The sequence below is a fragment of the Marinobacter fonticola genome (assembly GCF_008122265.1).
In the GTDB taxonomy this organism is placed as follows: domain Bacteria; phylum Pseudomonadota; class Gammaproteobacteria; order Pseudomonadales; family Oleiphilaceae; genus Marinobacter_A; species Marinobacter_A fonticola.
In genome coordinates, this window is the sequence record NZ_CP043042.1 from 4,313,522 (window position 1) to 4,428,864 (window position 115,343).

At 60.1% G+C, this 115,343-nt stretch carries 99 protein-coding genes (2 of these 99 running past the window's edge); 27 read left to right on the top strand and 72 right to left on the bottom strand.

Annotation, left to right across the window (positions count from 1 at the left end):
* Positions 1-548, top strand: the 3' portion of a protein-coding gene (locus FXO11_RS19200; RefSeq protein ID WP_148864548.1) for a TatD family hydrolase. It extends 262 nt beyond the left edge of the window; only the last 548 of its 810 coding nucleotides appear in the window; the start codon falls outside the window, past its left edge; it ends in the stop codon at positions 546-548.
* Between the two features lie 199 nt (positions 549-747).
* The gene (locus FXO11_RS19205; protein WP_148864549.1) at positions 748-1,956 is read left to right on the top strand and encodes an HD-GYP domain-containing protein; all 1,209 of its coding nucleotides are present in this window, start codon (positions 748-750) and stop codon (positions 1,954-1,956) included.
* Between the two features lie 466 nt (positions 1,957-2,422).
* Here the strand turns inward: FXO11_RS19205 and choV are convergent, their stop codons facing one another.
* The 14 genes from choV to FXO11_RS19275 form a co-directional block, all read right to left on the bottom strand.
* Positions 2,423-3,604, bottom strand: a complete 1,182-nt coding sequence (gene choV, locus FXO11_RS19210) for a choline ABC transporter ATP-binding protein (protein WP_148864550.1) — start codon at positions 3,602-3,604, stop codon at positions 2,423-2,425.
* Positions 3,601-4,449 (bottom strand): choline ABC transporter permease subunit, encoded by an 849-nt coding sequence (gene choW / locus FXO11_RS19215; RefSeq protein WP_148864551.1) that lies wholly within the window; start codon positions 4,447-4,449, stop codon positions 3,601-3,603. Before choW ends, choV begins: the two co-directional genes overlap by 4 nt.
* A gap of 75 nt (positions 4,450-4,524) precedes the next feature.
* Positions 4,525-5,454, bottom strand: coding sequence for a choline ABC transporter substrate-binding protein (locus FXO11_RS19220; RefSeq protein WP_148864552.1), 930 nt, complete (start codon positions 5,452-5,454; stop codon positions 4,525-4,527).
* A 183-nt stretch (positions 5,455-5,637) separates the two neighbouring features.
* A complete protein-coding gene (gene betA, locus FXO11_RS19225) occupies positions 5,638-7,305 on the bottom strand; it encodes a choline dehydrogenase (protein ID WP_148864553.1) in 1,668 nt (555 codons plus the stop codon).
* An 88-nt stretch (positions 7,306-7,393) separates the two neighbouring features.
* The gene (gene betB, locus FXO11_RS19230) at positions 7,394-8,857 is read right to left on the bottom strand and encodes a betaine-aldehyde dehydrogenase (protein ID WP_148864554.1); all 1,464 of its coding nucleotides are present in this window, start codon (positions 8,855-8,857) and stop codon (positions 7,394-7,396) included.
* Positions 8,854-9,453: a transcriptional regulator BetI gene (gene betI, locus FXO11_RS19235; protein WP_148864555.1), complete on the bottom strand. Its 600-nt coding sequence runs from the start codon at positions 9,451-9,453 to the stop codon at positions 8,854-8,856. The genes betB and betI overlap by 4 nt, the downstream gene beginning before the upstream one ends.
* A 260-nt stretch (positions 9,454-9,713) precedes the next feature.
* Positions 9,714-10,622: a lysine exporter LysO family protein gene (locus tag FXO11_RS19240; RefSeq protein WP_148864556.1), complete on the bottom strand. Its 909-nt coding sequence runs from the start codon at positions 10,620-10,622 to the stop codon at positions 9,714-9,716.
* A gap of 49 nt (positions 10,623-10,671) precedes the next feature.
* The gene (locus FXO11_RS19245) at positions 10,672-11,043 is read right to left on the bottom strand and encodes a PA4575 family protein (RefSeq protein ID WP_148864557.1); all 372 of its coding nucleotides are present in this window, start codon (positions 11,041-11,043) and stop codon (positions 10,672-10,674) included.
* Between the two features lie 108 nt (positions 11,044-11,151).
* The gene (locus FXO11_RS19250) at positions 11,152-11,466 is read right to left on the bottom strand and encodes a DUF2288 domain-containing protein (protein ID WP_148864558.1); all 315 of its coding nucleotides are present in this window, start codon (positions 11,464-11,466) and stop codon (positions 11,152-11,154) included.
* A gap of 19 nt (positions 11,467-11,485) precedes the next feature.
* Entirely contained in the window at positions 11,486-12,040 is a 555-nt protein-coding gene (locus FXO11_RS19255; protein WP_148864559.1) for a hypothetical protein, read from the bottom strand.
* A gap of 265 nt (positions 12,041-12,305) precedes the next feature.
* Complete coding sequence (locus FXO11_RS19260; RefSeq protein WP_148864560.1) at positions 12,306-14,045, bottom strand: diguanylate cyclase; 1,740 nt, start codon at positions 14,043-14,045, stop codon at positions 12,306-12,308.
* Positions 14,046-14,259: 214 nt separating this feature from the next.
* Positions 14,260-17,025 (bottom strand): aconitate hydratase AcnA, encoded by a 2,766-nt coding sequence (gene acnA, locus FXO11_RS19265; protein ID WP_148864561.1) that lies wholly within the window; start codon positions 17,023-17,025, stop codon positions 14,260-14,262.
* A 299-nt stretch (positions 17,026-17,324) separates the two neighbouring features.
* Positions 17,325-19,238 carry a methyl-accepting chemotaxis protein gene (locus tag FXO11_RS19270; RefSeq protein ID WP_168203206.1) on the bottom strand — a complete coding sequence of 638 codons (1,914 nt, stop codon included), beginning with the start codon at positions 19,236-19,238 and terminating at the stop codon, positions 17,325-17,327.
* A gap of 83 nt (positions 19,239-19,321) precedes the next feature.
* Entirely contained in the window at positions 19,322-21,145 is a 1,824-nt protein-coding gene (locus FXO11_RS19275) for an ABC transporter ATP-binding protein (RefSeq protein ID WP_148864563.1), read from the bottom strand.
* A gap of 362 nt (positions 21,146-21,507) precedes the next feature.
* On the opposite strand from FXO11_RS19275, the gene FXO11_RS19280 reads away from it, so the two are divergent.
* On the top strand, positions 21,508-22,809 hold the full coding sequence (locus tag FXO11_RS19280) for a DUF4013 domain-containing protein (protein ID WP_148864987.1): 1,302 nt from the start codon (positions 21,508-21,510) through the stop codon (positions 22,807-22,809).
* Positions 22,810-22,978: 169 nt separating this feature from the next.
* Here FXO11_RS19280 and FXO11_RS19285 read toward each other — a convergent pair whose 3' ends face one another.
* Positions 22,979-24,436 (bottom strand): rhomboid family intramembrane serine protease, encoded by a 1,458-nt coding sequence (locus FXO11_RS19285; RefSeq protein WP_148864564.1) that lies wholly within the window; start codon positions 24,434-24,436, stop codon positions 22,979-22,981.
* A 549-nt stretch (positions 24,437-24,985) separates the two neighbouring features.
* On the opposite strand from FXO11_RS19285, the gene FXO11_RS19290 reads away from it, so the two are divergent.
* Positions 24,986-25,432, top strand: coding sequence for an OmpA family protein (locus FXO11_RS19290; RefSeq protein ID WP_148864565.1), 447 nt, complete (start codon positions 24,986-24,988; stop codon positions 25,430-25,432).
* 216 nt (positions 25,433-25,648) lie between these two features.
* Positions 25,649-26,059, top strand: a complete 411-nt coding sequence (locus FXO11_RS19295; protein WP_168203207.1) for a copper resistance protein NlpE — start codon at positions 25,649-25,651, stop codon at positions 26,057-26,059.
* Here the strand turns inward: FXO11_RS19295 and FXO11_RS19300 are convergent.
* From FXO11_RS19300 to FXO11_RS19325, 6 genes are all read right to left on the bottom strand, one after another.
* Positions 26,051-26,452 (bottom strand): MAPEG family protein, encoded by a 402-nt coding sequence (locus tag FXO11_RS19300; RefSeq protein ID WP_148864567.1) that lies wholly within the window; start codon positions 26,450-26,452, stop codon positions 26,051-26,053. The genes FXO11_RS19295 and FXO11_RS19300 overlap by 9 nt on opposite strands.
* Positions 26,453-26,484: 32 nt before the next feature.
* On the bottom strand, positions 26,485-26,727 hold the full coding sequence (locus FXO11_RS19305) for a GlsB/YeaQ/YmgE family stress response membrane protein (protein ID WP_148864568.1): 243 nt from the start codon (positions 26,725-26,727) through the stop codon (positions 26,485-26,487).
* A 139-nt stretch (positions 26,728-26,866) separates the two neighbouring features.
* Positions 26,867-27,583: a lysophospholipid acyltransferase family protein gene (locus FXO11_RS19310; RefSeq protein ID WP_148864569.1), complete on the bottom strand. Its 717-nt coding sequence runs from the start codon at positions 27,581-27,583 to the stop codon at positions 26,867-26,869.
* Positions 27,584-27,691: 108 nt separating this feature from the next.
* Entirely contained in the window at positions 27,692-27,982 is a 291-nt protein-coding gene (locus FXO11_RS19315; RefSeq protein WP_148864570.1) for a DUF6316 family protein, read from the bottom strand.
* Positions 27,983-28,122: 140 nt separating this feature from the next.
* A complete protein-coding gene (locus tag FXO11_RS19320) occupies positions 28,123-28,722 on the bottom strand; it encodes a class GN sortase (protein ID WP_148864571.1) in 600 nt (199 codons plus the stop codon).
* Positions 28,719-30,878, bottom strand: a complete 2,160-nt coding sequence (locus FXO11_RS19325; protein WP_227545974.1) for a marine proteobacterial sortase target protein — start codon at positions 30,876-30,878, stop codon at positions 28,719-28,721. The genes FXO11_RS19320 and FXO11_RS19325 overlap by 4 nt, the downstream gene beginning before the upstream one ends.
* A gap of 177 nt (positions 30,879-31,055) precedes the next feature.
* On the opposite strand from FXO11_RS19325, the gene pdsR reads away from it, so the two are divergent.
* The 3 genes from pdsR (at position 31,056) to FXO11_RS19340 (ending at position 34,361) form a co-directional block, all read left to right on the top strand.
* On the top strand, positions 31,056-31,757 hold the full coding sequence (pdsR, locus tag FXO11_RS19330) for a proteobacterial dedicated sortase system response regulator (protein ID WP_148864572.1): 702 nt from the start codon (positions 31,056-31,058) through the stop codon (positions 31,755-31,757).
* 12 nt (positions 31,758-31,769) lie between these two features.
* Entirely contained in the window at positions 31,770-33,809 is a 2,040-nt protein-coding gene (locus FXO11_RS19335) for an ATP-binding protein (RefSeq protein WP_227545975.1), read from the top strand.
* A 111-nt stretch (positions 33,810-33,920) separates the two neighbouring features.
* Entirely contained in the window at positions 33,921-34,361 is a 441-nt protein-coding gene (locus FXO11_RS19340; protein WP_148864573.1) for a DUF4124 domain-containing protein, read from the top strand.
* Between the two features lie 13 nt (positions 34,362-34,374).
* On the opposite strand, the gene FXO11_RS19345 is transcribed toward FXO11_RS19340, so the two are convergent.
* Entirely contained in the window at positions 34,375-35,106 is a 732-nt protein-coding gene (locus FXO11_RS19345) for a spermidine synthase (protein WP_148864574.1), read from the bottom strand.
* Positions 35,107-35,293: 187 nt separating this feature from the next.
* Here FXO11_RS19345 and FXO11_RS19350 point away from each other — a divergent pair, with 187 nt between their 5' ends.
* Complete coding sequence (locus FXO11_RS19350) at positions 35,294-35,944, top strand: hypothetical protein (RefSeq protein ID WP_148864575.1); 651 nt, start codon at positions 35,294-35,296, stop codon at positions 35,942-35,944.
* A 30-nt stretch (positions 35,945-35,974) separates the two neighbouring features.
* On the opposite strand, the gene FXO11_RS19355 is transcribed toward FXO11_RS19350, so the two are convergent.
* The 3 genes from FXO11_RS19355 to FXO11_RS19365 form a co-directional block, all read right to left on the bottom strand.
* Positions 35,975-36,940, bottom strand: a complete 966-nt coding sequence (locus tag FXO11_RS19355; RefSeq protein ID WP_148864576.1) for a threonine ammonia-lyase — start codon at positions 36,938-36,940, stop codon at positions 35,975-35,977.
* 86 nt (positions 36,941-37,026) lie between these two features.
* Complete coding sequence (locus FXO11_RS19360) at positions 37,027-38,322, bottom strand: MFS transporter (protein WP_148864577.1); 1,296 nt, start codon at positions 38,320-38,322, stop codon at positions 37,027-37,029.
* 175 nt (positions 38,323-38,497) lie between these two features.
* Positions 38,498-39,577, bottom strand: a complete 1,080-nt coding sequence (locus tag FXO11_RS19365; RefSeq protein ID WP_148864578.1) for a right-handed parallel beta-helix repeat-containing protein — start codon at positions 39,575-39,577, stop codon at positions 38,498-38,500.
* Between the two features lie 217 nt (positions 39,578-39,794).
* On the opposite strand from FXO11_RS19365, the gene nfi reads away from it, so the two are divergent.
* Positions 39,795-40,487: a deoxyribonuclease V gene (gene nfi, locus FXO11_RS19370; protein WP_406565655.1), complete on the top strand. Its 693-nt coding sequence runs from the start codon at positions 39,795-39,797 to the stop codon at positions 40,485-40,487.
* Between the two features lie 40 nt (positions 40,488-40,527).
* On the opposite strand, the gene FXO11_RS19375 is transcribed toward nfi, so the two are convergent.
* The 24 genes from FXO11_RS19375 to FXO11_RS19490 all read right to left on the bottom strand — a co-directional run bounded on the left by FXO11_RS19375 (position 40,528) and on the right by FXO11_RS19490 (position 73,113).
* On the bottom strand, positions 40,528-41,394 hold the full coding sequence (locus FXO11_RS19375) for a DNA ligase (RefSeq protein WP_148864580.1): 867 nt from the start codon (positions 41,392-41,394) through the stop codon (positions 40,528-40,530).
* Positions 41,395-41,537: 143 nt separating this feature from the next.
* Complete coding sequence (locus tag FXO11_RS19380) at positions 41,538-42,071, bottom strand: REP-associated tyrosine transposase (protein WP_148864581.1); 534 nt, start codon at positions 42,069-42,071, stop codon at positions 41,538-41,540.
* 204 nt (positions 42,072-42,275) lie between these two features.
* Positions 42,276-43,295: a hypothetical protein gene (locus FXO11_RS19385; protein ID WP_148864582.1), complete on the bottom strand. Its 1,020-nt coding sequence runs from the start codon at positions 43,293-43,295 to the stop codon at positions 42,276-42,278.
* Positions 43,292-46,867: a hypothetical protein gene (locus FXO11_RS19390; RefSeq protein ID WP_148864583.1), complete on the bottom strand. Its 3,576-nt coding sequence runs from the start codon at positions 46,865-46,867 to the stop codon at positions 43,292-43,294. The genes FXO11_RS19385 and FXO11_RS19390 overlap by 4 nt, the downstream gene beginning before the upstream one ends.
* 11 nt (positions 46,868-46,878) lie before the next feature.
* Positions 46,879-47,442, bottom strand: a complete 564-nt coding sequence (locus tag FXO11_RS19395; protein WP_148864584.1) for a DUF4123 domain-containing protein — start codon at positions 47,440-47,442, stop codon at positions 46,879-46,881.
* Positions 47,443-47,456: 14 nt separating this feature from the next.
* Entirely contained in the window at positions 47,457-49,583 is a 2,127-nt protein-coding gene (locus FXO11_RS19400; protein ID WP_148864585.1) for a type VI secretion system Vgr family protein, read from the bottom strand.
* An 80-nt stretch (positions 49,584-49,663) separates the two neighbouring features.
* Positions 49,664-49,951, bottom strand: coding sequence for a type VI secretion system PAAR protein (locus FXO11_RS19405; protein ID WP_148864586.1), 288 nt, complete (start codon positions 49,949-49,951; stop codon positions 49,664-49,666).
* Between the two features lie 159 nt (positions 49,952-50,110).
* Entirely contained in the window at positions 50,111-53,704 is a 3,594-nt protein-coding gene (gene tssM, locus FXO11_RS19410) for a type VI secretion system membrane subunit TssM (protein WP_148864587.1), read from the bottom strand.
* Between the two features lie 78 nt (positions 53,705-53,782).
* Entirely contained in the window at positions 53,783-55,213 is a 1,431-nt protein-coding gene (tssA, locus tag FXO11_RS19415; protein ID WP_227545976.1) for a type VI secretion system protein TssA, read from the bottom strand.
* A 39-nt stretch (positions 55,214-55,252) separates the two neighbouring features.
* Positions 55,253-55,906: a type VI secretion system-associated protein VasI gene (vasI, locus tag FXO11_RS19420; RefSeq protein WP_227545977.1), complete on the bottom strand. Its 654-nt coding sequence runs from the start codon at positions 55,904-55,906 to the stop codon at positions 55,253-55,255.
* Positions 55,903-57,480: a sigma-54 interaction domain-containing protein gene (locus FXO11_RS19425; protein ID WP_202980260.1), complete on the bottom strand. Its 1,578-nt coding sequence runs from the start codon at positions 57,478-57,480 to the stop codon at positions 55,903-55,905. The genes vasI and FXO11_RS19425 overlap by 4 nt, the downstream gene beginning before the upstream one ends.
* Positions 57,481-57,530: 50 nt before the next feature.
* A complete protein-coding gene (gene tssH, locus FXO11_RS19430) occupies positions 57,531-60,149 on the bottom strand; it encodes a type VI secretion system ATPase TssH (RefSeq protein ID WP_148864588.1) in 2,619 nt (872 codons plus the stop codon).
* A 74-nt stretch (positions 60,150-60,223) separates the two neighbouring features.
* A complete protein-coding gene (icmH, locus tag FXO11_RS19435) occupies positions 60,224-61,018 on the bottom strand; it encodes a type IVB secretion system protein IcmH/DotU (RefSeq protein ID WP_148864589.1) in 795 nt (264 codons plus the stop codon).
* 3 nt (positions 61,019-61,021) lie between these two features.
* The gene (gene tssK / locus FXO11_RS19440; protein WP_148864590.1) at positions 61,022-62,356 is read right to left on the bottom strand and encodes a type VI secretion system baseplate subunit TssK; all 1,335 of its coding nucleotides are present in this window, start codon (positions 62,354-62,356) and stop codon (positions 61,022-61,024) included.
* A gap of 3 nt (positions 62,357-62,359) precedes the next feature.
* A complete protein-coding gene (tssJ, locus tag FXO11_RS19445; RefSeq protein ID WP_406565634.1) occupies positions 62,360-62,890 on the bottom strand; it encodes a type VI secretion system lipoprotein TssJ in 531 nt (176 codons plus the stop codon).
* On the bottom strand, positions 62,887-64,236 hold the full coding sequence (tagH, locus tag FXO11_RS19450; RefSeq protein ID WP_148864591.1) for a type VI secretion system-associated FHA domain protein TagH: 1,350 nt from the start codon (positions 64,234-64,236) through the stop codon (positions 62,887-62,889). Before tagH ends, tssJ begins: the two co-directional genes overlap by 4 nt.
* 3 nt (positions 64,237-64,239) lie before the next feature.
* Positions 64,240-65,256 (bottom strand): type VI secretion system baseplate subunit TssG, encoded by a 1,017-nt coding sequence (gene tssG / locus FXO11_RS19455; RefSeq protein WP_148864592.1) that lies wholly within the window; start codon positions 65,254-65,256, stop codon positions 64,240-64,242.
* Positions 65,220-66,998: a type VI secretion system baseplate subunit TssF gene (tssF, locus tag FXO11_RS19460; RefSeq protein WP_148864593.1), complete on the bottom strand. Its 1,779-nt coding sequence runs from the start codon at positions 66,996-66,998 to the stop codon at positions 65,220-65,222. The genes tssG and tssF overlap by 37 nt, the downstream gene beginning before the upstream one ends.
* A 4-nt stretch (positions 66,999-67,002) precedes the next feature.
* Positions 67,003-67,443, bottom strand: a complete 441-nt coding sequence (gene tssE / locus FXO11_RS19465) for a type VI secretion system baseplate subunit TssE (protein ID WP_148864594.1) — start codon at positions 67,441-67,443, stop codon at positions 67,003-67,005.
* Positions 67,444-67,446: 3 nt separating this feature from the next.
* On the bottom strand, positions 67,447-68,928 hold the full coding sequence (gene tssC, locus FXO11_RS19470; protein WP_148864595.1) for a type VI secretion system contractile sheath large subunit: 1,482 nt from the start codon (positions 68,926-68,928) through the stop codon (positions 67,447-67,449).
* Between the two features lie 133 nt (positions 68,929-69,061).
* Positions 69,062-69,568: a type VI secretion system contractile sheath small subunit gene (tssB, locus tag FXO11_RS19475; RefSeq protein WP_148864596.1), complete on the bottom strand. Its 507-nt coding sequence runs from the start codon at positions 69,566-69,568 to the stop codon at positions 69,062-69,064.
* Positions 69,569-69,939: 371 nt separating this feature from the next.
* Positions 69,940-71,136: an MFS transporter gene (locus tag FXO11_RS19480; RefSeq protein ID WP_227546171.1), complete on the bottom strand. Its 1,197-nt coding sequence runs from the start codon at positions 71,134-71,136 to the stop codon at positions 69,940-69,942.
* Positions 71,137-71,176: 40 nt separating this feature from the next.
* On the bottom strand, positions 71,177-72,187 hold the full coding sequence (locus tag FXO11_RS19485) for a GlxA family transcriptional regulator (protein ID WP_148864598.1): 1,011 nt from the start codon (positions 72,185-72,187) through the stop codon (positions 71,177-71,179).
* A 434-nt stretch (positions 72,188-72,621) separates the two neighbouring features.
* The gene (locus FXO11_RS19490; protein ID WP_148864599.1) at positions 72,622-73,113 is read right to left on the bottom strand and encodes a DUF4442 domain-containing protein; all 492 of its coding nucleotides are present in this window, start codon (positions 73,111-73,113) and stop codon (positions 72,622-72,624) included.
* 473 nt (positions 73,114-73,586) lie between these two features.
* Here FXO11_RS19490 and FXO11_RS19495 point away from each other — a divergent pair, with 473 nt between their 5' ends.
* Positions 73,587-73,853, top strand: a complete 267-nt coding sequence (locus FXO11_RS19495; RefSeq protein WP_148864600.1) for an acyl-CoA-binding protein — start codon at positions 73,587-73,589, stop codon at positions 73,851-73,853.
* Between the two features lie 172 nt (positions 73,854-74,025).
* Positions 74,026-74,334 (top strand): site-specific integrase, encoded by a 309-nt coding sequence (locus FXO11_RS19500; RefSeq protein ID WP_148864601.1) that lies wholly within the window; start codon positions 74,026-74,028, stop codon positions 74,332-74,334.
* A gap of 38 nt (positions 74,335-74,372) precedes the next feature.
* On the opposite strand, the gene FXO11_RS19505 is transcribed toward FXO11_RS19500, so the two are convergent.
* Positions 74,373-74,819 carry a hypothetical protein gene (locus tag FXO11_RS19505; protein WP_227545978.1) on the bottom strand — a complete coding sequence of 149 codons (447 nt, stop codon included), beginning with the start codon at positions 74,817-74,819 and terminating at the stop codon, positions 74,373-74,375.
* Positions 74,820-74,978: 159 nt separating this feature from the next.
* On the bottom strand, positions 74,979-75,497 hold the full coding sequence (gene greB / locus FXO11_RS19510) for a transcription elongation factor GreB (RefSeq protein ID WP_148864602.1): 519 nt from the start codon (positions 75,495-75,497) through the stop codon (positions 74,979-74,981).
* Between the two features lie 401 nt (positions 75,498-75,898).
* Between greB and FXO11_RS19515 the strand changes: the two genes are divergently transcribed.
* On the top strand, positions 75,899-76,132 hold the full coding sequence (locus FXO11_RS19515; protein ID WP_148864603.1) for a hypothetical protein: 234 nt from the start codon (positions 75,899-75,901) through the stop codon (positions 76,130-76,132).
* Positions 76,133-76,178: 46 nt separating this feature from the next.
* Here FXO11_RS19515 and FXO11_RS19520 read toward each other — a convergent pair whose 3' ends face one another.
* The 8 genes from FXO11_RS19520 to ftsY form a co-directional block, all read right to left on the bottom strand.
* Positions 76,179-77,672: a HAMP domain-containing sensor histidine kinase gene (locus FXO11_RS19520; RefSeq protein WP_148864604.1), complete on the bottom strand. Its 1,494-nt coding sequence runs from the start codon at positions 77,670-77,672 to the stop codon at positions 76,179-76,181.
* Positions 77,659-78,339: a winged helix-turn-helix domain-containing protein gene (locus FXO11_RS19525; RefSeq protein ID WP_004579763.1), complete on the bottom strand. Its 681-nt coding sequence runs from the start codon at positions 78,337-78,339 to the stop codon at positions 77,659-77,661. The genes FXO11_RS19520 and FXO11_RS19525 overlap by 14 nt, the downstream gene beginning before the upstream one ends.
* 138 nt (positions 78,340-78,477) lie before the next feature.
* A complete protein-coding gene (gene hyi / locus FXO11_RS19530) occupies positions 78,478-79,263 on the bottom strand; it encodes a hydroxypyruvate isomerase (protein ID WP_148864605.1) in 786 nt (261 codons plus the stop codon).
* Between the two features lie 4 nt (positions 79,264-79,267).
* Positions 79,268-80,194 carry an NAD(P)-dependent oxidoreductase gene (locus FXO11_RS19535; RefSeq protein WP_148864606.1) on the bottom strand — a complete coding sequence of 309 codons (927 nt, stop codon included), beginning with the start codon at positions 80,192-80,194 and terminating at the stop codon, positions 79,268-79,270.
* Between the two features lie 155 nt (positions 80,195-80,349).
* The gene (rpoH, locus tag FXO11_RS19540) at positions 80,350-81,216 is read right to left on the bottom strand and encodes an RNA polymerase sigma factor RpoH (protein WP_148864607.1); all 867 of its coding nucleotides are present in this window, start codon (positions 81,214-81,216) and stop codon (positions 80,350-80,352) included.
* A gap of 250 nt (positions 81,217-81,466) precedes the next feature.
* Complete coding sequence (ftsX, locus tag FXO11_RS19545; RefSeq protein ID WP_148864608.1) at positions 81,467-82,459, bottom strand: permease-like cell division protein FtsX; 993 nt, start codon at positions 82,457-82,459, stop codon at positions 81,467-81,469.
* Positions 82,449-83,141, bottom strand: a complete 693-nt coding sequence (gene ftsE, locus FXO11_RS19550) for a cell division ATP-binding protein FtsE (RefSeq protein WP_148864609.1) — start codon at positions 83,139-83,141, stop codon at positions 82,449-82,451. The genes ftsX and ftsE overlap by 11 nt, the downstream gene beginning before the upstream one ends.
* Before the next feature lie 41 nt (positions 83,142-83,182).
* Positions 83,183-84,412 carry a signal recognition particle-docking protein FtsY gene (ftsY, locus tag FXO11_RS19555; RefSeq protein WP_148864995.1) on the bottom strand — a complete coding sequence of 410 codons (1,230 nt, stop codon included), beginning with the start codon at positions 84,410-84,412 and terminating at the stop codon, positions 83,183-83,185.
* 231 nt (positions 84,413-84,643) lie between these two features.
* On the opposite strand from ftsY, the gene rsmD reads away from it, so the two are divergent.
* Positions 84,644-85,273 (top strand): 16S rRNA (guanine(966)-N(2))-methyltransferase RsmD, encoded by a 630-nt coding sequence (gene rsmD, locus FXO11_RS19560; RefSeq protein WP_148864610.1) that lies wholly within the window; start codon positions 84,644-84,646, stop codon positions 85,271-85,273.
* 74 nt (positions 85,274-85,347) lie between these two features.
* On the opposite strand, the gene FXO11_RS19565 is transcribed toward rsmD, so the two are convergent.
* A complete protein-coding gene (locus FXO11_RS19565; protein WP_148864611.1) occupies positions 85,348-86,526 on the bottom strand; it encodes a DesA family fatty acid desaturase in 1,179 nt (392 codons plus the stop codon).
* 521 nt (positions 86,527-87,047) lie between these two features.
* Between FXO11_RS19565 and mutM the strand changes: the two genes are divergently transcribed.
* The 6 genes from mutM to FXO11_RS19595 all read left to right on the top strand — a co-directional run bounded on the left by mutM (position 87,048) and on the right by FXO11_RS19595 (position 92,267).
* Positions 87,048-87,863, top strand: coding sequence for a bifunctional DNA-formamidopyrimidine glycosylase/DNA-(apurinic or apyrimidinic site) lyase (mutM, locus tag FXO11_RS19570; protein WP_148864612.1), 816 nt, complete (start codon positions 87,048-87,050; stop codon positions 87,861-87,863).
* Between the two features lie 141 nt (positions 87,864-88,004).
* Positions 88,005-88,331, top strand: a complete 327-nt coding sequence (locus tag FXO11_RS19575) for a hypothetical protein (RefSeq protein WP_148864613.1) — start codon at positions 88,005-88,007, stop codon at positions 88,329-88,331.
* Positions 88,332-88,440: 109 nt separating this feature from the next.
* A complete protein-coding gene (gene yrfG, locus FXO11_RS19580) occupies positions 88,441-89,121 on the top strand; it encodes a GMP/IMP nucleotidase (protein ID WP_148864614.1) in 681 nt (226 codons plus the stop codon).
* A gap of 69 nt (positions 89,122-89,190) precedes the next feature.
* Positions 89,191-89,595 carry a ribosome-associated heat shock protein Hsp15 gene (hslR, locus tag FXO11_RS19585; protein WP_202980261.1) on the top strand — a complete coding sequence of 135 codons (405 nt, stop codon included), beginning with the start codon at positions 89,191-89,193 and terminating at the stop codon, positions 89,593-89,595.
* Positions 89,596-89,675: 80 nt separating this feature from the next.
* Positions 89,676-90,527 carry an Hsp33 family molecular chaperone HslO gene (hslO, locus tag FXO11_RS19590; RefSeq protein WP_148864616.1) on the top strand — a complete coding sequence of 284 codons (852 nt, stop codon included), beginning with the start codon at positions 89,676-89,678 and terminating at the stop codon, positions 90,525-90,527.
* Positions 90,528-90,734: 207 nt separating this feature from the next.
* Positions 90,735-92,267 carry a phosphoenolpyruvate carboxykinase gene (locus tag FXO11_RS19595; RefSeq protein WP_148864617.1) on the top strand — a complete coding sequence of 511 codons (1,533 nt, stop codon included), beginning with the start codon at positions 90,735-90,737 and terminating at the stop codon, positions 92,265-92,267.
* A gap of 97 nt (positions 92,268-92,364) precedes the next feature.
* On the opposite strand, the gene FXO11_RS19600 is transcribed toward FXO11_RS19595, so the two are convergent.
* The 3 genes from FXO11_RS19600 to FXO11_RS19610 form a co-directional block, all read right to left on the bottom strand.
* Positions 92,365-94,428, bottom strand: a complete 2,064-nt coding sequence (locus tag FXO11_RS19600; RefSeq protein WP_227545980.1) for a TRAP transporter large permease subunit — start codon at positions 94,426-94,428, stop codon at positions 92,365-92,367.
* 86 nt (positions 94,429-94,514) lie between these two features.
* Complete coding sequence (locus FXO11_RS19605) at positions 94,515-95,534, bottom strand: putative solute-binding protein (protein WP_227545981.1); 1,020 nt, start codon at positions 95,532-95,534, stop codon at positions 94,515-94,517.
* A 36-nt stretch (positions 95,535-95,570) separates the two neighbouring features.
* A complete protein-coding gene (locus FXO11_RS19610) occupies positions 95,571-96,614 on the bottom strand; it encodes a hypothetical protein (protein ID WP_227545982.1) in 1,044 nt (347 codons plus the stop codon).
* A 323-nt stretch (positions 96,615-96,937) separates the two neighbouring features.
* On the opposite strand from FXO11_RS19610, the gene FXO11_RS19615 reads away from it, so the two are divergent.
* A complete protein-coding gene (locus tag FXO11_RS19615) occupies positions 96,938-97,213 on the top strand; it encodes an HU family DNA-binding protein (protein ID WP_148864621.1) in 276 nt (91 codons plus the stop codon).
* Between the two features lie 66 nt (positions 97,214-97,279).
* Here FXO11_RS19615 and FXO11_RS19620 read toward each other — a convergent pair whose 3' ends face one another.
* From FXO11_RS19620 to gshB, 9 genes are all read right to left on the bottom strand, one after another.
* Positions 97,280-98,314 (bottom strand): putative solute-binding protein, encoded by a 1,035-nt coding sequence (locus FXO11_RS19620; protein ID WP_148864622.1) that lies wholly within the window; start codon positions 98,312-98,314, stop codon positions 97,280-97,282.
* A gap of 175 nt (positions 98,315-98,489) precedes the next feature.
* Positions 98,490-98,771, bottom strand: coding sequence for a hypothetical protein (locus FXO11_RS19625; RefSeq protein WP_148864623.1), 282 nt, complete (start codon positions 98,769-98,771; stop codon positions 98,490-98,492).
* A gap of 154 nt (positions 98,772-98,925) precedes the next feature.
* Positions 98,926-100,215: a dihydroorotase gene (locus FXO11_RS19630; RefSeq protein WP_148864624.1), complete on the bottom strand. Its 1,290-nt coding sequence runs from the start codon at positions 100,213-100,215 to the stop codon at positions 98,926-98,928.
* Positions 100,212-101,219 (bottom strand): aspartate carbamoyltransferase catalytic subunit, encoded by a 1,008-nt coding sequence (locus FXO11_RS19635; RefSeq protein WP_148864625.1) that lies wholly within the window; start codon positions 101,217-101,219, stop codon positions 100,212-100,214. Before FXO11_RS19635 ends, FXO11_RS19630 begins: the two co-directional genes overlap by 4 nt.
* Positions 101,220-101,221: 2 nt before the next feature.
* Entirely contained in the window at positions 101,222-101,746 is a 525-nt protein-coding gene (pyrR, locus tag FXO11_RS19640) for a bifunctional pyr operon transcriptional regulator/uracil phosphoribosyltransferase PyrR (RefSeq protein ID WP_148864626.1), read from the bottom strand.
* Between the two features lie 223 nt (positions 101,747-101,969).
* Positions 101,970-102,398 carry a Holliday junction resolvase RuvX gene (gene ruvX / locus FXO11_RS19645; RefSeq protein WP_148864627.1) on the bottom strand — a complete coding sequence of 143 codons (429 nt, stop codon included), beginning with the start codon at positions 102,396-102,398 and terminating at the stop codon, positions 101,970-101,972.
* Positions 102,391-102,960 (bottom strand): YqgE/AlgH family protein, encoded by a 570-nt coding sequence (locus FXO11_RS19650; RefSeq protein WP_202980262.1) that lies wholly within the window; start codon positions 102,958-102,960, stop codon positions 102,391-102,393. The genes ruvX and FXO11_RS19650 overlap by 8 nt, the downstream gene beginning before the upstream one ends.
* 88 nt (positions 102,961-103,048) lie before the next feature.
* Positions 103,049-103,915 (bottom strand): energy transducer TonB, encoded by an 867-nt coding sequence (locus FXO11_RS19655; protein WP_148864628.1) that lies wholly within the window; start codon positions 103,913-103,915, stop codon positions 103,049-103,051.
* A 149-nt stretch (positions 103,916-104,064) separates the two neighbouring features.
* Positions 104,065-105,009, bottom strand: a complete 945-nt coding sequence (gene gshB, locus FXO11_RS19660) for a glutathione synthase (RefSeq protein WP_148864629.1) — start codon at positions 105,007-105,009, stop codon at positions 104,065-104,067.
* Between the two features lie 445 nt (positions 105,010-105,454).
* Between gshB and pilG the strand changes: the two genes are divergently transcribed.
* From pilG to FXO11_RS19690, 6 genes are all read left to right on the top strand, one after another.
* Positions 105,455-105,847: a twitching motility response regulator PilG gene (pilG, locus tag FXO11_RS19665; protein WP_148864630.1), complete on the top strand. Its 393-nt coding sequence runs from the start codon at positions 105,455-105,457 to the stop codon at positions 105,845-105,847.
* 37 nt (positions 105,848-105,884) lie between these two features.
* Entirely contained in the window at positions 105,885-106,247 is a 363-nt protein-coding gene (gene pilH, locus FXO11_RS19670) for a twitching motility response regulator PilH (RefSeq protein ID WP_004579734.1), read from the top strand.
* Positions 106,248-106,263: 16 nt separating this feature from the next.
* Positions 106,264-106,809: a chemotaxis protein CheW gene (locus FXO11_RS19675; protein WP_148864631.1), complete on the top strand. Its 546-nt coding sequence runs from the start codon at positions 106,264-106,266 to the stop codon at positions 106,807-106,809.
* A 76-nt stretch (positions 106,810-106,885) separates the two neighbouring features.
* The gene (locus FXO11_RS19680) at positions 106,886-108,958 is read left to right on the top strand and encodes a methyl-accepting chemotaxis protein (protein ID WP_148864632.1); all 2,073 of its coding nucleotides are present in this window, start codon (positions 106,886-106,888) and stop codon (positions 108,956-108,958) included.
* A gap of 46 nt (positions 108,959-109,004) precedes the next feature.
* Positions 109,005-109,904: a CheR family methyltransferase gene (locus FXO11_RS19685; RefSeq protein WP_148864633.1), complete on the top strand. Its 900-nt coding sequence runs from the start codon at positions 109,005-109,007 to the stop codon at positions 109,902-109,904.
* An 11-nt stretch (positions 109,905-109,915) separates the two neighbouring features.
* Positions 109,916-115,343: the 5' portion of an Hpt domain-containing protein gene (locus tag FXO11_RS19690; RefSeq protein WP_148864634.1), read on the top strand. The gene runs 2,741 nt beyond the window's last position; only the first 5,428 of its 8,169 coding nucleotides appear in the window; it begins with the start codon at positions 109,916-109,918; the stop codon falls past the right edge of the window.

Genomic DNA, 115,343 nt, shown 5'->3' on the forward strand with positions numbered 1-115,343 from the left:
CGGAGATCCGCGCTCACGTGGGCGGTGACAAAATGGTCGCTGTCGGCGAGATCGGTCTGGACTATTTCTACGACAACGCCGACCGCGACGTCCAACGGGCCGTTTTCCGCCGCCAGCTCCAGATCGCCTGCGATACGGATCGGCCGGTCGTGATCCACAGCCGCGAAGCCGACGAGGATACGATCGACATTCTCAAAGAATTCGAAAGCACCCTGAAGCGCCGGGGGGTCATTCACAGCTTCACGTCCGGCCCGGGACTGGCGCGGTATGCACTGGACCAAGGGTGGTGCCTGGGTTTCAACGGTATATCGACGTTCAACAAGGCAGAGAACGTACGGGACATCATTCGCATGACGCCGATCGACCAGCTACTGCTGGAAACCGATTCGCCTTTCCTCACCCCGGTGCCCTACCGCGGTCGCGAAAACGCGCCGTTCTATATTCCGTTCGTTGCGGAAAAGGTGGCGGACGTCAAGGCATTGCCGCTGGACGAGGTGCTCACCACGACCTACCGGAACAGCTTACGCACGTTCTTTCCTCACGGGTGATCCCGAGCGCCCAGCGGCCGCCGAATTAAATCGAAAACTATGGCGGCGATAGGGCGTGCAGCTACCGATTTCACTACTTTTTGCAAACCGTCAGAGTGCGCCATCGTCTAGACTCGCTATAACGACGTATAGTTTTAAACGACAGGGTCATGTCAGTCTTCGCCGAATCTCTCCAATCGCGGGAGTACATCGAACGTTCATGATAAAGCGCATCCCTCTCTCAGCCCTCAAAGTCGGCATGTACATTACCGACATGAACAACGATTGGATTCCCCACAGTAACGACAAACGTCGCGGGGTCGTCCAGCGCGAGGACATTATTGAAAAAATAGCGCGGCTGGGCGTGCGGCATGTCTACATTGATACCGCCAGGGGTCTGGATTCCAGTGAAGGCGTTCCGCTTCAGGACGTTGACCGCTCCAATGAAACGCTGCTGCAGCAAGCCGGCGGCCTCAAGCCCCAACTGACGCCATATACCGGGCGTGACGAAGAGATCATCATTGCCAAGCGCATCCATAACGAGACTCAGAGCCTGGTCGGCAGTCTGATGCAGAACGTTAAGCTAGGCCAGGCCATCGATTTGTCGCCGGTACACGAGCTGGCGGAAAATCTCCAAGGTTCGGTGTTCCGCAATCCCAATGCCATGGCCTGCCTGGGCCGTATCCGCGAGAAAGACAACTATCTGCTGGAGCACTCGGTCAACCTGAGCGTACTGATGTCGATCTTCGGCAAGGCCATGAAGCACTCGCCTGAAGTCCTCCTACAAACCGTGGTAGGTGCGCTGCTGCACGATATCGGCAAAATCCTCACGCCGGACGATATCCTGCACAAGCCGGGACGCCTCACGCCGGAGGAGTTCGAGGTGATGAAGCGACACGCGCTCGATTCCTACAAGATCCTAGCGGGCACGGAAGGCATCGGCGAGCTGACGCTGCTTACCGCGGGCCAGCACCACGAGCGCATGGATGGTAGCGGCTACCCCGAAGGCCTCAAGGGCGACAAAATTTCTGTTTATGGCCGGATGGTCGCGATTGCAGACGTCTATGACGCGATTACCTCCAACCGGGTCTACCATAGCGCCATGACGCCCACACAAGGGCTGAAAAAGCTGCTGGAATGGAGCGGCGACCATCTGGACCCGGAACTGGTGCGCCAGTTCATCCGCTGTATCGGCATTTATCCGGTCGGCTCGCTGGTCCTTATGGAAAGTGGCCGCCTGGGTGTGGTGATCGAGGGCAACGAGGACGACCAACGCCTGCCGGTGGTGCGCATCATGTATCACACCCGTTTCCGTATGCCGATCAAGGTGGAAACCCTGGATCTGGCCAAGCCCAGTGCTCAGGACCGGATTGTACGGGCCGTTGACCCGGCCACCTATAAGATCGATGTCAGGCGATTTCTGGCGTAGTGCCCAACGTTGTTCTGGACGGTCAAATTCAACATAGGTCTGCTACGCCGTGCCGGAAGTGAATGGATGCCATCGCTTCCGCTGTCCTGGATGGCCCTCCCCAGTGTGCTGTCTGGTGAATGCGTTGACCTACTGCGAGCATCTGAGGACTTTGGGCAAGGCGCTGGGACCGCAGGCATGGTGGTTCCATGTCAAGAAGCAGCAACGCAGATCCAAAGTCCTCAGATGCTCGCCCGAAGGGAGGCCCTGAGAATCTGGCTAGCGGCGTTGCGGCGACTCGATGTGGAACCACCACATCTTCACCGCCGCGCCTTACTATCCAGATTCTCAGGGCCTCAGTAGGACAACGCATTCACCAGACAGCACACTAGCCATGACGACCGGGGCGTCCCTGCCCCTCCTACAGCGATGGCATCCATTCACTTCTTCTGACCTCGACGTTATTCGCTTCTTAGAAAGCGAACAATCAACTATCGTCCAGATGCTTGCCCAGCATCGCGTGATACAGCTCCCGGTCGCCAATTGCGCCGGTGATGGCTCCATTTTCCTCCACCAGCAGGCTGTGACCGGTGAAGTAGCGGATCTCCACCGCTTCGCGCAGCGGCGTGGACGGGGCGATGCAGGTGGGCTTCTGGGCCAGGCTTTCGATGGCCTGTCCTTCGCTCCAGCTCTGGGTCTGGTAGGTTTGGCCCTGGCTGGTGACGACAGCCCTCTCGGCGCTCTCCGGTGTGTGCAGCCAGGTGTCGTAGCGTTTGTTGAGGCAGCGGTTGCCTTCGTCATCTACCGCTACGTCGCCGATCGGCAACATCAGCGACCGGACCGCCAACACGTTGAGCGGGTTGGTGCTGGCCACGAAGCTTTTAACGTAGTCGTTCTCCGGCTTGAGCACGATGGACTCGGGCTTGCCGTGCTGGACGATCTGGCCGTCCTTCATGATAGCGATGTGGGAGCCCAGCTTGAGCGCCTCGTCCAGGTCGTGGCTGACGAAGACGATGGTCTTCTGCAAATCTTCCTGAAGCGTCAGCAGCTCGTCCTGTAACTGGTGGCGGATCAGCGGGTCCAGGGCCGAGAACGGCTCGTCCATCAGCAAAATTTCCGATTCGGTCGCCAGGGCGCGGGCCAGGCCCACCCGTTGGCGCATGCCGCCGGACAGTTCGTCGGGTCGGCACTTGGCCCAATCCTGCAGGCCCACCAGCTCTAACTGACGCTGGACCTTTTTTTGCCTTTCGGCCTTGCTCAGGCTCTGCAGCTCCAGACCAAAGCCGACATTTTCCTCCACCGTCAGCCAAGGCATCAGCGCAAAGCTCTGGAACACCATGGAGACGCGACGGGTGCGGATATCCCGCTGCACCTTGTCGCTGGCCTGGGTAAAGTCCACCGACTGGTTGTCGTGCTGGATGCGGATCGAACCGCTGGTGACTTTGTTCAAGCCGTTGATACAGCGCAGCAGGCTGGACTTGCCCGAGCCGGACAGGCCCATGAGCACACAGATTTCACCCTTCTTGATGGATAGGTTCGCGCCCTGCACCCCCACCACCAAACCGGTCTGTTCACGGATGGCCTCGCGGTCGAGGCCCTGTTCGATCATTGGCAAGGCCCGCTGGGGTTGCTTGCCGAAAACCACATTCACGTTTTTCAGCTCAATCATGCGGAAGCCTCCCCGGGATTTTTCTGACGGAAGAAACGGTCCATCCAGATTGCCAGCAGGACGATGGCCAGACCAGCTTCAAAACCCTTGCCGATATCCACGGTGTTCAGCGCCCGCACGACCGGCACGCCCAGACCATCGGCGCCGACCAGTGCGGCGATCACGACCATCGACAGCGACAGCATGATGCACTGGGTAATCCCTGCGCCAATAGAACTCATGGCGGCGGGAAGCTCAATCTTGAACAGCAGTTGGCGGTCGGTGCAGCCAAAGGCCTTGCCTGCTTCCACCAACTCGGTCGGCACCTGGGAAATCCCCAAGTACGTCAGGCGCACCGGCGCGGCGATGGCAAAGATAATGGTGGAAATCACGCCCGGCACCACGCCCAGTCCGAACAGCGTCAGCGTGGGAATCAGATAGACGAAGGGCGGAATGGTCTGCATCAGGTCCAGAATCGGCTGGATCGCCTTGTACAGCCATTGGTGATGCGCCGCGTAAATACCCAGCGGTATCCCGATGACGACACAAAGAATCGTGGCGTAGAGCACCAGCGATAGGGTCGCCATGGTGTCTTCCCAATAGCCCAGGTTCCAGATCAGCAGAAAGCTGATCAGGGTAAAAGCGGTCAGGCCCCAGCGGCGATGACGTAGGTGCGCCGCCACGGTAAACAGGGCCACCATCACACCCGGCGGCACCCAAAGCAGGCCGTCGGTCAGTCCATGGATTAGACCGCCGAGGTTTTCCGACACGGCATCGAAGAATCCGCTACCGTTATCGACGAGAAAATTGACAACCTCTTCCATGAAGTCGCCGAATGGCAATTGATGCTCGGTTATCCAGCTCATGGTGTCGTGTCTTTTCAAATTCAGGAAGGATTCCGGCGCCGGCTCCAACAGAGCCCGGCGCACAGAAACGAAGGCTTACTTCAGGCTCGCCTTGACCGCCGGCAGCGCAGGCTTACCGTCGAGGGTGGTCACGCCTTCGAGCCACTTGTCGAGTACGGACGGGTTGTTCGCCAGCCACGCGTGGGCGGCATCGCGGGGCTCTTCGCCGTCGTTAAGGATGGCGCCCATCACTTCATTTTCCATCTGCAGGGAGAATTCCAGGTTCTTCAGTAGCTGGCCGACATTCTGGCACTCGTTCAAGTAGCCCTCGCGCACGTTGGTGTGAACAGATGCACCGCCATAGTTCGGACCGAAGAAATCGTCACCGCCGGAGAGGTATTCCAGCTCGTGGTTGGCGTTCATCGGGTGCGGCTCCCAGGCCAGGAACACAATCCAGTCGTCGCGGCGTACGGCGCGACCCACCTGAGACAGCATGCCGGCTTCACTGGACTCGACCACGCGGAAGTCGTTCAGGCCGAAGGCGCCCTTTTCGATCATGTCCTGAATCAGACGGTTGCCGTCGTTACCCGGCTCGATGCCATAGATGCGGTTGTCGAACTTGTCCGCATTCTCGGCGATATCTTCAAAGCTGGTCACACCGGCGTCGTAGACATACTTGGGCACCGCCAGGGTATACTTAGCGCCGGTGAGGTTGGTGCGAACATCCTCAACTTCACCGCTTTTCAGATACGGACGAATGTCCGCTTCCATGGTGGGCATCCAGTTGCCCAGGAACACGTCGATATCGTCGTTCTCGAGCGAGCGGTAAGTGACCGGCACGGACAGGACTTTGGCTTCCGGCTGGTAGCCCATGCCTTCCAGTACTTCGGAGGTCAGCGCGGTGGTGGCGGTAATGTCGGTCCAGCCCACATCGGCAAAACGCACGGTTTCGCATTCCTGATTCGGGGCGGCCATCGCCGCGCCGCTTAACATCAGACCATTGAGAGCCAAAAAGAACTTCTTCATCGTTATCTCCTTTCTCCAGCTGGAGGAGCCTGTGAGAAACACCCGGCCTGGGTCCGCAAGCACATCGACCTGCAGGCCACATCGAGTATCTGTCAGACGCTCCCCGTTTCTTTTGTGAAATAACCCGTCGTAAAAAGCATTAGTGCAAAACTTCGTTATCGTTACGAACGCCGGTCTCGGCGCTTATCGCTGCTTGCTGCGCCAGTCCGGATGTTCCCAGACAGCCACCGGCGTGGGATGCAGCGGATCCCGGCCGCGGATATGATCCGCGCATTTCTCTGCCAGCATGATCGTCGGCCCGTTGAGGTTGCCACTCACCACACTGGGCATGATCGACGCATCCACCACCCGTAGGTTTTGCACGCCGTAGACCCGCGCCTGCTCGTCCACCACGGCCATGGGATCGTCGGCACGGCCCATCTTGCAGGTGCAGGAGGGGTGGTAGGCGCTGTCCGAATACTGCCGGACGAAGGCATCGATATCGGCGTCGGAGGTCATGTTCGCGCCCGGCCGCAGTTCCTTGCCCCGATACGGGTCAAACGCCTTCTGGGCGAAAATCTCGCGGGTCAGCTTGACGCTCTCGCGCATTTCCCAGCGGTCCCGCTCGGTGCTGAGCAGGTTGGGGTCGATGATCGGATGATCGCCTGGCTTGTCCGATTTCAGTTTCAAGTGGCCACGACTGGTGGGGCGCATGGGGCCCACGTGAACTTGAAAACCGTGACATTCGGCATCCTTCCGGCCGTGGTCCAGCACCTGGGACGGCAGGAAGTGGAACTGAATGTCCGGGTGGCGCACCCCCGCTTCGGAGCGGATAAATCCGCCGGCCTCCAGGTGCGTCGTCCGGCAGGCGCCCCAGTCATGATTCAGGAACCACTTCACCCCGGCGATGGTCTTGCCCGGCTGGGTCGTGTACTTGTAGAGCGTGATCGGCTGCTTGCACTCATGCTGGACGTAGAGCTCCAGGTGATCCTGCAAGTTCTGGCCCACCCCGGGGCGATCCGCCTTCACCTCGATACCCAGCTTCTCCAGGTCTGCCGCGGGGCCGATACCGGAGAGCATCAGCAACTGGGGCGAATTGATCGCGCCGCTGCTGACAATGACCTCTTTGCGTGCAGCCACGCGAATCGTTTTGCCATCCTGCACGTATTCAACGCCCACGGCGTTGTCGCCATCGAACAGTATGCGCTGGGTCATCGCGCCGGTTTCAGCGGTCAGGTTGGGCCGCTCCAGCACCGGGCGCAAATAGGCCTGAGCCGCGCTCCAGCGTTTACCCTGCTTGATGGTCATGTCCATCAAGCCCACGCCTTCCTGCTGGTAGCCGTTCATATCCTCCGTGAAGGGATACCCAGCCTCCTTGCCAGCGTCGATAAAGGCATCGAACAGCGGGTTGGGCTCGTCGCCGGTATGGACATTGAGCGGGCCGCTGCCGCCCCGGTAATCGTCGGCGCCCTTCTCGCGGGACTCCGACTTACGGAAGTACGGTAGCACGTCCTGATAGCGCCAGCCGGTGGCGCCCTCTTCGTGCCAGCGGTCGTAGTCGTAGGCGTGGCCCCGGATATAGACCATGGCGTTGAGCGCGGAACCGCCGCCCCAGACTTTACCCCGGGGCCAATAGAGGCGACGGTTATCCATGAACGCCTGCGGTTCGGTGTGGTAGTACCAGTTGTATTTTTCATCCATGAGGTTGTACATCAGGGCCGCCGGCATATGGATTTTCCAGGTGTCGTCCTTGCGGCCTGCTTCCAGTACCAAGACCTGGTCCTGACCGTCCTCGGTCAGCCGGTTTGCCAGCACGCAACCGGCCGAGCCGGTGCCTACCACCACATAGTCAAACTCACGATCAAACTTCAAGACTGTCTCCCCTGCTGTTTGCAGTATGGTGCAGCGCTTCGCGGGTGCGTCTGGACGCCTATCAAACAGAACGGCGCTTGCCCTTTAATCAAAACGGCGCTTCAAGAGGCACCATCCCCACGTAAACCGATTTGGTCTGGGTGTAATGTTCGATGGCCTCACGGCCGTTTTCCCGGCCCAGGCCCGATAGCTTGTAGCCGCCCACCGGCATTTCCGCCGGCGACGCGCCCCAGCTGTTGATCCAGCAGATACCGGCCTCGAGCCGATGGATGACCCGATGCGCCTTCATCAAGTCCCGGGTAAACACGCCTGCGGCCAGGCCGTATTCGGTATCGTTAGCGCGCCGGACCACTTCATCCTCGTCGTCAAACGGCAGCACCGCCATGACCGGGCCGAAAATTTCCTCACGGACGATGGTCATATCGTCCCGGCAGTCGGCAAACACCGTGGGCGCGACGAAGTAGCCGTTCTCAACGCCCGCCGGGCGCAAACCTACGCCGCCGGTAACCAGACGCGCACCCTCGCTCTCGCCGGTTTCGATGAACTGCATCACTTTGTCACGGTGGTCGGCGCTGATCAGGGCACCCAGGTTGGTCTCGGGATTCATGGGGTCACCGGCAACGATGTTGTTCTCGGTGCGGTTGGCCAGTTTTTCGAGGAACTGGTCGTAGACAGCGCGCTGGACAAACACCCGGGTGCCGTTGGTGCAGACTTCACCCTGGGTGTAGAAGTTGCCCATCATGGCGCCGGAGACCGCCTGATCGAGATCCGCATCGTCGAAAATCACCATCGGCGACTTGCCGCCCAGCTCCATGGTGACGGACTTGAGGGTCTTCGCCGCATCGCCCATAACTGTGCGGCCAGTCTCGGCCTCGCCGGTAAACGTCACTTTGGCGATACGTGGATGGCCCGTCAGCATCTGACCGACGCGGTAATCGCCCTGTACCACATTGAAGACACCGGCCGGAACGCCAGCCTCTATAAAAATCTCCGCCAGCTTGAGGGCGCCCAGCGGCGTCTCCTCGGACGGCTTGTAGATCATGCTGTTACCACAAGCCAGCGCCGGCGCCGACTTCCAGCAAGCGATCTGCAGGGGGTAGTTCCAGGCGCCGATACCCGCACAGACACCCAACGGCTCGCGGCGGGTGTAGAAAAAATCGGGGCCTACCGGCTGGCTGATACCTTCGATGCTGGATGCCTGGCCGGCGAAATACTCCACCGCATCCGCACCGGTGATCACATCCACGACGCTGGCTTCCTGCCAGGGCTTGCCTGTATCCAGTACTTCGATTTCCGCCAGCTCGTCGTTACGCTCGCGCAGCAGTAGTGCCGCTTCGTTAAGAATACGGCCGCGCTCAAGACCGGTCAGCGCGGCCCACTCGCGAAAACCGCGTTCAGCGCTGTCCACTGCCGCGGCCATGACCGTCTCGTCGGCCTGCTCCACCTGGTAGATCACCGCGCCGGTGGCCGGGTTGACGACATCAAAGGTTTCACCGCTCTGATTGGATAGGTAGTGGCCATCGACAAACGATGGGTAAACAGGAAGACTCATGATCGCACTCCGTTATTCGCCTGAATCGCCTGATCGATATAGGTCTTACACAATGCGATGGCCTCATCCGGTTCGATGCGGCCTTCACTCATGGCGGCGCGAAGCCAGAAGCCGTCGATCAGGGCGGCAATGGTTTGGGCTATGCCCTTGACCCGGTCAGCGGGTAACAAGGCTTTGAGGTAGTACTGCAGGTTGGATAGCAGGCGGCGCTCATTGACCCGCTGCAGGCGCATCAGCTCAGGGCTGTGCATAGCCTGAGTCCAGAACGCCAGCCAGGTCTTCGCCGATTGGGGATCGGTCTGCACACTGGAAAAGTTAGCGTCGACAATCGCCATCAACCGCTCTCGCGGCGTGTCGGGGCGCGCCTCCATACTGCGCAGAACGTCACCGCACAGACTGGCCAGCAGGTGTCGCATCGCCGCTTCCAACAACCCCTGTTTGCCACCGAAATAGTGGCTCACAATGCCTACGGACATCCCGGACGCCTCAGCGATCTTGCCGATGGTCGCGCCTTGGAAACCGTTGGTCTCAATGACCTTCAGCGTGGCGTCAATCAGTTGCTGACGCCGGATTGATTCTACATCCAGCCTTGCCATACCACCCTCGAGAATAGAATTTTGAACACCCTTTCAATTCATTGAACGACCATTCAATGACGAGAGCTTAATGATTTGAGGGCTAAAGATCAAACCAGAGGTGAAAAGCACATGTGGACGGGAGATCTGGCTTGCAAAGCCTGCATTCAATCAAATACTTTAAGAAACAACGTATTGCCTTAGGACAAGGCCAGGGGAAAATTCTATTAGTCGTCAAATAAAAACGAGGGATACAAAGGGGCCGTGTTCGGAGGTCGGGCTCACCCAGCCAAGAAAAGCCCCATCAGCACCGGTGAGATAAACGAAAGGATAAATCCGGAGGCAATCGCCACCGGCACGCAGGCAAGACCGCCGCTACGGCGAATAATCGGCAAGGTGAAATCCATCGCGGTAGCCCCGCCATAGCCAATCGCCACGGCGGGGCGCTGGGCGATGAGCAATGGGATAATCACCAGCGCGATGATTTCCCGCAACACATCGTTGAGGAAAGCCACACCACCCCAGGCTGGGCCCAGGGCATCACCCACCACAATGCCGGACAGCGAGTACCAGCCGAACCCTGACACCAGCGCCATAACGTCCATCAGCGGCAGATCGTAGAACGGCGCAATGGCCAGACCCGCCAACAGCGACGTCGCTCCCAGTGTGAGCGCAATGCCCAGCCCCTGACGATTCATCAGCAACCGGCGCAGGGAAAGACCGGCGTTACGCAACTGCAGGCCGATCAGAAACAGCAACAGCATCAATGCGGCACTGGCCAAATCCTCAACCCAGGTCAGTTTTGGCAGAAGCGCATAGCCCAGCAGCATCCCCACCATTACCGACCCCAGCGGACGCACAGCACCCAGGAACAGCCGACGATAGCTGAGGCTGCCTTCCGGCTGGTCGGCGGCTTCGAGTGTCATGGGCTGCCAGCGATGCCATAACCAAAGACCGGCGAGATTAGCCACCAGCAGCGCTCCGACCAGGATCAGTACCTGTCCGGTCATGCGGCTGAGCTGCTCGGCGAGGCCGTCAAGTTGGCCCAGGCTAATGCCCAGAAGCCCAAGGATCAGGTAGACCAATCCTTCTACGCCATGGTTGACCCAGGTGAGCGCTCGTCGATTCTCCAGATGAATCGCGAAGCCGACAAAAAGCGGCACCAGGATCAGCAAAGCGCTGGCAAACATAGGGAAGTCCTTTTCCAGAGGGAAGACGATAATTAAGAAAGGCGGGATATTACCAGAGCGGCTCGTGCTGGTCAGGATCGAAGACGTAAACGCCGGTGTTGGCATCTCGGCCGCGGCGAATCGTGCGGGCATGGCGCTGTGCGCTCACCGTCCACACCACATGCTCGTCGGGTGCCGGTTCGTAGCTTTGCGCCAGCAGGGAACCGGCGACACCACGCAACGCGGCCTCGGCCTGAGCGGCGCTATTATACGGCCCCTGGCACTTGTGACGCTCGGGCTGGCCATCTTCGGGGCCGCTGAGCGCCACCAGCGCCCAGGCGTCCTCACCCACCGGCTTAACATGAAGCTCAATACGCCGGTCCTCGCGCTTCAACACAAGCGCGCGGAGAGGAGTTCGACCACTGAAGTAATGCAGCTTCATGTCAGTTACACCTAGCGTCTACACCTTGGACGTTACACCTTCACTCTGACGGTTGCACCTTCCCAGGTTGCGTCGGCCCGAAGCTGGGCCGACACATGTGCTGTCTCGTTAATTGCGCGTATTGCGATCCTGCACGAGTACCCAGGGTGCGATGACGACGGCCCAGAGTCGGGCGTCCGAGTCGTACCAGGATTGCGCCCGCTCAACCGGAACGTCGCCAACCGCGCCCTCGCTCATCCACTGCTGAAACCGGACCTTGTCATCCGCAGCCAAGGCCTCGCCGACCTCCAGTAGATCCAGGCTTTCGCTGACGAAGACCACCTGCCCACGGGCAAAATACGTCTGTAGATCCCGCCAGGGCACCTGTGCCGTTTCCAGGTTCAGCTTGTCGCGAGTGTCTTTCGGGGGCATGGCTGCAGACATGGATGCTCCGCTCGTTCAATCAGTTGGTACCCGGCGCCTGACGCTGTTGCTGGGCTTGCATGAATTCCATGATTTTTTGCTGATTGCGCTTGAGCACTTCGCGGTCGTTCTCAGACACTTTCTCCGCAATATTGCCGAATTGCTGGTTCATCTTCTGGCGAGCCTGTTCGGGAACGTTGGGGTTGTTCATCATGGCTTCCTGAGTGGCGGCCATGAAGCCCATCATGACCCGGGCCTGAACTTCCAGCAGTTCTTCCACATCGTCAAAACCGTTATTCTCGGCCACACGATTAACGTCGGCGTAGGCATTCACTTCTTCCAGCGCCTCGGCCATACCTTCGGCCATCGCTTCCGGATCGAAGTCCTCGGCACGGGGGTCCAAACGCGGCGGCTGTTCTTCGGGCGGCAGGGTCGCCAGACGCTGACCCACCTGTTCCATCACCGGCTGCAGCTCATCCATAGCGCCCAAAAGTTTATCCAACCGCTCGTCGGTCAGTGGCGCATCGGCCTGCGCCAGCGTTGCCATCATGGCCAGGGCAACCCCTGCCAGCCAACGACCCATAAAGTCTTTCATTTCGCTCTCCTTTTCGTGTGGGGAATACCGGTTTATTCCAGCCAAATCGCGTGCGGACAGGCCCAGCGGCCGGATAAAGCATGCGGTCCCCGGGGGCAAATAGCGTGGCATGAATTGCACGGCCGGACAAGGAACGAGGCCACCCTACCGCGTCATACGCGGCGCGTTTAGCAGCGGCACGATGTTACAGGGCCAACAATCGCTACGAGACCAATAACCGTGTTACGAAGCCAACAATCGTTACGAGGCCAACAACGTCATCGGATCAAAACAGCTGGGCCTCACTGAAGAAAAGTTCATCGTTGCCCGCATTCTGGCCGCCGACGCTCCGATTACCGCCCTGCGGGCTGTCGACGCCCTGGTGGCTATCGAGTGCCTTGTCCGCCGCGGCCAAAGCAGCTTCGGCGGAGGGGAATGTGCCCAACTGCGCCATACTCACGCGAAGCGACACACGGAAAGTACCGGTATCGGACTCGAATTCATGTTCCGACAATTGCTGGCCTACAGCATCCAGCAGGCCCCAAGCGTCCGGTCCGGAGCAATCGGGCAGTACCGCGACAAACGCGTCGCTATCGTAGCGGCCGACAATATCGGTGCTTCGTAACCGCCGGGCCAGTAGCTCGGCCAACGCGCGCATCACGGTGTCACCCAGGACATGGCCGTGAATATCGTTGACGGCCTGAAATTCATCCAGATCGATCATGGCCAGCACGGCGTCATGTCCGTTGCGGCGCGCTCGCGCATACTCGTTGGCCAGCTCCCGCCTGATGGCCCTGGCATTCAGCAGCCCCGTCAATCCATCTCTGGACTTCGCGAGGGACAGTTGGCGCGCCCGCTTACAGCGCGCCCGGACGCCGGTCGCCAGTTGCCGATCGGCAATCGGCGTGACGATCAGGTCGTCCAGATCCGTTATGGACGCCAGTGCCGGCTCGTCGGCATCTTCCGGCGTGAGATGGATTACGGGCAACTCCAGCCACTCCGGCTGCAGGCGAATCATGCGCGCCAATACAGTGCTGGAATAAGCACCGACCCGGCTCTCCGTCAGGACAATATCCGGGCGGAATTCTGCTAGGCGCGGCAGGCAATCCCTCGGGTTGCTGAGGGTAGCCACCTCCAGGTCAGCCGATTGGAGCGCGCGCCGATAACGCACGCCCGCCTCCGCATCGCCGGCCATCACCAGTACACGGCCACGGCGGGTTTCTCGCGCCCCGGCCATCTGGCGTTCAATGCGCCCCACCAAAAGCGGTATGTCGACGGGCCGGGGGAAGAAGCCAGCCGCGCCGGTTTGAGCCAGCAGGTAGCGCAGCTCGAAGCTATCCATGCTTGAGAGATAGATCGCCGGTAGGAATGCACCGGACTGCACGACGGGCAATTCCGCCAACCGATGGCCGAAGCTGGCATCGGCAACCAGAGTAGCCGGCACACTCGAACCCACCTGTGCGGCGATATCGTCCAGCCCGGCGGTATCGGCAAGCCGGTGCACCAGATAGCCCCGTTGTTGCAAGTGGTCCGCCAACAACCTCGCCGCGTCGTCGTCAGGCTCCAGCAGAACAACCCGGGAAGGTTCGATCATGGGGACGGACGGCTGCTCGTTGACATCATCAGAGGGGTGGGTGCTTACGGCGATATCCGCGACTCTAGCCGGCAGCTCCGGCTCCAGTAAGTCGGCCAACCCCTGGATGTGTTCCAGAAATGTATCGCCGAGCGCCGCCGAAGAGGTGTCCCAGCCGTTGGCGTCGTTGGCATCCACCACCGCCTGAAGCGCCAGCTCCAGGGAACGGACCTTGCATCCCAGAGTGAAGTAACCAAAGGTTCTGGCGCCGCTACCCATGCTCTGGAGAATCTGCAGGGCAGACCGCGCGCGCTGGCCGCCATCACTGGCCATCGGTCGCCCGAGCAACTGAACCAGCTCGTCCAGTTCACTCGTGACGCGATTCGCAAACTGATCCCTTAAGGTATCGAGTTGAAAGGTATCGAGTTGACCTTGGACATCGGAAGCACTCAATGACGATCTCCTTTGCTAGTCGCTGGATTTGCCCACAACAAACCGGCTGCGGAAACCACCGGCTCACTATAAAGGCACTGACGCCGCAAGAGAACTGAACCATTATCCATGGTTTAAGCACCGACAGGGAACCCCGCGTCCGTTGCCCGGCCCCATAAAAAAACGCCCCACCCTGCGCAATGGGCAGGGTGGGGCGCTGGTACAGCCTTACCGATCAGGCGGCCTTGATCATCTCCCTCAGCACATAGTGCAGGATGCCGCCATTGATGAAGTACTTGGCCTCATTGACGGTGTCGATACGGGACACCAGATCGACCGTTTCTTCCTTACCGTCAGGATAGGCCACCGTCATGGTGACTTTCTGCCCCGGCTTGGGCTCGCCCGCCATACCGGTCAGGCTGATGGTTTCTTCACCGGTCAGCTTGAGCGCCTTGCGGTCCGTACCTTCCGGGAACTGAAGGGGCATCACGCCCATGCCGATCAGGTTGGAGCGGTGGATACGCTCGAAGGATTCGGCCACCACGGCTTGCACGCCGAGCAACCGGGTGCCCTTGGCCGCCCAGTCACGGCTTGACCCGGTACCGTATTCCTTCCCGGCGATCACCACCAGCTGCGTGTCGTCTTCCTGGTATTTCATGGCCGCATCGTAGATCGCCATTTGTTCCCCGGAAGGCACGTGACGGGTATAGCCGCCCTCGACGCCGTCGAGCATTTCGTTCTTGATGCGCACGTTGGCAAAGGTGCCGCGCATCATGACTTCGTGATTACCCCGGCGGGAACCGTAGGAGTTGAAGTCTTTGGGCTCGACGCCATGCTCCTGCAAGTAGCGTCCGGCGGGGCTGTCCGCCTTGATCGAACCGGCTGGCGAAATGTGGTCGGTGGTGACCGAATCGCCCAACAGGGCCAGGATGCGGGCGTCTTTGACGTCTTCAACCGGCTCGGGCTCAGTGCTTATCCCGTCGAAGAAGGGTGGATGCTGGATGTAGGTGGACTTATCGGACCACTCGTACACATTGCTCTCCGGCACCTTCAGCGCCTTCCACTGGTCGTCGCCGTCAAACACGGCGGCGTACTCCGTGCGGAACATATCGGTTTTGACTCTTTCCACCGCTTCGGCGATCTCCGCCTGGCTCGGCCAGATATCTTTGAGATACACCGGGTTGCCGTCCTGATCCTGGCCCAGCGAATCCTGTGTCAGGTCAACGCGCACATTGCCCGCCAGCGCATAAGCGACCACCAGCGGCGGCGAGGCGAGCCAATTGGTTTTCACCAACGGATGGACCCGGCCCTCAAAGTTGCGGTTGCCGGACAGGACCGAGGCCACGGTCAGATCGCCTTTTTCCACAGCCGCCTCGATGGGCTCCGGCAACGGGCCTGAATTACCGATACAGGTGGTGCAGCCATAGCCCACCAGGTTGAAGCCCAGCTTGTCCAGGTCTTCCTGGAAACCGCCGGCCTTGAAGTATTCGGTCACCACCTTGGAGCCTGGCGCCAGGGAGGTTTTAACCCAGGGCTTGGTCATCAGACCTTTTTCCAGCGCCTTACGCGCCACCAGGCCGGCGGCCATCATTACGCTGGGATTGGAGGTGTTGGTACAGGACGTGATCGCGGCAATCACCACGGCGCCGGGGTCGAGACGGAATTTTTGTCCCTTGTATTCGGCGTCCTGACTGGCCGCGTGTTCGTAGCTTTTCTCGACGCCCACTGCCGACTGGCCGCCTTCGGAGAGCAGCTTGCCGTGTTCGGTCGCCGGTTCAGGGTCTTTGTCCGAAGTCTGCATCAGCAATTCGAACGAGGACTTCATATTCTTCAGGGCGACCCGGTCCTGGGGCCGCTTTGGCCCGGCGAGGCTGGCTTCGACGTCGTCCATATCCAACGCGAGGGTGTCGGTGTAGACCGGCTCGTGGCCAGGCTCGCGCCACAGGCCCTGGGCCTTGGCATAGGCTTCGACCAGCTCGATCTGCTTCTCTTCGCGGCCGGTCAGACGCAGATAGTTGAGGGTTTGCTCATCCACCGGGAAGAAGCCACATGTTGCGCCGTATTCCGGTGCCATGTTGGCAATCGTCGCTCGGTCAGCGATGGGCATGTCTTTCAGGCCATCGCCGTAGAATTCCACGAATTTGCCGACCACGCCGCGCTCGCGCAACATCTGGGTGACGGTCAGTACCAGGTCGGTGGCCGTAATGCCTTCACGCAGTTTGCCGGTGATCTTGAAGCCGACGACTTCCGGGATCAGCATGGATACTGGCTGACCCAGCATCGCGGCTTCCGCCTCGATACCGCCGACACCCCAACCGAGGATGCCCAGGCCGTTGATCATGGTGGTATGGGAATCGGTGCCCACCAGCGTATCCGGGTAGGCGAACGTCTTGCCGCCCTGCTCCTTAGTCCATACGGTTTGCCCCAGGTATTCCAGATTGACCTGATGACAAATACCGGTACCGGGCGGTACCACGCGGAAGTTGTCGAACGCCTGTTGCCCCCAACGCAGGAACTCGTAACGCTCCTCGTTGCGATCCATTTCGATGGCGACGTTGTCTTTGAAGGCGGTCGGATCGGCAAAGTGGTCCACCATCACCGAGTGGTCGATCACCAGGTCCACGGCGGAAAGCGGGTTGATACGCGCCGGATCTTTGCCCGCCGCGCTCATGGCGTCACGCATGGCCGCGAGATCCACCACCGCCGGTACGCCAGTAAAATCCTGCATCAGAACGCGGGCCGGCCGATATTGGATTTCGGTATCGGATTTACGGTCTTCGAGCCACTGGGCCATGGCTTTGAGGTGGTCCTCGGTGACCGTTTCGCCGTCTTCGTTGCGCAGGAGATTCTCGAGCAATACCTTGAGGGAGAACGGTAGCCGGGAGAGTTCGCCCAGCGTGCTACCCGCCTCCGGCAGGCTATAGTAGTGGAAGGTTTTGCCGGCCACGTCCAGGCTAGCAAGGGTATTCAGACTGTCGTTACTGATACCGTCTTTCGACATGTGACGCCTCCTTTCCTTATCGGTATCGAACTATAAAAGGGCGTAATCAGGAGCCTCGCATTAACCCACGTGTCTCCGGCGACCGGGGTTCTCCGGCGGCCGAGTAGTCGCCGGACAAAGGTTTGTCCGGCGAATCGGGCAAAAGGTTCCAGTCCTTACTCTCTCATCATCCATTCAGAGTGTTCGGGATAACACCGAATTTCAATTCAGTACTTACTATTGCACCAATTGGAACGACTTCAACCGCGGCCTCGTGAATGTTCCGAATAACTTGGGTGAATAGCCACCCCTGAAAACGCCTAATCCAGGCGGAAGGCCCTCATCTGGGCCGCCAGGTCGTCCGCCATTTCTCGCAGCTCGTCGATTTCCTGGTTGACCGATGTCATCTCCTCGCTCGAACGCGTGCTCAATTCGGCGATATTTTGCACATTGCGGCTAATATCCTCTGTAACGGAGCTCTGCTCCTCGGTCGCAGCCGCCACCTGGTGGCTCATGCCGACAATACGGTCGACGCTTGCGCCAATCTCTTCCAGCGCGTCGCCCATGCCCTGAGTGGTCTTAACGGTGGACTCGGTGGCCTTCTCGCCAGCCTGCATGGCCTTGACCGAGCGGTTGGAGCCGTCCTGCAAGCGCTCGATAATGGCGCGGATCTCCTCGGTGGACGCTTGGGTCTTCTTCGCCAGGTTGCGCACCTCGTCCGCCACTACCGAGAAGCCACGGCCGTGCTCGCCGGCCCGTGCCGCCTCAATCGCGGCATTGAGCGCCAGCAGGTTGGTCTGGTCGGAGATATCGTTGATCACGTCGATCACCCGGCCAATATCGTCCACCTCGCGGGCCAGCTGCTGAATAGCCGATGCGGACTCGCGGATGTCGTTCGCCATACCGGTAACCTGTTTGATCGAGTCAGCCATGCCCTCACGAATATTCGAGGCGTGCTGGCCCACCTGCTCGAGCTGATTAGCGGTTTCGGTAGCACTGCGGGCGATTTCCTGCACCGTGGTTTCCATCTCGTAAACCGCCGTGGCAACGGACTCGGTCAGGCGGCTCTGCTCGCCGGCACGGGTGGTGCTGGCGGCCATAACCTGGGACACCTGCTCGACGAAACCCTTCAGGCGCTCCGCTGTATCCAGCAGCCCGCGGATCATCTCCCGCTGGGCGCCGACGAACTGGTTGAAGCCGCCGGCCAATTCGCCGATTTCATCCCGGCTTTCCACGTCCAGCCGGCGGGTCAGGTCGCCGCCACCCTTGCCGATTTCGGTCAGCGCGCGGGTAATCCGGGTCAGCGGTTGGGTCAAACGGGTGGCTACCAAGGCAACGATACCGAGGAAAATCGCCATAACCACGATGCCCGCCACTAATGAAACAGCGTTGGCGCGGCTGGCGGCGCCGTAGATCTCGTCGGACGGCACTTCCGCAACCACACGCCAATCCAAACCTTCCAGCGGCACACTGGCGGCAACGTAGTCTTCGCCATTGCGCTCAAACTCACCCATGGTGTAACCCGCTTGCTCCAGCAAACCGGCGGCGGTCTGGGACGTGACAGCCGAAGACAGCGATTCGCCGGTCATCGCCAGATCCGGGTGGATATCGATGTCGCCTTCGGAGGAGACCAGGTAAACGATACCCGTCTCGGCAAAACGGAACCCGCGGATGCGCTCAGCCATCTGACCGAGCCCCAGGCCGATTCCGGTAACCGCCACGGCTTTGCCCGCCATCTCCATACGGGCGTTAATAAATAGCGTGGGCTGCCCGGTCGTTTTGTCCACATCCATCGAGAGGGCCATGTCTTGGCCACTGGCGATGAAATCGTAGAACCAGGCGTCGTTCGACCGGGAGAGCACCCGGTCGATGCCGTTTTGGGAGTAATAGTTGCCGGTCGCCGCTGAGACAAAATGAGCGGAAGCAGCATCATTCTGGCTGCGAACCGATTCCAGATAGCGCACCGCTTCGCCGAGTCCCGCCGCAGGTTCGCCGTCACCGATCCAGTCCTTGAGAAAGGTATTGGCTGCGATCATATTCGAAGCCGTAATCGGCGTCTGTAGATCCCGCTCGACCGAGCGGGCGATGGATTCCAGGCTGGCGGGCAGCGCGGTCCCCAATAAATAGCGGTCAAGCAATCCACGCATCTGAACGATGTTGAGCGCGACCATGATAAAGATGCTGATCAAAAGGGCCGCGCCCATGCCAATGATCAATTTCAGACGAATACCCATTGCAAACTCCTGGAAAACCGCAAGTGACCGACACATACTCCGTCAGTTTAGCAACTAAATCCGTTGTAAAATGGTAAACCACGTTACCGTTGTCGATCTCCGTAGAGCTGGGCGTAGAGCCCCTGACGGGCGATAAGCTCGTCGTGATGGCCGTGTTCGATAATCTGGCCGTCCTCGAAGACATAGGCACGGTCGGCCTGCTTCACGGCGCTGAGGCGGTGGGCGATGATCAACGTGGTGCGCTGCTTGAGGAAGGATTCGAGCGCCTGATGCAACTGGTATTCAGTTTCCGCATCCAGTGCAGAGGTGGCTTCGTCGAGGATCACGACGGACGGGTCGGACAGCACCATACGGGCAATCGCCAGCCGCTGCCGCTGGCCGCCGGAGAGGCGCACCCCCTGGCGGCCGATCAGCGTATCCAGTCCCTTGTCCATGCCCCGAATAGTGTGATCGAGCTGGGCGATCTGCAGCGCCTCCCACAAGCGCTCCTGGGCGTGCTCGCGGCCCAGGGTCAGGTTCTGGCGCACCGTGTCGTTGAACAGCGCCGGGTGCTGGAGCACGGTGGCCACGTGCTCGCGCAGGCACTCCAGGCCGATGCGCTGGACCGGCACATCGTCAATCAAGATCTCGCCGCGAGTGGGCGTATACATCCCTAGAATGACCTGCACCAGCGTGGACTTGCCACCGCCACTGGCCCCGACAATGGCCACCTTCTCGCCCGGATCTACATGGAAGTTGATGCCGCTCAGCACATCGTCCTCGCCATAGCGGAAGTACACGTCTTTCAGGGTCAGGCTAACGGTGTGGCGGTCCCGGAACGGGTTCTCCAGTGCCGGGTAGCGCGGCTCCTCCTTGAGTTGCAGCAGCCGGTTGATACGCCCCAGCGCCGCATTGGCGGCATAAAAGGCGTACTGCATGTTGAGCATTTCCTGCACCGGCGTCAGCATGAACCACAAATAGCCGAACACGGCGAACATCATGCCGATGCTCAGATCGCTTAACAGCACCGCAACCATTGCCGCAGCGCGGAAGGTGTCTACCCCGAACTGGAATAGCGAGAAGCTGGCGCGATTGGCTGCATCGCTACGCCACTGGAATTGCACGGCGTGATCGCGTACGCCTTGAGCCCGATTCACCAAGTGCCCGAGATAGTGCCTTTCACGGTTAGCGGCGCGTAGCTGATGAATCGCGTCCAGGGTCTCCGTCAGATCGCCCTGGAACATCTCGTAGGCCTTGTTTTCCTTGCGTTTGAGATCCTTCACCCGCTTGCCGATGAGAATTGTGCAGAAAATAACCACCGGGTTGAGCAAGAGTATCAGCAGGCCCAATTGCCAGTGCACCCAAAGCAGGACGCCGGCCGTGCCGACGACGGTCAGGCTCGCTACCAGGAAACGGCTGATGGTGGTGCCGAGAAATTGATCGATGGTATCCAGATCGGTGATGAAGTGACTGGTCACCGCGCCAGAGCCAAGAGTTTCGTACTCCGACATGGCGATGCGACCCAGACGCCCTAGCAATCGCTCGCGGATACGGAACACCACGTCTTTGGAAATAACCGAAAACTCCCGCGATTGGGCCACATTGAAACCCAGTGCGGAAAAACGCATCAGGAAAGCGATCACCACCATGACCCCAACGTAGGCGACCGGCTCTTGCCAGGCCTGGGGCAGCACCGCGTTCATCACCGGCAGCACGGGGCCTGACTTGTCCAGCAGCACCTCGTCCACCAGCACCGGCAATAATAGCGGCAGCGGAACACTCACCAGCGTCGCCAGGATCGCCAGAATGTTCGCCTTTACCAGGCGTGGCTTATGCGTCAGGGCATACGTGCCAATCTGGCGCCACGTGTACTTCTCGGTGGGTTGGGTCGCGGTCCTGACAGGACGGAGTTCGGGCTGCTGGGTCAAAATACCTCCAGGGATCTCGGGCGCCGGCGGAGCATCAATCCGGGTGCCGTGACGACGAACACCTTCAAAAATACGGCGCTCAATCACAAGCGGGTCAGCCCAATAGTCTACCGCAGTCCGACGCCTCTGGATCCAATCGATAAACTGCGACCGCCGCGCTGGCCGCCAAGGGTCCCTTCTGCCATCATGACCGCTCTCATAGACTGATTCTGCGGTTCGTCGTGAAACACCACTGTCACTACCATCCCAGCACTGCCGCCAAGTGGCACTGCACCCATTGCCAATTGTATTACTGCACGCCTTGCATGCCCGATGCGGACACCCGCAAGCGGCAGGGTGCGTGTCCCCACTGCGGTCAGGCTATGCGCTATCTCGGCGCGGCAACGGAAGTCGTGCCGTTCTGGAACCGGATTCCGGCGTTTTTTCGTTACCCGTTCCAAGCCGATCCGCTGATGGTGATTGCCATCTGCACCTTTGTGCCGCTATTGCTTAACCCAGACCTGATTGGCCTGGTGGTTAGCCTTCTTTTGATACTGGCGCTGTTCAAGTACACCTACGCGGTGATCAACCACACCGCCGAAGGCCACATGACCCCGCCGCCGCTGGCGACGGCCTTCACCGGCGCGGGCTTCCACATCGTGATTCTGCAGTTCCTGGTATTTGTGCTGATGGGCGGGCTGGTCTGGTCGGCCGGGATGCTCGGCAGTTCAATGCTCGCCATGGCGGCTGTCGCGTTCGTGGTATTGGTGCTGCCCGCCAGCGTGATGATCCTGGCGATGGAGCATCAGGTCGGCCCGGCGGTCAATCCCGCGCATCTAATGGCATTGATTTCCCGTATCGGCTGGCCTTATTTCGTGCTGTACGGCCACCTGATTCTACTGATGCTCGCCAGCGGCGCCATTCAGGAATTTGCCTTCAACCACTTTTCGCCGGCGATCGCCCAACCGTTATCCGGGTTTATTGGCAGCACCTTTACGCTGATTTTCTTCCACATGATGGGCTATCTGCTGTTTCAGTATCAGGAAGAGCTCGGCTTCGCCAGCGATCTTCAGGATGAAGACGCACCGCCGGTCCCGGATCGCACCCGCCGTCTCGATGCCGATATCGACATGAACCTCAAGGACGGCCATTACGAACGGGCGCTGACGCTGATCAAGGGCGCCCTCAAGAAAGAGCCCACCCACCCCCAGCGGCTGGAACAGCTCTATCGTTTATTGCGGGCGATGAACGATGAAAGCGAACTCTACAAGAGCCATCCGCGCCTCCTCCAATGGCTGGCCGACCGGCGCGATGCCGATGAGCTAACGGAGATGTTTCGCCTGCTGGAGCAGGTTGAACCCGGTTTTCGCCTCGACGATCCGGCCCTGGCGGTGAACTGCGCCCGCACCATGAACCTGCAGGGCGAGCATCGCACCGTGCTGAGACTGCTACAGGACTTCCACAAGCGCTTCCCCGACAACGAACACCTGGCACCCGCCTACCTGCTGGTGGCACAGTCCCTGGCGCAGTTGGGGCAATGGGAAAAGGCGATGGCCTTCCTGAGCTTCATCAAGAAGCGTTGCGGCCAGCATGACTTGCATCAGAACATCGAGACCTACATTGAGCAGGCACAGAATCAGCAGCCGTTACGGGGGCCGGCGGCGAGCTTTTCCTTGCCGGATTGATAGGGTGGTGAGTTTCGCGCGCGAGGTTTAATCGAAGCGGCTGGGAACCACCGCTAAAGCAGGGAACAGGGAAGTTCCCGGAGTCCTGGTTGGCCATGGACGGCCATCCAGGACGGCGTAAGCGGTGGCTTCCAGCCGCTTACGCCCCCACCTCCACCAAAAAGAACTCTCAAGGCCCAGCCGGCGCATCCATCAACTGCCGATAGTGCCGCGCCTTGGGCCCCATTTCCCGCTTCTCGAATTCTTCGGCCAGCAACCTGCAGGCTTCCAAGGTCAGCAACTCATTGCCGCAAGCGCGAAGCCGTTCGAACACTTTCTCGGCCAGCTTGAGTTCGCCGCTACGCAGACTGGCGAAAAATACCCGGTTATGATCCTCCGGCGACAGCGGATAATGGGCCTGCCCCTTGCCCTGATATTCCTGCCAGACTTCCAGCATCCGTTCCGTCTGATGACCGGCCATGGCTACCTGCATCACTTCCCGCGTGCGGGTACGATAGGCTTCGCTGTCCGGTCGCAGCTTGGCCAGCCGATAAAGATGGTCCAGCAGGACCGGGCGGTCCGGATGCCGCTCCCACAACGCCTCGAACTGCAGCCGTGCCTGCTCGAAATCCAGCTGGCCGATCCGTGACATCGCCTGAGCATAGGCCGAGCGAAAACGCTCATCCACGGCGTCGTCTTCCGGCTCGAAGAAACTGTCTTGCACCTGCAGCCAGCTCTTGCCCAGCAGCCAAACCATGCCGGCCCCGGCCAACAGGCCGCCAGCATGGGCCAGATAGGCGACACCGGTCGCCCCGGCAAACCAGTAATCGTAGATTTCCTTGGCGATCCACACCGGCAGGAGGGCCAGGGCCGGGGCCTTGAAGTAATCAAAATAGACGCCGAGAAAATAGAAGAAGCGAATGCGTTGCATGCCGAAGATAGCCACGTACATGCCCATCAAACCGGCAATGGAGCCGGAGGCACCCACCAGCGGCACCGGTTCGCCCCAATGGAAACTCGCCCAAATCAGCCCGGATGCCCCACCGCACAGCAGGTAAGCGATCAGGAAACGCCCGCCGCCCAGAGCTCGCTCAACAGTGAAGCCAAGCATGAACAGGATGACCAGGTTGCCGATCAGGTGGCCCCAGCCACCATGCAGGAACTGGTAAGCCATCAGATCGGAGACTTCGAGCTCAGCGGGCACGAGGCCAGCGGCAAAGGCCGACAGCTGTCCGATCAGCTCCTGCTGAATCGGTATCCGGTGCGCTTGCCAGTACTGGCGCTCATCGGAGGCCCAAAGCACGCCCTGGTTTTGCTCCACGTAACGATAGAAGCCGGGGTCGGCCAACAGGCTCGCGGCCACCCAGAGACGCTCGTCCGCAGACATGGCGTCGCGCAGGGCATTAAGTTCCCCGGCCCGTTCGATTTCGCCCTGCAGGTTGATCTGGCGTTGGAGGTAAGTCTCGTAAACCGGCGCCTCCAGCCGATCCAGGTCCGCCGCCAGATAACGGTCCAGCGCAGCCTGGAACAGGCGGCTGTCATTGCTCTGGTAGAACACAAAGACGAGAAAACAGGCGAGCATCAGCCCGAGGGTGATCCAAGGTGGGCGACGCCAGTCCACCGAGCGTTCGACGGGAATAATCAGCATGCAACTTCCATTAATTCACGGTACTGCCAAGTGATGCCCGCAGGCGCACCAGGCCTGGGCCATTCAGTGGTCCCCGCCCGATTTCATCACATTTGATCCGATCCGGTCTGCTTTTTACCACAGCGCTGCCAGATTATCGCGTTGAAATAGATCCTGAGCCAGACGGCAACCGGGCCCCACGAGCGCAAGTATAGCGCTGCCGGCCTTTTCCCCAGGCGAACAACCGTCCCAGGTGAACAACAGCGCAAACTTGCAGGAGTCGAATCGATGAAATCATTATTGTCACACCCCCTTAACAGACAAGGCATTCAATCGGACGCGGGACGATCGCGGCTGCTTGCCGGAGCGATTTTAATGAGTATTCTTACCGGCTGCGCATCGACCAGTGGCACGAATGCTGCTAAAACTGAGTTGACAGCCACATCGTCCGAAAAGACAACCCATACCCGATCCAGTGTCGACCAATCGCCAATTGCCGCGACATCCACTGACGATAATAGTAACCCCCAAATGGACGATCGCATCGCGGATGCGCCTGAGGAAAACGATATGACTGTGTTAGTCCTGGATAATCCGGAACTGATGGCCCGCGCGGCCCAGGCACACGCCAATAGCATGCAGACAGAGACCATGAGCGAAAGTCCCCGCAAGCCGCATCGCATGAAATTCCACTTCGGCTTCGACAAGCATCGGTTGAACGAGGAAGACAAGACCATCCTCAAGGAGCACGCGGGCTACCTCAAAGCGCACCCGGAAGTCGCCATCCGCATTCACGGCCATACCGATAGTTTCGGCACCGACGAATACAATGCGTTTCTCTCGCGCCTACGGGCCAACACGGCCGCCAAGCTGCTCCAGGCTGAAGGCATCGAGGGCAACCGAATCGAAGTGGTTGGCTGGGGTAGCGCCAAGCCGTTGACCAACAAGGACGACAACGCCGCCAACCGCCGCCTGGAGCTGGAGTACCTGAGCGAGCAGATGGCCAAGGTGCAATAGCCCTGGCGTCCTGATCCGGCCATAGACATAACGAACGCCCGCCTTTATATACCCACCAACAATCCGGCCCGCCGCCCGCCTGGCGCGCCGGATTGCATTTTTGAGTCGCCAGGCACTCCTTTCAGGCATCATGTTTCGCGGCTCATCGGAGAGTGGCGCTCTAAACTGTGCTCCTTTACGATGCTCGTTCCAGCCAGCTACCCAGGAAATAGCGTTATGCGCCTGTTGTTCTGCCTGCTCAGCGTCGCCCTGCTTGCCGGCTGCGCTGCAAACGCGCGCGATGCCAGTCTCAAGCCTTATGGCGTGTGGCAGGGCACCTTGCCGTGCGCCGATTGCTCGGGCATCGATACGCGGCTGACGCTCTACAAGGATCCGTACCTTTATCGGTTGGAAGAAACGTACCTGGGACGGCAAAGCGAACCCGTCGTCTACGAAGGCGAATGGGTGTTGCTACCTCCTGTGGACAACATGGATCCCGGCCGGGTCAGCCTGAAAAGTGCCGCGGAAGAGCCGTTACGGCAATGGCAGAGGTTACCCCGGGGAAATTTGGAAATGCTGGGCCGGGACGGTCAGCCGATCCGCTCCGACCTCAGTTACACGCTGCAGCGTAGGCGGGTTTCAGAGTGAAACCCGCGCCACGTTGATGAGCATCAGCAAGGCCATAATCAGGATCGCCAGCCAGGTAAACAGCACGCCGATCATCCGACTGAGAGCATAGCCGCCGCGACTTTGGATAAAACCCCAGGCATGCAGCAGCCGGCCAATGATAAACAGCATACCGACACCGTAGATATAAACCGCCGCAACACCATTGAGCTCACCGATAGCCATCAAGATCAAGGCAATCGGTGCATACTCCACCAAATTGCCGTGAGCCCGGATCGCGACCTGGAAATCCTGCTGCCCGCCATCGCCCAGGGCGGTCTTGTACTTGCGGCGAAACGTGGTGACCCGCCACGCCAAAAACAGCATCAACATTGCAGTGATGGCGGCAAATACTGCGGTTACCGGTATGATCATGAATCAGGTTACTCCCACATCTAAAACCGTCGTCAGTTCTTCTTTATCATACTGACGACCCACAACAGAACGATCGCCCCCACTGTGGCCGTCACCAGGGAGCCTATAGTCCCATGCGACGACAAGCCCAGCAGGCGAAACAGAAAGCCGCCCAATAACGAGCCAGCCACACCCACGCCAATATTGGCCAGCACGCCAAAACCGCGCCCCTTCATGATCAGGCCGGCCAGCCATCCCGCGACGCCACCAATGATCAGAAACAGAATCAGGTTCATTGCTTCACCCCCTGTGAGCACCAAATAAAAGGTTGGCACCCGGCGCCAGTCCGAGTACCCCGACTGCAATACCGAAGGAAATTCACTGTAAAGTCAAGCAGTCGGGGGCCACACAGGGGTAAACAGGCCGGTTGGGCGGTCAGGCTGATGCGGAGCCGCTCAGCTCCCTGATCGCTTCGCCCATCTGCCGATGGCAGCGGGCCATCAGATCCGGGATATCATCCGGCGCCAGATTAGCGGTTTCGATAGGCGGCAGCACACGTAGACGCACGGGCCGGCGACGCCCCATCAGCCCGATGGTGTCCGCGCGATAGGGAGCCGCGCAGACCATAGTCACCGGTACGCCGGCAGCAACCGCAGCGTGAAAAGCGCCTTTCTTGAACGGCTGCAACGCCTTGCCGCGGCTGCGGGTGCCTTCGGGGAAAACCCAAAGACTCTTGCGCTCGCGGGTCATGGCGGCAGCGGCTGTCTGGATGACGGCAACGGCACGGCCGGAGCGGCTGCGGTTGATCAGTACATTGCCACCCAGCCAGAACACCTGGCCAAAGAAAGGAATCCAGCGCAGGGACGCTTTACCAATGGCGACGGTGCGTGGCGGCAGCATATCCGCCATTAGAAAAAGATCGTCGTTATACTGGTGATTGGCGACGATGACGGTGGGACGGTCGGTGGGCATGTGCTCATAACCCTCCAGCGGACGCTCGAGACCCAGCACAAAGCGTCCAGTCCGGGCCACCGCCCAGCCGATAACACGCGTGTTTTCAGGATTGAACGGGCGGGCCAGGCACAGCAATAGCCCCAGAAGACAAATAACGGGCACCGAAAGCCAGGCCAGCAATGCTCGAATATACTGCATCAATAAACTCCCATACGCCTAATCGGCGTACACGCGTACGCCATGGGCGGTATAGGATATCGATCAAGGCTTGAATTTGGAACAAATCGAGGGTCGGCTACGCCTCGTTCAGGACAGCGCGCGCGCCATTTCCCGGCACTGCTGACAGTGCTCGGCGGTGCACATTTCATAGTCGTGCAGCACCACACCGTAGCTGTAGCTGACGGCCGCTCCACGCTTGTGGGCGTCCGCGTCCAGGATATAGGCCCTGGCGGACTGATCGGCCTGCTCAAACGATTCGAACGGACCCAGCGTCGATTTCTCGCGGGTCGAGAAATACCAGCGCCGTCCGACGGCAAAATAGCGACTCGAGCGGGACGGCAATGGCGCACGCTCTCCCTGTCGTTTCTGCAAAAACATGACACCGTCTCCCTTGGGAGCCTCTGAATTTGGTAAGGCCAATTTGCGCCTGCATTGCTTATTTGTCAAACAATGTTATCGGTACTGTTGAATAGATACCGAACGGGTTAATAGATACCGAACGGGCGTACCAGACGTGCTCAAAGCGACGCCAGATCCCCAGCCACATACACCCCGCCCTCCTTAAAACTCTCTGCTTCAATGACGTAGCGTAAGGGTCCGTTAGGGTCGAGCGCATTGAATGGGTAACACGTAATGAGAATCAGGCGATTGCCACCACCGGCCTGGAAATCGATGCGCTCCTGCCGCGCATCGACGACTCGTTCACGAATCACTTCATAGGGCCGCCAGTGGCCATCCAGGCCCTGAACCTCCAGCCGGTCGCCGGCACGAATCTCCTGCAACACGCTAAAGTGCGTATCCCGATGCCCGGCGAGAATGACCGTACCGGCCTCACCGGGAAGGGCGGACACCGTCATATGGCCCGGGCCAAAGGCCAGACTCTCGCCATGGGTTCCGGACACTATCACCAGCGGCTCCTGACCGCCGGGAAACCGCAGGCGGCCTACCGGCCAGGTATCCGCCCAAGGCCACGGCCTACTCTGGGCATGTTCGGCCTGACTCTGGGCCCAGGCCAGGTTGAGCAATTCCTGAGCCAACGTTGCCTTGAGCGGTATCCACAGCCCGGCCAACAGGGTTATGGCCGCCGCCAGCGTAAAGGTCATCAATAAACGCATCATCCGAACACCCTCCGGCGCGCCACAAACACCACAAACGCCGGCACCAGTCCCGCCAGGCCGATGGCGACCAGGAGCGTCGACGCAGTGGCCGTCTGCGGATAGCGCAGCATGCCCGAATTGCTGCCCGCCGGCAGCAGTGTCGGTACGGACACTAACTTCATGGCCTCTTCATCAGTGCGAACCGGCGTCTGGTCGACTGCGACAAAGCTGGTATAAGACGTGACCAGGCCATGCTTGAGTGCCAGTGGTGTCACCTCGGCCTTTATCTGATCCTCACCGATGCCGTGAATTCTTTGGTCGGTCACCTGGTTGATTGCCTGGCGCGCCCAGTAGCGATGCAGGCCTTGCCCCGGTGCAGCGGCATCCAGTGGTAGCGACCGTTGCCACTCTGCACCATCGGGCAGGCGGCCCCGGATGTGTAGCGCCCCGGCCGGCGCCTGGCCGCGAGCGACGATCAATAGGGGCTCGCCCTGAAACAGATCGCCGGGTGTTTCTGGGTAAGCCACTGGGGTATCGGGCCAGTCTGCTTCGATATCAGCGAGAACCGGTGCTGCCATACGCTCCAGCAGCGCACCCAACTGATTGGCCACGTCGGCGCTGCTGCCTACCGCCGTAAATGTCCCTCGACCGAACCGGGCTGCCTCGCGCATGAAATGCATATTGGGCGCTGAACCAATACCCACCGTGAACAAACGTGACTGGCCCAACTGTTCGCGGATTTGACCGAACAGCGCGCGTTCACTACCCACCGCACCGTCGGTCATAAACAGGACCTGACGCAGCCGGGGGTTCTGATCCTGAGGAGAAAGCGTGTCTTGTTCGCTACCGTGCTGCAGACGAAGGGCCCGTTCCAGCGCCGGTGCCATTTCCGTACCGCCGTTGGCTTGCAGGTTGGCCGCGTATTGGCGGGCGGCCTGCAGAACCTCCGCCGTCACCGGACGGGCGTTGTCGAACAGCGCGGAGGTCTCGCTGTTGAACTGGATAATGTTGAAACGATCACCGGCCTCAAGGGTTTGCAGACCCGCCGTCAAGGCGGCCCGAGCCTGGCGAATGGACTCGCCGGCCATGGAGCCGGAGGTATCCACCACAAAGATCAGCTCCCGCGACAGGGATCGCCCGCTGTCGATGCCCGGCACCAAGAGCGCCAGCAGATAATCCTCACCGTCCCAGTTTTCATGGAACACCGCCGCCGACGGCGCAATCTCACGTTTGGGCAGCCAGCGCACCACCAGGTCGCGATCCATAACAACGCTACCGCTCTTGGGCGTCACGTGTACCTGCTCCCCTTGCCAGACGGGCGATACGGCGTGGGTGGGGCTGATGACCTGCTCGATAGGCAGCCCGGCGTTGAGGGTTAGTTGCACCTGCGCCTGGTGGCTACCGGTGGGGACGTCGCCGGGGTTAACGGTGAACGGGCTGATTTCGCCAGCATCCGGCACCTGGGTCGTCGGCACCGCCCAACCGTGACGCCAGGCCAGTGGCCGCTCGCTGTCGCCTGCGGCAAGGCCGGGCATATAGCGCGGTGTCAGCGTGGTCGGCAGACGCAGTTCGAACGCACCGTCGCGGTATGTCACCGCCTGCTGGTACCGTAGCTCGACGGTGACGATGGCTCCGGGCGGAATATTAGCCACCCGCGTGGTGAACAGGTTGGGCCGCTGCTGTTCCACATGAGCCGCCTGCCTGCCGTCGTCACGGGCGGTTTCATAGGTCTGCCTGGCCTGCTCGCGCGTCTTGATCTCGCCAACGATAATGCGCTCGCCAATCCGTAGCTGCATAGCATAGACGCTGGCCTGCTCGGGCAAGGGAAAAACATAGGTTCCCTCGCGCCAGTCGCCGCCGGTATTGCGGAAGGTCTGCTTCAGTCGCGTATCCGCCAGCATGCCACTGACCCGCACGCGGTAGTCGGTGTTCAGGCTCAGCGCCGTCTCGATCTGCCCGCCCGCCGTCGCCAGACGCAGCTCACCGGTACCCGGAGCCTCTCCCGCCTGGGCCGCCTGGGCCGCGGCCGACTGCAGCACAAAGAACAGGATCACCGCCAGCCACAGGCTGACGCCCTCCATCCAGCGCAGCTGTCGCAGGTGCTTCCCGCACGGGCGCGTCCCGGGGTTCGCTTCAATGGGGTATTCACGGTAGCGTGACGTAATCAGGGTTCGCACAGCACTTCCTCCGTTATCGTTTCCGGCCATTAAACCGGTGACGACGGGCAAAGCCGTGTGCGAAGCTGGCCCAAACCGGGCCGAATCGTGATGAATTGTGGCAACGATGCCGAGCGTACTTGCGAGACGCGGTAGGCGTGTTTAAATATCGCAGAGCAGTTACCAACAGGCCCTAGCATGAAACGTCACATCGTACTCATCGAGGATGAGCCAGCCATTCGCGAGAACTATCGCGATGCCCTGGAACGTCGCGGCTATCAGGTGTCGGTCTATGCCGATCGCCCCAGCGCACTGGCCGGGCTCAAAGGTCCACTGCCGGACCTGGCGATCATCGATGTGGGTCTGGGCGACGAGATCGAAGGCGGCTTTGACCTGTGCCAGGCTTTGAGACAGCGTTCCGCCCTGCTCCCCATCATCTTCCTCACCGCCCGGGACAGCGATGCCGATTCGGTCACCGGCCTGCGCCTGGGTGCCGACGACTATGTCACCAAGGACATGAGCCTGGATCACCTGTTCGCCCGCATCGCCGCCCTGCTACGCCGCACCGACGCCTGGGCTCAGAGCAGCCAGCAAGGCGACGAAGTGCTGCGCCGCGGACGGCTCAGCCTGAACGTGGACCGCATGACCGCCGAATGGAACGAACGGGCGGTCGAATTCACGGTGACCGAGTTCTGGATGCTGCATTCTTTGGTGCTCCACCCGGGCCATGTGCGCAATCGCACTCAGTTGATGGACGCAGCCAATACCGTGCTCGACGACAATACCGTCACGTCCCACATCAAGCGTATCCGCCGCAAATTCCAGCAAATCGACCCGGACTTCGACGGGGTGCAGACCGCCTATGGCTTTGGCTACCGCTGGAACGCCCATGAGGTGTAGGCCCGAGCTGACATGCCCCGCCTGACCCTCAAGCGCCAGCTGCTGATCGCCTGCCTGTTAACGTTGCTGATCCCCTGGGCGGGCCTGCAGTTTGTGCTGGAGCTCGATCAGGCCCTGCGACAACAGGCCTCCAGCCAATTGGCGCGGCAGGCTGAACGCCTGGCCAGCACGATTCGGCGCGACCGGGAAGCCCAGCTCCCGGCCCAGCAAGCGTCACAGCGCGTTCTCTATGCCGACGCGCTGAGTCGTCCACTCTATCTGGATGGTTACGGCGACGATTGGCCCACCTGGAGCGAGGAAACCGACTCTGCCTACGCTTCGCCGGTCACGGCTTCCGAACCCGTACAGTGGCAAGCCGCGGTGGATCGGCAGAACCTTTACCTATTGATTCGCGTGCGCCAGGCCCCGGGCCGCTACTTCGACCCCGGACAACCGCAACGCCCCCACGCCCACGTACGGCTCTATCTAAGTCGTGACGGCCAGCCCCACACCCGGGAAATTCGCACGCCGGCTCCAGGTCCGGTGGTGGCTCAGTCCACGGGTACCAACGGCGCCAGCGATTTCCGCGTGACCGGCGTATGGCAGGCAACGGGCCAGGGCTACCAGGTGGAGCTGCGTATGCCGCGCCCGGCTCTGAATACTCCCGTGGGTTTCGAGGTCTGGCACCCGGATGCCGGCATGTCGGGTGGTTATAGCGTACTTGGTAACATGGGCTACGATGCCAATCGGCACCTCCCCCATCTGCTGCACCCTATTCGTGCCCTGGAAGCCGAGATTCAACCGCTACTGGCGGCTGGCCAACGGGCGCTGGTGATTCACGATAAAGGCTGGGTGCTGGCTGACAGCTCGACGCCGGTCCCCGAAAGCGAAACGGATTTCGATCAGCTCGGTCCGTGGCAGATCGTTGAGCAGATTACGCTGAATGGCTTGCGGGCCATGCTTCGACGGTACCAGCCCGAACCCACCCGGCTACCGCAAAATGCCTCGCATTACCACTTGGGGACTCTGCCTAAGGAGGGGCTGGTACGTCACGGCAGCGACGAGTCGGCGCTCGTCTATCGAACGACGCTAAACGACATGAACACGACGCCGGTGACGCTGGTTCTGGAACAATCGCTGAAAGACATCCTCGCTCTGTCCGGCGATACCCTGGGCCGTGTCATCGTGCGCAGCGTCTTCTTCGTCGGGCTACTAGTGCTGATCCTGCTAGGCTATGCCAGCTGGCTGTCCTGGCGCATTGCCAAACTGCAGCGCAACGTGGCTGCCAGCTTCGACGCCGACGGGCGCCTGATACAGCGCATGCCGCAAAACACCTCCCAGGACGAGCTGGGCGACCTTTCGCGCCAGTTCAGCCACCTGGTGGATAACCTTCAGGGCTACACCGATTACCTGGAGAGTTTTGCCCGGCGCCTCTCACACGAGCTCAAGACGCCCGTGGCCGTGGTGCGCTCATCGCTGGAAAACCTCAAGCACGACGCACCCAATGTGGCCGGCTCACCCTATATCGCCCGAGCCTCACAAGCCACCGACCGGCTGAGTCAAATCCTGCAGGGCATGAGCGAAGCCGCCCGGCTGGAAAAGAGTTTCGACCAGGTCGAGCCGGAAGTCTTCGATCTGGCGGATGTCGCCAGCCAGGCCGCGGCGGCCTACGAGAGCCTCGACCCGGACCATGCCATTCGCTACGCCGGCCCGGCCTCCGGCTGCAAGATGTCCGGGTCGCCGGAGTTGATTGTGCAACTGCTGGACAAGCTGGTGGATAACGCCCGGGACTTTACGCCGGCAGGCGGCCTGATCGAGGTGCGACTGGTGGCTCAGGGAGCCCGATGGCGATTGCAGGTCTTCAATGCCGGGCCACCCCTGCCCGACCATCTGGCCAGCGAAATCTTCAATCCCTTCGTATCCCTGCGCGAGGGTGCGCAGGAAGGCCACCTCGGCCAGGGGTTGCAAATTGTACGGCTGATCACGGCCTATCACCGGGGCGAGGTACACGCCCGCAATAGCCAAAACCCGGACGGTGTGGTGTTCGACGTCAGGCTACCGCGACAGGCATGACGCATGTGACAGCATCGTATCGCCGTTTCTGGTAGGCTGCCGCTTCACCACGACGAATCGTCGCTACGTTATCATTATGACAAGCCCACGGACCGGGCAGGAGAACGCAGGATGCGCCCTCACCTTTACGCGCTCATTATCGCCATGAGCCTCAGTACCGCTGTATCAGCTGAAATTTTTCAATGTCGCCAGGCCAACGGCCAGGTGCTCTTCTCCGATCACGCCTGTGCAGACGACGCCCGCATTGTGCATGTCGACCCGGTTCTCACCGGTGGACGGTTGGATACCGGAACGGATGTGGAGACCTGGCAGCCGGACAAGCGCCCGCGCGACCGGGCCTCCTCCGGCTGCGACCGCGGTTATATCCAGTCCACACAGCTACGCACCTACCGCGCACGCCGTCAGGTTCAGCTGGGCATGAGTGCCAAGCAGGTGCGCTATGTCCTGGGGGCACCCAATGCGAAGAACGGTCAGTGGTGGATCTACGAGCGCAAGGGCGAAGAGACCGGTCGCTACAAGATCGTCGGCGGCTGTCTCGATAAATGGCGCTGATGTCTGTGAATGCCTATTCAAGCGCCGCTTTGCGGGCCAGGTAAACCGTATTCGATGATTCGCCATTCTGGAACGGGTTGAAGAAGCGGACCACTCTCGCCTCGACGTCGACGAAGACGTCGCGCAATATCGCCATGAAGGACTCTGCCGGCGGCTCGTTGGACCAGACCGCGAAGACGCCTCCCTCGTGGAGCTGGTTCGCCATCTGCCCGAGGCTGTCCACGCGGTAGAAGTCTGCATTCGTCGCGTTCAAAAGGTCGCTGGGCGAATGGTCGATATCCAGCAGGATGGCGTGGAAGCGACGTGAGGGTTGCTTCGGATCAAAACCGCCGGCCGCGCCGACCGCCAAGTCAAAGAAACTGCCGTGCACAAAACGGCAGCGTCCATCCTGATTGAAGACCCGGCCGAGCGGGACTTTCTCCTGGCGATGCCAGCCAATCACGGTATCCAGCGCCTCGACGACCAGTAGCTCGTTCACTCTCTGGTCCTTCAAGGCGGCTTCGGCGGTATAGCCCAGGCCCAGACCGCCGACCACCACATCCAGGCTGTCGTCCCCGAGCTCACCGAGCGCCAGATCCGCCAGCGCCACTTCCGCGTCGACGAACATACTGGACATGAGAAATTCCTCGCCCAGTTTCACTTCATAGATATCTCGTTCGCCCAGTGCCGGTATGCGGCGGCGTCTCAGCGTAATCTCGCCAATGGCCGAAGGCTGGCTGTCAATCTGCTCGAACAGAGCGCCCATAGTCGTCATCCCAAGTCGTCAAATCGGCTCAGATTAACACTCATAGGTACAGGAAATCCCTGAGTGGATGTGTAAACCTATGTTTTTGTCCGACAACACGGGCAGGCATAGGCTACCCCGCTTTTACGTCAATCCGTCACTAGTGCACTAGGCCGCTACGGCCAGGCTAAGGACAAGGAGATCCGGCATGTTCGAATGGATTAGCCAATACAGCAGCGCCCTCCAGTTTTTCACCAGTCTGGGTACGCTCTTTATCTGGCTGTTTTACGCCCAGTTACTGTATTCCAACTACAAACGGGACACGCGGCCCCGCGTGCTGATCAACAAGGGCGTCGGCGGCGTTGACCTCGATTCGCCCTGTCTGATCTGCAACATGAGCAAGGAACCGATATTTCTCCAGTGTCTGGTGGTCGAGCTGGAAACCTCTGAGGGTACGTTCTTCGCCCCTGCTACCGATTCCGATGAGGGGCTCGATAAAGAGGAAAACCGCAAGAACATGGGGGACCGGACCCGGCAGGGACCGCTTCATGGGGGTAGCTGTATCGAAGTGAAGAACTTCCGCCAGCTCATCAATCGGGCGGCCGCCGCCGGTAATCTCTCCGTCGGTAGCGGATTACCTCAGGACCGGGAGGTCGAGTTCCTTTCCGTGCGGCTGACGGTCATTTCCATCTACGGTCCGGAAGACCACCCGTTTGGCGCCGCCCGAAGCTTCAGCCTGGATTGGACCAATGGAGACCGTGAGGACCTGAAGATCCAGCCCATGTCACTGGATACCGAACGCCTGACGTCGAAAAAGGACAAGGAACAGGTTGCCAAATGGCTGTGGGAATATCTCTAGCGCCCGTTTACACCCGCGTGCTGTCTGGCATTAATCCAGACAGCGGACGACCTGCTCCAGGTCAAGATTGGCGCCGGTCAGCACCAGCACCGTCTCATCGGGGCTGAAAGCCGCCTTGTTTTCCAGCAGCGCGGCCAGACCTACACTGGCGCCAGGCTCCACGAACAGGTGCGCATCGGATAGCAGGTGCTGCGTAGCTTGGCGTATGCCGGCTTCGGTCACTGTGACGATGTGATCCACCACCTGGCGCGTTGCCGCGAAGGTATGGTTGCCCACCACGGCCGGAGCCAGGCTGGCGGCCCACGTTTCCACCGTATCCAAGGCCGCATCGGCATCGTTACGATCCCAAGCGTTGCGCATGGTGGCTGCGCCTTCCGGCTCGACGCCAATCAGTTCAACATCGGGCCTTTCAGATTTCAGCGCCAAGCCCAGGCCCGATATCAGGCCGCCACCGCCGATGGGGCAGATCACCCGCTTCATATCCGGGCACTGGCGCAGCAGTTCCAGCCCCACCGTCCCCTGGCCGGCCATGACACGAGGATCGTTATAGGGGTGGACCAGCGTGAGACCCTGCTTGTCCCGCAATGCATGGCAATGGGCCACCGCCTCCTGGATTGTGCCACGGATGATGACGTCGGCACCCAGCGCTTCGGTGCGACGGATCTTGAGGGGACTGGAGCCCTCCGGCATCACCACGGTCAAGTGGGTTTTGCGCTGTGCGGCCGCCCAAGCCAGGGCCAGCGCGTGGTTCCCGGCGGAAACGGTAACCAGGCCATCGCGGAGTTCGTCCTCGTCGGCACCGAGCACCCAGTTCAGCGCACCCCGGGCCTTGAAACTACCGGTCCGCTGGAGATTTTCCAGCTTCAGCCAGAGTGGGCCTTCCATCAGCGCATTCAAATCGCTCACGGTAAGCGCCGGCGTTTCCTGCAGATAGGGGCGGATGCGGGTTTCCGCCTCCTGGATGGTTTGCAAATCCGGTAGCGATGATTCAGTCATGGCGAAGCCTGTAGACCTGATAGCGGTTAAACGAGATAGAGATTAACGGCGTCTGATCTTCAGGATGGAACTAAAGTGGCTGTGATTCAAACGGCGTTTGCCTTTGCGTCTTTTTCCACGGACGCCGGGACCGTGAGCATGATGAGAAAGCCCGCCACCAAAAACACCAGGATGGTCGCCATTCCCCAGCGCTGACTGCCGGTGAGGCCGGTAACGGTGCCAACCAACAGCGGACCGGCAAACGCCGTCGCCTTACCGGAGAAGGCGAATAGCCCGAACATCTGGGTCTGCAGGTGCTCTGGCGCCACCCGCGCCAGATAAGAGCGGCTGGCGGATTGCAGCGGCCCGACGAAAATGCCGAGAATCATGCCCCAGGCCCAGAAACCCACCATGCTTTCCACCAGTAGGATGGCCAAAGCGCTACAGGCCAAACCCACCAGCGACACCAGCACGGTATTGCGCCCGCCCAGCGCATCGTCGACCCAGGCAAATCCCAAGGCCCCCAAACCGGCCGTCACGTTTAATGCAATTGCAAACTGCAGGACCTGAGTCTGGTCCATACCAAAGGTGCCCGCTGCATAGACGCCGCCGAAAGTGAACACCGTTGCCAGGCCATCGATATAAAGCATACGGGCGATCAAAAAGCGCAGAATGTGGCGGTACTGGCGCACGTTTGCAATGGACTCGCGGATCTGCGCTAGACCGGCACGCACCGCTTGCACCGGCTTCAGGTTGCCGCGCGGACGATCCGGCGTCATGAAGAATACCGGCAACGCAAAAACCAGATACCAGATGGCCACCAGTACAAAGGTGGCCCGCACATGTTCAGCCTGGGCGACGTCCAGGCCGAGCCACGCACCCTCCGACTCGATAAAGGCAAACAGCGCCACCACGAGGCTCAGCACCCCGCCCACATAACCCAGGCCCCAACCCCACCCGGACCACCGGCCCACCTGATGCATCGGCGCCAAATCCGGCAACATGGCGTTATAGAAGATAAAAGCGAACTCGGCCCCAAGGATGCCGGCGCCCACCCAAAAAGCCGCCAGCCAGAACTGATCCTGCTCGGGGGTGACAAACCACAGCATGCCCGACGCCAGCACGCACAGTAGCGTAAAGCTGATCAGCCAGGGCTTGAGCCGGCCCGCCTGATCGGCAATAGCGCCGAGAATCGGGGCCAGAATTGCGATGAACAATCCGGAAATACCCACAATGTTGCCCCAGGCTTCGGTCCCGGCAACGTCGTCCTGCACCACGGACTGGCTGAAATAGCGGGCGAAGACAAAGGTAAGAATAATGGTAAAGAACGCGCTGTTAGCCCAGTCGTATAAGGCCCAGGACCAGAGGGCTCGACGCTGGCCGGGTTGGCGATTGTTCGTCATTGAATGATCGGTTGGCATCGCAATTCCCTGGCGGCGCAAATTTAAGAAAGGGACAAAACATTGATGCCGTGGAGATTAGCACCCGACGGTGACCCACAGCCAATGACCGGGCGATGACAGTCCGGCCGATAACCGCTCGGGGGTACTCCGAGAACACGTCAGTACCCCTTATACGTCAGTCTCCGGACGATACCTGCTGCAACGTACGGCTGCCGTCGTAGGCGATGCATCGCCCGAATTCTTCCCATGCCGGCTCCTGATTGGGGCTGGCCAGAAAGCTGTCGCCACGGGAGACGTTAGGTGGGGTTTCGCTATGCAAGCAATTGGCCGCCTTATCCACCGCGACCTGATAGCCAAACTGGTTGTTTTCGAACGTGTTGTTGGTGAAGACGTTGTCGCGGCTAAAGCTATTGTCCCAACACAATACCGGGTCGCGGTGCCGCACGGAACACGTCAGGAAGACGCCCGCCTCGGCATTGCCGGCAATGCGATTATCGGCAAACCGGTTATGCTCGGCATCCGCCAAATAAATCCCATGCGAGCCGTTGTCGGTCACCACGTTATTGGAGATCTCGCTGTTATTCAGATATTCCACGGTGATCCCCGCCGCGGTGTTATCCCGGACGATGTTGCCCACCACGCGCGTCGGCCCCGCGCGATTAAGCGAGATGCCATCCCACTTAGCGCCAGCAATGACGTTGTCTGCGATCCTGACGTCACTGCTATGGTATTCCGTCAATACACAGGCACTGCGGCAGTCACGGATGTCGAGGTCGGTGAGCTCAATATTCTCGCCACGGCGCACGATCAGTGCGCTGTTACTCAGGTAGGGACGCTCGCTGTTGAATTCCTCGCCGGCATTGGCGCGCCCACGGATGGCCAAATCCTCCACCGTGACGTTGCGCACGGTCATGTCCGGCTCCTGGTGGTGGACGTCGCCCAAGACCAAGACCGGGCTCGATACACCTTCCCGCAAGCGCAGAGTGGTGGCGTCCGGTCCCGCACCGCGCAGGGTGACATTGCTACGCTCCAGGTGAAGCATGCCGTCCAGCTGAAACTCTCCCGCGGCGAGACAGACAGTCTGGTGGGAGTCGTCCTGCGGCAATCCGTTGAGTACCATGCCGACATTCTCGCCGGGCTTGACCTGCCGGTCGCATGCCGCACCGTCATTAGCCAGGGCCAGTTGTGGCAAGGCCAGACAGAGCGACGTCAGCAATCCCGCCCAACACCGGCCCCACATGTTTCTACCGCTCATTCGTGAATGCTCCCTTGTCCTGAAATCAGCAGCCCCTTACTTTGTACGAATAGTCAGCAGCCTGCCATTAACGAACGCTTAGTTTCCCGTTAATGCGGCGACAGCTCCACCATTGGCACGCTCACCGTCAAATGGACCGCATTATCACAGGTCATTGGATTTTGTGCCGGGGCCGCCTAATCTGCTACGCAAATACCAAGGAAAGGAGGCGCTTATGCTGCCGGATCTGACCCGGGAATGGGCTGACCTGACACCCCGGGAAGCCATTGCCATGCAGCAGGCTCTGGCGAGCCAGGTGTCCACAACCGACGACCTGCCGATAGTGAAAACCGTCGCGGGGATCGATGTGGGGTTCGAAAACAAGGAGACCGCCCGGGCTGCTATCGTCGTGCTGTCCTTTCCCGAGCTGACGCCACTGGAGTACGCGATAGCACGCCTGCCCACGCCGTTTCCTTACGTGCCCGGTTTGCTGTCGTTTCGCGAATGCCCGGTCATCCTGAAAGCCCTGGATCAACTCAAGATCCAACCGGATTTGTTGCTCTGCGACGGCATGGGCATCGCTCACCCGCGCCGGCTAGGCATTGCCACCCATATCGGCTTGCTCACGGGTATGCCGAGTATCGGCGTCGGCAAAAGCAGGCTGACAGGCCGACATGGCGACGTTCCGGAAGGCAAAGGGGAATGGACGCCACTAATGGACCGCGGCGAAGAAATCGGCGCCGTCCTCCGTACCCGTGAAGGGGTCAAACCGCTCTTTATCTCGCCCGGTCACCGCATCAGCCTACCCACGGCTCTCGAATACGTAATGGCCTGTGTGACGAAATACCGGTTGCCGGAAACCACCCGTTGGGCCGATGGTGTCGCGTCCGGGCGCGGGCAGCAGTGGCTGAAGGCATTGGAGTCGCTTTAACCGCTGCGCAGGGTGTAGCTGAGCAGAGCGAACCGAATGATTATTCCCGGACAGGCTCCTCGTCCCGCATCCGCATAAAACTGGCGAACCGAGGCAGGCCGGTGGATGTCAGCCCAAAAAATTTATAGGTCACCGTCGCGCCGATTGCCGGTGGCCGAGCTCGTTCCTCGTCGCTGAATCCTGTACCCAACTTAAACTGCCGGCCACCCTCCAATTCCACCACCAACGCACCCAGCATACCTTCGTACTTACCCTGCCCCGGCGTATAGCCAACCACGACGGCCTCGGCATCCTGATACTGCTTCACTTTCAGCAGGTCATTCGTACGTCCAACATGGTAAAGACTATCGCCCCGGTGGAGCATCAGACCTTCGCCGCCAGCGCTGACAACCTGACCCAACCTGGCCATCAGGGTTTCGTGGCTGGATGCTTGACGCTGCCCGATCATGCTCAGGTAGGGCGAAGGCGATGGCACCAGCAACTGGCGCATTTGAGCCACGCGCTCAGAGAACGGCGCCTCGCTCGCCGGCAGGTCAAAGATGCGGTACTGAACCTGCCGCCACTCAGAATCAACAGGCTCCAATTTTCGCACCGCGCCGGACACCTCCGCGAAACGGCCACGGCCCATCCATAGCTCGCCATCCAGTGGCTCGCCCGGAAAGTCTGCCGTAAACCATGCGGGTGCATGGAACTGATTTCCCTGGCGGGACATCAACCGCTCACCGTTCCAATAAGCGCGCACGCCGTCGAGCTTTTCGCTGACCCAGTAGTGGGTGAGGTCGGGGCCTTGTTCGTAGGTTTGGGCTAGGGTGAGTTGGGGTTTTTCGGCGTGGAGCCCGAAGGCAGACGACAACAAAACGAGGCTGATTAGCGCAGGCAGCCAGCGTCGGTACAACAGAAAGAACATTTCACGATCCTTGTGGTTTCGTTTTCACATTCCGCCAGGGCCCAGCACCCTATCCGTGGATGCTGATAAGCAGACCGAACTGCAACGGTCACCGCCGCATTGGGCAGTACGGTAGGTTGGGCTGACGAAGGAAGCCCAACGCATTACCTCTCGCCATAACCCACGTCTTCCCCCTCAATCCCAACGCCTCCCCAATCCATACCGATCGTTCCCCGCGCAACGTATCCATGCAACGTTGAATGCCGCCAATCGATCGGTCGGTTAACCCACCCATGCTTCACCGGATTATAGTGAATGTAGTCGACATGCCGTTTCAGGTCGGCTTCATCCCGGATTTGATGTTCCCAGTACCGCCGCTGCCAAATACCCCTCTCACGCTTATCGCTCCGACTTTTCCGAATACGCTCTTCTTTCTCCAACCGTCGAGAGAAACCCGCCTTGATCAAAGACCATCGCAGAGGATAATTCGCATCACCGTGAGGCAGGCGCCAAATAGCATGCAGATGCTCCGGCAAGACCACCATCGCCAGAAGTGAAAAGGGATGCTTCGCTTTCACCTTGTATATGGCATTACGAAGATCATCGACATGGCGCACCAATAGGTCCGAGTCGCGTTGGGCTAAGTTGACCGTGAAGAAGTAGGTGCCTCCCTTGGCATTAGCTCGGCGATATTGCATGGTTTTGGGAAACTTCCTGTATTTGTTTTTGTTGGGCTTCCTTCGTCAGCCCAACCTACCAAGTCAGTCCAACCTAACCACTGAACTTGACGTTTGAATCGAGCCCGCTTAAGCGCTCCAACGTAGGCGTTCGAGGATCGTATCGCTGCGGTAGGCGGTGTAGGCGTAGACGGCCTGTGTCTGTTTCGCCTTATTGATCACGACCTATTCACCCCAGTTGGAACTCCGAACCTTGGCCTCGTTCTCCCGACGTACCGCCTCAAAGGTCTCGTCGTCCATATCAAACCAATAGCGCGGGTCGCGGCCCTTTTTCGTGTCGTAGGCCCGGGTTGTCGGGTCCAGGGACCGGTAGGCTTCGAACACCGGGACGTCCGGCAGGGGCTTGGTGACATCCATGTACTGACGGATCAGATCCCAGTAGGCCAGCACGTCCTGCTTGTTCGTTGTCGCTGCCAGCAACTGGTTCAGGGGTAAGGCCCACTCCCGGGTCTTATGCACCAACATCAGCCGGTGCCAGATATTGCCCTGGTGGTCCGGCAACGACATCAGGTAGCCCTCCCAGTCGTGGAAGGGGGCCTGGGCCTTTACCTGCCCGGCGGTCTCATCCTTAGTAATGTCGTCGAACAATGTCACCAGCCCAGTTCGGCGGTTCAACTCCCATAACGGGCCCTTGGGGGAGCGGTAGACGATATGGGGGAACTTCTTTTCCAAGAAACGGCCGACGCCCCAACACAGGAGCATCGGTAAAAACATGTACAGAAATAACGGGAGTATGCCCTCGTGGAAATAGACGCTGAATGTGGTCGTTTCATGCTCAATCCACCAACCGTAAGCTAATACGAGCAAGGCAATTGGAAAGAGCCAAATGAAACATATTCGCCCCCCATGCTGCATCCAAAGCAGAGCCCAACTGGATTTGGGTAGGGTGGCGTAACGGATACATTCCTCGTCCAGCCGGCCAAAGTAGGTATGGCGTTCTACCAGTTCATCAACGCCGTTCTCCTCCTTTAAGCGTTTATCGTCCCGAAGCCATGAAGGAGACCATAGCGCCAGAAGACTGGGTGGCACCAATCCATAGAGCCGGCCCTTCGTCAACGGCGACCCCATGGTCCAAGACTTACGAAACACGGCGCCCTGCCGATTGTCCTCAGCCGGTTCCGGCGCCTTGCGATTGCTCCGATAAGCGGTATCGGTGTAATGGGCCTGTGTTGCCGTCTCGGTCATGCGTCCTCCGCCTTATAGCTCTGTTCGTCCGCCCAGAACGCCCGGTCCGACTTCTCAAAGTCCGGCTGGCCGTCCGCCGCCGGGTGGAAAGTGCGGTCGCTCGCCAGTTCAGGCGCCGGGAATACCCAGTGCCGCCCCTGACCCTGGTACTGCCACTGGGCGCGCACGGCCACATCGTAAGAATGTACACCCTCAGCGCTTTGTCCATAGATAGCAAAGGTTTCCCTCGGTGGGAGGGCGATATAATAGGCTTGACCGTTGGCCAGTGGCTGTCCCAGCACGACGTTGATGTTGTCATCCAGCGACTCGGTCCGGTATCGAATGCCCCTGCGGGTCGGCGACGCGGTCTTGCGGCTGCCACGGAAATAGGTTTCCAATAGGGCGCCGTTCAATAGCGACGCCAAGGGATTCTCCACCGTCACTCGGGTGTTAACTCGGGCGTAATCGACTTCCCGCTGCCTGGGAACCTCGTAGCCCTCCCGCGCCAGAGTGGCTGGCAGGTTGGCGACGGGCTCGATGCTGATACGTGGTTTGGTGAACACGTCCAGTCCCCGGTAGTAGGTTTCCGCCGGGTCGTTCCGCAAGTGGGGGTAGGCGTCATCCTGCTCGATACCGAACGGGCCACGTTTGAGCCATTCCTCCAGAGGGGCGTCGTTCAAGAGTAACGCCGCTATACCGCCGCCGATCGCCAGCGTCAGGCCGAGCGCCAGCCAGCCACCCGGTCCCATACCCAACAGCACGACTGCCGCCCCGGACTGAGCCAGGGAGGCGTACATCAGGGTGCTGACGATCATCAGGCTGCCACCCACCGCCGACGCGCCGAAGGCGAGCGCTGCATCCCCGTCGCCGGTATCCCACTCGTGGGCTATGTCGAGGATCGAGACAGTGGTAAAAAACACTCCGGACACGATACCGCCGAGCAGGCGGTAGGTGACGAGTTCCGGGAGGGCCCTCGCCAGGGTAGTTGAAAAACGCGACATTATCGTATGCGGTATCCTAAACGCTGTATTATCGAGCCCGCTGGCAAGCTTTGTCAGTAGCTTCACAGGCTCTCTCATTGACTGGTGCATGCGCTCTGCGGCAATTGCTGAAGCAAACGCTAAATCGTAGATGGCACTTATTGCACCTGCAAAGGTTCTAAAACGCCCCTTCTCCCGCAAAGCTTCCTCGAACATTGAACGCTCCTGCAGAAGATTAAAAGCCTCAACCATCAACACAAAATAAGGCACCCGGAAACGGTCCGCGATGTCCTGCCAACGCTTAAGGCTTCGGTACTGCCGGTAGCTCTGGACCACGTCGTTGGTTGCTGGCGCAGCGTACACGTGTAGCTCTCGGGCGGCCGCCGTGTCGGCGACATTCGGTAGCCGGCTACGGGCGGTACTGGCCAAGGGCTCGCCAGTCTCCGAGTCAAGGAATTCGCCGTAGAACTTGCGATGCTGGTTCCCCGGGTGGACGTATTGTTTATCGGCTTCGGTGAGGCCGTGCTCCAGTCCGATTTCCGGATCGTGGACGCCGAAGACAATCCAGTCCGAAGGCACCTGGGAGCGAGGCATAAACCGCATCCGCCCCATAAAGCTGGGATCCCGGGCCTGGGCAAGGCGTAGTAGCGGGCCATAGACGTTGGCGTTGATTTTATGCGCGGCAGATTTCAGGGTCATCGCCGCCCCCCGGGCGTATGAGTCGACGGCGTTGAGCAGCCCGTTGACCAGTGAGGACCATCGCTTCGCCTCGGTGGACAGGTTCATATCGGCCTGGCGCGCCAGGGCCAGCATGGCCGCCGCCGACAGAGTCTGGATCCCGCCCGGGTCCAGCTGCAGGTCCGCGAGTGCGTGCAGGTCGTCCGGCCGGCAGCGGCCGTCGCCCTCGGCCACAGGGTCCGCCTCCGCGGGCGTCTCCGGCGGGAAGAGCATGACGTGCAGGGGCACGTCCCCCTCCCCGGTCACGATCGCTCCCAGCAGTTCGCCGGCATCCCGCACCGGGGCCGTCTGCACCACAGTCCGCCCTCGGGTCAGGGCGCTATCCGCCTTATTGGGGTCCAGCGCCAGCATCTGGAACAGATCGCGGGTCAGGGCGAAGCCTTCGACGTAGTCGGCGCCGCGCAGACTAAAATAGTCCGCCAGGATCGCCTGGGCCTCCGGTTGACGGAAAACCCTGGCGACGGTTCGCTGCGCGGCAGCCAGGGCTTCCACTGCCAGTTGACGCTGGCCAGTGTGCAGTGCCCGGTGCAAGGATCCGAACAAGCCGCTGTCGATGTGCTTAAGGTAGGCGTGGTACGCATTCTCTTCGCCATTAATGCGGTCGGGTACCAGGGTTTGCTGGATCAGTTGGGCCGTATCGGCATGCGGGTGCGATACCGCCGCCTGCTGTAGCGCCTCCAGGTAGTGCTGGGCGTCGAGACCGCGGTTCAGGGAGTGGCGGAGGTCGAACTGGGGGTCGTCCAACAGCAACGCGCAATAGCCTGATGCCCGCGCCGAGGCGTTGGCGTCGGCGGCGCTTCCCAAGGGCTGCCAGAGGGCCGATGTTTCACCATTTCCGGCTTGCGCCGCGCCGAAGGCCGCAAAACGGGCACCCGGTTCATCCCACAGCGGCGCACCCGGCTGATTTGCCTCTCGCCAAGCGTCGTCCGCCGAGTCACCACCTGCGTTGAATGCCTCCTGTTCCTCACGCGCCTGGCCGAACAGGTTGTTGGCAAAGGTGCCAGTAAGGTCGTGCACGCTTTTCCAGGGCTTCGCCAGTGTCATTTCCAGTAGAGGCTCACGGGGCCGCATAGGGGGCAGGCTATCGAACGTCGCGAGCTGGCCGGCGGTGAGGGTACGCGAGTCCAAGGCCATGCCTCGCAGGCGGACGCAGCGGCCCGCGCGGGCATTCGCTTCCCGTTCGAGATAGGCCACCCGGGACGCAGACCACTGGGCATCGGAAAACGCAAACTCGAACGCGTCGTTCAGGGTGCGATTCATGCCTCGCACCGGTAGCCAGATCGCGTCCAGGGGCACGCCCACCGCCGGTCGGCGGTCATCGGTAACCCCGGCTTGGCCACGCCGACGGTAATCCAGGAGGCGGACGTCCTGAAATTGAGGTGCACCATCGTCCCCGGCGCTCACCTGCAACTCACGCCAGAGCCGCCCATCGCGGAAAATATAGAGAAAACCGGGTCGTAGCGGCATCGCCTGCCAGTCTGGATGGCCGGGCAGCGGGGCATCGTCACGGATCAACGCCTGGGGCACCACTGGCCATACGCGGTTCCATTGGACCACCTCCTGGCGAGGGGTCTCGGCGACATTGCGAAACAACGGCACCCGGACCGGCGCACCGGCCTCGGCCTCGATCTCCAGCCAGACATTGCGGGCAGGCTGGCGCTCCCAGGGCCAAACGTGCAGGAGCTGGTCATCCAGGGCTTCGGCTTTCCGCTGGTTTTCCAACCCTTCTTGCTGGACCTGATCGGTTTCATCGTAAAGGCGAAATTCGTGGTGAGGGGCCGGCGTACCGTCCCCCATCACCTCAATAATGAGGGTCTTGCCCTCGCAGGCCGGACCGGTACTCACGGACGCTTGGCTGGTGTTTCTTTTGGACATCCTTGTCTTCCCTAACTCGTTACCTGGCCGCTGTTCGTTCGGCTCGCGAGAGATGCGAGGGCTTGATACTGCTCAGGACTCAAACCCGATGTTGCGGGCTCCGCGACAGGCTCGGGCTTCGCACTGGTGTGCCAGCAGCCCGCATCCCCGTCGTCCAGCCAGTAATGCCCGTGCTGGATGGTCTCCCCAATTCTTCCTCCGGCCGTACAGAGTGCGTGCCAGATCAGCGGATCGTAGTAGCGCAGCAGTCCGGTTCGAGGTGGGGCTAAGGCGACCGTCAGTCGTTGTTGGGCCCAAGACAGTACGGTATCGAAATCTTCAGTCGACTCGAGAATCAGACCAAGCCAGCCATTCGGGCTTTGCATGTCATCCATCACGCGCTGCAAAAAAGGGGAGCCGGCGTCAGTCTGTATCAATAAAGGGCTTTCCGATTGGTAGGGGCCCCACTCCGTATCAGCAAACAGGTACCGCCAATGGGGCTGCGACTCAAGGTCATACAGGACCGGCAGAATGGGCCGCTTCGGATGGCCCTCGATAATGACGAATACAGTCTTGCTGTTCAGCTTGGGCATCATGGTCGGCAGCCCCTTTATGCTATTGAAGACTTGCCACAAGGGCAGTCACTCAACGGGCAGGTCCCATCGGGCTGCTCCTGGCACTGTTCAACCAGAACAGAACGCTGAATTCGGCCCTGCTTCAGGCGATGCAAGACCACGGGCTTGGCTGCAGCGCGTTGACCGACTTCGGCCAGGACCTCGGGCTCGACCTTCTCGCCCTTATGCGCGGCCAAAGTCTGAGGCACCGCAGGCACCTTGACCGCCTGCCCTGAACCACTCCCTGCCGAACCACCCGCGTTGAGATTAATCGCCGCGCCACTCAGTGCCACACCACTGGGGTCGATCTTGACGAAGCTGCCACCTGCTTTAAGCGTAAGTTCCGTACCCGCTTCAATGACGGTTTTCTGACCCGCCTTGATATGCAATTCCTGCCTCGACTCACTCAGCCAAGCAGACCCGGCCTTAATGTGGAGGGTGCCGGTGACGTCGAAGCTGTGATCCTTGCCGACCTTCTCCCGCTTTTCCCCATCGACCGTGCTGTGATTATTGGCCTTAATGTGACTGTAGCGGTCGTTGTCGACCGTGAGGTGGCTGTTGTGGTGAATGACCTCAGTGCGGTCGTTCTCGGTCAGCAGGTCCAGGTCTTTTTGGGCGTGAACGTAGATCTGTTCCTGATCGGCTTCGTCCTCGAAGCGCAGTTCGTTACTGCCTTCGCCCTTGTGGGTCTGGGTCTTTATTGTCGTGCGGGTTTTATGTGCCGGTAGCGCGTAGGGCGGGGTGTTGGTGGCGTGGTAGGTCCGCCCGGTTATGATCGGCTGGTCCGGATCGCCATCGAGGAAGGAGACGATGACTTCGTGGCCAATTCTGGGGATGGCCATAAACCCGTAACTGCCGCCGGCCCAGCCCTGGGAGACTCTGAGCCAGGCACTGCTGTGTTCGTTGTTTTGTGAGTAGCGGTCCCAGGGAAATCGGACTTTGACTCTGCCATGTTCGTCGCAGTGGATCTCTTCACCCTCGGGGCCGGTGACGAGGGCCATCTGCGGGCCGTCCATGCGCGGGCGGGGGTTCTCTTTATCCGTTATCGGGGGCCGCCAGGTTCTATCCCCGGGCACGGTCCAGAAGTCATTGCTGTAAGTGGTGGCCCCGCTACCGCCTTCCTCTTCCAGCGCCTGGGGTTGTTTGCCTTCGTGCTTGACGGCGGTGATCAGCCAGTCCCGGTTGAGCGTTGGTTGGGTATGGCCGTCCAGCGTGAACTTCGCCCCAGCGGTAAAGTCCGCCCGGTTGCTTTCCCCTTTTCCGACGCTGGCGTTTCTGCGCAGGCTGTCGAGCCGTGATTCGGTAAACGGCTGCCCCGCCGCATCGGCCTTGAACCGGCCCGGATAATCGTAGTGTTCGTAGTCGGTCCGCTGGTTCGCTTCGCTATCGGCGGCATGGGCCTGATGCATCAGCGCGTAGGCGGGGTTCTTGAAGGTGTAGTCCTTCAACGATACACCGGCCACCGAGACGGTCTCGGTATACTGGAACGTGAAGATACAGGGAACCTTGTGGCTGCCCCCGGCCATGGCGTTGTAACCCACCTCGGGCAGTTCCGGCGCATCCCGGTGATGATCGGCCATCACCAACGGCTGACCCGCCGTGTCATGATCAAAGCGGTAGTGCCAGCCTTCCTCGGCAGCGAGCCGGTTGAGAAAGTCGAGATCGGTCTCCCGGTGCTGGACGCAGTATTCCCGTTCGGTAGGAGTGCGCTTGAGATTAAAGCGCTTATCCACCAGCCCCCGCTCGTCCAGCAAGGTGCCCAGAATCGTCTCCGGGGTTTGCTGCTGGAAGATGCGGCTGTTGTGCATTAATCCTAATCGCCACAGGGCGGGTTGGACGGCCACCCAGTAGCGGGTGCGCCGGTGGCCAGTATCACCCCGGCTGAAGGCACAGACCACCCCCTGCACCGTGCGCACCGCCTGGCCGTCCTGCCAGATCACCAGCTCCGCGCCCTGATCCAGCACATCGGCCACCGCCAGGTCGGCAAAGCGACTGGCCAGATTCAATTTAAGGACAAAGGGCTGCGAAAGCTGCTCGGTCAGCTCGAAATCCACCACCGCGAAGGTGTCGTCGGGCAAGCTACCAAGGCGGGCCGTAAACTGCAGGCCGGTAGGCTGGGGCATGGTTCTCTTCCTTGAAATCCTGTTATACGTTCCCGGCGCTTTCCTGCTCCGGGCAACCTATCGTGCTATTAAGCCTGCGGTTATCCGCCGACGCCTGAACCACTGCCGATCACCACGCCACCGCAGGTCACCGCATCGCCCGTCAGCGCGATGGGTTTGCCTTCAACGAGGATCGTGGGATTGCCGGCTGCGATGGCGCGGGGATGAGGGCCATGTTTCGGTTTGGAGTGCATCGCCAGCGGGTCGCCTTGGCGGGCAACGGGTTTGCCGTCCATTAGCACGGTGCTGCTGGCAGCGATAACGAGGGTGGGCGGAAAACCTTCGTGATCGGTTCCGAGATCGCCCAATAAAACGACTTTCTTACCCATAACTTACTCCCTGTCTGGCGTCTCCAATAGTTCCGGGCTTCCGCCCTGACGCCGGCGTTCATCCTTGTTGCGGTCAGTGTGGCCCGGGCTGGCCGGGCACACCATACGACCAACCAACGACTGATCGCTGAGTGATCCTACCACGGTTTAATGAAACGATCAGTATAGGCTCCGCGGAACCTGATAACCGGCCAGCAATTCCTGGGTGAACGGGTTGACGTTGCCCGCCGCATGCAACCGGTAACGTACGTCGCCGCCGTCGAGACTGAATCGAACATCGATGGCGCTGCCGCTTACCCCGGTGATGTCCGCCTTGTCCAGCAGGCGGAAGAAGGCCCAGGGACCGCGGGCGATCTCGCTGCGGGGCGAGCGGTTCACTTCGGTCGGCACCAGGGTGACCTGGCTTTCGACACTGTCACGCAAAGTATTGGGCCAAATCAGCGGAATACTCTGGCGCGGGCCGTGGCTGAATTCGACCAACTGGCCATCCACATTCACCACACTGCGGCGCTTGTTGGACGACAGGCTCAGCGGTTCCAGCGCAAACTCCACGTCCAGCGCCCCACTGCGGGTGAAGAACGCCTGGCGAATCTGATCGGCCTTCTCCAGTGCAGCCATCACATCCCGGCGAACCAGCGTCGCCCGCTTGCTGACCAGCACGTGCTCCGGGTGGTCTTCCAGGAACAGCTTGAGGTTTTCCTGATAGAAACGATCCAGAATGCCCTGGGGCGCGAAGAAGCGTTCGAAATCCTGCAGGGCCGCATCGCGTCCGGCACCTGAATTGAACGGATAGTTACGCGCCAGGCTCTGCTGGAACGGTTGGTAAACCTCGTCGTACCACTTGCGTTCGAGCTGGGCCACGGCTTGGTCGAGCACCACCCGCCAGCTTTCGTTGGCGAGCTTTTCCAGCATGCGGTTTAACGGCGCTGGCTGGTTGCGAGCCATACGCTGCAGGGTGAAGATCGGGTCCGCGCCTTCCAGGGTCAAACGGGCGCGGGCGGCGGCCAAGGCGGCCTTGCCGGAATCCGGCGATTCCTGGATGCCGCGCATGTAATCGTGCAGCGAGCGAACCACGTTCTGGACTTCCTCAATTTGCGACTGCGCTTCGCCCTCCTTGCGGAACAGAGCGTTGAGGCCGGCAAACTGCTGCTCGATATCCTGCGCCATGCGATAGGACGGTGAGCGCTCCAGAACTTCACGTGCGGCGTCATCCTGCTCGGCCTGCGGCGGATAGAGCTGAGTGTTCTCACGCAGCGTCGTCAGCAGTTGCACAAGCGGTTCATGACCGCTGGTCAGGTTCTCCAGCACGCGCACGCCATGATTGAGGTCGTGGAAGCGGTGGATGTCCAGGTGCGCCAGCGCCTGACGCCAGGTGTGCGCATAGTCTTCAGCATACTGGTCGCGCAGCTGCGCCTGTAGTTCTTCCTCGTCGGCGCGGCTGAAATCGACATTGTCCCGGCGCCCAAGCACCCAGGCGTCCACCAACGCCAGCTCCGTGACGGACTCGGATTCGCGCACAAAATAACTCTTCATGCCGTCGTCGGTCAGCATGCGCGGAATACGCAGCGGATCCTGACTGACGTCCGGCAGATCCTCCAGCGGACGACCGTCGGCATCGATCCGTGTGAATACCAGGTCGAACGCCGGTCCGCCGGTACTTTCCAGGCTGAGCGGCGACGTCAGGTCGCGGGTCGAATGGGACTTGAGTTCACGATAGACCCGGTCCGGCGTGGCGACGCGGCCAAGTTCGCGTTGAGCCCATTGAACGCTGCTCTGGAACGGCGCCAGGGCCATATCGGCGGCGCGGTCGCCATTCGCTTGCCAGTCCGCGAGGTCGGTATACGCCATGGCGTAGTCGAGGTGTTTGATCAGGCGCTCCTGCACCGTACGCTGGCCGGGGTACTGGTCCTGCCAATAGCGTGTCATATAGTCATCGACGATATCGGTACGGCGGCCGCTGGCATCGTATAGCATGCGTAGGACACGCAGGTGCGCCAGGCGCTCGGCGCTTTCCTCCGGCACCTGGTTCATCTCATCCATCACACCCACCATTAACGCCGGCAGGAACTGGTAGGCCAGCATGTTGAGGTAGGATCTCTCGATTTCCGGGCCAACCTTGTCGCCCTGGTACAGGCCCATATCCGCGACTAGCGGCAACTTCTCGCGGTAATCGCCGAACGCAAGGGTAGCATCGCGCAGCTGGTCCAGCGGATCCAGCAGGTTACGGCCGGACGGATCCAGCTCATGACCGATTGGGCGCCAGTTGTCGATAAAGCCCCGGACCCGGTTTTCCACCTGCTGGGCCGCTTGGGCGTTTTCGATAAAGTAGTGCTGCCAGCCGGCCGTCATACCGAGACCTGCGGCAATCGCCACAACCGCAGCCGTTGCCAGGGTACGACGACGTTGACGGGTGACTCGGACGTTATCGCCCGCCAAGCCGGCCTCGGGATAGATGATTTGTGGGAACAGTCGCTCGCTGAAGTAGGTCACCGACTGACCGCCCCGCTGGGCAGGCTGGATGGACTCGGCCAGGCCATACTGGCGTGCAGCAGCGGAAACGAAGGCGTCTTCCGGCACGCCTTCCTGATAGACGGAGGTGAAGTAGACGCCCCGTACAAGGGCTGGCGTCGAAAAAGCGTCCGCGGCCAGCATTTCGGTGAGGAACTGCTGGGTCACCGGCATCAGGCCCGCCAGCTGACGGCTGAACGAGTAGATCGCGGCCCGCTCTTCCGGATCGCGGGTGTCGGAGAGAATCTGCGGCAGGCGGCGGCTGATCTGTTCGATCAGGTCGTTGTAGGCACCGTCGAACTGTTCCAGCCACTGATCCGGATCCTGTAGGGATTCCAGGGCGAAGGTAAAGCCCAGCGGCTGCTCGCGCTCGACCTTATTGAGCTTGCGGAAAAAGGCGGAAAAACCGTGCAGCAGGTCCAGCTTGGTGAAGCTGACATAGACCGGCAGGCGCGACCCCAGTTGCTCCATCAATTCGCGCAGACGCGTGCGCAGCAGTACCGCCTGGGCGCGGCGTTCGGCTTCGCCCAGGGCACTCAGGCGCGACAGATCGACGGTCAGGATCACGCCATTCAGCGGACGGCGCGGACGGTTCTTTTCCAGCCACTGAATGAAGTGCTTCCACAGACGCTCCTGTAGCGCGGCGCCATTGTTTTCACCGGCTTCCTGGCTTAACAGTTCGCCGTCCGGATCGATCACCACCGCCTCGTCGCCAATCCACCATTCGAAGCCCAGCGGGTTGCGCTCGGTCTGACGGTTGCGGGTCACATTGCTCAGGGTAAAGGTCTGGCCGGAACGCTGGATCAGGCTGGATTTGCCAGCGCCTTCCAGGCCCATGACCAGATACCACGGCAGGCGATAGATGCGATTGCGGCCGGGAATGTTGTCACGCAGGGCGGCCAGACTGCGGTTGAGTAGCCGAGTCTGACGGCGCTCGTAGACCAGGATAGGGTCCTCTTCCTCACGCTTGGCCGCGGCCTGGGCCTTATCCACTTTCTTGAGGCGACGGGATAGCATCCAGCCCCAGATCATCGCCACCATCAGCACCAGTCCCAGCGTGACCAAAGTGCGGCTCTGCCAGCTGGCCAGCGGGCGCTCACCGCGCCATTCCCATTGTGGCCCCAGCCACCAAGTGGCCGCCAGTAGCAGACCGAATCCCAGGGCCAGTACAATCGGCCCTCCGGTACGAATAAACGGCCAGACTTTCCTGCCGATCATGAGCAGTTTGCGTGCGATGGTTTCCATACCTGTACTTCCTACTTTCCTTGTGGCGAGGCGTCGCGCCCTGCCCTGTTGATGCGTTTTTTTTCGGCGCCGGATGAATCAGCTCAACCGTTCCAGGTGAGCCATCAGTGACGGCTCCCAGTCTTCCAGTGTCATGTTTCGTGTCTGGTCGCGCAGGTCGGCTACCTGCTGCCGCGCGAGCGTCTTCATCCCGCTATCCCGCAGCAAATCGGCGCTCATGAGCCGCCAATAAAACTGCGAGCGGGGCTCCCGGGCCTCGGCCAGACCGTCCTCCAGCATTTGCATAGCCGGCGCCAGGCCTTTCTGTTTGAGCACGTCCTGAGCGGTTTCATAGGCGGCGTCCCAATCCGAGCCGCTACCGCCGTTAGCCCCAGTGCCACTGGTAAGCAGCCACTCACTCACCACCTTGGGCAAGAAAGGCGTACCGTCGGAGAAGGTCATGTCCGCCAACGTCGGCAAACGCTCGATAAATTCCTTGAGTGCCATCCGGATGGCTTCGGCGCACTTGGGCTGACCGACGGCCTCTGCCGCCTGAGCGCTGAGATAGTGGCCTTCGAGCCAGAACGGACTCACCGCCAGGCTTTGCTCGATTCGCCCCCAAAGTGTCATGTCGCCGCCACGAGAGAGGCTGTCCTGGTATTCGGACACGCGATCGGTACTGACCGCCGCCAGATCGCTGCGGATACCATCCCGTGCCGGCGGCGCCGTGGTAATGGCTTGCCAGATGGCGTAGCGACGCAGCTGGTAGCCTAGCGGCGAGGTAGGCGACAGTTCCGTCAGCAGGTCTGCCACTTTCAACAAACTCTGACGGGTGGCGCGCTCGTTGTTCGGATCCAGGCTCAGGCTACCCAGAGAAGCGGACGCTGCAGATGATGCGGCTTCCGTAACTGGCGCCGGTCGAGAAGTGGGTTGAGGCGCCTTTTTGGGTTCAGACGCTCCGCTGGCCTGACCCACTTCCGGCATGTTGTTGATCGTACGCTTGAGGTCGAGAGCGCCGTCCGCCGGGATTGACTGCGCCTCGGCGAGTTCGGCCAGCTTATCCAGCCGTTTCAGGCAAAAGCTGCGGCCATCGCCGACCGCGCTATCAAAGCTGATCTTGTCCACTTCCGCCGCGGCGCGCTGCATCATCTGGCCGAACATCAACCGCCGGGGCCGAGAACCCTTGACGCCCGGATAGGGCCAGGCATCGACCCACCAGCTCTCCATCACCTCGCACAGCAGGTGGATGGACAGGGCAAAGCGCTCGCCATTTCCCCCGCGTTGGAGGGCCAGGAGCAGAAAGCCGAGCACCTTGAGGTCCTTGGACATATCCGACAATAACCGCAAGGCCTCGTGCTCGACCTTGGACCAGTCGATGCCGGTGTGGGCCAGCGAGCCAATTTTCATGATCTCGTTTTCGAGAAACTCGAGTGCGGGATCGTCCCCCAGCGCGTCACCAACCGGCGCGTCCCCGGCCAGCGGGGCGACGACCTGTTCCACATATGGATGTTCTTCAACGGCTTGCATCATCTCTCAACGTCCTGTTGAACGCGTTTTCCTGTTACCGAATTACCAACCGCATTGCTCACGTAGAGGCATCAGCCCTTCACGTAAACCCGCCAGATCGAAAACCAGCCCGTCAACGGCGGATTCGTCGGCCGTGAGCGTGAGTTTTGGCGTATTGATCAGTGTCTTGATGGTGTCGATGGCAGGCAGGCCACGGCCGCCGCTCACGACGAAACCGTCATCGCGAACCCGCCACACTTGCGGCTGGTGTGCCGCCGCGGAGGCCAGGGTCAGGCGGACCCGCTCAGCCGCTGTCGGTCGGGGCAGCATCAGTGCAAAATGGGTAATATTGTTGTCGCAACGTACCGTCAGCAGCGGACGGGGCGGTACGGCGCCCAACGCTGGCAGAGTCACTATCTCCCCCGCGTCGCCCTGTCCGCGTAAAGCCCCATCCGACGGCGCTCGCCCGGATTCCTGGGCGTAAGCGGCCAGCCATTCCGCGGGTTGGCGACCGGGCATGGCTGCTTTAGCGTCTGCCTCGGCATGGACCGGGGTTTCGAAGACCCCGTCGAAGCAGGCCAGCCGATCCAGCCGTGCGGTTTCCTGGGTGCACTGCCGGGCCGCCGCCAGGGTTTCGTTGATGCTAGCCGCTTGAACGGTGCCGCCGAGCGTGATCGAAAGGCCGGCCATCATGATCGCGTGCTTGATCGACTTCATCCTGCCTCCGCCACGTTGAACTTCTGACACTTGTGAGCCAGCGTGCGCTTGGGCAGCCCCAAACTCTCCGCAGCCTGGGCACGATTGCCGCCGAATTGGCGCAGCCGGGCACTGATAATCGCCGCTTCGAAGGCCTGGGAGGCCGCGCGCAGGTCGGCAATCTCATGCATCGGCGGCACTCCCAGCTGGGGAACGTAGCCGGTTTCAGATTCGGCGACCGCCATATCGGGAGTGGCCATCACGTCCAGGCGCAAATCCTCGACCTGAATATCTTCACGTTCCGGTGTCTGCAGGCAGGCAAACTCGATCACGTTGCGCAGCTCACGGACGTTGCCTGGAAAGCCGTAGTGCTTCAAATACTCCAACGCATGGCTACTGATACCCAGTGGCCCGCTCCCCTCGCGCGCGCGAAATCCGTGGATAAAGTGCCGGCACAGTAGCTCGAGATCTTCAGTCCGGTCCCGCAACGCCAATACGCGAATGGGAAACTGACTCAGTCGATAGAACAGGTCACGGCGAAACCCCCCTTCCTGAATACGCGTCTGCAGGGGTTGATGGGTTGCAGCCACCAGCCGGAAGTCCGAGTGCGTTTCTTCACGGGCGCCAAGCGGTCGGAACTGCCGGGTTTCCAACACCCGCAGCAGCTTGGACTGCAGTGCCATGGGCATATCGCCAATCTCGTCGAGAAACAGCGTGCCACCGTGGGCCTGGGCGAGCAGTCCCTGTTTGGCTGCATCCGCGCCGGAGAACGCGCCCTTGGTGTGGCCGAAAAGTTCGTTCTCGAGCAGGCTATCCGGAATCGCCGCACAGTTGACCACCACAAACGGGCCGTCCTTGCGCTCGGAAAAATCATGAATGCCGCGGGCCACCAGATCCTTGCCGCAACCGGTTTCACCCTGCACCAACACCGACAGCTGGCTGCCGGCGGCGCGAATAATCTGGGCACGCAGGTCGTTCATGCAGCCGGCCTGGCCGACCAGGGATTCCGCCAGCATCGCGTTCTTCTGGCGTTCGGTTTCGGTGTCCTTCATGGAACTGAGTGATCGGCTGAGCATTCGTTGCTGCCACAAGCGGTCGTCCCGGTCGAGATGTGCGCCCCAATGATGAATCAAGAGGGCTAACAAGCCTTCGAACAGGGGCTGGCCAACCACCGTATCCCAGGCTGGATCCTGGCCGCACAGCACCAGGATACCGAGAGTGCGCTTGTCGTCCTGCATCAGCGGCTGGATCCAGATGGAATCCGCGCCGCGACTGGCCTCGAACAAGGCCGTCAGACCGGCATGTTCCAGGCGTGCGCAGGCCGTGGTCGACAGCGAGCGCGGCCGGGCTTCGCGCAGGACATGGGCAAACGGATGCGAGAAATCGTCGCACTCGAAACGCAATCCGGCATCCAGCCGCGGGCACATCAGGGCGCGACCGCTGGGGTCCAGCTCCAGCAACCAGCCGCGGCTAACCCCGAACAGTCGCTCCATGTGTGCCGTCGCACAGGCCAGCAAGGCTGCCCGGTCCGGCTGGCGAATCAAGTCAACCGCGAGTTCAATGCCGGTGTGCAGTTCCATCTGCATCCGTCCCATAGTCGTTTTCCTTAACTGGCTGTCTTAACTGACTGTTTTAACTGGCTGTCTTAACTGACTGCCCCGGTGAAACGTCCGTCTTCCAATCCCAGGCGCACTTCGTTAACCGCCTCCCTGGCGGCCAGTTTTTCCAGCAGCGCCAGCGACACCGGCGGCAGCAGTTCGCCCTCGATAATCGACTCCAGCATGCGCGCGCCGTTCTCGCTACGTGTGGCCCGGCTGCGAATGGCCTCTACGAGTCCCTCTTCCATCACCACCTCGGTGCGGTAGCGTTCGCGGATTTGGTCGGCCAGGCGGGCCAGCTTGTCGCCGACGATGCGATTCAGGGTGTCCTCACCCAACGGCAGGTAAGGCACCACTTCCATACGCGCCAGCAGAGCCGGCTTGAAGAAGTCCGCCAGCACCGGGTAGAGGGCCTCGTCCAACGCCTCGGTGTCCAACCCGCCTTCGCGTTCGGCATGGTCGACAATGGTCTCGTAACCCAGGTTGGAAGTGAGGAAAAACACCACGTTCTGGCAGTTGATTACCCGGCCTTCACCGTCCGCCAGTTCGCCCTTGTCGAACGCCTGGTAGAACAGGTTGAGCACTTCCGGATGCGCCTTTTCCACTTCGTCCAGCAACACGACAGAATAGGGTTTCTGACGAATCGCCTCGGTCAGGATGCCGCCCTCGCCGAAACCGACATAGCCCGGCGGCGAACCGATCAGGCGCGACACCGTGTGCTTCTCCTGGTACTCGGACATATTGATAGTGGTCAGGAACTGACGGCCGCCGTAGAGCAGATCCGCCAGCTGGACCACGGTTTCGGTCTTGCCCACGCCGCTCGGGCCAACCAGCAGGAACGCGCCCGTCGGACGGCCGGGACGGCGCAGATCGGCACGGGCGGTCAGCAAATGCTGATGCAATGCCTTGATCGCCGGGTCCTGGCCCTTGATGTGTGCTTCCAGGTGGTCCGGCAGGTGCGTGATTTTCTGCAGTTCATCGGCGGTCATGCGGTTCACGGGAATGCCGGTCCAGTCGGCGATGACTTCCGCCACCTGGCGGGTGTCGACCAGGGCATGCACCAGCGGCTCGTCGGCTTGAAGCTGGTTCAGTTCCTGTTGCAAAGCCGCAGCCTGGTCACGCAAATCATCGTGATCGACCGCGTTGCTTTCCGGAGTCAGTAATTGCTCGCGCACATCAACCAGTTGAGACACCAACTGGCGCTGGGCTTCCCAACGCTCCTGCAATTGCTCGGCTTCGGCCTGTAGCGACTCCACGTTGTCGCGGACACGGTCGCGGCGCTCCGGATCGGCGGACTGCCCCAAATGCGCCTGACGGTTGAGCAAGTCCTGCTCCATCTGCAACTGATGTAGCTCGCTACGCACATGGCTCAGCCGACGCGGCGGTGTGCTCAGATTGAGGCTGACGCGGGCGGCGGCGGTATCCAGCACGTCGATGGCTTTGTCGGGCAGTTGACGACCTGCCAGGTAACGGGCAGAAAGCTCGGCGGCGGATTTAAGGGCGGAATCGTCGATCAGCACCTGATGGGCTTTCTCGTAGACCGGACGCAGGCCGCGCAGGATGTGTACCGCCTGTCCGGTGGTAGGCTCGCCCAAGGCGACCGGCTGAAAACGCCGGCTCAGGGCAGGGTCCTTCTCGAAGTACTTCTTGTACTCGCGCCAGGTCGTGGCGGCGATGGTGCAGAGTTCGCCCCGCGCCAGGGCTGGCTTGAGCAGGTTAGCCGCATCGGAACCGCCTTCGTTGTTGCCCGCGCCGATCAGGGTATGGGCTTCGTCGATGAACAGAATGATCGGCGTAGGGGACTCTTTCACCGCCTCGATGACGCCCTTCAGGCGCTTCTCGAATTCGCCTTTCACGGAAGCACCGGCCTGCAACGCGCCCAAATCCAGTGCCCACAGCTCGACTTCTTTCAATCGGTCAGGCACGTCGCCGGCGACAATACGCAGCGCAAGACCCTCGACAACGGCACTTTTACCCACACCGGCATCGCCGACGACAATCGGGTTATTCTTGCGGCGGCGGCAGAGGATATCGATCATCTGGTCGATTTCCGCGTCCCGGCACAGCACCGGATCGAAGCCGTCTTCCCGCGCGCGCTGGGTAAAATCGGTGGCATAGCGGCTGAGCAGGGAGTCATCGACGGCTACCGCCCCCCTTGCGCCCTGGCTTGGTTCGCTGGCTTCGACCGGCCATTCGATGGAACCGCGAGTCACGGTGACAAACTGCCGCTTCAAATGCTCCCGATTCAGACCCGCCAGTGCCCGGCTGACTTGCGGCATCAGGTAGCGGTCGGCATTGAGCAGCAGCGCCAGGAAGAGGGCACCGGAACGCAGCTCACGATGGTCCAGTTCGGTCGACGCGAGCAGCCAGGCGTCCTGGATCAGCTCGATCAGCAGCGGCGAGAACGACGGATAGGCCTCCGCCGTTTGCGGGCCCCCTTCCAGGCTCTGGCCGATGATCGGCTGCAAGGCCAGGTGATCGATACCGGCCTGATCCAACATCAGGCGGATATCGGAATACGGCGTTTCCAGCAGTTTGAACAGTAAATGTGCCGGCGTGATTTCGGCGCCCTGACGGGCGATACACAGTGCCGCCGAGGCTTCCAGCCCCTCGCGGCAGATTTCATTGAGGCGCCCGATGAGCGCCGGTAGTTCGACCCGAAGCATAATGATCTCCTTATCCTTTTTATTGGCGCAGCAGCGTCTTATTTGAGCGGCCGCACCTATTTAGACAGCGGCGCCTACTTCGGCAGTTGCGCCAGCACGCCGAGCACGTCCTTGATGCGCTCATCCAATGCAATACTGTAGAGGGTGTAAACAGTGGCCATGGCGCCGACGAACAGCCCGAAGATGCCCCACAGGGGTAGGCCATTACGGAAACGATTGCGCGCCGGGGTGACATGCTCGAGCGCATTGCCCAGGCTCTCCGGCGGCTCGCCGTCACGCAGGTCGGCAATCTGGCGGTAGAGGCCGGCAATGATGCGCTCGTACTCATCGCGGCCGTTTTCCAACACCTTGTAGCGGCCTTCGAACCCCAGGCACAGGGCCAGGTAGATGAACTCCAGCATGTCCCGGTAGCGCTCGGGCTCCTGTTCCATGCGCGAGAGGATGGCGAAGACCTTCTCGCCGCCCCAGGTCTCGTTATGAAAGCGAGACAGCAATGACTGCTGGGACCAGACACTGTGCGCGCCCCATTCGGTGCCTAGCACCGCCTCGTCGATGAAGGCACAGAGCACGTAGCGGTAGGCCACTACGGTGGGCCGCTCATAGCCCTGCTCGATCAACTCACGGTCGATATCGGTGACTTCGTCGACCACTTGCTGGTACAGCTCCGGCACACGGTTGAAGTCCGCCAGCCGGCGTACGCGAATCACCAGCCCCAGCAGCGGAGTGGCGGCATCCACCAGGCGGTTGTGCTCATAACCGCGCAGACGGAACGTCTCGTCGGCGGTGGTATTCAAGTCGGCCGCATCGTCAAACAGCAGCTTGCCGAAAGTATCCTGTTGCGGCGCATCCATGACGCTTGCGTCGTCCATGATCTAGCTCCTGATGGCCCAGAACTGCATTTCGATACCGGGGAAATCCCCCGCCACGTGGAATGCGAAGCCACTGCCGTTTTCCAGCATCTGCCACGCCTGGCTGCGGGCGTCGAGCTGGAAGTAGGTAAAGCCGGCGTGGTACGGCAACTGGCGCGGCGCGACCGGCAATGGCATCAGCGGAATGCCCGGTAGCTGCAAGCTGATGAGGTCGCGAATCTTCTCCACCGACGCTACCTTGCATTGCTGGACAAACTGCTTGCGCAGGTCGTCGGTGGGCATATCGGCGCGTACTGCCAGGATAAATTCCGCCTGCCCCACCAGTTGATTGTCCTGGATCGGAGCCACCGTGAGACCGTACTGGCGCTGCTGCAACTGGATCGCCATGGCACGTGGCTCGAGCACGGTACTTAGGGACTGGCGCAGTACCTGCATCAAGGGGCTGAAGGAATCTTCCGGCAGATCGTGATCGTACGCCGCGTGTTCCTGCGGTAGCCGGCTCTCGTCGGTGAAGGTCACCAGCTCGCCACACAGTTCCAGCAGGGCTTCATACAGCCGTTCGGGGTGCAGTTGGCGCAGGCGCGCCAGATGCATAAAGCGCGGGTGAGCCCGGTTGAGCATCTGCAACAGCATGAAATCAGACACGTCCGCCACGCCGCCTTGGTTGGGCGAGCCAACACGTTCGGCGATGTTCTTTGCCCGTTCACGCATCAGTCCAGCCATTTCACCAACGAAGCGCTGCAACTTGGGCGCTGCGCGCACGCTCAGCATGGTGGGCATGAAGCTCGGGTCCATCACCAGGCTGCCATCCGGACGCTTTTCGAGAATGCGCCCGATCGCCAGTGCGGCATAGGCACTGCGATCCTCGCGCTCCAGCATCAGACGCGGGTTTACCTTGGCGATGTCGATGGCATGGGCATCGCCATCAATCGAGTGCAGATCGCGCACTTCCGCCGGCTGCGCCGTGAAGCGGGCGGAAACCCCGGACTCGGGCCACTCCACTTCCGCCAGGCTGTCCGTACCCAGCGGTAAAGCCAGATAAACCACTTGGTTGGCCACGGAGGCGTCGGTGATTTCCAGTGGCTCGGGCATGGCGTCTTCGGCCGGCAAGCTGAAGCGGGTGCCATCCGGAAACAGGCCCGACGCCCGCACCAGACCGATACGGCCAAAACTCAGGTATTCGTCGTTGAGCTGCAGCTCGCTGAAGCCATAGAGGTAATCCGATACCGCCAGCGCCCGCTCGTTGATCTGATGCTCGAGATAGCGTTGCTGCTGCTGAAAGTGCTGCGGCTTGATAAACAGGCCGTCACTCCACACTACGCGATTATGTGCCGCCATAACTCAGTCTTCCGCCTTCTGCATGATCACATCGCGTTCACGCAGGTTTACCAGGATATGAAAGTCCCCACCGATAGGATCGACCTTGACGACCTTCTTCCACTGGGACTGGTTGGGATAGGCGTAGAAGGCGATAACACCGATATAGCGGGTGTCGGAATCGATCTCGAACGGCTCGATAAACTTGAACTGGCCGGGGAGCATCGTGTAATCGGCATGGTCGATGTAGTTGTTGCCCAAAGAATCCTCCAGGTCGGTCAGCAGCTGGTCGAAATCCGCCGCCATGATCATGGAGCTGTCTTCCATTTCGATAATCTGGAAGTTGATCGGCGTCGGCTGCATGGCCTCGTTCGGGTTCACGTTGGGTTCCGCCAGCATGGTCAGGTCCACGCGGCTGGGCAGGTCTTCGGGCTCACCGACGGGAATATCGGGATCCCAGAGCACTTTCGCGGTCTTGGTGACGGCTTTGTAGGGTGTGCTGCAGCCGGCCAGGCCTATGGCAACACACAGCAATATCCATTTGCTCATTTTCACAGCGTCGACTCCCTTTGTAGCTGTCTCAGATGATGATCGTAGGCCTGCTCGAAGACCTCCTCGAACAGACGCTCAAATCCCCGCTGACGGCTGGACCTGAGTTCTTCGTAGTAGTGCTTGTACATTTCCCAGGCCCAGGCCGGCTCGCTTTCGTCGGTCTGCAGACCCCGCCGGTAACCGTGGAAACGGCGCAGCAAATTTTCCGGCGAAAACGCGTGCAGGATGGCGCTCAGGGCTTCGCTGATGGCGGCCTGGCTGGCTTGCTGGTGGTGGCGCAACCCGGTCAGGCTTTCGGTGACGGCCGCTGGCGCGGAAAGATGCACCGGGCTGCGCTCGGCGGCGAACAGGGTCTGCATGGTGCTGTCGTAGTCCTGGCCCAAACGCAGTGGGTTGTCCTCGATGGGCTGCAGCCGGGTGCGTAGCGCACGATGGCGGCTGTCTTCGTGCTGGTGCAGTTCCAAAAGCCCTTGAATAGTGGCGTGCAAAGTCTGGCCGGCCTCTTCCAGGAACAGGCGCATATCGTCGCTGTCGCTGAAACGCAGGTCAGTCTCCATACCCCTCAGCAAGGGCGCACCGCTGATGTGTTTGCGGCTTTGCTCGCTGTCGTTATGCCGGTTATGACGGCTATCACGGGCATTAGGCGCCTGTTGGGAATACTCCGTGCGGACTTCATCCATGTTCCGCTTTCCTCCGTTAATCACGGGCAGGCGCAAGGCCCGTTCCCGCTCGTCCATATAGGGGTCGCTGGCTTGCGGCGCGCTGCCGTGCCAGGCAGGATCGTCGCTTAGCAGTTCCGGGCGCAGTTCTTCAGCCACCGTCTCCCGATCCTGATAGCTGAAACCTGCCATCGGATCGCGTTGTTCCCGTTCGCTCGGCGCCGGGTCCAAATGGTCCAGGGGATCGGCCTGGCGCGGCTGGTCGCCGTCGTACTGGTGCAGCACCCCTTCTGGCGTGTTCACCAAGGAAGGATCGTCGACCTCCCCCTCCATTGAAGCCGCCACGGGAACGGCTCCCTTGACCAGATCCGCCTGCACTTCGTACTTACCCAGGCGCAGCTTGTCGCCAGCCACCAGGCGCGCGCGACGACCGCGGCCCACCGGCAGGCTGGCGCTGTTGATGTAAGTGCGCCCGGAGCGGTCGATGAGGCAGAACTGCCCGTCGATCCAGCGGACTTCCGCATGGCCGGAGACCACGCCGGTGCGGTGTGGCGACAAACGCCAGGTGTCGCTGGTCGCTGACCCGATCGAGCCGCCATTAGTGCCGAAATCACAGGAAATGTCGGCGCCGCTGCCCACTTCCCGGGGGTTACTGATGGTCAATCTGAGCCGTGTCTGGTTTGCGTCCATGGGTCACCGTCGGATCTGAATGCGGACGGCCTGCTGCGGCTCGCCCGGTGTCGGGTTAACGAAGGTGGTCCAGCCCAGGCGTACGTCCTTACCCAATTGCATGGGTTCGACATCTTCGGGCCGGATCACCAGCTCCAGGTCATACGCCAACTGTTCGCGCATGGTGAACTCCACCAGCTTGACCAGACTCTGGTGCTCCTGGCCATTGGGCAGGAAATCGGCGAATCGAGCGCGGGACAGATTCTTCAGACGCAGGATGAACTTGCCGCTACGGTCGCGGATGCGCGAACCCAGCAATGTTTCCTGACCCAATCGGCCGTTGGCCTTACCGAGGCAGGTCTGCTGGTCCGCCGGTATATCGACCTTGCGCAACACCCAGGGCTCGATTTCCACATCCGGGAGATCGAAACAGTGAGCGACGATGCCACTGACCACTTCCGGCGACCGGCTGCGGCCAGCCATCAAACCGGCGTAGGCCAGCATCTTCGACCAATTGATCGGCGTATCGCCGCGCAGGTCGCCATCGCCCAGACCGACCAACGAGAAGATGTGCTCGGAAAAGGCGTCGCTGGCGCCCGGCTGGAAGCGCACGTAATAGCGGTACTTGCGCCACACGCGGTGGAACAGGGTCACCAGCCGGTGATTAAAGAAGTCGAGGAAATAGCGGCGAATACCAGTGCCCTGTCCGTATTCCCAGGCCAGATCTTCCAAGTAGTAGCCCGGCAGCGGCGACTGGGAGCCGTGCAATCCCAGGAAGCTGACTTCCATCTGGTACGGCGCGTATTCGTGCTCCGGCAGACCCGCAGATAGCACGTCGCTACCCGGAAAACCCAAACTGGCGGTCGACGAGAATCGGATACGCTCGTAGTGCGGCGCATCGTCCGTCGACCGCTCGAGGTCGTCCCCGTGCAGGCGATGGATCAGGTCCACCAGCTGAAAAAAGTTGTAGCGGCGTGCATTCCCAAGAACGGGTTGCAGGCCGACTACATCAGGGGCTGCTGCCCGGTCTGTAACGTCCATGTGTACCGTTCCTGGTTATCGGAATTCACCACATCCAAGAGGTGAAAGGCATTGATACTGGCATAAAGTGCGAAGAACTGGCTGAGTACGGTGCCAAACAGGTAGAGATCGCCCTCCGAGGCGAAGGCCTGCTGGTCCAGCGTCAGCGTCGACTGGATGCCCCGCACGGGCAGGCCGCGATGCATGCGGTCCACCGGCTGGGTCTGGATCGCCTGGATACCCGCCAACCGCTGCTGGGACACCCGCTCCGCCTGGCGGTCCACCAGCGCACGGAAATCGTAGACCCGCAGCACCGAGCGCAGGGCGTCCACGTCCAGCAGTGACAGGTAGTTCAGCGACAGATTGGAAACCAGAGTCCACAACAGGCTGCCATCGAGCGTCGGGCGTAACGTGGGCGTCGGCCGCGTAATATTGCGGAAGGACGCAAACGCTGGCGTGCTCTGGGTGGCGTGACAGATATCGCCGACCGCCAACTGGCTCGGCAATTGCCGGTTGGTGCAGGTCAGGGTCAGCGAGATCGCCTCGTGCTGGTTCAGGCAGGCGCTCTCGTCCCCTCGCACAAACGAGATGAAATGATCGAAGCCGTCGCCGCGCACGCTCTCACGCACACGAACCCGGTAATACAGCGCCGTACGGTTGCGATCACGCTCTATTTGATGCTGAAAACTCTCGAACGCGCTGTACAGCCGCGGCTCACCACGCTCGCGGCCACGCGGGTTGTCCAGCCAGCCTTCCACCTGATCCACACTAAAGATTTCGTAGTGGGACGCATGGCGGCTAGACGGCTGCATACGGTATTCGGTCTGCCGGCCGTTGAGGTCGATAGGTTCGGCCTCGTGGGTGAACAGGTTGATCGCTGGCGCGCAGTAAAGCTGGAAGCTCTCTTCGCGCACCTTGGCATCGGGTGGCAACGTCCGGTTAAACCGAAAGCGCAGGGTTATTTCGTCAGCCTGGGCATTGGGCAGATGCCGATTCAGGCCCATCAGGTCGACGAAATGGAATGCCTCGGGGAAACTCAGGTATTCCTGCAGGATGCGGTAGCCGGAATAGGCATTTTTGGGATACGGCAGGAGCGCATCGTCCGCAGCAAAACCCACCTGGCGTAAGGCATCCTTCGGCAGGCGCTGAACGGTTCCACCCACTTCGAGTTCGATGGCCTCCAGACAATGGTTCAGCCAAAGATACAGGGTCTGCGCGGTGAAGGTGTCGCCACCCAGATGAAAACGCAGGCTGTCCATGCCCAGCTCGGACAACGGCTGGTCCGTATGCAGGGCCAGGGTCAGCTCGACCACGGACACTTCCCGTGAATGCTCGGCATGGGCCTCCGCCAGGGTCATCGGATACATGGCGATATCGCGACAGGTGCGGAAGCGGCACTGAGTCTGGCCGCGACGGTCGCCCACCATACCGCTGCGCACTTCCGTATGCCGCGGAATGACTTGGCGCTCGCTAAGAGCATGCAACTGCGGATCGAAACGCATAATGGTCGCGCTGGGCACCGGCCGCAGGTAGTTTGGCCAGAGCATGTTCAGCAGCGAATGGGTCAGCTCGGGGAATTCGTCCTCGACCTTTTCCCGCAGCTTGCCGGTCAGAAACGCAAAGCCTTCCAGCAGGCGTTCCACGTCCGGATCGGTGCTCTGCTCCGACAGGAAGCGGGTCAGCTGAGGATGGGCCTCGGCAAACTCACGTCCCTGCAGGCGCAGGAAATTCAGCTCGTCTCGATAGAATCTGTTTAACTTCACGACGTTACACCACGCGATAATATCGCCTGTCGTCCAACAGAAGGTCGATGGTAGTTCGATCCTCGAAGGAATTTACACGGAGGTGGACGGTAACCTGGAAGCGCAGCTGCAAGGGATCGGGTCCCTGGGGCATGGCAACGACGTCGACCCGTTTGACTCGGGGTTCGTACTGTTCGATGCACTGCCGGATAGCGCTGCGGATCCGGATGTTCAGGTCCTGGGTGCCGAGGGTGGCATCGTTGAAGTCCACCAGCCCGAGGGCCGGTGCACTGGCGCTGTTACCCGGATGGGTATTGAGCAGCCTAACCAGATGCCGTTTGATGGAATCCACCACGTGGGTGAACTCGCCCATTGCGTTCCCTGCGGGCCGGGAAGCCTGTTCGAGTCGCTCGAACAGGCTTCCCCCTGTGGACTGAACACCGTGATCACCGGTGTCCCAGCTCACGCGTTACTCCTTGTCGAGGCGTCCGACCAGCGAAAGCTCGAAGTTGGCACCCATGTATTTGAAATGCGGACGTACGGCCAGTGACACCTGGTACCAGCCCGGATCGCCTTCCACTTCGGAAACGGTAACCTGAGCGGCGCGCAGGGGGCGACGGCTACGGACTTCGGCCGGCGGATTTTCCTGGTCGGCCACGTACTGCCTGATCCACGTGTTCAGCTCACGTTCCAGATCCTGACGCTCTTTCCAGGAGCCGATCTGCTCGCGCTGCAGCACTTTGATGTAGTGCGCCAGGCGATTGATGATGAACATGTACGGCAGTTGGGTGCCCAACTTGTAGTTGGTCTCCGCTTCCTTGCCTTCCTTGGTATTGGGGAAGACCTTGGGCTTCTGCACCGAGTTGGCCGAGAAGAACGCGGCATTGTCGCTGCCCTTGCGCATGGTCAGGGCGATGAAACCCTCGTCCGCCATTTCGTATTCGCGGCGGTCGGTCACCAGCACTTCGGTGGGAATCTTCGCTTCCAGCTGGCCGAAGGATTCGAACAGGTGCACGGGCAGATCTTCAACCGCGCCGCCGCTCTGGGGGCCGATGATATTCGGGCACCAGCGATACTTGGCAAAGCTGTCGGTCAGGCGCGTGGCCAGCAAATAGGCGGTATTGCCCCACAGGTAGTGATCGTGGTCGCCGCTGACGTCTTCCTTATAGTTGAAGGCGCGCACCGGGTTATCGACCGGATCGTAGGGTGTACGCAGCAGGAAGCGTGGCGCGGTCAGTCCCAGGTAACGAGCGTCTTCGGATTCGCGCAGGGAGCGCCACTTGGCGTAGCGCGGGCCTTCGAAAACGGCGCTCAGTTCCTTGATCGCAGGCAACTCCTGGAAGCTATCGACGCCAAAGAAGGTCGGCGCGACGGAGGACAGGAACGGCGCGTGAGCCATGGCGCCAACGGAAGATACATACTGCAGCAGTTTCATGTCCGGGGTGGACGGGGTGAAGGCGTAGTTGCCGACAACCGCGCCGACCGGCTCACCACCGAACTGGCCATAACCGGTGGCATAGACGTGCTTGTAGAAACCGGTTTGGGTGACGTCCGGCGCGAACTCGAAGTCCTCGAGCAGCTCGGTCTTGGTGGCGTGCAGGATATCCACCTTGATATTTTCGCGGAATTCGGTGCGGTCGACCATCAGTTTCAGACCGCGCCAGGACGACTCCAGCTCCTGCAACTGAGGCGCGTGCAGGATCTCGTCCATCTGTGCGCTGATCTTGCGATCCAGCTCGACCACCATCTGGTCGACCAGCGCCTTGTTGACCGGCTGGCCTTTTTCTTCGCTATTCAGCAGGTTGGCAATGAAGGTCGCAACACCGCGACGGGCTACATCGTAGCCTTCGTCCGCCGGTTTCAAGCGGCTGTTAGCCATGACCTGATCGAGGAGCGAGCCCTCTTCTACGGATTCGGTGGCAGCGGACTGCTGCACGGCTGTATCAGACATACCACATCCCTTTAGTACGTGATTCGAAAGTACGTGTTTGAGGTTGAACAAAGGCGTCCTGGCCTTCAATCAGGTGTTAGGAACCTGGGGCGATTGGAACCCGAACGCCTTGAAGCGTACCGAAAGCCCGACTTCAGTCGGCTGCCGGTTCGCCTTCGCCACTGACCAGATCCAGCTCGGCCAGCAGTTTCTCGCGCGCATCGTCGTTGTCGAGCAGTTCCTGCAGCTTGGAGCGGAACTGCGGCACATTGCCGAGCGGACCTTTCAAGGCTACGAGGGCTTCGCGCAGTTCGATCAGCTTGCGCAGCTCAGGCACCTGGCGTGCCACGCTGTCGGGCGAGAAATCGTCGAGCTTGCCGAATTCGAGATTGACCGGGAGGTCGTCGGCATTCTCTTCGAGACGGTTAGGAACCGTTGTGGACAACGTCAGACCGGCTTCTTTCATCACGGACTGAAAGTTGTTCTTGTCAACGGAGATGCTTTTGCGTTCTTCGAGGGGAGTTTCTTCGGGGTGTCCCTTGAAATCGCCAACCACGAACATCTTCAGCGGCAATTCCATTTCAGCTTGCTGATCACCGGTGGCGGGGACGTACTTGATATTGATGCGCTCTTTAGGCGCAACAGAACCTTCCTTAGACATGGGAACTCCTTAAGTCCGTTTAACGTTGTACAGTCCATTGCACGTACCGTCCTGGTACGCTGTACGGAACGAACTCTACACACGAGCCCCATCGCCCTCAAGCAAAAAATCGCCGATTTTGTAAACAAATATAAAACTTGGGCAACTTATTGCCAGAGAGCGGCCTAAAATTAAAGCTAAATCAACCTTTTGGCGACATGTAAATAATTGCCCAAAAAACCAAGCATCGACAGATCACCGGCGCTTCGGTGTCCAGGTCCCGCGCCTACGATGGCCACACCGCTTAGACGGCGCTCAAAGGTGTCTGCACACCAGTGGGATGCCAGAGCATCTGCTGGCCGACCGTGGCAGTGAGAGCACCTTCGCCCCCTCTATTCTGTTTTACGACCGGCAGCGCCCGTTGTGTACACCTGTGGCCGAGCCCCCAGTCTAAGAAGTAGCAATACTGCCATAAGCAAAACTGGCACCATCCCCATATTCGCCGCACTCCAGCCAACTCCACTTATTAACGCGCCTGCAGCAAATGACGCCATTGTTGCCATGAAACCATTTCCCAACTCCATCAAGCCCTGAGCATGGCCGCGCTCGCCCGCTCTATGCCCGCTGGCCAAGAGGGTGGTGCCAGAGACGAACATCAGATTCCAGCCCATACCCAGCAGGAGAGAGCTGGCGAGGAAAGCGGCTTTAGTCTCTCCCGTAAGTGCGACCGACGCGCTCAGCGCCAGTAATACCGCACCCAGCAGCGCAATATTCCGGCTACCGAATCTATCCACCAGCGAGCCGGCCAAAAATGCCGGCAAGAACATGCCGAGCACATGCCACTGGATAACCTGAGCGGCGTTGTCGGTATTCAGGCCGCTGAACTTCATGGCCAGCGGAGTAGCGGTCATGACCAGTACCATAATGCCATGTCCCGCCAGGGTGGTGGCCATAGCGGTTCGTACAATCCGGCGCGATAGCAGTCGCTTCATGACCACTAGCCCGGTCTCACTGGGTTTGGGAGCGACGCCTTCTCTCAACCGGGCCATCAGGATCACGCCGATGAAGGCGAGCCCGGCTATCAGCAGATAGGAGCCCATAAACTGTACGTTAGCGGCGTCCCTAGACCAGATCGCCAATGTCGGCGCGATCACCGCCGCACAGACGCCGCCGCCGACCACAAGCGCAGCTGCCCGTCCCTTCTGGGCTTCCGGCACCATTTCCAGAGCGGCGAATCGATAGTACATCGCCGAGGCCTGATAGCCTCCGATCGCGGGGCCACCCAGGCAGAAGATCGAAAAGCTATCCAGCCAGATACCAGCAGCCGAGATCAGCCCGCCCGCAACGCCGAGTCCGGCCCCCAGAATCAGCCCGGGCCTGCGTCCGCGGGACTGCATGAACATCGAGAGAAAGTGCACAGTACCGAGATTGCCGGCGGCCAGCAGCGCCGACGGCAAAGTCGCCAAGACAGGTGATGGTGCAAGCGTCATACCCACAATAGAAGTCAGGGTGATTCCGATGATGGCACAAGACCAGAACAAAGCCTGGGCGATAAATAGCAATCGGACCGAGGGGTTACCGAGAAACAGCATGGTGACTCTCCAAAGCGGAGACGGAATTAGCTGGCGTTTACGCCAGTACGCTCGAACTGAAGCGCTGTGCGTATTCGATGGGGCTGACAGAAAGGTGACGATGAAACGCCCGGCGTAGAGTCTCCGGATGGCCGAAGCCGCAAAGCCTGGCCGCGGTACTGGCGCTGACCTGCCCACCCTGCAGCATTCCCCGGGCCACCTCCACTCGGACCCGCTCCACATAGCGCCCGGGAGTCATCCCGACGTCACGGACGAATATTCGGGAAAATGTCCGCGGCGCCATGTGGATACGCGCTGCCAGCACATCGAGGGACAGATCCTTGTCGAGATTGTCGGGAATCCAGTCCAGCACGGCGCTTAGACGCGTGGTCGTGCCTATCTCTGGCATCAGGTAAGCGCTGAACTGCTCTTGGCCACCCGGCCGTTTCAGGAATACCACCAGCCTTCGAGCCACGGCCAGGGCGAGGGCTTGGCCCAGATCCGCCTCTACCAGGGCCAGTGCAAGGTCGATCCCGGCCGTGACGCCGGCCGAGGTAAAGATGTGCGCGTTGCCATCGCGGTCGTCGGGATCGTAGGTGTGCAGTCGATTTGTATGAACCCGGACCTGGGGAAAACGCAATTTCAGTTCGTCACGTCGCGACCAATGGGTCGTCGCGACGCGGTCGTTCAGTAGTCCAGCCGCCGCCAACACCAGCGCACCAGAGCACACCGAGCCGAGTCGGCGGACTTGGCCTTCGGCCTTTCGTACCCACTCCAGCACATCTGGCGACCGCCAGGTGGCATCGACACCCACGCCTCCCGGTATCAGCAAGGTATCGAGATTGGCGGCGTCGATGGCTGACCATGCCTCGTCAGCATATAGCCGGAATCCGGCGGAGGTTGTGATTGGCCCCGCCTCCGGACCTAATACGAGAGTTTGATAGGCCGGGGGTAAGCCCAGTCGCTTGAGTTCATCATTCGCGGACGCAAAGACTTGTAGCGGCCCCGTTACATCGAGGCTCATCACTTCGGGGAAAGCAAGTGAGGCAATCTGGCGGGGGTGGTTCATGAGGTTAGTCCATTAACGGTTTATCTGCCGTTAGCGTGTGTCAAAGCGGCGATGGCGACAAGGACAAATACCCCACTGATCTGGCCAACTTGATCATTGGTTTGGGAATGACGGTTTTTTGTCGGGGTCCCGATAGAGTTAAAAATGTAGTTAAAAGGAACCAACGGGGTCGGAGCACATTTTCGGTTAGAGACATCAAGAATGGCCTCTTGCACCCCAGGACATGCCCAAGGGGACGGACCTGTCCGTGTTCAGTCAGGCGAACTGGGCGCGTCGCCTTCCAGCTCAATACCCGGCCTCGAAAGCGGTTAGGATTTAAACCGCCACTATAGGCCTTTATAGATCTGAACAAGCGACCTCAGAATGCGCCACCAGGCGTTCATAACCCGGTGTTGCACCTGAAGTCTGGAGTCGGAGCCCGCCCTGCATCGTAATCAGCGGCGCTTCGGTGTCCAAGCCCAGATCATCTCAATTGTAATGGGCTCCTTCTCCTCGGCATCGTGGATAGTGACCTGGATCGATGCCTCGCCCTTGTCGTCGGTCTTCATCCGCTGCTGCTGCTCCGGCGTCACCGAGGCCACCACCCGCATATCGCCTTTGGCACGCTTGGTGTAATCCGCATGCACGGTCTTGATAACGGGCACCTTGTCATCCGGCACATTCAGCCCCACCAGAAAGCCCGTCGCCGATTCGGCCAGCAGTAGCGACGCCACCGCATGGACGCCGCCAATATGGTTTTGTACCCGGCGCTTGTTGACCAGATGGATCGTGCATTGGTTTTCGTTCAGGGCTTCGATCCTGATCCCGACGGTGCCGGTAAACGGGACCGCTTTGCCGAAAAACAAAGAGAGTGCGCGGGCGCGGGCAAACTCAGGGAGTTGGTTGATACGCTTCACCATTCCGTGAAGCCGGTTGTTTGCTGTCATTTTTCTAAAGAACCTCTGATTAAGTCTATTGGCGATTCTGCAAGCCTTGAGGGCCTTTCTGGCAAGGCGCGAATCGCCGGCAATGGCTATAGCCCTTGGCAAGATTCGCAACGCGGGCCAGAAAGGCCCTCAAGGCTTGCCCGAAGGGGCTTGCCCTGAGAGCCGTTCCCCGCGTTGCGGCTTCTTGAAAGGCAACCAGCCTTCCTGCGGCGCCGCGCCTTGATTCCGGCTCTCAGGGCAAGCCAGAATCGCCAATAGACTTAATCAGAGGTTCTCTAATTCTCCGGTGTCTGAAAGGCGCCTCTTGCGGACGCGCGCGTCAATGTAGCCGATCGTTCTAGCAATGGAAATCATATGCGGCGTTTGCGGATTATGACGGTCCAGCGGAAGGTCGCTATACTCATCGTTTATAATCCCGAAATAAGACGGGCCGCCTCACGCTGGCACGTCGTTCTGACACGAAAGGAAAGACCATGAGCGACCTGAAGACCCAATTCAACGACGCAGTAAACTACATCCAGAATGCCGAAGGCGACTTCAAACCCTCGAACGAGCTCAAACTGGAGTTCTATGCCCTCTATAAGCAGGCGACTGAGGGTGATGTTAGCGGCAAGAAGCCCGGAATGCTGGATGTGGTTGGGCGCGCCAAGTACAACGCGTGGGAAGAGAAAAAAGGAATGTCCAGCGAGCAAGCCATGCAGAATTATGTCGATCAGCTGGAATCTTTGAAGAACGGCTAAACCGACGCTTCTCTGCCTGGCGGCCCAACAACGGCGCCGTCAGGCTGTCTTCTTAAAGACCTTCTCCCACCTCCGTGTTCCAATCTGTAAATCAAGGATGTCTCATTCAAACGTTTGTCATAGAATACTGCCACTCTAAAAACAAGAAACCCACAGGATCTAAGACGTAATCATGAGCATGACCGAAGCGCTGGACCAAAGTCAGTCCGGCCTATTGTCGCGCGTTCATCGCGCTATCCAGCTACACAAACTCAATCAGCGCACCGAGCAGACCTATTTGCACTGGATCAGCCGTTACGTGGTTTTTCATGACCTGAAAAATCCCGCGGAATTGGGCGACCAGGAACAGCAGCTTTTTCTTGGCTACCTGCAGCAGCGCATGCGCGTTTCACGTGCACGGTTGAACCAGGCCAAACAAGCCCTCGCATTCTTTTACGAAGAAGTGCTCGGGCAAGCGCCGCCGACCGCGACTGCTGGCTAGGATAAATCACCCTGGCGAACAGCCACGATAACGAGTGCTCAACGATCCCTCAGGTTCGCATTCAAAGTATCGTAAGTGCGGTTTTCCGGCGGCCGGATGACATAGTTATTGCCAAAGGTCTGGCCCGGGACGCTCTTCGGATTGCTGAAACGAATCTCAACGGGGATTTCGTAACGTCCAAGGTCGGTACGATCGTCACGCGGCTGGAAGGCCAACGGGTCCAGGTAGTAGTCCTCGTCGGGCTGCGTTACTGGCCGCGCCGGAATACCGGCTGCGGGCGCCGCGAGACCACCTTCGATAATGGTCTCTGACAGCGCACTTTGATCCAGGGACTCGAAGGGAATGGTATGCATGGTGGAACGCTCTTCATACGTGAAGGCGCCGTTCGCAGCCTGTGCATTGACGTCCGCGGCGAACATGCCTGCTAATAACAGGCCGATTGCTCGGCGGGTCGTTCTCTGACGTTTCGACTGGACGGAGTACATGGCCGGGTCCCTGGACAGTGACGTGTTCAAGCCGTCGTTGTTCGAGTGAAGACCTATGTCATCAATAACGTCATGACGGCGAATCATTGAACAGCTTATCGCCAATTAAATCAGCCGTTTTAACTATTCGCGAAAATTGTGACCATGTTCACTTCACCGTCAAGCGTTGGCCTTTGGGGACAATTCATAGCGAATATCGACGATCAGGTAATGCATCAGGCCGTCCGGGGCACGGAACTCTATCTCGTCGTCCAGCCGCCGACCTAGCAACGCCCGAGCCAGAGGCGCATCGACACTCAGGTAGCCTTTGGACAAGTCGAATTCATCGGGACCGACCAAGCGGTACTCCCGGATTTGACCCGCTTCGTCTTCCAAGGTCACCCAGGCCCCGAAAAAAATCCTTCCCTTATCCTCCGGCAACCGGTCGACGATCGTTAGTTCGTCCAGACGCTTGGTCAGGAAACGGACACGACGATCGATTTCGCGTAACTGCTTCTTGCCGTAGATGTATTCGGCGTTTTCGGAACGATCGCCCAGTGCTGCGGCATCACGCACGGCCTGAGTGACTTCCGGACGTTTTTCCTTCCACAGATAGCGCAGTTCCTCACGCAATGCCTGTTCGCCTTGTGGCGTGATGTAGCGGGCGCGGGCGCGCCCCGATCCGGGTTTTTGGGCCATCTGGGAATCCTGCCGCTGAAAACTGCAATTTTGGCGTCGCCGCCCCTGATCGTGCAACCCAAAGCCCTTACACGTTATCGGCAGACATAAAAAAACCCCGCTGGTGGGCGAGGTTAAGGCTAGCGCTGTGCTGGAGGGAGCAATAGCAATATGGAAGGGATTCCATATCGGCTATTGCCTTACTCGACTCTTTCTATTCTCCATACTCAGCCTTACGCCGGGGTGGCCGTGCTATTACACTTTTTTCAGGTGGAATGGGCCTATACGGGGCCGTTTTAGGTTGAGCATTCTAGAAAGGGTACTTAAAGTCACCGCGACTGGTTTGACGTGAGCCGCCGGCCTTTACAAGCCTGGACCCGCGTCCATCAATGCCTGAAAACGGCTTCAAGGGAGGTGTTGGGATGAATACGAAAAAAGCACTGGATTTTGCACTCAATCGCCTGGATGCAGTGGGCTATCAATTGGATCGTTATGGCATCACGAGCAAGGTCAACCGCCACACCTTGATCGCTTTGGCGATGGCTGAGCAAAAACACCTTGAGGGTGAATGGGATAGCCTGCAGACGCGCTACGGTAGTCAAATTCGCTTTGTTGAAGGTGTTGTCGGCCGGGTGCGCGGCCTGGTTCGAATTTGATCCAGTGCATTAGCGCGTGGCCATTGGCCGGGAGGCCTTTTAGGCCTCACGCACGCTCCCCCGATTCGTCCTCGGAATTCGGCTTATCCGATGCCTCTGCCGCTGATGATTGCTGCCCCTGCTGGGTGCGCAGCACCTTGCGCTTCAACGGCCGGTAAAGCGGTAAATAGACCCTCACTGACAGGCCAGGGTTCTCCTCCTCTTCCGGGCGCCGGTCGGTCAGTTCGATACGGCCCTGGTGGATTTCCGTAACGGCGCTGACCAGACTCAGCCCAAGGCCGTTGCCCGGCAGCGAGCGGCTTTTACCCACCCGGTAGAAGCGCTGGAACACGTTATCTTTCTCACTATCCGGAATACCAATCCCGCTATCGCTGACCTCCAGCACCGCTTCACCATTCACGGTTTCAACCGCGACACGGATATCGCCGGCTTCCGGCGTGTACTTGATGGCATTGTCGATCAGGTTGCTGACCATCTGGAAGAGCAAGTCGCGATCACCCTCGATCTTCACATCCAGGCTAATGGCTTGCTCGAAGGCCTGGTCCTTATCTTCGGCGACCGCTTCGTAGAGTTCGCAAGCGTCTGCCACCAGTTCACCCAGGGAAATCTCCGTCTTGTCGGCCGCGTTGCCCCGGGTTTCCAAACGCGCAATCCGCAATAGCGCGTTGAAGGTCGCCAATAGTTGGTCAGCCTCAGCGACCGCTTTGGTGGCCTGGTCCCGCGCCTCATCGTTATCCACCGCAATCAGGGTATTTTCCAACTGGTTACGCAAACGCGTCAGGGGGGTGCGCAGGTCGTGCGCGATGCTGTCGGACACGTGGCGGATGCCTTCCATCAAGTAAACAATGCGGTCCAGCATCTGGTTAAGATTTTCCGCCAACTGATCGAAATCGTCGCTGGTGCCGCGGGTGGGTATCCGTAGGGATAGGTGACCGTTCATGATGCGCCGGGAGATAGCGTTGATTACTTCGATGCGCTTAGTGGTGCTGCGACTCATCATGAAGCCGCCGAGCAATGCCAGCGCCAGGGTAATGCCCATTCCCCAGTTAATGGCCCGCTCAATCAATCGCTTAAGCGTAGTGAGTTCCTGGACGTCACGCCCCACCAGCAGGCGCAAACCACCCTGAACCTCGAATACACGCGCCCGGGCCAGACGCTCGGAACCCGTCCAGCCAACGCTGTCGTCGAGGGTGAAATTGATCCAGCCGTTCTGCACCTGAGCCTCTTCCGGCCACGTGCTGAGGTTACCAGCCAGTTTCAGATAGTCATCGGTCGCTAGCAGGTAGAGGGATTTGGCGTTGGGATCCCGGGAGACGCGCTCCCGGATAATCGTGATGAGGCCGTTGATACCGCGGCCTCGGTACTGTTCGGCTAGACCGGCGATCTCCGCCTCGATGGTTTCATCCGTCTGTTCGGTCATGAAACCGGCGGTACGCCAGTAGATAAACGCCAGCAATAGGAACACAGAGGTGGCGAACACCACCATGTAAAGCAACGCCAGCTGAAAGGTAGAGGTTTTAAGCTGACTAAGTATCTTCACGCAACATGTATCCGGCGCCTCGAACCGTCTGCAGCAGCGGCGTCTCGAATTCCTTGTCGATCTTGGCGCGCAGACGGCTGATGTGCACGTCGATCACGTTGGTTTGCGGATCGAAGTGATAATCCCAGACTTTTTCGAGGAGCATGGTACGCGTCACCACTTGCCCCGCATTGCGCATGAGGTATTCCAGCAGACGGAATTCACGCGGCTGCACATCGATGTTCTGGCCGGCACGCTTGACCGTACGGGCCAGCAAATCCATCTCCAGATCAGCTACACGCAGTACGGTTTCGGTCTCCGGAGCCTGACGGTTACGTCGAACCAGGGCGTCGATTCGCGCCAGCAACTCGGTGAACGAAAACGGCTTGGTGAGGTAATCGTCACCACCGCCGCGCAGACCTTCAACGCGGTCGTCCACGTCACCCAGCGCGCTGAGTATCAGTACCGGCACACTATTGCCCGTTGCGCGGACTGTTTTGATGATGTTCAAACCATCCATGCCGGGCAACATCCGGTCGACAATCATGATGTCGTAGTCTTCGCTGGCAGCCAGCATCAAACCGTCCTTACCGTCTGCCGCATGGTCGACGACAAAGTCAGACTCCTTCAGGCCCTTGACGAGATATGTTGCTACATCGTGATCGTCTTCAATTACCAGCGCTCTCACCGGTTAGCCTCCCGCTATGCATGAATTGAACGACTACAGAGTACGAATCGGCACCTTAAACAGCCAGTTAACATCTTGTAAGAGGGTGTCGCAATTAGCGACGGTCAGCACATGGCGACGCAAGGTACCGCTCAAAACTTACCGTGTTGCAGACGGCCTCAGCCACCCCAACGTTTTCGATGTGGGTCCCGTCGGGTGATACTCAGCACTCACCCAACCACTATAGCCCATTCTGTCCAACGCTTTGAAAACAAAATCAAAGTTGATCTCGCCCGTGCCCGGCTCATGACGCCCCGGATTATCGGCAAACTGAATATGGCCGATGCGATCCAGATGCCGCTCGAGGGTGCGGATCACGTCGCCGGACATAATCTGCATGTGATAGATATCATACTGCAAACGGATGTTGGCTTCGCCTGTCGCGTCGATGGCCTCCAGCACTTTTTCTGCAGTATCGAGGACATAGCCCGGCATATCCACCCGGCTGTTGATCGCCTCTACCATAAGCGTGATGCCCTGTGGAGCCAGCTTGCGGGCGGCCAATCCCAGATTGGCCACGAGGGTGTCCCAGGCCGCCTGTTGCGGCAACTCATCAGGCGGCAAGCCCGCCAGGCAATTGATCTGTCGACAGGCCAATGCCTCGGCATACGCTAGCGCCTGGTCCAGTCCGGCCTCAAATTCCCGCGTCCGGTCCGGCAGGCAGGCTATTCCTCTCTCGCCGGCGTCCCAGTCGCCCGGCGGAAGGTTGAATAACACCTGGGTCAGACCGTTGTCCGTGAGCCGCTCGCGCAGTACCCGCGCGGACCAAGCATACGGGAACAAGTACTCCACGCCCAGAAAGCCGTCCGCGGCGGCTGCGGCAAAGCGATCGAGGAACGGCAGCTCCGGATAAAGCAGGGTCAGGTTGGCGGCGAAATTCGGCATCAGCCTACTTCCCTGTTTGCGATCTGGCGCGCGCCGGGAGGTCCGGCTGGGTCAGCTGCACACCGTTAAGATGCTCCAGGGCCAGCAATAGCCCGCTATGATCCGTTTCGCCCTGACCGTCGGCCAGCAGGCTCAGGTACTGATCGTGAACGCTCTGGGCCAATGGTAAGGTCAGGCCTTCGGCGCGGGCCTCATCCAGGATCATGCGCATGTCTTTAAGCTGGATGCGCGATGGCGCGCCAGGTTCGAACTGACGGTCGATCATGCGCTGGCCGTGGAGATCGAGAATCCGGCTACTGGCGAACCCGCCCATCAACGCCTCGCGCACAGCGGCGGGATCGGCACCGCCCTGGGCTGCCAGCAATAGCGCTTCGGACACCGCGCCGATGGTAATGCCGACGACCGCCTGGTTGGCCAACTTGGCCAGCTGACCCGAGCCCGACGGCCCGATATGCGTGACGCGTCCCAGCGTTTCAAGCACCGGGCGTGCCTTGTCCACTATTTCCGCCTCGCCCCCCACCATAATACTCAAGCTGCCAGCCGCGGCGCCTACCGTTCCACCGGAGACCGGGGCATCCAAGTACGCCGCGGAGTTTTCTTCGCATCGGCTGGCGTGGTCCCGGGCAGTGGCAGGTTGTACCGAGCTCATGTCGATGACGATAGCGCCAGGCGGAAGCTGATCGATCACACCCTGCTCGACCATCACGTCGTGCACCACGGCACCGTTCTCCAGCATGGTGATAAGGATGTCAGCTTGTTGCGCGGCTTGTGCAGGGGAGTCGACGACGCGTGCGCGTTCCGCGAAAGGCTCGCATTTGGCCCGGGTACGGTTCCAAAGGGTCATGGTATAGCCGGCATTAAGCAGGTTCTCCACCATGGGAGCACCCATCAGGCCGATACCGAGAAATGCAATGTGGGGCTGTGTAGTCATATTACCTGGGTATCCCTAGTGCACGAGTCCGATTGAACCTTGGATGATACCCAATCAGGCCATAGGATGGCTGCTGCTATCCGCCAAGGCCTTAAACAAAAACGCCACCGTTGCTAAACGGTGGCGTTCGGGATTACCGCGCTGCAGCGGCTAACTCAGGCCGCTTCGGCCTCGCCCATATGCAGACGGATTTTTTTCATAGCGTTCTTTTCCAACTGCCGAATACGCTCGGCAGACACACCGTATTTGTCGGCCAGTTCGTGCAGTGTGGATTTGCTTTCCGTCAACCAGCGCTCGCGCAAGATATCCTGACTACGCTCGTCGAGACTCGACAGTGCGGCAAGCAACCGGCTATTGGAGTCCTCGGTCCAGTCGGACTGTTCCAACTGGGTCGCCGGATCGCTACGGCGATCCTGCAGATAATAGGCCGGCGCCTGATAAGCCGTGTCGTCGTCATCATCCATCGGGCCATCGAATGCCGTGTCCTGGGAGGCCAGACGGCCCTCCATCTCACGCACGACCCGGGGCTCGACACCCAAATCGGCGGCAACGGCGTTCAGTTCATCCTGGGACAACCAGGCCAAACGCTTTTTCCGGCTGCGCAAATTGAAAAACAGCTTCCGCTGGGCCTTAGTGGTCGCGACCTTGACGATACGCCAGTTACGCAAAATGAACTCGTGAATTTCCGCCTTAATCCAATGCACGGCAAACGAAACAAGACGCACACCGTATTCAGGATTGAACCGCTTGACCGCCTTCATCAGGCCGACATTACCTTCCTGAATCAGATCCGACTGCGCCAAGCCATAACCGGAATAACTGCGGGCAATGTGAACAACAAACCGCAGATGTGAAAGGACCAGACGGCGGGCGGCCTCAAGATCATCGTCGTGATAGAGACGCTCCGCCAACTCTTTCTCCTCTGCGGCGGACAGCATCGGGATCGTGCTCGCGGCCTGAATATAGGCTTCGAGGTTCGCACCCGGAACCATCCGATCTGTCAGCTGTAAGCTCGTACCCATGCTTTTCCTCCGCAACGTGGCGACCCATTACTATAGCAAGCAGTCCATCGACCGCCAAGCCGCCTGAAAGTTCCCTGAGTCGTGCCCTGAAGTCTTGAATAACAAGGCTTGTCCTGTGTAACTCTAATCCTGAACAACTCTAACCTTGTGTCAGGTTACACTCGCCTTCCCCACTCAGAAGAACACCTGTGTTAATTCATTTCTAACGCCCCAGCCCCGCGATGACTATACGGTGAATCCGAAACGGCCGTCACCGGCTGGCCTCGATCTGGTTGGGTTCGATGGCGTCAAGATGGCGCTTGACGGCAAGCCAGGCGCCTAACCAGCCTAGCCCGACCGCGACCATGAGAAGCGCAAGGGTGCCGTCCCAGGAAAGCCCGGTCAACTGGAATTCACTGCGATACAGACTGGCCAGACGCTGTACGGGGCCACTCATCCACCACAATGTTGCCTGCAGCAGCAAGAAGGCGATGACGCCACCGCCCAGACCGTACCAGACGCCGGTGTAAAGAAACGGGCGCCGGACAAACGTATCGGTACCTCCCACCAGCTTGGCGACCAGAATTTCGTCACGCCGGCTCTCAATGGCCAGGCGAATGGTGTTGCCGATCACTAGGATAACCGCCGCTGCAAGCAACAAGCCCAGCGCCCAGACGCCCCGGCCTAACAGATCGGTAATGGTATTGAGACGCTGGAGCCAGCCCAAGTCCACTTGCACCCGGGCTACCGTATCCAGAGCTTCCAACGTATCCACCAATCGCTGCATGCCGTCGGCATTGCGGACATCCGGACTGGGGGTGAGCAGCAGCGTATGCGGCAGCGGATTTTCGTCGAGATAATCCAGAGCATCGGCCAGCCCGGATGACGTGCGGAATTCCGCCAACGCCTCGTCGCGGGAGATGACGGTTACGTCGGTCACATCGTTGCGACTGGCGACCTTCACGCGTAGCCGGCTCAAATCCTCTTCGGTCGACTGTTGCTCCATATACAGCGTTACCCGAGCGGTACTCTCCCAGCCGGCGCTAACGCCTTGCAGGCTCGACAGCAAGAGCAGTAACCCCACAGGCAGCGCCAGGGCAATCCCCATGACCAGCCATGTCATCATGCTGGCAATCGGCGAGCGCCAGAGTCGGCGCGCGCTATCGTGCGCCGTTTTGCGGTGATGCAGTAAGTAGCTCTCAAACAACGACCGCCAGGGCGAGTGGGCGGAAGCCGCGCCCCGTGAACGACGCTCAGTCGCCATAGAGCACCTCTTCGCCGGGCATGGCGTCGCCGGACGTCAGCTCGCCATGGCGCAAGGTGAGCACGCGCCGTCTCAGGTGGCGGATCAAGGCAATATCGTGACTGGCGATCAGCACCGTGACACCCACCTGACTGAACTGCTCGAAGAGATGCATGATGTCCGCAGATAGCTCCGGATCCAGGTTACCGGTTGGCTCGTCCGCCAGTAGCAGAGGCGGTTTGTTCACCACCGCACGGGCGATGCCGACGCGTTGCTGCTCCCCTCCGGAGAGCTGGATCGGATTCATCTTCTCTTTGCTGAGCAGGCCCACTTTGTCCAGCGCGGCGCGCACGCGGCGGCCAATCTCGCGATGGGGCACGCCGGTCACCTCCAGCGGCATGGCCACGTTATCGAAGACGGTACGATCGAACAGGAGCTGGTGATTCTGAAAAACCACGCCAATATGGCGGCGGATAAACGGGATCTGGCGGCGAGCCAAGGCATTCAGGCGCTGGCCACCGACAATCACATTGCCGGCGCTGGGGCGCTCCATCACCATAATGAGCTTGAGCAGCGTACTCTTACCAGCGCCGGAATGGCCGGTCAGGAAAGCCAATTCGCCCCTGGACATCTCGAAGCTGACGCCCTGCAGCGCGGTGTGGCCGCCTTCGTAGCGTTTACTGACTTTCTCGAACTGAATCAACTGCTCAAACCCTGTCTGGTTAGTGCGGCGGCGCAGTGGTCCTATTCTTCAGCGAACAGGGCTTCCACGAAATCTTCCGCCTCGAACGGACGCAGGTCTTCGGCCTGCTCACCGATGCCGATATAGCGAATCGGGAGCTTGAGCTGGCGGGCGACCGCAAAGATGATACCGCCTTTGGCTGTACCGTCGAGCTTGGTCAGGGTCACGCCAGTCACACCCACCGCTTGCTGGAACACCTGCGCCTGGCTCAGGGCATTCTGACCGGTTCCGGCATCCAGTACCAGCATGACTTCGTGGGGCGCATTTTCGTCCAGTTTTTTCATGACGCGAACCACTTTTTCCAGCTCGCTCATCAGATTGTCTTTGTTTTGTAGCCGGCCTGCCGTGTCGGCGATCAGTACGTCCACACCGCGGGATTTTGCGGCCTGTACCGAATCGAAAATGACCGAGGCGCTGTCGGCACCCGTGTGCTGGGCAATCACCGGAACCTCGTTGCGCTCGCCCCAAACCTGCAGCTGTTCCACCGCCGCCGCACGAAAGGTATCCCCCGCAGCCAGCATGACCGACTTGCCCTCGGCCTTGAACTTGCGCGCCAGCTTACCGATGGTGGTGGTCTTACCTACCCCGTTGACGCCAACCACTAGGATGACGAATGGTTTCTTGGCGGCATCAATCTCCAACGGCGCAGTGCTCTCGGACAGGATACCGCGCAGCTCGTTCTTCAGGGCGTCGCGAACCGCCGCGCCGTCCTTGAGCTGCTTGCGTTCCAGCTTTTCGGTCAGGGAATCGATGATCTCGGTGGTGGCGGTGATACCCACATCGGCCGTGAGCAGCGTCGTCTCAATCTCTTCCAGCAGGTCTTCGTCGACCGTCTTGCCGGTCGAAAACAGATCCGCCAAGCCGGAGCTCAGATTCGCGCGGGTCTTGCCCAGGCCACTCTTGATGCGCTGAAAAACACTGACCGGCGGCTTCTCGGGTTCCGGCTCGGGTTCAGGAACCGGCGCGGGCTCTGGTGCGGGCGGCGGAGCGGGTGTGGGTTCGGGCTCCGGCGCAGGTTCCACGGCCGGCGCTTCCGGCGCGGCGGCTTTTTCTTCGGGCTCAACCTCTTCCTTCTTGCCGGTTTCGATGGGCGTAGCGCCGGGCTGGGTTTCCGGCTCGCGCTGGGGTACGGGTTCGGGGCGGGGGCGCTGGCGACGCTTGTTCACCAGTTCCGCAACAAAGACAACAACCAGCAGGGCCAGCAGCCCGATCATAATCCACTCTGCCATCATCATTCGCAGTTCCGTTGGTCAGGAGGTGAGAGAAATAACTGTGGTGGTGCAGGATATCAGCCCCGAGCAGGCCAGGCGTCCTGTTTCGTACATCAGCAAGACACCATCATCGAGAGCGCCTCATCAAGACGCGCGTATTCTAGCGGGCTGGGCAATGATCGTCCAAACCGGGACCGGATTTGGGTACACTGCGCGCATCCTTTACGACTCCGGCTTCGATCCAGGAACCCCATGGCCCGTAAGCAATCCCGAAAAGCACCACGCCCGCCCGCCGGCAACCGACGCTCCAAGGGCACCACCGTGGAAACTGGCGAACTGCGGATTATCGGCGGAGACTGGCGCAGTCGTCGCCTCACCTTCCCGGCAGTGGGTGGTGTGCGTCCGACGCCCTCGCGAGTGCGAGAGACGCTGTTCAACTGGCTGATGCCCGTGATACCCGGCGCTCGCTGCCTGGATCTATTCGCCGGCAGTGGCGTGCTGGGCCTGGAGGCGCTGTCCCGCGGTGCCCGCGAAACTCAATTCGTTGACCACACCCACGCGCTTTGCGATGCGCTCGCGTCTAATCTGGACGTATTGAAGGCCGATGGCGGCACGATCATTTGCCAGGATGTGGCCGGATTTCTCGCCCAGCCCGCGCTAGCGCCTTTCGATATCTTGCTGATGGATCCGCCGTTTCGTCAGGGCTGGCTGACCCGTTTACTGCCGCTGATTGCCGAGAACGGCTGGGTAACGGACGGCAGCTGGGTCTATATCGAGCATGAGAGCGAACTTGCCGGTGTAACGGTTCCGGAGAACTGGTCGCTACATCGTGAGAAAGTGGCCGGGCAAGTGTGCTACCGGCTTTATCGCGTGGGGCAATAAAAACCCCGCGCCCGCCGCTTTAGATAATCAAACGGCAGAAAACGCGGGGCGATGACGCCTTCTCTGGCAGGCGCTTATTGAGCCGGCCGTAGCGCGTAGGATTTCAGATGGGCGGCGAAATCCTCGAGATAGCGAATACCACTTTCCTCCGCTTCCCGGCACCACTCCACCAAGGCATGCATCTTTTCCTGGGGCTTGAGACCCCGGCGGCGCCAGAGTGCCTGCAGCTCATGACTCTTATCATAGATTTGGCGCAATACCGCGTTGCGCTCCAGCAATGACTCAAGGTGCTGCTGGTCATGGGGCTGGATCAACGAGCTTTCTCGCGTCAGCAGCTTGCGGGCACGGCGGTACATCGGTTTGATATCCTCTTCCATCAGCTGCTTCTGCTGATGCAGCACCGGCTCCAATACGCGCTTACGGTACTGGCGCATAATGTCGAACCGGTTGTTGGCGATAGCCTGCACCGTTTCCACGTCAACGCTGTCCTTGCCCGGCACCTGATGAGCAATCGGACGATAGCCTTTGGGCTTGGCCAGACGGAATAGCTGGAACACACGGATATAGCCCCAGCCAATATCGAACTCGTACCAGCGACGAGACAGCTTGGACGAGTTGGGGTAAGTGTGGTGGTTGTTGTGCAGCTCTTCGCCGCCGACCACGATACCCCAGGGCACGATATTGCGGGCATTGTCGGCGCATTCGAAGTTGCGGTAACCAAAATAGTGACCGATACCGTTAATGACACCCGCAGCCCAGACCGGAATCCAAAGCATCTGCACCGCCCAGATCCAGATACCGTTGACACCGAACAGCGCCAGATCGATCACCGCCATCAGCGCAACGCCCAGCATTTTGTGCGGGGTATAAACCTTACGCTCGATCCAGTCTTGCGGCGTGCGTTGACCGTAACGCTCGAGTGTTTCCGGCGTGGCTGCAGCTTCGTAGAGTTCGGCACCTTCGGTCAGCACTTTTTTCAGACCACGGACGACCGGGCTGTGCGGGTCGTTCTCGGTTTCGCACATCGCGTGGTGCTTGCGATGAATTGCGGTCCACTCCTTGGTGTTCTGACCCGTGGTCAGCCATAGCCAAAAGCGGAAGAAATGCTTGAGGACCGGATTCAGGTCCAGCGAATTATGCGCAGAGTGGCGGTGTAGGTAGAGCGTGACGCTCACAATAGTCACGTGCGTAAGTCCCAGGGCGACGAGCACGTGCTGCCACACCGACAGGTCCAGAAGACCGTTGTACCACATAGTAGAGAACCCTCAGAGAAAAGGCGTGGGCGAAAAGAAATTCCCTGATCTCTCCGCTTTTTCGGCAAACCTGACGTTCCCGGAAGGCCACTTCGTTATGGTTTATAAGGGGCGCCCGGGCTTAAGAAGTCTAGCGTACAGTTGTAAGCTACAACAACCCAATCCGGGTTTATATGTAGTTTGTGTGACGACATGCGCAGGCCTGTAACCAGGCGATTTCCGACCGTTTCAGTGACTGCAATTTTTTTGCTGCATTTCTCTATTTCTATTGCATGATCCCGTCTCTGCCGCACTGTTTTATTTGCGGTACTATCCTACTCTTGTGCTTATCTATTGCACGATCCTATTGCATTCTCTATCGCACCGTGTGCCGCGCGACCTACCCATGACGTCTGACGTCCCAGGCTCCAAATTGACATTCCCGAGCAGGGACGCAAAATTCGCAAAGCAGTGGCCTTTCCCGCCAATGGCGACAGCTAAACACCACAGCCACGCACCCCACATATCCAGAGGATCTGCCCTTGCCCGAACTGCCCGAAGTCGAAACGACCCGGCGCGGCGTCGCGCCTTTTTTGGAAAATCGCATCATCCGGGCCGCGAGAGTCTACGAACCGCGGTTACGCTGGCCAATCCCCGAGGATCTGGCCGAGCGGCTAACCGGCGCCATACCGTTAGCGGTCGACCGGCGGGCCAAATACCTGCTCGTGCGCTTCGATGATGGCACGTTGATGATTCACCTGGGCATGTCCGGCAGCCTGCGGATCGTCACCGACGGCTCACCCCGCCTGACCCATGATCATGTCGAGCTGGAGCTGGGCGAGAACCAGCTCCTTCGCTATAACGACCCACGCCGCTTTGGTGCTTGGCTCTGGAGCGATGAGCCGGACACGCACCCCTTGCTTAGTCACCTGGGCCCCGAACCCCTCGATCCGCTCGCCTTTACCGGACACCGGCTTTATCAAATATCGCGCGGCAAAACGACCTCGATCAAAGCGCTTATTATGGACAGTCGTGTGGTGGTCGGCGTAGGCAACATCTACGCTAACGAGGCCTTGTTCATGGCCGGCATCCACCCCAAGCGTCCGGCAGGCAAGGTGGGACGTGCGCGTATGGTGCGGCTGGTGGAGTCGATTCGCGAAATTCTGACGGCAGCCATCTTGATGGGCGGCACCACACTGCGGGACTTCGTCAACAGCGACGGTAAACCGGGCTACTTTGCACAATCCCTGAGCGTCTACGGCCGAGGGGGCGAGCCTTGCCGCCATTGTGGCGCCATACTCAAGGAAATCAGGCTGGGCCAGCGCTCGACGGTCTATTGCGGGAAGTGCCAGCGGTAGATTTCATACAGATACACGTTGCCACAAAAAAGCGTTTGAAAATGCACAAATATCGTTCATAGTTAAAAATATCGGCCATGAAGTCCTGCTGATCCCGTGGGATGGGAACACGCTGGATGGTCAGCAGATCAGGAGAAGCACATGATTTCCCGGATTTCCCGCGCTATCACGATGACGCTCGCCTTGAGCCTGATGGCGTTTGCGTCCATCGGCCACGCTAATACGCTGGAAGAAGAACCTTCTGCCCTGGCGATGACCGGCGATGCGCTGATTGCACGCCCGCTACTGTTGGTCACGACGGTTGTTGGCAGCGCCGTCTACCTGGTGTCCCTGCCCTTTTCGCTGCTCGGCGGCAACGCAGCTGAAGCTGGCGAGACCCTGGTCGTCGGTCCGGCAAAGGCGACGTTCGTTCGCTGCCTGGGCTGCACCACCTCCGGCCGCAAGCCGGAAGCCATCGCTCAGGAATAGTGCTGGTCAACGGTCCCCGTCAATCGTGCCCGTCGCGGCATTGACGTATTGCTCCACGGCGCCGACTGGGGCACGCTTGCAGTGAATATTCAATCTCGGATTTGCTGCAATGATTAACTGGTCGGCGCTGGATACCGTGTTCCTCGATATGGACGGGACACTGCTGGATCTGCACTTCGACAGCCACTTCTGGCTGGTCCACCTACCCCGCCGCTACGCGGCACTCAAGTCCGTCGATCCCGACGAGGCGCGCACTTCCATCGTATCCATGATCGAGTCGGAAAAAGGTTCGCTGCAATGGTATTGCGTGGATTACTGGAGCGACCGGCTGGACGTGGACATCACCGCGCTCAAGCGAGAGGTGGCCGACCGTATTGGTTATCGGCCCCACGCCGAGTCTTTTCTTGGGGCCCTGCGTCATAGCGGCCGGCGCTGCGTCATCGTGACCAACTGCCATCCTAAACCGCTGGAGCTCAAGCTGGAGCGCACCGGCCTGGACCGGCACGTGGACCGCGTTGTCTCCACCCATGATTTGGGCCGTCCCAAAGAAGATGTGCAGTTCTGGACGGACCTGGACCGCATCGAGCCCTACGACCGGCAGCGCACGCTGATGGTGGATGACAGCCTGCCCGTACTGGAAAGTGCGCGCCGCGCCGGCATTGCCCATCTGCTCGCCATCCTGGCACCGGACAGCCAGATGCCTGAGCGCGCAGCGATCGAGAACCTACCCGGCATCCGACACTTCGATGAAATCCTCGAACACATTCAGCCCGTCCCCACATCGAGCTGATCGGGTTATACTGAAAGCAGGATTGACCACGCCCAACGTGATGACGTCGATATCGGCGACTGGAGCATCATGAGTTCAACGGAAACCAGCGAACGGGTGCGGCTAGACAAATGGCTCTGGGCCGCACGTTTCTACAAAACCCGAACCCTTGCCAAGGAAGCTATCGAAGGCGGCAAGGTTCACTACAACAGTCAGCGCACCAAGCCTGGCAAAGTGGTTGAGATCGGCGCGCGCCTTCGGCTACGTCTGGGGCATCAGGAAAAGGAAGTCATTATCGACGATATCAGCGATCGTCGCCGTGGCGCGCCGGAAGCCCAGGCCCTATACCACGAAACGCCGGACAGCGTAAAAAAGCGCGAAGAGCTGGCTTGGCAGCGTAAAACCATGCAAGCCGCTCGAATGCCGCCGGCGCGGCGCCCGACCAAGAAAGATCGCCGCGATATCCAACGCTTTCGCGACCAACACGGACTGTGAGCCTGTCGGCATGTTCGATATGATCGGCCCCACCTTTATTGTGTCCCAGTCACTTTTTTTGTCCTGCAAGAGGTCCTTTCATGGCTTTGGACGACCAATTCCAACGTTTCCTGTTTGATGGCAGTCAGGTCCGCGGCGAGTGGGTGCGCCTGTCCAACAGTTTCCAGGAGATTGTTGCCCAAACCGCCTACCCCGAACGCATTCAGCACCTGCTAGGCGAAACCCTGGCGGCCAGCGTATTGCTCAGCGGCACGCTTAAGTTCGAAGGCACTCTCTCTATTCAGGCGCAGGGTGAGGGTCCGGTACGCACCTTGCTTGCAGAATGTAGTCATGACCGGGCGATCCGCGGTATCGCGCGTTTCGAGACCCCGCCGACAGGGCGCAGCCTCGATGAGCTGCTGGGGCCTGGCCGCATGGCCATCACGATTACGCCGGACCAGGGCCAGCGCTACCAAGGGGTGGTGCCCCGGGAACACGACACGCTCAGCGAGTGCCTGGAAGATTACTTTGAACGTTCGGAGCAAATCGAAACGCGTTTATTCCTGTTCGCCGATGGAAGCCAGGCAGCCGGCTTATTGCTGCAGCGCCTGCCAGGCGACAAATCGCAGGATGAAGACCTCTGGCAGCGTGTCGGCCACTTGGCTGCCACGCTCAAAGCAGACGAACTGCTCGAACTGGATAGTGAAACAGTACTTCATCGCCTGTTTCATGAGGAAACGATACGCCTGTTCGACCCCGAGCCTGTCCGTTTTCAGTGCAGTTGCTCACGGGAACGCACCTTGGCGGCGCTCGAGTCGATTGGCAAAGAGGAGTGCTACAGCATCCTCGACGAACAGGGCAGCATCGAAATGGACTGTCAGTTTTGCCATACCCAGTACCGCTTCGATCGCAATGATATTGACCAGTTGTTTCATGGGCATTCGCTGCACTGACCGGGTTGATTTTACCCGACCAGATTGTCCGCAAAGCCCACAACCATGCGGCTTAGCGGGAAGTCGTTTTTTACCCGGGTCTCTGGCATAATAGCGCGCCTGCGTTAAGCCGATTGTTCACAAAACCGCCAGTTTCGGGCTGCGGCTAATCCCGCCCCCTGCGTCGGATCGAACAATTTCGAATACATCCTCTAGGGCGAGGTCGAAGTGAGTAACACTTACACAGATTTGAGTTCAGCACGGTTGGTTGAACTGGCGCTGGAACGCAACGAAGGTCGTCTGGCTTCCAACGGCTCCCTGGTCGTCAAGACCGGCAAGCGCACCGGGCGTTCACCGATGGACCGGTTTATCGTCGAGGAGCCCAGCACCTCCGATGCAATTCACTGGGGTCCCATTAACCGCCCTTTCGATGCCGACAAGTTCGATCCGCTCTGGGATCGCGTCGAAGCCTTTATGGCGGACAAGATTCAATTTGTGTCCCATCTGCACGTCGGATCCGACCCGGAGCACTACCTGCCGGTGCGCATGACCACGGAAACGGCGTGGCAAAATCTGTTTGGCCGTAATCTGTTTATCCGGCCCGACAGCTTCAACCCGTCCGACAAACAGGAATGGCAGATCCTCAACGCGGCCAACTTCCAGTGCGAACCCGAGCGTGACGGTACCAACAGCGAGAGTTGCGTCATCATCAACTTCGCCAAGCGCAAGGTCCTGTTGGCCGGCATGCACTACGCCGGTGAAATGAAGAAGGCGATGTTCTCGGTGCAAAACTTCTTGCTGCCGGAGAAAGACGTGCTGCCGATGCACTGCTCCGCCAACGTTGGCGACGACGGCGAAACCTGTCTGTTCTTCGGTCTATCCGGTACCGGCAAGACCACACTTTCAGCGGATCCCGATCGTCACTTGATCGGTGACGACGAGCATGGCTGGGGACCCGGCACGGTCTTCAACATCGAAGGCGGCTGCTACGCCAAGTGCATCGACCTCAGCCAGAAGAACGAACCCATCATTTGGGACGCCATCCGCTTCGGCGCCATTGTCGAAAATGTGACCATCGACGACGAGACCCGCGAGCCGGACTATACCGACGTGTCCCTGACCGAGAACTCCCGCTGCGCCTATCCGCTGGAGCACGTGGAGAAGCGGGTTCTGGAAAACCGCGCCGGCGAACCTTCGGCCATCGTTTTCCTGACGTGCGACATGACCGGCGTCCTGCCGCCCGTATCGATCCTCGACAAGGAATCTGCGGCCTATCACTTCCTGAGTGGTTACACCGCCCTGGTGGGCTCCACCGAGATGGGTTCCTCGTCGAAGCTGAAATCCACCTTCTCCACCTGTTTCGGCGCACCGTTCTTCCCGCGCCCGGCTGGCGTCTATGCCGAGCTGCTAATGAAGCGGATGGAGGAATTCGGCAGCAAGGTCTTCCTGGTAAATACGGGCTGGACCGGAGGCCCTTACGGAGTGGGCGAACGCTTCAGCATCCCCACCACCCGCGCCATCATCAGCGCCATTCAGAATGGCAAGCTGGACGATGTGGAAACCGAGCATCTGGATAAGCTGAACCTGGACGTACCGGTAGAGGTACCGAACGTCGACAGCAAACTGCTGAATCCGCGCAACACCTGGAGCGATCCGGCAGAGTACGACGCCAAGGCCCAGGAGCTGATCCGCCAGTTCGTCGACAACTTCACCAAGTTCGATGTCGCCGAGTCTATTGTGGCGGCAGGTCCCAAGCTCTAAGGGATCTTAGAAAACCAGAACAAGAAAGGCGCCTTCAGGCGCCTTTCTTGTTTGTGTTGACCGTCGTGTGTAGCCGATGCCCCTTGGCAAAAGAGCATCACGCATAGAACATCAAAGGCACGAACGCCACCAGCACCAGTGAAATCCCCATCACGATCAACGGCATGATGATGCGCTCGTGACGCTGGTAGAAGGTGCCGTCCTCGGATAGCGCCGCCGACACTTCCGCTTCCCCCACTACCTGGCGCGTCAACAGATGGTTCAATGCCACCGGCGGGCTCAGGTAGCCCAACTCGAAGGCGACCAAGGTGGTCATCCAGAAATGAATGGGCTCGATACCGCTGCTGTAAGCGATGGTCGCCACCGTGGCGCTGACCAGGATCACCGCGCCGAACGCGTCCATGATCATCCCCAGCACAACCAACACCATGACCATCAGCAGCATCGCCGTCCACGGACTATCGAATGCCTGAGGGAACATCAGCATGATCTCCGCGCGCTCGATCACGCCACCAATACTCACCGACAGCCCCAGCAGCAGGAGCAGTGCGCCGATTTCCGAGGTGGTATCGTTGGTCGCGCCGCGAACGCTCCGCTCGATGCCCTGGTGATTGAACTCCGACTCCTTGCGGGTGCTCTTACGGGAGTCCTTACGAAAAGCCAGGTGCTCGTAGACCAGGATCGCCAGCATGATCACCGGCAGAATACGTGGCGCCGAGAACTCATCCATGCCCACATCCAGCGCCCAGCGATAGCCCAGAACCACAACGGCAATGACGAGCACATAAGGCATCAGTGGCGCCAAGGCGCGTAGCATAGCCGGGAACGCTTCGGTGGCCGGCGCCAGTTCGAACCGGCTCTGGCGGTTGACGGTTAGGGACACGACCAAAAACATCACTGCTGTCAGCAGGAAAACCCAGATACCCCAGCCAAACAGAACGTCGGTGGTTACTTCACGATTAAGATAAGCAATCACCACCACCAGCAAGCAGGGACGCAGCACGACACCCAGCGAACCGGACATGGCGGTGGCCGCCAAAGCCAGATGGCGGCGAGCGCCGGCGGCGCGCAACTCACTGTAGATCACTGCGCCGGCGGCGATAACGAAGATTCCCGACGCCCCGGTATAGGCGGTGGGCACCGCCGCGACAACGACCGCCACCACCGCCAGCATTTCCGGCGGCATGCGCCAGGGACGAAAAGCGTTGAACACCAGTGTGGCAAGCTGGGTCTGTTTAAGCATCATGCCCACCCATACGTAGAGCGCGACATTCAAAAACATGTCCGACAGCTCCATCATCTTATCCAGGTAGACACCGATCCCGGAGGCGTGGCCGAGCAAGGCAAAGTAGGTGCCCGATATCAGGCACATTCCGGTATAAAGGGGTACAGCCAGACCCGCTTTCATCAGGTCACCGCCCTCTTGCAGGTCAGCCGGTGGCCGCATCAGGCGATAGAGGCTGACCAGCGTGAGGGCGGCAAAGCCGACAATCCACAGGTCGTGCAGGATCTCCCGCTCGATCGTGATGTCCGCGCCGGCATCGTGGGAGGTCTGGCGGAACAGCACGCTCGAACCCAACAGCATCACGTTGGCGACGGTCTGCAGGAAGTAAGAGACGGTGTAGTCGAGGCGGGTCTCGATAGCCCGCATGGCAATATGGTGCCGGGTCAGCGTCGCCGTGGCGGCACACAGCATGACCAGCACCACCAGAATATAGCGCTGAGAGGTGAGCCCCAGCGCGATCACGTCGGCGACGAAGCCCTCGACAGCCCGATAAACCTCAAGCGCCGGTGTCATCTGGCCCTGCAAGCTGGCAAATTCGGCGTGCCTCTCCCGGCATAGGGCGGCGGCGTTTTCCACCGCTGCACGAATATCCGCAGGATTGACGGTTTGCTCTCCGAGCAGTCCCATTAACGGATCGGAGGGTGCCTGCCGGGCTTCGCGAACCTGACGCTGAACCTCCGCCTCGATATTGCGGTTGGGATGACAGGTGGGCTCGACCAGGTCGACGCGCAACTTGTAGTAGCCGCTCCAAAGCTGCTCCCCCCCTCGCAGCATTTGGTTGTGGATGTCACTGCTGGTGGAGAAGATCACCACCAGCAGTAGCAGGATGCAGACCGGGAAAGACGAAAACCATTCCCGGCCGGTGCGTCGGGCCAACCTTCCCCTCTCGCTCAATACGCTCGCAGACATCAAATTCGTGCCCTGTTGCTGGTGCGGTTGTTGTTATTCGAGCCCGGCCGACGCTACTCTGCAGCAATCGCGCACTCCGCCCGGGTTGGATCGTCCTTGCAGCGAATCGCCCGCATCAACTTCAATGCGCGCGCGTCGTAGGTGCCCTCCTCGCGAAGGCTCAAGCGCACGTCCCTCAGCATCCGGTCGTACTCCTGAATCTGCTGTTCGGTGGGATGCATCCAGGTCTGCTGCGGTATGTCCTTCTCCGCAGACTCGATCAAGCCATAGGCTTCATCCACGCGGGAGAAGGCATGGGCGCGGACCTTGTCGCCGTAGCCGGCCGGGAAGCGGTCGGCGTGGTGAATAATCTGAAAGGTCATCTGTGCCAGCTTGTAGGCGTAGACGCCGCCGCCGGGATTGACGCCCTTGTAGAGCTCGAGTGGCGTATAGGCGACAGCCGGAGCGTATGCAAGGTCGACGCTGCCGTTGTTGAACTTGCCTGCAAAATTGGCGGAATTGGCACCCACCACCGAAGCGCCCACATGACGCACCATGGTGACGGCGGCATTGTCATAATCCAGCGTGGCTATTTTTTTGCCTTGCAGCTCTCCCACGGTGTCGATCTCGCGGTCACGAATAAACAGGTATATGGAACCAGCAGGGAGTATTCCGGCAACTTCGTAGTTATCCCGTCTGAGCAGTGTCGCCGCCGATGGTTGAGCCAGGGTTTGCAGCAGGATGCGCATCTGGGATTCACTGGTGAGCGCCCCCAGCGCCTCAATGCTCCCGGTAAAGCTGTTGAACTCCCGCGCCCGAGTGCCGGTCAACAATACCGAGTCGCACTGACCGGCCTTGAACTCTTCGGCTACAATTTTCTCGTCGGTATAGGCCCGCAATGCCAGGTCTACGCCCCACCCCATCGCCGTGGGTCGAACCGACTTCATGACGTTAAACAAGGGACCGTTCGAACCGATCGGATCGAACACGCAGAACGAACGCTTGACCATCTCGCCGGCGTTGGCCTGGACCAGGCTGGCGCCCAGCAGCAGCCAAAGTCCAAGGGCACCCAGGCCCAGCTTTCCGTGTGTCATGTTGAGTGTCTCCATTTTTTATCGTTATCGTTGCCGCTACAGTAGGGAGTCCAGGTCAATGACTTCGCCGGTGGGTGCCTCGTCGTCCCAGAATGTGCCAAGCCCGCCCATCGGCGTGCGATGGCCGGTGTTCTCCATCCACAGCTTGTCGGATATCGCCAGTATGTTGTGAGTGGCGAGCTGGTCCACCAGCACCCAATCTTCAGCGGGCGGCCGCTTGTCGATGGCTTCGGCATGGCGGCGAATGACGTCGCGCACCTGGTCCATGTCGCTCTTGTTCCAGGCCGCGATCGCGTGGAAAACATGGCTGATACGAACACCGGCAGCCTCACCGAGGGCGTCGGAGGCCTGTAGGCGTTCGAAGGCATCTTCTCCGGCCGGTTGGGCGCCGGGAATCATGGCCCAGACCGTAGCTCGCAACCCCATGGGTGCCCCCCACCACTTCTCGTTGTCTAGACAACTGGTGGCCCGCGCCACGACCGAGCCGACATTTTTGGGTACGCCTACGGGCGCCGTCGACTGGATCTCCGCGTTCAACGCCTGCAGGCCGGAGAGCAAGCCGGCTAAATAGATGAATTCGTCCAGGTCCTCATCGAAATCGGGGCATTCTTCGGCTTCCGGATCGCCGTAATAGGCCTGAAAATGCTGCCAACCCTTGAAATAGCGTTGCGCTGCCAGTGCGTAGTGGCGCTTCTGGCGTATGATCGCATCCTCTGCCTCCTCCGGATTGCGGGCGCGCAAGGCCGCAAGGCTCTGCAATTCCGCCTCCCGGCCTCGATCCTCCGCACAACCGCCGGCCTGTAAACTCATCATGACCGCGAGCTGGTCCGGATGAGTCGTTACCCGGCCGAACGACATGAGCAGCGGCTGCACCGACTCGCTCATGGCGCAGGCCATTTCCAGATCACCGGTCTGCAGTAGGTAGGGCACGGTATGCGACTTGGAGAAACCCTGCATCACGTCGCCGGTGGTCTTGTAGATCATGTGATTGACGACACCGCAGCCGCTAAGCGCGACACTGGCGGTCGCCGCCATAAGCCAGGCGCGCAAACGGATCAGTCGACTTACGCGGATATTCATTGTTGTTTCCATACAGCCCTTCACCTTTATATTCTTGTTTGTCCGCTTTTCTAAAGCGCCGCTGAGTCCGCTGTCCGGCTACTGTTTGCGCAAAAACACTCTGTAACGATATGTTACAGACCCGGGATTATCCTCAACTCAGCGACGATTTTGTGAGACGAGTGCCTCAAAGCCGGTATCGAAGCTCATGCACAGGTATTTGACAGCGCCGCGTAAATGGCTATATCTGTAAGCTATGGCCGGGCACCCGCTCGGTTGCAGTCGTCGGCGTTCACCCAGTTCACTCCAGGGACGCCGTCTTACCAATAATGAAGGAGATATTCATGCGCAAACCCGAACTTGCCAGTGCAATCGCAGAGCAGACCGGTCTGACCAAGGACAAAGCGAGTGAAGTGATTACGGCGTTTACCGACCAGATTCAGGCGGCGACCGCCAAGGGCCAAGACGTATCACTGATCGGTTTCGGTACCTTCAGTGTTCGCAAGCGCGAGGCCCGCACCGGCCGCAACCCGCAAACCGGCGCGACCATGAAGATTCCTGCGAGCAAGACCGTCGGCTTCAAGGCTGGCAAGGCGCTGAAAGACGCAGTCGCCAAGTAAATCTCCGAGAGGCCGGTCACCCCTCATTACTTACCCATCATCCCGTGACCGGCCTGCTTCTTTGCTTCAACTCGATGCGCATTCGGCGCGAGCCCCGTCGACCCGGCAGCGGATCGCCTTCATCAGCCGAATCGCCCGCTCGTCGTAGACACCGTCTTCCAACAACGACAAACGAACCTCGCGGAGCATCTGATCGTACTCACGAATATCTTCCTGGGGCGGATGCATCCAAGTCTCTTCGGGGATTTCGGCCTCAGCCTGAGCGATGATCTGGTAGGCTTCTTCGATGCGATTAATCGCCTCGTCGCGCACCATTTGGCCGGCGTTATCCGGAAAGCGGTCACGATGCAGGATCACCTGGAAGTTCATGTAGGCCACCGCATACTTGAAGACACCGCCCCTCGGCCGTACGCCCTTGTAGAGTTCCAGCGGGGTATAGGCCACGGCTGGCGCATAGGCGATGTCCACCGAGCCGTTGTTAAATTTACCGGCGAAGCTGGCTGAGTTCGCCCCCACCACGGAGGCGCCGACGTGACGCACCATGGTCAGCGAGGCTGTATCGTAGTCGAGCGTGGCAATTTTCTTGCCCTGCAGCTCTTCCACGGTGTCGATGTTGCGGTCCCGGGTGAACAGATAGACGGCGCCGCCGGGAAAGATACCGGCCACTTCGTAGCGCTCGTTGGTGAGCAGGGGCTTGGCCTTGGGCTGGCTCAAGGTATTGAATAGCAGTCGCATTTCCTGTTCGCCGGGGATAGCGCCCATGGCTTCCAGGCTGCCGGTAAACTTGTTGAATTCCCGGGCGCGCGTGCCCGTTAACAGGACAGCGTCACACTGCCCCGCCTTGAAGTCTTCCGCCGCTATTTTTTCATCGGTGTAGGCACGCAGGTCCAGTTCAATACCCTCGCGCAGGGCGACGGGCTTGAAGGTCTTGGCAATGGCGAACAGGGGGCCGTTCGCACCGACCGGATCGAAGATACAGAAACTGCGCTTGAGGAATTCCTGTTCCTGCACATTTTCCTGGGCCCCGGCGGCGCCGGCCAGCGCCAAGCTGAGGAAAAGCACAGCACCTGAGAAACGATGCGCGAAAGACTTGCTCAACATGCTGAAGCACTCCTACTTATTCTTGTCAGGCCAGACACGTTCTTGTCGGACCAGAATAGGAATGCCCCGGAGGGGTTACGTTGGCAGTAGCGACTCAGGCGCCGGGGCGCTCCTGCCACTGGTCAACGGAGCGGCGCCTGAACCGGCAGGGAGACCCCGTCCAGCGGGGTCTGTTCTAAGCCGACTTGGTGTCGGTCTTGGTGGAGGGCGCGGAAGCTTTTGCGCCAGTCTTTGAACCAGTTCCGCTTTTAGAGCCGCCGGACCGCCGGCTACGCGTAGCGGGTTTGGCTTTCTTATCCTCAGCCATTTGCTCGACCAAGCTTTCCAGCCGCTTCTCCAGGGCCACCATCTGGTGATGCAGGGCGGTTTGCTTATCGAGGGCGTCCGAGGTGTTGCGGGAGAGCGTCCAAAGAAGCCAAATAATCGCCAACAAGGCGATGAACGAGAGAAATCCCATGCCTATCTCCGGTTTCTTGAGCGGCTACCACACCACCCGCAGCACTACGGGTGGCTCGGCGTGCCGGCTCGCTAATCGGTTATACCGGGCGTTGCCTACGACCGGTCCCCGTAGATCAGTGTAGCAGGCCCCTACACGATCGGCAGGCCGAAAGTCAGTCCTGACGGGTATACACCTGCTCACCGGCACACCAGACCCGGTTAACCAGACCCTTCAGCGGTTCACCCAGGATGGGGGCATGTTTGCCCACCGAGAACAAGGACTGCGCGCCTGGCGTCCAGATGGCATGGGTATCGATCCAACACAGATCGGCCACCTGCCCCGCACTGAACCCGGTCGGCGTCAGGCCCAGTACTCCAGCGGGGCCAGCGGTCAAGGCGCGCACCAAAGAGACCAGATCCAGCTCGTCGCGCTCGACCAGCCCCAGGCCCAGGGAGAGCACGCTTTCGATGCTCGACAAACCCGGCTCGGTGTCGCCCAGCGGGGCATTCTTGGCAGCGGGATCATGGGGCTGGTGCTGGCTGACAATAGCATCGATCACGCCGGCACGTACGCCTTCGATCAATCCCTTCCGGTCGCCTTCCGAGCGCAATGGCGGCTCTACGTGGAAGCGGCTATCGAAACCGGCCAGCGCCTCCTCGGTCAGCACCAAGTGGTGCATCGCCACGTCCGCGGTGACAGCAACACCACGCGCGCGGGCGTCGCCTACCATCTCCACACTGCGAGCGCAGGAGAGCTGGCTCAGGTGCAGGCGCACACCGGTTTCTTCTGCCAGCAGGATCAGTTCCATCACCGACGCCGTTTCCGCCACTTCGGGAATACCTAACAGCCCCAGCCGCGCGGTGACCAGACCGTCGTGGGCGAAACCATCGGCAGCCAGCGACCGGTTCTGGGGATGCAGCATCAGGGTCATGCCGAAGGTCTTGGCGTAGGCCATGCAACGGCGTAGAACCCGGGCATTGACCAGAGGCGCCGGGCCATTGCTGAAGGCCACGCATCCAGCGTGAGAGAGCCCCACCATGTCGCTCAGCAGCTCACCCGCCAGGTTTTTGGTGGCCGCGCCGAGCGGTAGCACTCGGATCGGTGCATCACGCTCGGCCACATCGCGAATCAGATGGGTAATCGCGCTGGAGTCATTCACCGGTGAGGTGTCCGGCGCCGCGCAGACGGTGGTGTACCCGCCCCGGACCGCCGCCCGGGTTTCACTGGCGATGGAGCCCTTCTGACCATTGCCGGGCTCGCGCAGGTTGCAATAAAGATCGATAAAACCGGGAGCGATCAATCCCCCGGCGGCATCCAGCACGGCATCGGCATGAGCGGCATCCGCTTCGGCTCCGGTGGCGGCGATCTTGCCATCGCGGATTAGCAAGGACTGCACCGCATCTAGACCCGCGACCGGATCGATCACCCGGCCATGCTCGATTCTCAAGGAGGGATGACTCATGCGTTCACCCCTGTTTCCAGTCCCTGTTGGGCCCGTTGGCCGCTCATGGCCATGGACATGACCGCCATACGAATCGCGATGCCATTGGTGACCTGATTGAGAATCACCGATTGCGGGCCGTCGGCCACCGCGGACTCGATTTCCACGCCGCGGTTGATTGGTCCGGGGTGCATGACGATAGCCTCCGGCTTGGCGTAGGCCAGCTTATCGGTATTCAGACCGTATACCTTGTAGAACTCGCGCTCGCTGGGCAGCAACGCGCCCTCCATCCGCTCACGCTGCAAGCGCAACATAATAATGACATCGATATCTTTCAGACCCGAGCGCATGTCGTAGCACACCTTACAGCCCAGGCTCTCCACCTCTCGCGGCAGCAATGTACTTGGGCCGACCACCCGGACCTCATCCGCACCCAGCGTGTTCAACGCGCGAATCTGCGACCGGGCCACCCGTGAATGCAGGACATCTCCGACGATCGCGACTTTCAGGCCCTCGAAACGCTGCTTTTTCTGACGAATGGTCAGCATATCCAGCATCGCTTGGGTCGGGTGGGCGTGGCGACCATCGCCGGCGTTGATAATGGCTACGCCGGGGGTCACCGACTGAGCGATAAAGTGGGGCGCACCGCTACGGGAATGGCGCACCACAAACATATCGCTGGCCATGGCTTCAAGGTTGAGCAGGGTGTCGGACAGGGACTCGCCCTTGGACGTAGCCGATGTGCTGATGTCCAAATTGAGCACGTCGGCGGAGAGACGTTTGGCGGCCAGTTCGAAGGTGCTGCGGGTGCGAGTACTGGATTCGAAGAACAGATTGACGACCGTCCGCCCTCTCAGCAGGGGCACTTTTTTGATACGGCGCTCGCCGACTTCGATGAAAGAATCGGCGGTATCGAGGATCTGCGTCAGTAACGGACGGTCCAAGCCGTCGATCGTCAAAAAGTGGCGCAACTGGCCTTCGGCATTCAGTTGCAAAGCGCGGGCGGAGGCGTCGGTGGTCATCATCCTCAAGCTCCTTCTGGCCTGGCGTCGGCTTGACGCAGTTCCACGCTGAGCGGATCCGGTCCCTTGAGTTTGACCCGCTCGTTTGCTTTCAGGCTAAGCCGCTGACCCACGACGTCCGGTTGGATCGGCAGCTCCCGGGCGCCCAGATCGATCAGTGCCGCCAGCACGATGCCGGCCGGCCGGCCGTAGTCGAAAATCTCGTTCATGGCGGCGCGAATGGTCCGCCCGCTCATGACGACGTCGTCCACCAGAACGATGTGCCGGTCTTCGGTTTCGAAAGGCAAGTGGGAAGGCCGGACCTTGGGATTCAGCCCGATACGGGAAAAGTCGTCCCGATAGAATGAGATGTCGAGTTCGCCAAAAGGCTCATCCAGGCCCAGGCGTTTGTGCAGGATATCCGCCAGCCAGACCCCGCCGGTGCGGATACCAATCAAAACCGGGCGCTCGATGCCTCGCGCCTGGAGTACATCGCGCAGGCCTTGTTCCAAGTCATCCAGCAGCGCATCAACCTTCAGCAATGCAGTCATTGATTTCCCCTGTCCAGACAGCGGCGCTAGTCTATCACGAGGTCATCGGCGAAAGCAGCGCCAAGGCCGCGTCCGGATTAGGAGCCTCTGAAAAAGTTCAGGCTGTGGATGAAGCGCAAGGCGCACGGAGCGCAAGACGCGAGGCATACCTTGCTGGTAGGCGAGTGTTTGAGCACCGCGCAACGCAGTGATTCGCCGCAGAATGGACTTTTCCAGAGGCTTCTTAGGTCCCCGAGGCGAACCAGCCCTCCAAGATCACCACCGCTGCCAGGTCATCCACGCCGTGCGTGCCGAAATTCCGGGAGCCGCCGCGGGCCAGGACTTCACCTTTGGCCTCGAAGCTGCTCAGGCGTTCGTCGACCATCACGACCTCGTGGTGATAACGGCCATGCAGGCGCTTGCCAAACTTACGGGCGCGCAGGCTCATCTCGCTCTCGGTGCCATCCATGTTGAGCGGCAGGCCAACGACGAACAGCTTCGGCTGCCACTCCGCTACCAGAGTTGTGATTTCGTCCCAGTTGGGCATACCGTCCCGGGCCTTGAGCATGGCGATCGGCTGGGCAGTGCCGGTGAGTTCCTGGCCAACGGCAACGCCGATACGGCGGGTACCGAAATCGAAGCCCATGACCCGGCGCAAGCCACTATCAGGCATGGCCCACCGTATCGGTAAGCTGACTCAGGTCGATGCCCATCATGCGCATGACCTCGGCGTAGCGATCATCACTTTCGACCCGGAACAGCAGGTCATGATTGGCCGGACACACCAGCCAGCTACTGCCGGAAAGTTCCTCCTCAAGCTGGCCATCGGACCAGCCGGAGTAGCCCAACGCCATGAGGAACTCAGACGGTCCTTCGCCACAGCCGATGGCTTCGAGGATATCGCGTGATGTGGTCATGGTGAGCTGATCGGTCACCGCCATGGAGCTTTGCCAGTCCCCGAACGGCCGGTGCAGTACGAAGCCCCGTTCCGGCTGAACCGGACCGCCGGCATAGACCGGCGCGTTGATCTCTTCCCCGTCCAGATCGAGCTGCTCGAGCACTTCGCCGACGCTGATGTCCAGTGGCCGGTTGATGACCAGCCCCATAGCGCCGTCGGCGTTGTGCTCGCACACAAAAATAACAGCCCCGTGGAAGCCCGGGTCTTGGAGGTAGGGCGAAGCCACCAGCAGGCGGTTTCGCAGTGTGTCTTCGGTAGTCGTATGCGATCTGGTCATGGCGTCAGTGTCCTGTCCCGCGAATAAATACGCAAGCCGTTAGCGCAAGCCCGGAAGCCTCTGGACAGGATAGCGACGTCTGGAGCGATCAACCGGAGGTCAGGCCCCGGCGCTGGAACGACCAGGTGCGAATGATCTCAAGCTGGTCTGCCTGCTCGCGCATTTCCGGCGGGAAGGGCGCAAAGGGCGCCGACAAACGCACGATTCGGATAGCGGCATCGTCCAGCACCTTGCTACCGGAGGAGTTGAGAATCTCGACGTCCTTGACGCTGCCATCCCTCTCGATCACCACCACCATTCGCAACGAGCCGTAGATTCCGGAGCTTCGTGCTTCCGGCGGATAGTTCAGATTACCGACTTTGGTCACCTTACTGACCCAATTCTGCACGTACCAGGCGTTCTCCGACTTCAGCGTGGATGCTGCCGTCACCCGCAGGATGCGCGGTTTCTTGGCGTAAGCCCGCTGCTGCTGGTCCAGACGCGCCTCGAGGCTGGCGATCTCCAGACTGCGCTGCATCAAGCTCTTCTTCTGGGCATCCGGCGCTTCCTCAATGGGCTCATCTTCGGGCTTCGCTTGCGCTGCAGGGCGAGTCTGAGCCGTCGTGGTTACGACCTCCTTGGCTACCTGCTTCTCCGGCTCCGCTTTTTTCTGCGCTACCGGCTCGGGCTGAACCTGCTGCACCTGACTGTGCTGCAAGGGCGCCTGATGCGTGGTGGTCAGGTCCTGCTTTTCTTCTTCGGTACCACTGCCTTTCTGGCTGGTGGCGGCGAGAAAATCTGCGTCTTCGGGGGCGTCCTCGTCATCAAACTGAGACAGCGTGATTTCCAGCGTTTCAGCCGCTGGCACCGGGTCGTCCGGCGCAAACGAGATGCCTAGCACCACGACCGCATGCAGGGCCAGCGCCATAAAAAGGGTGAAGGAAAAACGATCAAAATCACTGACCTGGACAGCCATGCTCGCCACTTACTCAACCACTGCTGGGCGTGCCTGCGCACGCGGTTCTGGTACGGTCTGAAAAGACGTCCGATAGAGGCCAAGTTTGATGGCTTCAAGCCCGCTTGTCTATCCTGCGCGACTCGAATGGGGGGCCACTGAACAGCACCTTAGAGCCGCGTCTCAATCGCATCCAGCAACTGAGATGAGATATCGATTCCGAATTCCCGATCAAGTTCCCGCACGCAGGTGGGGCTGGTCACGTTGATTTCGGTCAGATAGTCGCCGATCACGTCGATACCGACAAAAATCAATCCTTTGGCCTTTAAAGACGGAGCAATGCGTTCGCAGATTTCCCGGTCGCGCGCCGTCAGCGGCCGCCCTTCGCCACGACCGCCAGCCGCCAGATTGCCGCGATTTTCACCTTGAGAAGGAATTCTCGCCAGCGCATAGGGAATAGGCTCGCCGTCGATCAACAGGATGCGCTTGTCGCCGGCTTTGATCTGCGGTAGAAACTTCTGCGCCATGATCTGGTGCTCGCCGTCTTGGGTCAGCGTCTCGATAATCACCCCCAGGTTGGCGTCGCCCTCCCTCACCCGGAACACGGACTTTCCGCCCATGCCATCTACCGGTTTCATCACCACGTCGCCGTGGCGGGCATAAAATTCCCGCAGGCGCGCCGACGAACGGGTCACCACCAGCGGCGGCGTACAGTCGATGAAGCGAGTGGCGAACAGCTTTTCGTTGCAGTCACGCAATGCCGCCGGGGGATTGACCACCAGCGCACCCTGATCGGCTGCCGAGTCGAGGATATGGGTCGCCATCATGAATTCGCGGTCTACCGGCGGATCCTTGCGCATCAGGATCACGTCCAGGTCGCCCAGCGCCATCTCGAACTCGTCGCCAAAGGTATACCAATCGTCCGGATCCATCCGCACCGTCAGTTCTCGCACCCGGGCGCGGGCCTCACCCCCGTCGAGGAACAGGTCCGGCTGCTCCATGTAGATCAGATCCCAGCCGCGATTTTGAGCAGCCCAAAGCATGGCCAGCGAGGTGTCCTTTTTATAGTGAAGGTCCTGGATCGGATCCATGACGATACCGAGCTTAATTGTCATCGCGATTATTGCACCTCGATTGAGAACGGGAACCGGTCAGCAGAGTAGCGGTATTGTTTACTGCTATCCTGGGCATGCGTTTGTAACCGATGGTATTGCAGCGCTACGCCGGTTGCACCCCTCTTTAAGGGTTAATCCTTACGCAAACCCTGGCTATATCTACGCGGGGGTACATTTGGTCACAAACTTATGCTTTTTCTCAAGCGACCTATAATCTATAAATAGTCAGGCTTTATAGAAGGCCCCCTTGAATGTGTGTTAAAAAGGCCCGTCAAATTACCCGCTGGTCTCAAAAACCGTCGGACGGCGCCTAACTGGAACGGATACACCGTGCCGGGCCGAATATAAGGTCGGCTGCCGATTCGACCTCGTCTTAGAGACGACAGCTGTGGTTCGACTCGGGGCTGAACAACAACGATCCTGTAGAGCGCAAGGCTGTTGGACAATGGATGACAACTTCGAAAACCTGAAGATTATGGTGATTGACGATAGTAAGACGATTCGTCGCACCGCCGAAACCCTTCTAAAAAAGGTTGGCTGTGAAGTCATCACCGCAACGGATGGATTCGACGCCCTTGCCAAGATTGCAGACACCCAGCCCGATATCGTTTTCGTCGATATCATGATGCCCCGGCTGGACGGGTATCAAACCTGCGCCCTCATTAAGAACAATTCCGCTTTCAAGAAAACGCCCGTCATCATGCTATCCAGCAAAGACGGCCTTTTCGACAAGGCCAAGGGTCGTATTGTTGGCTCCGATCAGTACCTGACGAAACCGTTCAGCAAAGACGAACTGCTGAATACCATTCGTCACTACGTTCCCACCGCGGAACAATAATTCAGACTTTTGATGCAACGAATTTACCGAGGAAATCATGGCCCGCATCCTGATTGTCGACGATTCCCCGACTGAGGTTAAGAAGATCTCCAGCATCCTGGAAAAGCACCAGCACGAGGTTCTCTCCGCCGACAACGGCGCCGACGGCGTCGCCAAGGCCCGTGCCGAAAGCCCTGACCTGGTCCTGATGGACGTGGTCATGCCGGGACTCAATGGCTTCCAGGCCACGCGCCAGCTAACCCGCGCGCCGGAAACGGCTTCCATCCCCGTGGTTATCGTTACCACCAAGGACCAGGAAACCGACCGCGTCTGGGGCACCCGCCAGGGCGCTAAAGGCTATCTGGTTAAGCCGGTTAACGAAGACGAGCTGATCAAGACCATCAACAGTCTGATCGCCTGAGCCCCCTGGAGTAAGCATGTCCGCCCAGGCTGCCCCCTTTGCCGTACTGACGGATATCGCCCGGCGTAGCAAGTCCCTTGCCTCCGGTCTGCCCGCTCAGCAGGAAGCCATCGAACTGTGGAACGGTATTGGTTTCACATTAGATGGCCAGCGCTATGTCGCACCCATGGGCGAAGTTGTCGAAATCCTTCACGTCCCCCGCTACACCCACGTGCCGGGGGTTCGCTCGTTTATGGTTGGCGCGGCCAACGTTCGGGGTCGCCTGCTGCCCCTCATCGATCTCGCGCACTTTTTTGATCTCAGTCGCAGTTCCCGCAGCCAGCGGGAACGCCGAGTGCTGGTCATCGAACGGGGCGACCTGTTCAGCGGCCTGGTCGTCGATAGCGTCTCAGGCATGCAGTATTTCGCGATGGAAAACTTCATTGAAGAACCCGCGGAAACCCCAGACATCGTTCAGCCTTTCGTTCAGGGAGGCTATCGACGCAATGAGGAAATCTGGAAAGTGTTTTCGACCTTCGCCCTAATGGAAGACGACCGCTTTTCGGATGTAGCCCAGTGGTGAGCGGGACGGCAGGGCCTGCCCACCAATTCCAGACCGTAAGGACCAACTTGCCAACGTTTAGGCCGGGAGCCAGAAAATGAAGAAAAGAGCCGGAAGATTCAACGCAGGTCAGGGGGCCAACAAACTCGTTGGCGGCCTGATCGTTGCGTTGATCGTACTGACCGTCCTGCTCGTTGCGGTACTGTTCGTCATTAACCGCGACAGCCAGCACGACCAGGAATACATTGCCCAAGCGAGCGAGCTGCGGGTACTGTCCCAGGAAATCGCGAAAAACGCTTCGGAAGCGGCCGGCGGTACGCCGGAAGCCTTCGATCAGCTGCAGCGTACCCGGGACGAGTTCGCCACACGCTGGGGCTATATCATCGATGGTCACCCGGAAACCGGTCTGCCGCCGAGTGAACTCGCGGCCCAGAGCGGCGTACAGGAGAACTGGAATCAGGTCCGTGAGCGGGCCGACACCATTATCTCCACCCGCGAAGCCGTGCTTGGCCTGCACGAAGTTGCCCGCACCCTGAACGAAACCATCCCGCAGCTGCAGGTGGAATACGACGACATCGTTCAAATCCTGCTGGACAACAACGCGCCGGCGGAACAGATCGCACTGGCTCAGCGTCAGTCGCTGCTGGCAGAGCGGATCGTGCGTTCGGTCAACAACGTACTCTCCGGTGACGAAGACGCGGTTATCGCCGCCGACCGTTTCGGTCGCGACGCCGCATTGTTCGGCCGCGTGCTCGAAGGTCAGACGGAAGGCAACCCCGCCATGGGCATCTCCCGGGTCCAGGACGAGGACGCCATCTACGGTCTCGAAGCGGTCGACGAACTGTTCGAGTTCGTCTCCCAGAACGTTGACGCGATTCTCGAAGCGTCTCCCGATCTGTTTACCGTTCGTCGCGCGTCCAACGAAATCTTCCAGAGCTCCCAGGCCCTGCTGAACGAGACCTCTACCCTGGCGGACAGCTTCCGCGAACAAGCCGACTCCCGTCTGATCAGCCCACTGCTGGCCTACGTTATCCTGGCAGGTCTGGCGGCCGTGGTCGTCTTGATCGGTCTGACCATCTATCGCGCGTCTCAAGCACGACTGGCCCAGACCCAGGAACAGAACGAGCAGAACCAGAACGCGATTCTGCGGCTGCTGGACGAACTGGCTGACCTCGCGGATGGTGACCTCACCACCGAGGCGACGGTTACCGAGGACTTCACCGGCGCCATTGCCGACTCTATCAACTACGCGATCGACCAGATGCGTGGACTGGTACAGGCCATTCGTGGCACGGCGGTTCGGGTTTCCTCAGCAGCCCAGGAAACACAGGCCACCGCGATCCACCTGGCGGACGCTTCCGAGCATCAGGCTCAGGAAATTGCCGGCGCCTCCGCGGCGGTGAACGAGATGGCGGTGTCCATCGACCAGGTCTCCTCCAACGCTGCCGAATCTTCAGCGGTTGCGGAGCGGTCGGTAGCGATCGCGAAGAAAGGCGCGGAAGTGGTACAGAACACCATCCGCGGCATGGACAACATCCGTGAGCAGATCCAGGAAACCTCCAAGCGGATCAAGCGACTGGGTGAATCGTCCCAGGAAATCGGCGACATCGTATCGTTGATCAACGACATCGCCGACCAGACCAACATCCTGTCCCTGAACGCAGCGATCCAGGCGTCCATGGCCGGTGACGCCGGTCGAGGCTTCGCGGTGGTTGCAGACGAAGTTCAGCGCCTGGCGGAGCGCTCCTCCGCGGCAACCAAACAGATCGAAGCCCTGGTTAAGACGATCCAGTCCGACACCAACGAGGCGGTTATCTCCATGGAACACACCACCGCCGAGGTGGTCCGTGGTGCTCGTCTGGCCCAGGATGCGGGTGTTGCCCTCGAGGAAATCGAGAACGTCTCGATGAACCTCGCGGAACTGATTCAGAACATCTCCAACGCGGCACGCCAGCAGGCCTCGTCCGCGGCACACATCTCCAACACGATGAACGTTATCCAGGAGATCACATCGCAGACGTCCTCCGGTACCAACGCAACCGCGAAGTCTATCGGCAACCTGGCCGAAATGGCGGCCGAACTGCGGTCCTCCGTTGCCGGCTTCACTCTGCCGGAAGAGGACATCCCGGAAGAGGAAGAGGAAGATAGCGACGTTCCCGTCGTCAGTTGATAGGGGCTGATAGCGAGCTGATGCAGCGCCGAAAGGCGGCTGAATCATGATCATGACCGAGACGCGCAACGACAGAACCTCCGGTGTTTGGACACTGCGCCCGCTGCCAGAAATGGACGCGGCGCAGTTCCAGCAATGGCAGCAGCTGCTGGAAGACCGGACCGGAATGATCTTGACGGCTGAACGGCGTTCGTTCCTTCAGACCAATCTTGGCATCCGGATGCGCGAAATTGGTTGCGAAACCTATCAGGCCTATTACGAGAAAGTGGTATCCGGCCCCGGCGCAATCGTCGAGTGGGCCATCCTGGTGGACCGGCTCACCGTTCAGGAAACCCGTTTCTTTCGTGACCCTGATGCCTTCCGGCTGGTTTCGGACTACATCATGACCCGGCCCCGGCAACACCTTAAGCGGCATCCACTGGAAGCCTGGAGCGTGGGCTGTTCTACTGGCGAGGAGCCTTACACCCTCGCCATGCTGCTGGATGAGTGCATGCAGCAGCTTGAACTGGAACCGCTGTTCGGCGTCACCGGCTCGGATATCAGCAAACCGGCGCTGGAAAAAGCTCAGAAAGGATTGTTTGGTGCTCGCAAGCTGGTGAGCACCGACCTGGCGGTAAGAGATCGTTACTTTCGCCTGACGGAGGGCAACCAGTGGGAAATCGACCCGGCCATCCGCCAACGTGTGTGTTTCACCCGACTGAATGTGCTGGACCTCAGTCAGGCACCGATGCATGGCATGGATATCATTTTCTGCCAGAACCTGCTCATCTATTTCCGCCGTTGGCGGCGCAGGGAAATCGTTAAGCGCTTGACTGAAAGGCTCGCGCCCGGAGGCCTTCTGGTCCTGGGGCAGGGCGAGTTAACGGACTGGCAGCACCCGTCCCTGCAACGGGTGCCATCGGATAGTGTTCTGGCGTGGATCCGCCGCCAGACTGACGAAGAATAACCGGAGTGGTTATGGGCAATCACCATGACAGTATCGCCCTGGACTGGGTTAGGGGCGAAATACAGGACACCCTCAGACAGGGGCAGCAGGCACTGGAAGCCTTTGTCGAGAACCGCGACGACACCGCTCGTCTACGTTTTTGCCTAAACTACCTCCATCAGGTGCATGGCACCCTGCAGATGGTCGAGCTCTATGGCGCGGCCCTGCTGACCGAGGAAATGGAAAAGCTGGCTCAGGCCGTGCTCAACGACACGGTAGCCAATGTCGACGAAGCCGTCGAAATCCTCATGGAAGCTATCCTCCAGCTACCCCAGTACCTGGAGCACCTGGACAGCAGCCGCGACGATTTCCCGATGGTCCTGTTGCCGCTGCTGAATGATCTACGCGCAGCCCGTGGCGAAGCGCTTCTATCGGATACGTCGCTGTTCAAACCCGACCTTTCGCCGGCGCAATTCCGCCCGGAGCCGTCGGTGTCCCAGCGCCTGCAAGACCCGAAAGTGCTGGGCCATATTCGCAAGCTGCGCCAAATGTACCAGTTCGCCCTGGCCGGCGTGGTCCGCGAGGCGGATCTGGATGCGCACTTCGACTACCTGGATAAAGTCATCCAGCGGGTCATCAAGCTCTGTAACCGCACGCCCCGAGGCGAGCTGTGGCTCGCCGCCGGCGCTTTCATCGATACGCTGAAGAGCCGCGACAACCCCATCAACTCCGCGGTCAAATCCCTACTGCGCCAGCTTGATGCCGAATTGCGCCGCCTGATCGACGAGCATATCGATATTCTGCAGCAGCCGGCCCCCGAGGCCCTGCTCAAGCACCTACTGTATTACGTTGCCCGCGCCTGGGAGCTAAATACCGAGCGGGTCGACATCCTCCGTGAACGCTATCGCCTGGACGATGCCCTGCCGACCGAGGAATCCGTCGATCACGCCCGCAGCCGCGTGTCCGGTCCGGGTCGCGATGCGATTCACTCTGTGGTTAACGCCCTTAATGAAGAACTTGCCCGGCTCAAGGACCAGCTTGACTTGTTCGTGCGCGCGGAATTCCGCCAGAACAGCGAGCTAGAGGAGCTTCTGCCGGGGCTACAGCAAGTCGCCAACACGCTGGCGGTGCTGGGTTTGGGTATTCCCCGCCGGGTGGTCACCGAACAGATCGAAATCGTCCAGCGCCTGAGCAGCGACGACACCCCGGCCGACGACGGCAGCCTGATGGACATCGCCGGCGCCCTGCTCTATGTCGAGGCCACCTTGGCCGGTCTGGAGAAAGAGCGCCAGACTCACCAGGAAGACACCGGCGAGGCTATTCAGTACGGCGGCCGCGAACTCAGCGAAGCTAACAACGCCCTGTTGCGCGAGTCACGTAATTCGCTGGAACAGGTGAAGACGGCCATCGTCAACTTTATCGCCGCCCAATGGGATCAGCGGGAGATCGAGCACGTCCCGGGTCTTCTTCACAGTATCCGCGGCGGCTTGCAGCTCATCCCGCTGGAGCGGGTATCGGCCATGCTGGCCTCTGCCGAACGTTACATTCAGGATGTACTGCTCGACGGCCAGCGGGTCCCGGACTGGAAGCAGCTGGATACTTTGGCGGATACGGTCACCAGTATCGAGTATTACCTGGAACGCCTGGCGGAAGGGATCGAGGACAATGATGCGGTCCTGCGCATTGCCGAAGACAGCCTGCGCACCCTGGGTTTCCCGGTCGGTGAAGAGCCGACGTGGGGCAATAACGATGCAGGGCCTCTGCCGGAAATCGAGGAAGCACCGCTTCCCGTGGTTGAGGCCGAACCCTCAAAAGCGTCCGACACAGACTTGGTAGACGACGAAATCCTGGAAATCTTCATCGAGGAGGCAGAAGAAGTTCTTGCCACCATCCAGGACTTCTATCCGCGCCTGCACCAGAATCACGATGACCGCGAAGCGCTCGCCGAAGTGCGTCGCGCGTTCCACACGCTCAAAGGCAGCGGCCGTCTCGTGGGCGCCACCAGCATTGGTGAACTGGCCTGGTCAGTGGAAAGTCTACTCAACCGGGTGATCGACCAAACCGTCAAACCCACTGACGAGCTCTTCTCGCTCGTGGATACGGTGATTACCCGTATTCCGTCCCTGATCGATGACTTCCGCCGGGGCACCACCGATGGCGATGTTGCCGAACTGATTGCCCAGGCCGAAACACTGGCAACCACGCGCAAGACGGGCCAGGATGTCGAGGCGAACGCCGAAGAAGAAGCGGCACCTGAGGACACGGCAACCCTGACATGGCCCGAAGATAAAAGCGAAGAACGCGAGCCGGCCACCCAGGCCGCCAGCACCTTCGATGACGATCTAATCGACGACGAAATTCTCGAGATCTTTATCGAGGAAGCCGGCGAAGTCCTGGATACCATTCGCGAATACCTGCCGATGCTGTTGCGGCAGTACGACGACCGTACGGCGCTTTCCGAAGTCCGGCGCGCGTTCCACACGCTCAAAGGCAGCGGCCGCATGGTCGGCGCCAGCGTCGTGGGCGAACTGGCCTGGGCGGTAGAGAACATGCTCAACCGCGTGATCGAGGGCAGCATTTTCATGAATGACGACGTCGCCCAGCTACTGGAAGACGTGGTCAATATTACCCCGGATCTGGTGAGAGATTTTGAGACTCGCCGGCCCGCCTCTATTGAGATCGCTCCCTACGAATCACGCGCCACCGCCCTCGCCAACGGCGAGATCCTCGAAGCCAGCGAGATGCCGGTGGATACTCAGGCGGACGCCCTGGCCCAGGAAGAAAGCGACCTGACCGAGAACGCCGGTGCCACGCTATCGGACAATGTTGTTGTCGAAGCGGACTCGGAAAGCGACGAAAATCTGGTCGATCCTGTCCTGCTGGATATCTTCGAGAGTGAAACCGAGACCCACCTGCAGGCACTCAAGACGTTCCTGGACGAGGCCGAAGGCCGCGAAACCACGGCCTACACCGACGGTCTTTCGCGCGCGCTGCATACGCTTAAAGGCTCCGCGCATACAGCCGGCATCGAGCCCCTGGCAGGCATCATTTCTCCGCTGGAGAAATTCATAAAAACCGCCCGGGCGGAAAATCACCGGGCCGATCGCGACGCCCTGATCCTGCTGGAAGATGCCTGTGGCTTAATTGAGCGCGGCCTGGAGCAGATCCGCACCACGCCTCAGCAGATACTGTCAGGTACCGACGCCTTCCTGGAACGTCTCGACCTCGTGGCCGAGCGGACGCTGACCTCGCGCCCCGGTGCGTCTGCCGATGCGAATACCGCGAACGAAGCCGATCCGCAATTGATTCAGCTGTTCCTCAACGAGGGCCTGGACATTCTGCTGGACGCCGACGCCATCCTGGATAGTTGGGCCACGGCTCCGGGCGAGAATGAACAACTGGACAAGCTGGTGCTGGAATTGCGCCAACTTGCCCGCGGTGCCGAAGTGGCCGGTCTGAGCGACGTTTCCCAGCTCGCCGACCTGCTAGAGCGTACCTATGCCGCCGTCTTCGATGCCAGCGCCCAACCTGACCGTGATTTCTTCGAGGTTGCCCGCGCCGGCCATGAAGCGTTAATCAACATGATGGACCAAGTCGCCGCCGGCCTGGCCACCAAGCCCGACCACGAGCTACTTCAGCGTCTCCAGGAAAAGCTCGAACAGTTTCGGGCAGACGCCGACACCGCGTTCAGCCACGACCTTGACGAGATCGATCACAGCTTCGACGAAGAATTGGAGCTGGAGCTGGAGCTACCGACGCCGGAAGACGACGGCGACGACGCGCACGAAGAAACGCCTATCGCTCACGATAGCGACCTGGACCAAGAGCTGGCTGAGATCTTTCTGGAGGAAGCCTCCGACCTTATCGAAGGTACCGGCGAACGTTTGCAGCAGTGGACCGAGCAGCCGAGTTCCGACCTGGTCCGTCACCTGCAGCGCGACCTGCATACCCTCAAGGGCGGTGCTCGCCTGGCGGACATCAGCGCCATAGGCGATCTGTCCCATGAGCTTGAAACCCTTTTCGAGGGCCTGACAGATAACCGCCTGGGCGTTAGCCCGGAACTGGAAGATCTGTTGCTGCGCAGCCATGACCGCCTTGCCGTTATGGTCGACGCCCTCCGTCAAAACCAGCCGCCTCGCCCGGCCCCGGACCTGATCCAGGAAATCCAGTCCTACATCAGTACCCACGCCGGTAACGGAAGTGGCACCGCGCCACAGGTTGATAGCGGCGTCGATGCAGACTTGCCGCAAGCGGACATCGACGAGACCGACAGCGCCGAGGACGAGCTCGAACGCTACATTTCGGAAACCGCCCATTTCGACCGCGAGCCTGATGAAGGCGCGGCGGAGACAACTGAAGAAGGGCCGCAAACCGAACCAAGCACGCCTCAGGCCGGTATCCATAATCTCGACCCGGAACTGGCGGAGATCTTCCTGGAGGAAGCGGGCGAGATCATCGACACCACGGGCGAGCAATTGCACCAGTGGCAGGCCGACCCTCAGCAGCCCGAGGTGGTCAAAGAGCTGCAGCGCGAATTGCACACACTCAAGGGTGGGGCGCGCATGGCGGAAATCGCGCCGGTCGCAGACATTGCCCACGAGATGGAAACGTTATTCGAGCGCATCGTGGAAGGACGCTTGCAGGCCACGCCCGCTCGCATCAACGTCGCCCTACGCGCCCACGATCAGCTGGCAACGCTGATAGACTCTATCGCCGATTCCGGACAATGTCCGGCAGCGCCTGAGTTGCTGGCCGAACTGCACGCCGCCCTGCTGGACGAGCCGGTTGGCGAGATCGACGAAGATATCGACGTGGCCAGCGCCTCTGTCGATGAAATCCCCGACGCGCCGGAGCTGGACGCTGTCGAGCCAAACGAGTTCGATCTCCGTGCGGACGCCGACGAAGTCGACGACAGCCCGGATGAGCCGATCGAAGCGGAGGCAACGCAAGACGCCGTCTTTGGCGAAATGGATCCCGAGCTGGTGGGCATCTTCCTGGAAGAAGCCTATGACTTGATCAACTCCACCGCCAGCACCCTGCACGCCTGGACCGAGAACCCCAGCGATGCTGCGTTGGCAGGCGAACTTCAGCGCGACGTCCACACCCTCAAGGGTGGCGCGCGGATGGCGGGCGTCGATGCCATCGGCGACCTGACCCACGTTCTGGAAGACTTGTTCGAGCGCATCGCCGAGGGCCGCCTGGAAGCCACCCCGGCCATGAACGACCTGCTATTCGCCTGTCATGACCGGCTGGCCCAGATGGTCGAACAGGTCGCTTCGCAAAAACCCTGTACCCCGGCCGATGAGCTGATTGCGCAGGTGGAGGCGATTCTCGCCGGTGAGCAGACCACCGAAGAAGCGGTTATCGCGGCACTGGATCCCGAGGTTGAACAGGCGCCTGCGAGCGCTGACGACACCACGGCACTCGAGACGGCGCCGCTGGAACGGGACGACGACCTGA

Coding starts and splice junctions, on each gene's coding strand:
- FXO11_RS19205 (WP_148864549.1), top strand. CDS start 748: ATGATAAAGCGCATCCCTCTCTCAGCCCTCAAAGTCGGCATGTACATT.
- choV (WP_148864550.1), bottom strand. CDS start 3,604: ATGATTGAGCTGAAAAACGTGAATGTGGTTTTCGGCAAGCAACCCCAG.
- choW (WP_148864551.1), bottom strand. CDS start 4,449: ATGAGCTGGATAACCGAGCATCAATTGCCATTCGGCGACTTCATGGAA.
- FXO11_RS19220 (WP_148864552.1), bottom strand. CDS start 5,454: ATGAAGAAGTTCTTTTTGGCTCTCAATGGTCTGATGTTAAGCGGCGCG.
- betB (WP_148864554.1), bottom strand. CDS start 8,857: ATGAGTCTTCCTGTTTACCCATCGTTTGTCGATGGCCACTACCTATCC.
- betI (WP_148864555.1), bottom strand. CDS start 9,453: ATGGCAAGGCTGGATGTAGAATCAATCCGGCGTCAGCAACTGATTGAC.
- FXO11_RS19240 (WP_148864556.1), bottom strand. CDS start 10,622: ATGTTTGCCAGCGCTTTGCTGATCCTGGTGCCGCTTTTTGTCGGCTTC.
- FXO11_RS19245 (WP_148864557.1), bottom strand. CDS start 11,043: ATGAAGCTGCATTACTTCAGTGGTCGAACTCCTCTCCGCGCGCTTGTG.
- FXO11_RS19250 (WP_148864558.1), bottom strand. CDS start 11,466: ATGTCTGCAGCCATGCCCCCGAAAGACACTCGCGACAAGCTGAACCTG.
- FXO11_RS19255 (WP_148864559.1), bottom strand. CDS start 12,040: ATGAAAGACTTTATGGGTCGTTGGCTGGCAGGGGTTGCCCTGGCCATG.
- acnA (WP_148864561.1), bottom strand. CDS start 17,025: ATGTCGAAAGACGGTATCAGTAACGACAGTCTGAATACCCTTGCTAGC.
- FXO11_RS19270 (WP_168203206.1), bottom strand. CDS start 19,238: ATGGGTATTCGTCTGAAATTGATCATTGGCATGGGCGCGGCCCTTTTG.
- FXO11_RS19280 (WP_148864987.1), top strand. CDS start 21,508: ATGCGCTATCTCGGCGCGGCAACGGAAGTCGTGCCGTTCTGGAACCGG.
- FXO11_RS19285 (WP_148864564.1), bottom strand. CDS start 24,436: ATGCTGATTATTCCCGTCGAACGCTCGGTGGACTGGCGTCGCCCACCT.
- FXO11_RS19290 (WP_148864565.1), top strand. CDS start 24,986: ATGACTGTGTTAGTCCTGGATAATCCGGAACTGATGGCCCGCGCGGCC.
- FXO11_RS19295 (WP_168203207.1), top strand. CDS start 25,649: ATGCGCCTGTTGTTCTGCCTGCTCAGCGTCGCCCTGCTTGCCGGCTGC.
- FXO11_RS19300 (WP_148864567.1), bottom strand. CDS start 26,452: ATGATCATACCGGTAACCGCAGTATTTGCCGCCATCACTGCAATGTTG.
- FXO11_RS19305 (WP_148864568.1), bottom strand. CDS start 26,727: ATGAACCTGATTCTGTTTCTGATCATTGGTGGCGTCGCGGGATGGCTG.
- FXO11_RS19310 (WP_148864569.1), bottom strand. CDS start 27,583: ATGCAGTATATTCGAGCATTGCTGGCCTGGCTTTCGGTGCCCGTTATT.
- FXO11_RS19315 (WP_148864570.1), bottom strand. CDS start 27,982: ATGTTTTTGCAGAAACGACAGGGAGAGCGTGCGCCATTGCCGTCCCGC.
- FXO11_RS19320 (WP_148864571.1), bottom strand. CDS start 28,722: ATGATGCGTTTATTGATGACCTTTACGCTGGCGGCGGCCATAACCCTG.
- pdsR (WP_148864572.1), top strand. CDS start 31,056: ATGAAACGTCACATCGTACTCATCGAGGATGAGCCAGCCATTCGCGAG.
- FXO11_RS19335 (WP_227545975.1), top strand. CDS start 31,770: ATGCCCCGCCTGACCCTCAAGCGCCAGCTGCTGATCGCCTGCCTGTTA.
- FXO11_RS19340 (WP_148864573.1), top strand. CDS start 33,921: ATGCGCCCTCACCTTTACGCGCTCATTATCGCCATGAGCCTCAGTACC.
- FXO11_RS19345 (WP_148864574.1), bottom strand. CDS start 35,106: ATGGGCGCTCTGTTCGAGCAGATTGACAGCCAGCCTTCGGCCATTGGC.
- FXO11_RS19350 (WP_148864575.1), top strand. CDS start 35,294: ATGTTCGAATGGATTAGCCAATACAGCAGCGCCCTCCAGTTTTTCACC.
- FXO11_RS19355 (WP_148864576.1), bottom strand. CDS start 36,940: ATGACTGAATCATCGCTACCGGATTTGCAAACCATCCAGGAGGCGGAA.
- FXO11_RS19360 (WP_148864577.1), bottom strand. CDS start 38,322: ATGACGAACAATCGCCAACCCGGCCAGCGTCGAGCCCTCTGGTCCTGG.
- FXO11_RS19365 (WP_148864578.1), bottom strand. CDS start 39,577: ATGAGCGGTAGAAACATGTGGGGCCGGTGTTGGGCGGGATTGCTGACG.
- FXO11_RS19375 (WP_148864580.1), bottom strand. CDS start 41,394: ATGTTCTTTCTGTTGTACCGACGCTGGCTGCCTGCGCTAATCAGCCTC.
- FXO11_RS19380 (WP_148864581.1), bottom strand. CDS start 42,071: ATGCAATATCGCCGAGCTAATGCCAAGGGAGGCACCTACTTCTTCACG.
- FXO11_RS19385 (WP_148864582.1), bottom strand. CDS start 43,295: ATGACCGAGACGGCAACACAGGCCCATTACACCGATACCGCTTATCGG.
- FXO11_RS19390 (WP_148864583.1), bottom strand. CDS start 46,867: ATGTCCAAAAGAAACACCAGCCAAGCGTCCGTGAGTACCGGTCCGGCC.
- FXO11_RS19395 (WP_148864584.1), bottom strand. CDS start 47,442: ATGATGCCCAAGCTGAACAGCAAGACTGTATTCGTCATTATCGAGGGC.
- FXO11_RS19400 (WP_148864585.1), bottom strand. CDS start 49,583: ATGCCCCAGCCTACCGGCCTGCAGTTTACGGCCCGCCTTGGTAGCTTG.
- FXO11_RS19405 (WP_148864586.1), bottom strand. CDS start 49,951: ATGGGTAAGAAAGTCGTTTTATTGGGCGATCTCGGAACCGATCACGAA.
- tssM (WP_148864587.1), bottom strand. CDS start 53,704: ATGGAAACCATCGCACGCAAACTGCTCATGATCGGCAGGAAAGTCTGG.
- tssA (WP_227545976.1), bottom strand. CDS start 55,213: ATGATGCAAGCCGTTGAAGAACATCCATATGTGGAACAGGTCGTCGCC.
- vasI (WP_227545977.1), bottom strand. CDS start 55,906: ATGAAGTCGATCAAGCACGCGATCATGATGGCCGGCCTTTCGATCACG.
- FXO11_RS19425 (WP_202980260.1), bottom strand. CDS start 57,480: ATGGGACGGATGCAGATGGAACTGCACACCGGCATTGAACTCGCGGTT.
- tssH (WP_148864588.1), bottom strand. CDS start 60,149: ATGCTTCGGGTCGAACTACCGGCGCTCATCGGGCGCCTCAATGAAATC.
- icmH (WP_148864589.1), bottom strand. CDS start 61,018: ATGGACGACGCAAGCGTCATGGATGCGCCGCAACAGGATACTTTCGGC.
- tssK (WP_148864590.1), bottom strand. CDS start 62,356: ATGGCGGCACATAATCGCGTAGTGTGGAGTGACGGCCTGTTTATCAAG.
- tagH (WP_148864591.1), bottom strand. CDS start 64,236: ATGGACGCAAACCAGACACGGCTCAGATTGACCATCAGTAACCCCCGG.
- tssG (WP_148864592.1), bottom strand. CDS start 65,256: ATGGACGTTACAGACCGGGCAGCAGCCCCTGATGTAGTCGGCCTGCAA.
- tssC (WP_148864595.1), bottom strand. CDS start 68,928: ATGTCTGATACAGCCGTGCAGCAGTCCGCTGCCACCGAATCCGTAGAA.
- tssB (WP_148864596.1), bottom strand. CDS start 69,568: ATGTCTAAGGAAGGTTCTGTTGCGCCTAAAGAGCGCATCAATATCAAG.
- FXO11_RS19485 (WP_148864598.1), bottom strand. CDS start 72,187: ATGAACCACCCCCGCCAGATTGCCTCACTTGCTTTCCCCGAAGTGATG.
- FXO11_RS19490 (WP_148864599.1), bottom strand. CDS start 73,113: ATGACAGCAAACAACCGGCTTCACGGAATGGTGAAGCGTATCAACCAA.
- FXO11_RS19495 (WP_148864600.1), top strand. CDS start 73,587: ATGAGCGACCTGAAGACCCAATTCAACGACGCAGTAAACTACATCCAG.
- FXO11_RS19500 (WP_148864601.1), top strand. CDS start 74,026: ATGAGCATGACCGAAGCGCTGGACCAAAGTCAGTCCGGCCTATTGTCG.
- FXO11_RS19505 (WP_227545978.1), bottom strand. CDS start 74,819: ATGTACTCCGTCCAGTCGAAACGTCAGAGAACGACCCGCCGAGCAATC.
- greB (WP_148864602.1), bottom strand. CDS start 75,497: ATGGCCCAAAAACCCGGATCGGGGCGCGCCCGCGCCCGCTACATCACG.
- FXO11_RS19515 (WP_148864603.1), top strand. CDS start 75,899: ATGAATACGAAAAAAGCACTGGATTTTGCACTCAATCGCCTGGATGCA.
- hyi (WP_148864605.1), bottom strand. CDS start 79,263: ATGCCGAATTTCGCCGCCAACCTGACCCTGCTTTATCCGGAGCTGCCG.
- FXO11_RS19535 (WP_148864606.1), bottom strand. CDS start 80,194: ATGACTACACAGCCCCACATTGCATTTCTCGGTATCGGCCTGATGGGT.
- rpoH (WP_148864607.1), bottom strand. CDS start 81,216: ATGGGTACGAGCTTACAGCTGACAGATCGGATGGTTCCGGGTGCGAAC.
- ftsX (WP_148864608.1), bottom strand. CDS start 82,459: ATGGCGACTGAGCGTCGTTCACGGGGCGCGGCTTCCGCCCACTCGCCC.
- ftsY (WP_148864995.1), bottom strand. CDS start 84,412: ATGATGGCAGAGTGGATTATGATCGGGCTGCTGGCCCTGCTGGTTGTT.
- rsmD (WP_148864610.1), top strand. CDS start 84,644: ATGGCCCGTAAGCAATCCCGAAAAGCACCACGCCCGCCCGCCGGCAAC.
- FXO11_RS19565 (WP_148864611.1), bottom strand. CDS start 86,526: ATGTGGTACAACGGTCTTCTGGACCTGTCGGTGTGGCAGCACGTGCTC.
- FXO11_RS19575 (WP_148864613.1), top strand. CDS start 88,005: ATGATTTCCCGGATTTCCCGCGCTATCACGATGACGCTCGCCTTGAGC.
- yrfG (WP_148864614.1), top strand. CDS start 88,441: ATGATTAACTGGTCGGCGCTGGATACCGTGTTCCTCGATATGGACGGG.
- hslR (WP_202980261.1), top strand. CDS start 89,191: ATGAGTTCAACGGAAACCAGCGAACGGGTGCGGCTAGACAAATGGCTC.
- hslO (WP_148864616.1), top strand. CDS start 89,676: ATGGCTTTGGACGACCAATTCCAACGTTTCCTGTTTGATGGCAGTCAG.
- FXO11_RS19605 (WP_227545981.1), bottom strand. CDS start 95,534: ATGACACACGGAAAGCTGGGCCTGGGTGCCCTTGGACTTTGGCTGCTG.
- FXO11_RS19610 (WP_227545982.1), bottom strand. CDS start 96,614: ATGAATATCCGCGTAAGTCGACTGATCCGTTTGCGCGCCTGGCTTATG.
- FXO11_RS19615 (WP_148864621.1), top strand. CDS start 96,938: ATGCGCAAACCCGAACTTGCCAGTGCAATCGCAGAGCAGACCGGTCTG.
- FXO11_RS19620 (WP_148864622.1), bottom strand. CDS start 98,314: ATGTTGAGCAAGTCTTTCGCGCATCGTTTCTCAGGTGCTGTGCTTTTC.
- FXO11_RS19625 (WP_148864623.1), bottom strand. CDS start 98,771: ATGGGATTTCTCTCGTTCATCGCCTTGTTGGCGATTATTTGGCTTCTT.
- FXO11_RS19630 (WP_148864624.1), bottom strand. CDS start 100,215: ATGAGTCATCCCTCCTTGAGAATCGAGCATGGCCGGGTGATCGATCCG.
- FXO11_RS19635 (WP_148864625.1), bottom strand. CDS start 101,219: ATGATGACCACCGACGCCTCCGCCCGCGCTTTGCAACTGAATGCCGAA.
- pyrR (WP_148864626.1), bottom strand. CDS start 101,746: ATGACTGCATTGCTGAAGGTTGATGCGCTGCTGGATGACTTGGAACAA.
- ruvX (WP_148864627.1), bottom strand. CDS start 102,398: ATGCCTGATAGTGGCTTGCGCCGGGTCATGGGCTTCGATTTCGGTACC.
- FXO11_RS19650 (WP_202980262.1), bottom strand. CDS start 102,960: ATGACCAGATCGCATACGACTACCGAAGACACACTGCGAAACCGCCTG.
- FXO11_RS19655 (WP_148864628.1), bottom strand. CDS start 103,915: ATGGCTGTCCAGGTCAGTGATTTTGATCGTTTTTCCTTCACCCTTTTT.
- gshB (WP_148864629.1), bottom strand. CDS start 105,009: ATGACAATTAAGCTCGGTATCGTCATGGATCCGATCCAGGACCTTCAC.
- pilG (WP_148864630.1), top strand. CDS start 105,455: ATGGATGACAACTTCGAAAACCTGAAGATTATGGTGATTGACGATAGT.
- pilH (WP_004579734.1), top strand. CDS start 105,885: ATGGCCCGCATCCTGATTGTCGACGATTCCCCGACTGAGGTTAAGAAG.
- FXO11_RS19675 (WP_148864631.1), top strand. CDS start 106,264: ATGTCCGCCCAGGCTGCCCCCTTTGCCGTACTGACGGATATCGCCCGG.
- FXO11_RS19680 (WP_148864632.1), top strand. CDS start 106,886: ATGAAGAAAAGAGCCGGAAGATTCAACGCAGGTCAGGGGGCCAACAAA.
- FXO11_RS19685 (WP_148864633.1), top strand. CDS start 109,005: ATGATCATGACCGAGACGCGCAACGACAGAACCTCCGGTGTTTGGACA.